The following is a 112982-nucleotide window of genomic DNA, read 5'->3' on the forward strand; positions in this document are numbered from 1 at the left end:
CGGTGCTGATCTCGGGCGTCGCGACGGCGGTGCCGGTACTCCTGCTGATGCTCGTGCTCGCCGGCGCGAACCCCGGGTCCTGGCTGGTGCTGATGATCAGCCTCTTCGCAGTGGTCGCGTACTCGGCACCCCGGCTGCGCTTCAAGGAGCGGCCGGTGCTGGACTCGGTCACCTCGAGCATCCACTTCGTGAGCCCGGCAGTGTACGGGCTCGCCGTGGCGGGCGCCCTGGTCACGCCAGACCTCGTCGCGGTGCTGGCGGCGTTCTTCTTCTGGGGCATCGCCAGCCACGCCTTCGGTGCCGTGCAGGATGTCGAACCCGACCGGCAGGGCGGTATCAGCTCGATCGCGACGGCGTTCGGTGCCGCGCAGACCGTGCGCCTGGCCATCGGTTTCTGGCTGCTGGCCGGGGTGCTGATGCTGGTCACCGACTGGCCGGGGCCGCTCGCCGCACTGCTGGTGATCCCCTACGTTCTCGCCGCCTGGCCGTACCGGTCGATCAGCGACGCCGAGTCCGAACGGGCCAACAACGGCTGGAAACGGTTCCTGCGGCTGAATTTCTTCACGGGGTTCCTGGTGACCATGCTGCTCATCCTCTGGGTCGTGCTGCGCTGACCCTGAGCCCTGGCCCGCGTAGAGTCTAGGCATGGAGTTGAGCAGTGCACGGGTGGACAGCTGGGCCTGGGCGGTGCGGATGTACAAGACCCGCTCGCAGGCCACTGCAGCCTGCCGGGCCGGGCACGTTCGGGTGAACGGGGAACGGGCCAAGTCAGCCCAATCCATCAAGCCCGGCGACGAGGTGCGGATCCGGGCCAACGGCTTCGACAGGGTTCTCGTGGTGTCGCGGATCATCGTCAAGCGGGTGGGTCCGAGCGTGGCCGCCGAGTGCTTCGTGGACAACACACCGCCACCGCCACCACGCGAGGAGCTGGCCTTGGTGCCGATGCGCGACCGCGGCGCCGGCCGGCCCACTAAGCGTGAGCGCCGCGAGATCGAGGAGCTGCGCGGGCACTGAGCGGCCGGGCCGCCCAGCCAGGCCGTGTCACGACGCGCTGCCGTCCTCGGTGTCGGCCGGCAGCCGCACGGGCGGCACCAGGGTGCCCACCTCACTACGCACCCACCAGACGTGCTCGGCCCGGCGTTCGGCCGGCGTGCTGAACCTGTACAGGAACACCCGGGCACGCACGTAGCGCGGCGGCGCCGCGGCGAACGGATTGTGCGCGAGCATCCGCAGGGTGGCGCGGTCGCCCTGCAACAGCCGGGCCAGGAATACCTCGAACCACCGGGACTCGCGTGACCCGAGGGCCAGGAACCACATCAGCCAGTCCAGCCGCAGGTGGTACGGCGCGAACTGCCCTGGCACCCGGGCCACGTCACCGGGCTTGCCGCGGAACTCATAGGCCCGCCAGGCCGTGGGGTCCCGCGGGTCGGCGGAGTCGCTGCCCTCGACGACCACCTCGAACCGCTCCTTCGTGACGGTGCCGAACGCACCGTAGGCGTTCACCAGGTGGAACGGGTTGAAGCTCGCGTTCATGAGCTGCCGGCGGCGCAGCAGGTTGCGGGCCGGCCAGTAGCTGAGCACCAGCAGGCCGAGAGTCACGGCGAGCACCACAACCACGAACCAAGCCGGCTGCTCCCCCGCCGCGGCCGCCGACTCCGGCGCGTGCAGGGCCGGAACGAACAGCCCGCCGACCCACCGGAAGGCAGCATCATCGACCGCCGCGGCGGCCAGCACGATGGTGATCCAGTTCAGCCAGGCGAAATTGCCGGTGAGCACCAACCACAGCTGGCTGAGCACGATGACGCCCGCCGCAACCGAGGCCACAGGCTGCGGAGCGAACAGCAGGAACGGGGCGATGAGCTGCACGGTGTGGTTGGCGAGCACCTCGCCGCGATGGAACCACCGGGGCAGGTGGTGCACGAACCAGCTCACCGGGTTGGGCATCGGCTGAGTCTCGTGGTGATAGAACAGCGCCGTGAGGTCACGCCATTCCCGCCCGCCACGCAGTTTGATCATGCCGGCACCGAACTCCAGCCTGAACACCAGCCAGCGCAGGAAGTACAGGACGGGCAGCGGCGTGGCGACGTCGGCAGAGCCCAGGAACGCCACGACGAAACCGGCCTCGACCAGGAGACTCTCCCAGCCGAACCCGTAGAAGGTCTGCCCCACGTTCACGATCGACAGGTAGCCGGCGAAGAGCAGCAGGAACACGATCATCACCAGCCAGGCCGGGCCGAGCTGCGGCAGACCCAGCACAACGGCAGCGGCCAGGACGATCCCCGACCAGGCGACCAGGCGACAGAGCCGGTCGGAGTAGCGCCAGTGGAACAGGCTCGGGCTACGGCCGAACGGCACCCGCGCGACAAAATCGCGCACCGGCAGCAGTCCGTTGTCACCCAGGAGGGCCGGGAACTGGGCCAAGGCCGAGGCGAACGCGACCAGGAAGATGGCGGCGATCCCCCGTTGCAGCACCTCACGTGCGATGTCGTAGTCCCCGGTTCCGAACCAGTCCATGGTGCAGTTCACCCTAGGCTCGGGCGGCCGCCGCCTCAATGTGAGAAGTGCTTGACTTCGCCGACTAAACCGGTATAGGTTGGCCCTAAACCGGTTCAGGCATCCGAGGATGCGGCCCGGTCGCCATCAACGAGGAGGCCCCGTGCAGTCCACCCAGGATTCGGTCAAGAGCTCCGCAAAGGTGACCATTGCCGATGTGGCCAGGGAGGCCGGGGTCAGCAAGGGCCTCGTCTCGTTCGCGCTCAATGACCGGCCCGGCGTCGCGGCCGACACGCGGGCCAGGATCCTCCAGGTGGCCGAAGCCCTCGGCTGGACACCGTCGCTGCGCGCCAGGTCGCTCTCGTCGAAGCGGTCTTTCGCGCTCGGCCTGGTTATCGCCCGTGACCCGGAGGTGCTCGGGTCTGACCCGTTCTTCACCTCCTTCATCGCCGGTGTCGAAACGGTTCTCGCCCCGGAGGGACTCGCGCTGGTGCTCAGCGTGGTGCCCGACGAGGAGACCGAGCTGCAGACCTACCGCACCCTGGTCTCGGACGGCCGTGTCGACGGGGTGTTCCTCAGCGACCTGCGCATCGACGATGCGCGCATCCAGTGCCTGGCCGACCTCGGGCTGCCCACGGTCACCCTCGGCCGGCCCGACCAGCCCAGCCCGTTCCCCGCCGTGTCGATCGACGACACCCACGGCATCGCGGAATCGGTGCGCCACCTGGCCGGTCTCGGCCACCGGCGCATCGCCCATGTCGCCGGCAGCCCCGCCATGCTGCACGGCAGCCGGCGGCAGGAGGCCTTCACCAGCGCCATGCGCGCGGCCGGTCTCGGGGACGGCCAGATCATGGAGACCGACTTCTCGATCGCCGCCGGCGCCGACGCCGCACGGCGGCTGCTCAGTCAGTCCGAACCGCCCACCGCCATCGTCTTCGCCAACGACCCGATGGCCATCGCCGGCATCGGGGTGGCCCAGGAACTCGGCATCAGGGTGCCGGAGGATGTGTCGATCACCGGGTTCGACGACATCGAATTCGCACGGTACGTGTACCCGGCACTCACCACCGTCGGCGCCACTCCCCTGGTCTGGGGCCGCGCGGCCGCCGCCACGCTCCTCGGGCTCATCCGCACCGGAAGCGCCGACGACGTCGACCTCCCCGCCGCCCGGCTGATCATCCGAAACTCGGCGTCCGTCCCTGCACCCCGCTAGTCGTCCCACCTGCACAGAGCCTTGTCAACTACACACCATGCCGCAGCAGAGCCGCTGCGGATTCATGAATGGAGAAGGAAATGCACAGCAGCACCACAAGACCGCACCGTAGTGCGCGAGCAACCCGGCGACTCTTGGCCGCCGCCGCCACCTCAGCGGCCATGATCGTCACCCTGGGCGCCTGTTCCAGCGGCGGCGACTCCGGTTCGGCCACGGAACGCGGCGACATCACCATCTGGTATTCGAACAACGAGAACGAAGTCAAATGGGGCAAGGCGATGGTCGACGCCTGGAACGCCGACAATCCCGACGAGCAGGTCAAGGCCCAGGAGATCCCGGCCGGCAAGAGCAGCGAGGAGGTCATCGGCGCCGCCATCACCGCCGGCAATGCCCCCTGCCTGATCTTCAACACCGCCCCGGTCGCGGTGCCGCAGTTCGTCAAGCAGGGCGGTCTGGTCGACCTCAGCAGCTTCGAGGACGGCGACTCCTACATCGAGGAACGCACCGGCGACCTGGCCGAGCAGTACGCGAGCGAGGACGGCAAGTTCTACCAGATGCCGTGGAAATCCAACCCGGTGATGTTGTTCTACAACAAGGACCTCTTCGCCGCGGCCGGGCTGGACCCGGAGAACCCCGAGCTGGCCACCTACGACGAGTTCCTGGCCACCGCGCGCACCCTGGTCTCCGCCGGCGTGTCGCAGTACGCCATCAACCCGTCGGCAACGAGCGAGTTCTTCCAGAGCTGGTTCGACTTCTACCCGGCCTACGGGAACGAGACCGGTGGCACCTTGTTCGTCGAAGACGGCGAAGCCACCTTCAACTCGGACGAGGGTGTCGCGGTCGGCGAATTCTGGAAGACCGTATACGCCGAGAACCTCGCCGGCAAGGAAAAGTACACAGGTGACTCGTTCGCGGACGGCGTGGCCGCCATGGCCAGCGCGGGACCGTGGGCGGTGTCCGTCTACAAGGATGTCGTGAACTGGGGCGCCGTTCCCTTCCCCACCAGCTCCGGCGTCGCCCCTGAGGACGCCTACACCTTCAGTGACGCGAAGAACGTCGGCATGTTCACGGCCTGCGAGAACCAGGCCACGGCCTGGGATGTGCTGAAATTCGCCACCAGCGAGGAGCAAGACGGCCAGCTGCTCGAGCTGACCGGCCAGATGCCGTTGCGCCAGGACCTCCCCGAGGTCTACCCGGACTACTTCGCGGCGAACCCGGCCTACGAGCAGTTCGGTGACCAGGCGTCACGCACGGTCGAGGTGCCGCAGGTGCCGAACTCCGTCGCCGCCTGGCAGGCCTTCCGGGATGCCTGGACGAAGACGGTCATCAGCGGTGAGGGCGACGTCACCGAGGCGTTCGACGCTGCGGCAGACAAGGTCAATGAACTGATCGCGGAGCCGTAAGTCTGATGTCCTCGACCGTCTCCTCCGGGAGCGTCACCCCGAACCCCGCCGTCAGGCCCGCACGGCCTGGCGGCGGGGGCCCCCGCCGGGGCCGTCGGCGCCAGCCGCTGGGAAGGAATCCCCTCGGGCTCCTGCTCAGCGCCCCCTACCTGCTCTTCGTGCTCCTGGTCTTCGCCTACCCGCTGGTCTTCGCCTTCTACATGTCGTTCCACGACTATTTCTTCGCCGCTCCCGGCGCCGTAGTGGACCGACCGTTCGTCGGGCTGGCGAATTTCCAGGAGGTGTTGACCGACCCGGCCATCATCCGCTCGTTCGGCAACGTCGCCATATTCCTGCTGATCAACGTGCCCCTCACCGTGGTGCTGTCACTGGTGCTCGCCACGGCGCTGAACAAGGTCGTGCATGCCCGTACGTTCTTGCGGGTGTCCTTCTACGTGCCGTACGTGACGGCCAGCGTCGCCGTCGTCGTCGTCTGGCTGTTCCTGTTCAACAGCAATGGCCTCGTCAACCAGATCCTCGGTCCGCTGGCGCCTGAACCGACCTGGCTGATCAACCCGCTCCTGGCGATGCCAACGATCGCCATCTTCGTCACCTGGAAGCAGATGGGTTTCTTCATCCTGCTCTACCTGGCCGCCCTGCAGAACGTCTCCGACGAGCTGTACGAGGCAGCGGCCACGGACGGTGCGGGCAAGATCCGCATGTTCTTCTCGATCACCGTGCCGGGCGTGCGGCCTGCGACCGTGCTGGTCCTGCTCCTGGCCACGGTCACCGGCGCGAACCTCTTCACGGAGCCGTACCTGCTCACCGGCGGCGGTGGCCCGAACGGGGCCTCGTCGTCGCCCGTACTGATCATGTACCAGCGTGGCATCGAACAGGGCGAGCCGGGAATTGCCGCCGCAATCGGGGTCATCCTCGTGATCGGCGTGCTCATCCTGGCATTCGCCCAACGCAAGCTGGCCGGAGGAGACGACTCATGAGCAACGCACAGAATCCGGCGGTCGCAGCGGACCTCGCCAAAGCAGACCACGCTAAGGCGAAAAACGTGCGTGCAGGAACCGGACGCCCCCGCGTCCGCAAGGTCGACGGCATGAGCCGGGGGCAGAACATCCTGCGGTACGTGGTCCTGTCCATCGGTGCCCTGCTGTTCCTGTTCCCGTTCTATTACATGGTGATCGGCTCCCTGCAGACAGCACCCGACCCGACCATCGCCGGGGCATTCCCCAACCCGGCGAACATCACCGGCCAGAACTACGTCGACATCAACAGCCGCATCAATCTGTTCCAGGGACTGGTCAACTCCGGGATCTTCGCCGGGGGCGTCATCCTGTGCACCGTCGTGTTCGGTGTGCTGGTCGGCTACGCCCTGGCGCAGCTGGAGTGGCGCGGACGCGGCGTCACCTTCGGGCTGATGCTGCTCGTGCAGGTGATTCCCTTCCAGCTGCTGATGATCCCGCTCTACGTGATGATCGCCAGGGACTACGGCCTGGCCGATACCTACGCGGGCATGATCCTTCCGTTCGCGATCAACTCGACGGCGGTACTCGTGTTCCGGCAGTATTTCTTGCAGGTGCCGAAGGCCCTCTTCGACGCCGCCCGGATCGACGGCGCCGGCGAGCTGAAGATCCTGTGGAGTATCGCGCTCCCGCTCGTGCGGCCGGCGCTGCTGACCGTGGTGCTGCTGACCTTCATCGGCCCGTGGAACGAATTCCTCTGGCCGTTCCTGATCACCAAGGAAGCCTCGCTGCAACCACTCGCGGTCTCGCTGGCGAACTACCTCACCAACATCGCGGGCACCGCGGCGAACCCGATCGGCGCCGTCCTCGCCGGCGCCTGCGTGCTGGCGGCCCCCATGGTCCTCCTCTTCATCATCTTCCAAAAGCACTTCGTCTCGAGCGACATCGGCTCGGGCGTGAAAGGTTAGTCATGAGCACACCAGCACCCTTCCCGTACACCCTTACCCGGATGGGCGTCATCATGACGCCGGAGGACGGCAACGAACTCGAGGCCGAAGGTGTTCTCAACCCCGGCAGCGGGCACACTCCGGACGGCACCCTGTACCTGCTCCCCCGGCTCGTGGCCGCCGGCAACGTCTCCAGGGTGGGCCTGGCCCGGGTCATCATCGAGAACGGCGTGCCCACCGGCGTCGAGCGGGAGGGCGTGGTCCTCGCCCCCGACCGGGGCTGGGAGCGCGGGGCGAACACCGCCGGCGTCGAGGACCCCAGGGTCACCTTCGTGCCACGGCTTGGCCTGCACGTGATGACCTACGTCGCCTACGGCCCACTGGGCCCGCGCACCGCGGTGGCCGTGTCGGAGGACCTGCGCGACTGGCGGAGGCTCGGCCCGGCCCTGTTCGCCTACGACGAGGCCCTGGACATGGACCTGAACCTGTTCCACAACAAGGACACCGTGTTCTTCCCCGAGCCCGTCACCGCGCCGGACGGCGTGGAGAGCTTCGCGGTGCTGCACCGGCCGATGTGGGACCTGGACGAGACCAAGCCCGGTGAGGGCATCCGGGTGCCGGCCGGCGTCACCGACCAGCGGCAGAGCATCTGGATCAGCTACGTGCCCGTCGCCGACGTGGTGACGGATGTCTCGGCTCTGACCTTCTGGCGCGGGCACCGGTTTCTGGCCGGACCCGAGTTCGCCTTCGAGGAGCTTAAGATCGGCGGCGGCCCCGCGCCACTGCGGGTGCCGGAGGGCTGGCTGCTGCTGCACCACGGTGTCACGGGCATCCTCGCGAAGGCGTTCGACCAGCAGCAGAAGGTGAACTACGCCGCCGGGGGCATGATCCTGGACGCCGATGACCCGACGACCGTGCTCAGCCGCACGAGCGAACCGTTGCTGAAGGCCGAGACCGCCGACGAGACCAGCGGCATCGTGCCGAACGTGGTGTTCCCCACCGCGATCGAGGAGATCGACGGGCAGCTATTCGTGTTCTACGGCATGGCCGATTCGAAAATCGGCGTGGCCAGGCTCGACCGCCGCGACGCCGAGTAGGCCCCGCGAGCAACAACTGTTGCCCGTTCGGACAATTGCGCCCGGTACGCCGGGCGCAATTGTCCGTTTGAGCAACAGTTGGCGGCGGTTCGGCTCGGGCCGGAGTGCTCGGGCTAGGGCTAGGGCTGGGCTGGCGGCGGCGGGGCGGCGGGGAGCAGGCCCAGGCTCGACTTGAGCTGGTCGGCCGCGACCTGGTCGTCCCGGTCCGCGGCGAGGTTGGCCTCGAGGTTGGCCTCGGTGACGGCCTTGAGAATCTCGGCGCGCTGGATCGAGATGCCCCGCGGGGCGTCTACGCCCAGGCGGATGCTGTCGCCGCGGACGTCGAGCACGGTGATGACGATGTCGTCACCGATGAGGATCTTTTCCCCCTGTTTGCGCGTGAGAACCAGCATCCGCTCAGCCTATCGCGAACGGGTCAGACGGCCCGGCGGACGCCGCGGGCGCAGGGGCGAGCCAGCCGATCGGCAGGCCCAGTTCCCGCACGGTTCCCGGGGTGGCGGTGGTCTCGATGCCGAGCACCGCGATGCCGTCGATGCTGACGTCGGCTCCGGCATCCCGCACCCAACGGGCGGTGTCCGAGGGCTTGCGGCCGGCGTGCACCACGGCCCAGACCTGGTCGGCCCCCAGCGCGGCCACGGGACCGGCGGGCAGGCCCTGGACCACGAGGATGCCGCGGCCTCGTTCCACTCCCCTGGCCCGCGCGGCGAGGGCCGACCGCCGGTCGGTCACGGCGTGGTCGGTGCCGTCGAAGATCGGTGCCGTGGGTCCGTTGGAGATCAGCCGGGCGGCCTCGAGGACATCGTCGTGCAGCCCGATGAGCAGTACCAGGTCGCCGGGGCCGGCCAGGATCCGCGGCGCCCCCGGGGTGAGTTTCACCGAATCCTGGGGTGCGGCGGCCGCCGCGGCGTCGGTCGGCGCCACGGCAGCCCAGGGCACCGGCGTCGGCACAGCCACAGGCTGGGCGGCCCGGGCGGGGGACGTCGCGAAGGTCAACTCGTCCATCAGCCGGGCGAAGTCCGGCGTATCCGTCGACACGACATCCGGTGACGCTGCGGCTTGGCGGGCGCGGCGCCGGGCCGGGCCGGCGCCGGTCGAAGCGGCGCCGGTCGAAGCGGGGCTGTTCGAAGCGGCACCACTGCCGGTGCCACCGATGGTCGGCCCGGGTGCCCGGTCGCTGTGCAACAACGACTCGGCATCATCCGCATCGTCGAGCAGTGCCGCGATGCCGAGGCGGGTGCTGAGCTCGTCGCGGTTGTGTGCTGCGCGCCGGCGCCCCGAGGGGACCGCCGCGAGGATGTCTGCGGGGTCGTCTGCGGGCACCTCAACGGTCACCTCGATGTGGCGTTTGGCGAAGAAGCCGCGGATGCCGCCCACGGTGACCTGCTCGGCCGCGATGATGCGGGCACCGTCGCCATGCTCGGCGACCACCCGGGCCTGCAGCTCGGGCAGGGTGGCGCCCTCAAGCCGCAATCGTCTCGGTTCCACGGACCACCCCCACGGTCTCGATCGCGACCCGCGCGGAGGTGACCTCCTCGTAGGACAACACCGGCAGGCCGCCGGCCTGGGCGGACACCAGGCGGCGAATGGCCGGTCGCAGTGCCGGCGCGCAGACCAGCACTGCCGTGAGGCCGCTCGCCTCGACGGTGGCCATGGCCGTTCGGAGCGAACCGAGGATCGCGTCGATCCGAACCGGGTCGAGCATGATCTGGCTGCCCTGGTCGCTGGGGCGCATGCCCTCGAGCATGGACTGCTCCAGCCCGGGTTCGATCATGATCACCCGGAGCACCGCGCCGTCCAGGTACAGCGCGGTGAGCGCGGGACCGAGCGCCTGCCTGGCCGCCTCGATGAGGCCCTCGAGATCGCCGGACACCTTGGCCCGCACCGACAGGGCCTCGTAGATGCGGGGCAGGTCGTTGATCGGGATCTGCTCGGCGAGCAGCCCCTGCAGCACCCGCTGTACCTCGGCCAGCGACAGCAGGCCGGGGATCAGGTCGTCGACGGCCGACGGGCTGACCTGGCGGACGCCATCCGTGAGCACCCGCACGTCTTCGCGGGTGAGCAGCCGGGCGGCGTTGCCGGTGATGATCGAGGACAGGTGCGTCACGAGCACCGAGACCCTGTCGATGACGGTGGCGCCGGCCATTTCGGCGCGGGGCCGCATCTCACCCGGCACCCACTTGCCGACCAGGCCGAACACCGGCTCGACGGTCGCGGTGCCCGGCAGGGACTCGAGGTTGTCGCCGAGAGCGAGCACCTTGCCGGCCGGGGCGACGCCGCGGCCGGCCTCGACCCCGGCGATGCGGATGGCGTAGGTGGACGGCGGCAGGTCGATGTTGTCCCTCGTGCGCACCGGCGGCACGACCACGCCGAGGTCGATCGCGACCTTGCGGCGGAGTGCCCGCACCCGGGCCAGCAGATCGTCGGAGGCCCCGGAGACCAGGTCGACGAGGTCGGGGGCGAGCTGGATCTCCAGCGCGTGCACGCGCATCTGCTCGATGAGGTCTTCGGCGGTGTCCGACCGGGGCGCGAGGCTCTCCATGGCCGCCGCCGACGCGGCGCCGGCCTTGGCCTTGGCCTCGTTGCCCTTGATCCGCTGGGAGATGATGATCAGGCCGGCGCCGACGATGATGAACGGGATGATCGGCATGCCGGGGATGAGCGCCATCAGGATCGCGGCGGCGCCGGCGATCATCAACGCGGTGCGCGACTGGGTGAGCTGGGCCGACGCCGTGGCACCGATGTCGGACTCGGCGTTGGACCTGGTGACGATCATGCCGGTGGACACGGCCATCAGCAGGGCGGGGATCTGGGTGACCAGGCCGTCGCCGATGGTGAGCAGGGCGTAGGTGTTCAGAGCGTCGCCGACCTCCATGCCGCGCTGCAGCATGCCGATCGCGATTCCGCCGATCAGGTTGATGATGATGATGATGAGGCCGGCGATGGCGTCACCCTTGACGAACTTGGAGGCGCCGTCCATGGCGCCGTAGAAGTCGGCCTCGGCGGAGACCTCGGCGCGCCGGTCCTTGGCCTGCACATCGGTGATCAGGCCGGCGTTGAGGTCGGCGTCGATGGCCATCTGCTTGCCGGGCATGGCGTCGAGGGTGAACCTGGCGCCCACCTCCGCGACACGTTCGGCGCCCTTGGTGACCACGACGAACTGGATGACCACCAGGATCAGGAAGATCACCGCGCCGATGATGATCGACCCGCCGACGGCGACGTGGCCGAACGAGGCAATCACCTGGCCGGCATAGCCCTCCCCCAGCACCAGCCGGGTGGAGGCGACGTTGAGGCCGAGCCTGAACAGGGTCGCCACGAGCAGCAGCGACGGGAACACCGAGAAGTCCAACGGCTTCTTGACGAACATGGTGGTGAGCAGCGTCACCAGGGCGAGCAGGATGTTCACGATGATGAGAACGTCGAGCAGCCCGGCGGGGACGGGCACCACCAGCAGCAGGATGATGCCGACCACCCCGATGGGAACGGCGAGTTTTGCGAGCGTGCTGTTCACTTAGGTGGCCTCCGAGGAACGAAAGGGTTGGGTCATGGTGTGCACGCCGGCCCGGGAGCCGCGTGTCTTGAGGGCCAGGACGAATGCGAGCACCCGGGCCACGGCGTTGTACAGCTCGACCGGGATCTCCTGGCCGAGTTCGCAGGCACCGTGCAGCGCCCGGGTGAGCGGGATGTCCCTGACGATGGGCACCGTGTCGGTCTCGGCCTGCTCGCGGATGCGGGCGGCGATCACCCCGGCGCCCTTGGCGACGACCCGGGGTGCGGACTTGCCGGGCTCGTACCGGAGCGCGACGGCGAAGTGGGTGGGGTTGATCAGCACGACGTCGGCGGTGGCTACGGCGGCGATCATGCGGTTGCGGCTCATCGCCAGCTGGCGGGCACGACGCTGCGAGCGGATCATCGGGTCACCCTCTGAGCTTTTGTGCTCGTCGGTGACCTCCTTCTTGGTCATCCGGGTGCGCTTGCGGTTCCGCCGCATCACGACCAACACGTCGGCGGCGGCCAGCACGAGCCCGGCGATCACCGCCGACTGCACCAGCGCGGCGGTGCCGTCCCCAGCCGCGCCGATCAGCACGTTCACCGGCAGGCCCCCCGCGGTCATCAGTACAGGGGTCAGGCCCTGGATCACCGACAGGAGCACCACGCCGACGACGATGGTCTTGAGCAGGGCCTTCACGCCCTGCCAGAGCGCCTGGGTGCCGAAGGTGCGGGCGAGCCCGGTGACCGGGTTGAACTGATCGTACTTTCCGGCGATCTTCTTCACGTGGATGCCGCCCTGCGCGACAGATCCCGCCAGCACCGCCACGCAGACCACGGCGAGCATGGGCGTGAGGATGCCGCCCATTGCGCCCAGCCCCTCGCCGAGCAGCTGCAGGGCCCGCTCGGGGTCGGGGTTCTCGGCCACGGCGCGGATGTCGAACAGCTGCGCCCGACCGGCCGCTGCGCCGGCCTCGATGGTCATCGGCATCATCACCGCGGCCGCGCCGATGCCGACCCAGGCGGTGAGGTCCTGCGAGCGGGCCAGCTGGCCCTTGGAGCGCACCTCCCGCATCCGCTTCTCGGTGGCCTGTTCGGTGCGTTCGCCGGAGTCGCTCATCTAGCCCACCCCCCACATGCCGGCGACGGCGTCGTCGGTGAGGGAGGCGACGATGCCGGGCAGGGCCATGAACCCGGCGGCGCCGAGGGTGAGGGTGATCAGAATCTTGAGCGGGAAGCCGAGCGCGAAGGCGTTGAGCGCCGGGGCCACCCGGGTGAGGAGGCCGAGGCCCGCGTCGGCGAGGAACAGCACCACGATGAGCGGGCCGGCGATCTGCACCGAAGCGAGCAGCATCTGGCCGACGGCGGCGGTGATCGCCTGCATCGGCACGGCGAGGTCGATGCCGCCGCCGACGGGCAGCGCGGCGAACGAGCGGGCCAGGCCGCCCAAGATCAGCTGATAGCCGCCGGAAGCGAACAGGAGCGCCAGCGCGGTCATCTGGTAGAGCCTGGTGAATTGGGCGCCGTTGACCATCGACTGCGGGTCGAAGCCCTGCGCCAGCTGGAAGCCGCCGAACTGGTCGATGAGGTTACCGGCCGACTGGATCGCGGAGAACACCACGAGCACCAGGAAGCCGAGCACCCCGCCGACGACGATCTCCAGCAGCAACGCGAGAATGAACCCTCCGGTGTCCGGCGAGACGTAGCCGGGCACCACCCTGGGGGCCACGGCCAGGGCCAGGCCGATCGAGAGCATGCCCTTGATGCGCAGCGGGAACGCGTTGAACGAGAACGGCGGCGCGATGACGAGGAACACGACCATGCGCACCCCGGCCAGCATCACCGCCTCCAGCCAGGCGAAGTCCAGGGTGATGTTCACCTAGCCTCCGCCGATCAGGCCTGGGATCTTGTCGAACAGGTTGGTGGTGAACGAGACGATCTCGGAGATCATCCAGTGCCCGCAGATGAGCATGGCGAAGCAGACCGCGATGGCCTTGGGCACGAATGAGAGCGTGACCTCCTGGATCTGGGTGATCGACTGCACGAGGGAGATGGCGAAGCCGACAACCAGAGCGGTGATCAGGATGGGCGCGGAGAGCTTGGCGGACACGACGATGGCCTGCAGGCCGATGTCCAGGACGGCGTTGGAGTCCATCAGCCACCCCGGTAACTGTTGACCAGGGTGGTGATGACCAGGCCCCAGCCGTCGACGAGGATGAAGAGCAGGATCTTGAACGGCAGCGAGATCATTACCGGAGGCAGCATCATCATGCCCATCGACATCAGCGCGGCCGACACCACCAGGTCGATGACCAGGAACGGGATGAAGATCACGAAGCCGATGATGAATGCCGCGCGGAGCTCGGAGATCATGAACGCGGGGATCAGGGTGAGAAGCGACACCGCGGCGGGGTTGGCCGGGTTGGGCTGGTCGGACGCGCGCACCATCAGTGCGAGGTCTTCCTGCCTGGTGTGCGCGAGCATGAAGGTGCGCAGCGGCTCCGACCCCGTCGTGACGGCGTCGTCGAAGGTCATGGACCCGTTCAGGTAGGGCTGCAGAGCGTCGGTGTTGATGTCGGTGAGGATGGGCGACATGATGAACAGCGACAGGAACAGGGCCAGCCCCGCGAGCACCTGGTTCGGCGGGATCGACGGCAGCGCGAGGGCGTTGCGGGTCATGGCGAGCACCACGAAGATCTTGGTGAACGACGTCATCATCAGCAGCAGCGCCGGCGCCACCGACAGCAGCGTGATGCCGATCAGGGTCACGATGGCCGAGGACGGCGCCCCGTTCGGACCGTTGATCTCCACGGTCAGGCCGGCGCCGGGGGTGGCGGCCGGTGTGGGGGTGGCCGGGTCGGTGGGCGCGATCGGCTCGGTGAGCTGCGCCGCGTGCCCGGTCGAGGCGACGAGGAGCTGCAGGGCACCGACGATGACGAGCACCAGCGCCACCATGACGAAGACGCGGGCCAGCCGCCGGCGCCGCTCCCGCACGGCGGCGGCGTGAGCCGCGATCTCTGACCGGCCGGGAGGGTGGTTCGTGGTGGTCACCGGCCGGGCCGGAGCAGGGCGGCGGTCTGTTGCCAGGTCGACGGCGAGAGGATGGAGCCGCCGAGCCGGGCGCCGGCGCTGCGGTCCTTGCGCGGACGGAAGGTGAGGGGCGGCTCGTCGGCCGGCATCTCGGTTTCCGGCGGCACGAGGGTCGGGCCACCGGATGCGGCGTGCAGCGACCTGGCGAACGCCACCGCCGACCGATCGTTGCCGGAGCCGGCCCGCACGGGGCGGCTCGCCCGGGCGGCGCCGTGGTCGGTCTCGGCGTCGTGCAGCACGTTGATCGACTGCTCGGTGACGCCGAGCACAAAGCGGCGGCCGTCGACATCCACCACCACCACGGATGCCTTCTGGCCGACGCCCTGCCGGCCCACGACGGTGACGACGTTGTTCGCGCGCGCTCCGGCGCCCCGGCTCAGGCGTCGTTGCAGTACCCAGAGCAGCCCGAGCACGACGGCCAGGGACAGGATCACTCGCAGGGCGACGACGACGGTGTCCACCTAGGTCAGGCTCTCGGCGACGTCGAGGATCTTGGTGATCCGAACCGCGTAGTCCTGGTCGACGACCACGATCTCGCCGTGGGCGATCAGCCGGCCGTTGAGGAGGATGTCGGCGGGCGATCCGACGGACCGGTCCAGTTCGACGACGGCGCCGGGTTCGAGGGCGAGCACGTCGCGTACCGTCATCCGGGTGCGGCCGATCTCAACGGTGAGCGCCATCTCGACGCTGTTGATGCGGCCGAGGTTGCCGACCACGGTGCGGTCGCCGGCCGCGACGGCCGTACCGTTCTGGCGCAGGCGGATCGCGAACCAGCCGAAGGTGACGCCGGCGCCGGTGAGATCGAAGACCACGGTCTCCGGGTCGAGGAACAGCGTCGTGGCATCGTCGATCCGCGCGTCGCCCAGTACGCCCAGGCCGAGGACGACCGCGGCGCGCTCGAGGGCCGGGCGGATGATGTCCTCCCGTGAGACGAGTCCGCCGTCGGCGCCGGCCGCCGCGTCGAGGGAGCCCGGATCGGCCAGCACCACGGCGAGGTCGGCGGAGGTGGCGCCCACGAACGAGGCGACGACGGCGCCGTGCACCGCTCCCCCGGCGCGGCCGAGGACGACGGTGCCGGAACCGGCCGCCGCGGTGAGGACGGTGGGCGTGGGCAGCACCGTCAGCAGGGCGTCGACAGCCGCACCCGCGACGCCGTCGGAGAGCCCGGAGCCGAGAACCCCGGTGCCGCGGGCGGCTGACGGTGACTGGGCGGAGGCGGGGCTATGAATCGTCATGGAGTCTTTTCCTCGGTGTCGATGATGATGCAGGCCAGGCGGGAGCCTGTGGCGCCGACGGCAGCCCGGGCGAGAGTGCGGCCATCCACCACCAGGTCGAGCGGCCGGTGGGTGGGATGCGGGATCGGCAGGACGTCGCCGACGGCGAGGGCCAGGATGGCGCTCGGCAGCACCCGCGCGTGGGCCAGGCGCAGCGAGACATCGACGGGCACCCAGCCGAGCTGGGCGCGCAGCAGGTCCACCGGCGGGGTGGCCGACACCGGCGGACCGGGCTCGCCGAGCTGGGGAAGCAGCGCCTCGGCCGGCAGGGCCAGGGTCGCCGCCGTGGTCTTGTCGCCGACCCTGATGATGAAGGATGCCACGATCATCAGATCGGAGGTGGCCGCGGCCTGGGCGAACTGGGAGTTGTACTGGATGCCGCCGACCGCGATGGGCAGGGTGAGCAGGCCGCCGAGCGAGTAACGCAGGTCCTCGAGGGCGTCGTCCATCAGCCGGCGAACGAGGGCCTGTTCGATTTGGGTGAAGGGGCGCTCCGGCGGTGCGGGCAGCCCGGTGCCGCCGAGCATGTGGGCGACCCAGAACAGCGCCGCCGCGGATGGGAACTGGAGGACGGCCTGCGCTTCGAGGCCCTCGACGGTGCAGAGCACCATGGTGGTCGTGGCCGGCAGTGAGGCCGCGTACTCGTCGTAGCCGCTCATCACGACCTGCTCGCAGGTGACCTGCGAGATCACCCGCACCTGGGCGGTCAGCTGGGTGCCCCACTGGCGGGCGAAGGTCTCGAAGGCCAGCTCCAGCACCCTGGCGTGGTCACGGGCCAGCGTCGTCGGCCGGCTGAAGTCGTAGACTTCCACCGCCCGCGCGGGTTTTCCGGGCACGCCGGTGCTGATGTGTTCCTGGACCGTCACGACTGGCACTATCGGCCGGTCGGAAACGGATGTTAGCGGCGTCGGCAAAATTGCCGATGCCAAAGCCGTTTCTTTCGTAGCTTCGTCGGGCTGCAACGGAAAGGACTGACGACCGTTGTGACGGAAGCGAAAACGAGCGCGACGCCTGCGCCCTGGATCCAGGTCAGGGTCTCGTTGGCGGCGGCAAGCCCGATGGTCAGTGCGACGATGGGGCTGAGCAGGCCGAGGAATGCCGGGATGTGGGTGGGCAGCAGTTTGATGCCGCGAAACCAGAGCAGGTAGGCAAGCGCAGTACCGACGAGCGAGAGATACGTGTAGCCGGCGATGTTGCTCAGCGAAGGGGCGAGCGCCGGGAGGGGCTCAAGGACGGTGGTCAACAGTGCAAGGAAGAGCCCGCCGGCGAGCAGTTGCCACGCGGTGGTGACCAAAGGCGACTGACCGTCAGACCACTTCTTGGTGAGCACCACTCCAATCGCCATCGAGACCGCGCCCCCGATCGCAGCGGCCACTCCGATGGGGTCGAGGCCAGCCTGAGAGCGCAACACGATAAGCGCGACCCCGGCGAACCCTCCTGCACCGGCGACAATCACTCTGCTCCCCACGCGCTCAGAGAGCACGCCGGATGCGAGCACCGCGATGAGCAGCGGCTGGATGCCGCCGACGACCGCAGCGACACCGCCGGGCAACCGTTCTGCCGCAACGAACAGCAGCGCAAAGAAGACACCGATATTGAGAATGCCCAGTGCGGCCGATTTCCACCACCACGCCCCGTGTGGCAGCTGGCGCGAGACGCCGAGCAGTACGACACCCGCGGGAAGCGCGCGCAGAGTGGCGGTGAGGAGGGGGTGTCCCCCAATGAGAAAAGTGGTCGATGTGTAATACGTCGTGCCCCACATCACGGGCGCGGCAGCGGTGACCAGGAGGAGAGACATTCGTTTGCTAAGCACTTAGCAATACTAGCTAAGTCCTTAGCTATAAGCTGAGTTCATGGATCATGTTGACCACATCATCGAGCAGTGGCGCATTGAACGACCCGATCTGGATCCGTCACCGATGGCCGTGATCGGACGTCTGAGTCGTGCAGCCGCGATAGTGGACGCGCGGCTTTCGGCGACCTTTGCAAGGCACGGCATCGATTCCGCCACTTTCGACGTCCTGGCGACTCTGGCGCGTCAGGGTGCACCGTATCGGATCAGCCCTGCAGCGCTGGCCGCAAGCAGCATGATCTCCAGCAGCGCCGTAGCGCAGCGTTTGAACCGCCTGGAGGCCGCGGGATTCATCACCCGGAAACCCAGCTCCGATGACGGTCGGGGAAAACTCGTGCAGCTCACGGAGCCCGGACATGAGCTGCTGAACAGGGTTCTCCCCGATCACCTCGCGGCCGAGGAGCGGATTCTTTCCCTGTTCACATCAACCGAGCGGGAGACCCTCGCTGATCTCTTGGCTCGACTCGCCCCCTCGGAGTGACTGTTCCGGCGGGAACCCCTCGGCCCGTTCCGGACCTGCTGACCCGGCATCAGCGTCCGCGCGCTGCCCTCGCTCGCGCTTTGATAGCCATGACGACCTCAGTCTTGGCGTCGGCGTAATCGTTCATGTCGTCCCACCGTTTGCTGAGCAGTTCCCTCTTGGTGTTCTCGTAGAGGGAGCGGTCTTCCGTATCGGTACGGAGATGATCACGCAGGAGGAGGTAGCCGTCCACGGCAGGATCGTCGTGTTCGAAGAGGTGCACATTCACGTCGCGTGCCGGCGTGCGCACGAGGCGATGTCTCGGTTCGCGGACCCGCAGTTCGTATCCGGCGTCCAACAGCGCATCCAGGTAGTCCTCTTCAGCGGTGATGTCGTCCACCGTGACCACGATGTCGATGATCGGCTTCGCTGCCAGTCCGGGGACGGAGGTGGAACCGATGTGCTGGATCCCGATCTCCCCTACCGTGGGAGCGTCGCTGATCCGCCGCCGGTGTTCCAGATAGGTGCCCGCCCAGCGCACGTCATAGGGGTGGAGCTGGAGTGTGAGCGCCTCGGCTCCCCCGACCAGCTCGACGGTCGTGACATCGGGACGCCGCGGCTTGCGCATTCTGCTCATAGAGACATTCTCGCCCTCGAAATTCAGGGGTCGTGACGCACTTCGGTCACGGGACACCTAACGGACGATCTTCTGCAGAAACGCGTTTCTCTGCTCGATCAGTTTCCGCATGTAGTTGGCGAGCACCAAGCGTTCGACTACCCGACCGAGGAGCCCCAGGGGCGCCGCAAACGACACCCGATCAATCATGAGAGTGCCTTCTCCGTGCGGGCGAAATACGTGCTCGTGGGTGAAGTAGCGAAACGGCCCGCGCGTCTGTTCGTCGGTGAAACTTCGCGGCGAGCTCATGGCGGTGATCCGACTTGTCATTCGCAGCGGTAGCCCAAAGTGCCACGCACGCCAGGTGACGTCCTCGTTGAGGCCGATCAACCCACTGTGGACACCACCGACCGCCGTCTCCCGGAAACCCGACATGGAATCCGTGTGAGCGGTGATGTCCCGTGCGAGATCGAAGAGGCGTTCAGGAGCAAGCACGGACTCTGTGGCGCATTCGAACGAGACCGACATGGCGCACAATCTATCAGCGCGGTGAAGACGTGCCTGGTGAATTCGATCTCGGTGCGGGAGGCTGGAGGAATGAAATTCGGTGACTTGGGTGAGGGATATGCGCTGGTATTGCGCACCGAGGACAGTGTCACGGAGATGCGTGATCTCACCCTCAAAAACCTCGATCGACTTCGCGAGTGGGAGCCATGGGCTCAGACCGAGCAGACGTTGGAGGGAACCGCGGCGTATACACAATTCCAGCTCGAGCAGTTCGCCACAGGGTCCGCAGTACCTGGGATGATCCTGCGCGGCGACACGGCCATCGGATCGGTATCTCTGAGAATCGATGCGTGTCTGCACACTGCCGAGCTTGGCTACTGGATCGACGAAGAAGCAGAGGGGCGCGGGGTAGTGACTCGCGCTTGTGCCCGGATGATCGAGCACGCGGAATCCGTTGCTGTTCGCCGCATTGAGATTCGAACGGCGGTGGGTAATAGACGTAGCGCTGCCGTTGCCGAACGGCTCGGGTTCGAACGAGAGGGAGTTCTTCGTCAGGCGTTGCCGATCGGCGCCGACAGGCTGGACGTCGTCATCTATGGACGCGTCTTGTGAGCACCTGTCTCACCGGTGCTCACTGAGAGAATATGCTGCGCGCGAGGGGTCTCGACCATCGTGCTGCTGCGGCTGCCAGCCTCACCGTCGGGGCACGGGCAGTGTGATTGCATCGACCGCTGTCTGAATCAGCAGCTCTCCGTCGATGGACTCAATCCCGGCGAGGTCCCATGTCCATCGAGCCACCCATTCCGTACCCGTACCCCCCTTGCCTTGGATCTCTCGTCCGATCGTCCGCATTGCTCTTGGCGGTGTCACTCGAATCTCCGCCAGCATCACCTGAGCACCGGATAAGGGAGGCGCTCCGGCGTAGCGAATCCCCGTGCGGGCCGCTGCGTCGAGATAGCGCTTGAGGGCCCGCCCGTAGACAGCATCAAATTGCCCTGTCGCGGCGGAAGGAATAGCCGTAGCTTCGAGCACAATCGCCGTGTTGGACGGGAAGAGCGTGGTTTCAGACCGGAATAGCGTGAGGAGCGCTTCAACTCCAGCGCTGGTCTTCAGAATGGTTTTGTCGTTGGCCATGAAAGACCTTCCTGACGGAGCCTGGAATTGAAGGTTATCCGGGCAAGCCTGTTCCTGGGCGGACGCTGCCCGGCCGGCGGCGGATTCCGGGACCTCAGTGGCCGGAGCTGACCACGGGTTTGTCACTGCCCGTCTTGTGGCCGCTCTTGGCCGGGACGCTCTTGGCCGGCGCCGTCTCGTCGGGCACGGCCGTGCCGTCGAGCACCGACGGGATCAGGGCACGCACGCTGTCTGGCTGATTGGAGAGCAGCACCACGTCGACCCTCCGGTTGCGGGCCATCGCGGCCAGGTCGTCACCGGTGTCCACCGGCCGGGCCGAACCGTATCCGATCGCGCCGATCCGGTCCTGGGCCACCCCGGTGCGCTCCACCAGGTGCCGCAGCACCTGGGTGGCCCTGGCGCTGGAGAGCTCCCAGTCGGTCGGGTAGTTGATGGTCACGCCGTGCCGGTCGGCGTGCCCCTCCACCGACACCCCGCGCTGACTGCCGGCCAGCACCGGGCCGATGGTGTCGAGCACCGAGACCGCCTGGCCGCTGAGGGTGGCGACGTTGGGTTCGAAGAAGGTCTCGGAGCCGATCAGGCCCACCGAGAGGCCGCGTTCGTCGATGGTGTACTCCACGAGGGCGTCGAGGCCGACCGCGCTGAGCGCCGCCTGCATGGCCGCTTGCACCGCGGTGAGGTCGTTGACCTCGGCTATCGCGAGATCGAGGTCGGTGAGACCGACATCCTGGTTCACCGCCGGGGTGTCGACAAGGTCGGCCGGCACCACGATGCCCTCCGCGGTGTCCACCTTGCCCACGTCCACCGCTCCGAAGCCCGTCGCCAACGAGTTCTTCAACTGCACGAACTTGGCCTGGTCCACCGTCGACATGGCGAAAAGCACGATGAACATGCACATCAGCACGGTGACCATGTCCATGTACGAGGCCATCCAGCGCTCGTCGACGTGCTCCTCGTGTTCCTCCTCGAGTCCGCGACCACGGCCCCGGCCGCGTCCGCTCACGCGGCCTTCTTGAGCGGCTTGGACGACGACTTTCCGGCCTTGGCGCCCTTGGCGGATGCCATCGGAACCATGGCCTGCAACCGCTCGCCGAGCAGGCGTGGCTGACTGCCGGCCTGCACGGCCAGCGCGCCCTCCATGAGGAGGATCATCCGCTCAGCCTCGATGTCGGAAAGCCTCTTCAGCCGGCTGCCGATCGGCAGCCAGAGGAAGTTCGCGGACAGGAGCCCCCAGAGCGTCGCAACGAACGCGGCGGCGATCATCGGGCCGAGGGTGGACGGGGTGTCGAGGTTCTCGAGAACGTGGGTGAGCGAGATCACGGTGCCGATGATGCCGACCGTGGGGGCATAGCCGCCGAGGGTGGTGAAGAATTTGGCCGCGTTACGGCTCTCCTTGGTGCGGGTGGCGATCTCGTCTTCGAGCAGGATGCGCAGCTCATCACCGTCGGTGCCGTCGGCGATGTTCTGCAGTGCGCCGCGCAGGAACGGGTCCGTGATCGTGTCGGCCTCCTGCTCGAGGGCGAGCAGGCCGGAGCTGCGGGCCTTCTCGGCCAGACCGACGACCTGGTCGATGAGCTTCTGGGGCGGGGTGGTCTTACCCAGGAAGGCACCGGGAAGCGCCTTGATGGCCTTGACGGTGTCGCGCAGGGTTCCGCCGGCGATGCCGACGGCGATGGTGGCGCCGAAGACCAGCACGATCGGGGCGGGCAGCAGGATCGCGGTGATGTGCGAGCCCTCGATGGTGATCATCGCGAAGAGCGCGCCGAAGGCGAGCACGATGCCGATCAGGGTTGCGGGATCCATCTATATTCTCCGGGGGCGCAGGGGGACAACGGCGTCCGGTCGGGTGTCGGGGTCGACGACGGAACCGTCACCGGCGCTGTAGGCCAGGCCGATCACGTGCGCCCGGTAGGCCGCGATCTTCTCGACGACCTCGGCCAGGCTCTCGGTGACGATGAACTTGGCGCCATCCACCATCACGAGGGTGGTGTCCGGATTGACGTGGATGCGTTCGATGAGGTCGGGATTGATCGCGAACTGACTGTCGTTCAGCCTGGTTACAACGATCATGGACCCGTCCCTGGTTCCCGGACGACTCCAGCAGCCGTCGACAACCACTGTCGGCTGCTCACTGCGTTGCGTTAGCGGCCGCGATGTGAGCCGGAGCCGTGCGGGCTAGAACGCAACCACGGTGGGCATCCCGTCGCCTTCGAGGACGGTCACCGAGAATGGCGCGCTGATCGTGGGTGCGCCGACAGCGGCCATCCCCGCCTGGCGGCTTGCGGCGTTGTCACCCATGATCGACACCACGATGACTCGGGGCTGAGTGGTGGGATCCGACCCGACCGTGAATCCTGCAGTCGATCTCAGTCCCGCCTCGTCGAGTGCATCGACGACCTGGCTTGTCACGGCGTCAGCGGCGGCCTGGTACTCGGTCGCAGAGAAGCCGAGGCCTTCGACGGTGGTGTAGGGCAGACCGGTAGCATCGAGCACCGCGATCGCCCCGGCCGGCGCATCGCCGGCGAAGCCCATCGTGAAGGTGTGCGACTCTCCGAAGTAGCAGTAGGCGTAGTCGTCGGCGAACTCGGTCTCGATGACACTCGCGGCGTCACCCAGAGGCTTCTGGTAGAGCGCCCACTCCTGCTCTTGAGGCGAGTAGTTCAGCTCGGCAAGGGTGTGGCCGGGGTAGATCTCCCGAGCCATGATGGCGTCATGGTCGGTGGCGAGCCCGGCCCCGGCGTGCTCGGTGACGCGCCACGGTGCCGCCGCTTCATTGGCCTCGCTGGTGCCCGGTGCCGGGGCCAGCGCAACGCCCAGGCAGAGCGCAGCCGCGGCGAGGATGGCTCCGGCCCGCGTGGCCCTGGCTGCTGCCGTTCTCATGTGTCCCCCATAGCCGATCGCTCGTGCGTCCATGAGGTCAAGCTAACGCACGGGGCCCAGGAATGGCCCAAAAAAGAGGTTATCCACAAGTTGACTTTTGCTCACACAAAGTTTCGGAATCGGGCTAGATTCGGGGCATGACAAACCAGTCGAGTATCGCAGACATCTTCGCCGCTTCCCGCGGCGATGGGCTGGTGGATGCGGCGGTCGACGTGGCCCGACTGGGCTCTTGCAGTGTCGATTACGACAAGCTCACGGATGCCGCTGTCCTGTCCGGTCAGCAGACCCTGGCCCGGGCCCAACGCGAGCTGGACACCCGCAAGGCGTGGCTGGCGAAGACCCTGGCCCAGCGGTCCCGATGGGAGCTGGGCCAGTCCGGTCTGGCTGCGCAGCAGGGCTTCCTCAATCCCGAGGGGTTGATTCAGAAGCTGACCGGCACCAGCAAGGTCGAGTCCCGCAAGCTCGTGGGGGTGGGCCGGATGCTCGCCGAGGTCGAAGACGCCCAAGCGCAGGCCGCCGCGATCGACGCCGAAGCGGCCCGCCGGCTACTCGAGGGGGCGCTGGACCCGGACATCCCTGATGCGCTCGACGGGGTCGACGGGGTCGACGGCCACGACGGGGTCGCTCCGGTCGTTCCGCTGCCGGCGCCGATGCCGTGGCACGCACCGATCTCGCACGCCGTGACCGGAGGCACCCTCTCGATCGATGCCGCCCACGCCCTGCGCACCGGCCTGGGCGACATCGACACCGTCGTCACCGGACCGGCCCTCGCCGACGCCCTGGCCGGACTACTCACCGACGCCGAATCGCAGAACGTGGACCAACTACTCAAACGAGCCCGGCAGGTACGCGACAGCCTCGACGAGGCCGGCATCCGGGTGCGCGAACAGAAAGCCTGGGACGACCGCTACCTGCGCATCTGGACCCTGAACACCGGCCAGGTCCGCGTCGACGGGCTCTTTCCGCCGGAACAGGGCGAGTTCATCAAGTCCACCTTCGACAGCCTCACCAGCCCCCGCCGCGGCGGCGTGCGCTTCGTCGACACCGCACGCGCCGCCTGGGCCAAACGCGTCAAGAACGACCCCCGCAACACCAGCCAAATCACCTGCGACGGTTTCCTCGACCTCCTCAAAGCCGGCACCACCATCAACCCCAACGAGATGCTCGGCGGCCGCCGCCCCGCCGTGCAGATCCTCACTACCACCGCCACGACGGCCAGACCCGCCGCACCCACAGGACCGGCCGCCGCCGACGACATCCTGATCTGCCTACCCGGCCAAACCGGGCACGGCTACATCGAGGGCAACAACGCCCCGGTCTCCCCCGAAACCATCGAACGCCTCATCTGCGACTCGGGAAGTGTTGAGATCACCGTCGACGAGGTCAACCGGCCCCTGGACCTCGGCCACGAACAACGTCTGTTCAACCGGGCCCAACGCCGGGCCCTCGCCGCCCGCGACGGCGGCTGCCGGTGGCCCGGCTGCGACCGCCCACCAGCGTTCACCGAAGCCCACCACATCGAACACTGGCTCAGAGACCACGGCAGAACCGACATCAACCAGGGCATCCTGCTCTGCCCCGCCCACCACCTGCTGCTCCACAACCAGCACTGGCAGATCTTCGAAAACACCGGCCGCTACTGGCTCCGCCCACCCACAACCATCGACCCCGGCCAAACACTCATCGAGATGCCCGGCCGCACCCGGGACGGGCCGCCAGAAACAACAGCACCGCCCAGGGCCTGATCAAGCCGGCACGTGCGCTGCGTTAGCGCTTGAGGTTGGTGAGTTCCTGCAGTACCTCGTCGGAGGTGGTGATGATGCGGGCGTTCGCCTGGAAGCCGCGCTGGGCAACGATCAGGTTGGTGAACTCCTGCGACAGGTCCACGTTGGACATTTCCAGGGCTCCACCGGTGAGCGAGCCCAAGCCGGCGGAACCGGGAGCGCCGAGTTCGGCGGTGCCGGAGTTGAAGGTGGCCCGGTATCCGTTCGAGCCGGTCTTCTCGAGCCCGCCCGGGTTGGTGAAAGTGGCGAGGGCGATCCGGCCCAGCGCCTTCTGCTCACCGTTGCTGAACAGACCGATTAGGGTGCCGTCCTTGCCGAACGTGTAGGACTCGAGCGAGCCGGGGGCGCTGCCGTCCTGCGACTTGACCCCCACAGTGCTGATACCGGCCAGGCCGTTCAGCGCGCTGAGGTCCACGGTGATTCCGCCGGCGGCGGGGTCACCGATGACGAGTGAGCCGCCGGACGTCACGACGTTGCCGGTGAAGCCCAGCGTGGTCGTTGCCGCAGTGCCGCCATCGGTACCCGAGACACCCCAACCGCTGCCCGTCGCAGCCTTGGTGAAGGTTAGGGAGACCGTTCGGGCAGCACCCGAGGCGTCGTAGACCTTGATGTCTCGCAGCAGCTGCGTGCCTCCGACAGCATCAGAGGGCAAGGTGCCGCTCATCGCGACCGAACTCGTCGCCTTGCCCGGAACGACCGCGTTCAGCGGCAGGGACAGGTCCCCGACAGCGCCGCCCTCGTTGACCACGCCATCCACCGCGCCCCAGCCCTGCACGATCGCACCCGACGGGGTGACGAGGCGACCGGCGGAGTCGAAGTCGAAGGAGCCGGCCCTGGTGTAGATGGTGTCGCCGCCCTGCTGGGTGAGGAAGAACCCGTCGCCGGAGATGAGCATGTCGGATGCCTTGCCGGTAGCCTGCGACGACCCCTGCGCGAAGTTGGTGGCGATGCCGGCGACCTGCACACCGAGGCCCACCTGTGCCGGGTTGGTGCCGCCGGTCGTGGCGCCCGGGCCGCCGGCGCCCTGGGTGAGCTGCGAGAGGGTGTCCTGGAACTGGGTGGCCGAGCCCTTGAACGCCGTGGTGTTGACGTTGGCGATGTTGTTGCCGGTGACGTCGAGCATGGTCTGGTGGGCGCGAAGGCCGGAGATGCCGGAGTACAGGGAGCGAAGCATGGGTGCTGCCTTTCAGAAGGTGATGACGGAGTAGGGATGCGGCGACCCCGCCCGGTTTGCGGGAGTGTGTCGCGTTGGTGCAGATCGAGCTGGCGAGTGGCGGGCTCGCTGGGTGCGGGCGCGGAGCCGGATCACCCGGTGGGGGCGGTCACCCCCGAGATCGCGTCGAGAGCCACGCTGGCCGTGCCGACGGTGACCTGGGGCACCGGGCCGGCGTAGGAGACCGCTGACGCGATGCCGGTGATGCTCGCGCCGGTGGCATCCGTGTAGGTGACGTTCTGTCCGACGAGAGCGGCTGCGGCCGTGCGCATCTGCAGCGAGAAGTTCTCGTCCGCGGTGGTGGACAGCGCGGTGAGTTTCTCCATCATGGCCAGCTGGGTGGTCTGGGAGATCATCTGGTTGGTGTCCATGGGCGAACTCGGATCCTGGTTGCGCAGCTGGGCCACCAGAAGCGACATGAAGGTCTCGGAATCGAGAGTCTGCTTGGGCGTGCGCACCGGTGTCGTCGAGTACATGCTGGCTCCAGCGCTGGAGTCGGCTGCGGCGGTGGACACGGAGCCGACGGCGTCGACGGTCATGGGTTCTCGTTTCTGGGAGGCTGCGTGCGGTGAGCGGTGCGTGGTGAGGTACAGGGCCAAGGGGTGCCGGGCGGCGGGTCAGGCGAGAACATCGATACGTCCCCTGGTCTGGTCGGGTTGGGTCGGGTCCGCTAGCGGGTCCGCGGCGTCGGCGCCGATCGGCGGGGACCGCAGCCACTGGTCGGGTGCACCGGATTCCCGGCGGCGGTCCTGGGCTCCGCGCGGATCTCCGCCGAGCGCCGCGTTGCCCTGGCCGGGCTGGTCGGCGGCGGGGCGGTCCTGCCGGCCCGACGAGCCGGCATCGCCGGGCTGGCTGCGCGTGGAGACGTCGAGGCTCGCCGACAGTGCGCCGCCGGCCAGGTCGCGGCGCAGGTCGGGCAGGATGAGCCGCAGGGCGTCCCGCGCGACGTCGGTGGGGGCGAAGAGCTCCAGACGGATGCCAGTGGCGCTGATCTGCGCCCGCACCAGGACCGGCCCGAGCTCATCGGGGGTGACGCTGATCGACATGGTGTGTTCGCCGGGTCCGGCAGCCGCCAGGGTGAACAGCGGACGGGCCACCTGGCTCGCCAGCGGCGCCGGAACGGCAGGACCGGTCGAGGGCGGCAGCGCCGGGGCACCGGCGGTTGAGCCGTTGACGGGTACCGCGGCCACCGGCCCGGAGGCGGCCGCCAGAGTGAGGCCGGCCGCTGGTGCCTCAGCGCCAGCGGGTTCGTCTGTAGCCGCACCGGGCGTCCGGGGCGACCCCACGGCACCGGCGGCGCCGGCGGCAGTCTCGGTCGCCGCAATCGCCGTCGTGCCAGCACCGGTGACTGCAGTCGCCGTCGCGGCAGGGCCGGTCGTTGCGGTGCCGGTCGCTGCAGTGCCGGTCGCGGCAGCCGCGGTGCCGGCAGAGGCGGTCGCGGCAGGGGCGGTCGCGGCAGGGGCGGTCGCGTCGGTGGTTGTCGCGTCGGTGACTGTCGCGTCAGTGGTGGTCGGAGCAGTGTCGGTCGCTGCGGCCGCGGTCAACGAGGTCCCGTTCGCGGCAGGGGTGGTCTCGGCAATGATGGTCGCGGCAGCGGCGGTCGCGGCACTAGGGGTCGCGGCAGTGGCGGCCGTTGCGGTCGCGATCAACGCGGCCCCGTCCGCGGCGGTGCCGTTCGCGGCAGTTCCGTTCGCGGCAGTTCCGTTCGCGGCAGTTTCGTCCGCGGCAGTGCCGTTCGCCGCGGTGCCGATCGGGGCGATGCTGGTGTCGGTGCTCCCGGTAGTAGCGGGTGCTGCGTGCCCGGTGGCGGCGGTTCCCGCCGGCTGGCCCAAGGCCGGTGCCATCGGCGCAGCGGGGCCGGCTCCGGATCCGACACCGGCATCCCCCGCTCCGACCGGGGCGACGATGCCGGGGCCGATCGGGGTGGCGCCGGGATCGGCAGGTGAAGCCGACGCTTGGCTCATCCCGCCCGGCAGGGCTCCGGCCACGGCCGAACCTGATCCCGGCTGAGGTGACGCGACGATTGCGGAAGATACCGACGGCGACCCTGTGGGAAGGGACGCGGCAGGCGCAGACGCGAAGGGTTCGTCGTTGAGTTCAGCGTCGTCGCCGGGTTCAGTGTCGCTGAGTTCGGTGCGGCTCGCGGATGCGGTTGTGGTGGGTGAGGGCCGGGTGGGCACGGGCCTGCTGAGCGCGGTGCCACCGCTGGAAGGAACACCGCTACGGACAGCTCCCCCGGGCCCAGCACCGCCGGGGCCTGCAGAAGCTACGCGACGTGCCCCAACCGATCCGGCGCCGGATTCCGGACCGGACGCGGCACCGCGCAACGCTCCCGCGAACGCGTCGGCGCCGACGGCGGGATCCGGCTGGGAACCGCGGGACCCGCGACCGGGGGCGACCCCGGGCGCTCCCGGGGAACGAGGGAACTGCGTGGGCGCGGTCACGAGAGCAATCCAGACAGGGACAGTGCCGAAGCGGACGAGGAGCCGGTGGACGCGCTGCCGTTGGACGCGGCGCCGTTGAACATCGACGCGAATGCCGCCGTGAGCAGGTCGGTGGAGCTCGATGCCACGCTGGCGGTGGCCGCCTGATCGGGGATCACCCGGCGGATGGTGGTGATCTCGGAATCGTCCATGTAGGCATCCACCTTGCTGACCGTGCGCCCCTCGTATGGCGCGTGGATCACCTGGTTGTTGCCGGCGTAGATCAGGATGTGGTCGCCGCCGCCGGTGACGATGAGGTCACCGGGCTTGGCCTCGGCCAGCGACGCCACCTCGGTGCCGATGGTCATCTGCCCGGACACCAGACGGGGCACCTCGATGCCGAGGTCGGCGTAGACGCGTTGCACGAGACCCGAGCAGTCCATTCCGGTGCTGTCCTCGCCGCCGAAGACGTATGGCACGCCCAGGTACTTCTCGGCCGCCGCGACGACGCCGGCACCGGTCGCTCCCGAGCCGGCTGCGCCGGTGGTCGGGGCTGTCGTGCCGGTGGCCGCGGCGAGGGCATCGGCGAAGCTGGTCGCGGAGACTGACGACCCGGCCCCACTGCCGGCCGTGACGCTCGTCGCTCCGGTACCGCCGGCGACAAGGTCGTTGAGCTGCACCAGCCTGGCCTGAATCTCGCCCATCCGGCCGAGCGCTTCCACCATCGTCATCGCTTCTCCCCCGTTGGTGCCCCGGTGCCCGACGAAGCGGTGCCGGCTCGTTCGTCGCCCAGCCGTCGGTGCCAGCCGGTCGACGCTATCTCGTCGATGATGGTCTGTTCGGCGTGCAGGTCTTCGGCCGCGGCCAGGTCGCCGTGGCGCCCCTCGAGCTTCTCCAGGCTCACGGCGGCGGACTTCCTCGACTCGAATTCGCGTTGCGCGTCGACGACGCCCTGCTGGGCGACCGCGTCGAGGGCCGCGAGTTCAGCCAGCATGCTGCGGGATGACGCCCGGGCGGCGGCGATCGCGTAAAGGGTGTCGGCGCCGGTGGCGCTGATCGGCAGGTGCTCCAGCGCGGCACGGGTCTCGTCGATGCGGGTCGCGGCGGCCCGTAGCCGTGCATTGGCGACGGCGAGGTCGCCCGCGGCCTGGTCCTGCTGCAGGTGGCGCAGGCGCAGCAGGCCGGCGAGAGAGAACTGGCGGGTCATCGGGCACCGCCCAGCAGCCGGGCCAGCGCGGCGAGTCTGTCCCAGGCCTCGGCGGCCGGGGTGTGCTCGTCCATCCGCTGCTGCAGGAACGCGGTGATGGCGGCGTCGTGCTCCACGGCGGCGTCGACCAACGGGTTGGTGCCGCGGCGATAGGCGCCAACGTCGAGCAGGTCCTGTGCGGCGCGCCGGGCGGCGAGCACCGCACGCAGGGTGCCGGCCACGGCGGCCTGCTCAGGCGTCGTCACCCGTGAGGCCACCCTGGAGATCGAGGCGAGGGCGTCGACAGAGGGAAAATGGCCGAGCACGGCAAGTTTGCGGTCGAGCACCACGTGGCCGTCGAGGATGGACCGGGCGGCGTCGGCGATGGGTTCGTTGTGGTCGTCGCCGTCGACGAGCACAGTGTAGATGCCGGTGATGGAGCCGGCCTGGTCGGTGCCGGCCCGTTCGAGCAGGCGGGCGAGCAGTGAGAACGTCGACGGCGGGTAGCCGCGAGTGGCGGGCGGCTCGCCCACCGACAGTCCGATCTCCCGCTGGGCCATCGCCACCCGGGTCAGCGAGTCCATCATCAGCATCACGTCGGCACCCCGGTCGCGGAACGACTCGGCGATGCGGGTGGCGACGAACGCGGCCCGCAGGCGCATCATGGCCGGCTCGTCCGAGGTCGACACGACGACGATCGACCTGGCCAGTCCCTCGGCGCCGAGGTCGTCCTCGAGAAACTCGCGCACCTCGCGCCCGCGCTCGCCCACCAGGGCGATCACCGACACTTCGGCATCGGTGCCGCGGGCGATCATCGACAGCAGCGACGACTTGCCCACGCCGGAACCGGCGAACAGGCCCATCCGCTGGCCCTTGCCCACGGTGGTGAGGGTGTCGAGCACCCGTACCCCCAGCTGCAAGGGCGACTGGATGCGCGACCTCGCCATGGCGGACGGGCTGGCGTGATCAAGGGGCACCCGCTGCTCCACGACGAGTGGTCCCTTGCCGTCGATGGGACGGCCGAGCCCGTCGATCACCCGGCCCAGCAGGCCGGAACCGGTCGGGACGAGGAAGCCGGTGCCGCCGCCACCGGCACGCACGGGGTCGCCGACCCGGATGCCGGTGAGCCTGGCCAACGGCATGCAGCGCATGCCATCGGGGGTGGTGGCCACGACTTCGGCGTCAACGCCCCCGGCACCGGTGCCTGCCTGCGATCCGGGTCCGCCGATCACGACGAGGTCGCCGATGGCGCCGTTCAGCCCGCGCACGTCCACGCTCAGGCCCACGATCGACGCGACCACGCCCACCCGCTCCGGGCGGGCCGCCGCCAGGGCTCTGGCCAGGCGGTCGGTGCTGTCCGGCCTAGTGAGGGTCATGACACGCCTCCGGCCAACGCCGCCCTTGCCCGCTGCAGGGCACTGCCGATGCGGGCGTCGAGGTAGCCGTCGGGAAACTCGCTGACGGCGTCGCCGCGGGACAGGCTCGCATCCGCCACCAGGGTGACGCCAGACCCGGCCAGCGCGGAGCCGTCGAGTGCGGAGCCGTCGAGGGCAGCGAGGTCGTGCGGGTTCAGCCGCACAGTGTGACCGAGAGACCCCGCTGCCCCGTCGGCCCGGGTGCGAGCCAGCGCCGAGCGCACCGCGGTCGCCTCGTCGGCGAGAGCGTGGCCGATGATCGCCTCGGCCAGGTCGATGGCGGCGCCGAGCAGGGTGTCTTCGACGTCGTGGAGCACCGGCACGGTACGGGTCTCGAGCGCGCGGACCACGGCGTTGAGCACCTCCAACGTGCGGTCGCGCTGCCGGCCGGCGGCCTGCATCAGCTCGGCATGCTCGGCCTCGAGCGTGGCCACCCGCGCGTCGACGGCCGCCGCCGCCGCCCGCAGTCCCTCGGCGTACCCGGCGGCGTGGCCTCTGGCCTGCCACTGGCGCTCGACCCTTGTGCGGTCGTCATCGCGTCCGATATTCCCCCCGGCGTCGGCGAGGGTGGGAAAGACCAGCGCCGAGAAGTCGGCATCCGGAACCCCAGCGCCGGTGCGTGCCGCGCTAAACAACGAAGTCATCCTCGTCGGCACGCTGCACGGTGATCGCGCCCTGGGCGGCCAGGTCGCGGATCGACCGCACGATGGTGGCGCGGGCCTCTTCCACCTGCGAGACCCGCACCGGTCCGAGGCCGGTGACCTCGTCGTTGAGGATCTCGCGGTTCCGCTCGGAGAGGTTGCGCTGGATGATGTCGACGACCAGCTCGGTGGACCCCTTCATGGCCACGGCCAGCACGGCGGCGTCGATGCCGCGCAGCACCAGCTGCACATCGCGGTTTTCCAGCTTGATGATGTCGGCGAAGGTGAGCATGCGGGAGCGCACCTCTTCGGCGAGCACCGGGTCGCGTTCATCCAGCGCCTCGAGCAGGGCCCGTTCGGTGTTGATGTCGGCGCGGTTGATGATCTCCACCAGCGGTTGCACACCGCCGACGACCTCGGCGGAGTCCCGCGACGCGGCGACGGCTCCGATGCGTTTCTTGAGGATGTCGGTGACCACCCGCACGGCCTCCGGCGTGGCCGGCCCTGTGGAGGCGATGCACTGGGCGACATCGGTGCGTACCGGGCCGTCCAGCCCGGAGAGGATCGCGGAGGCGTGTTCCGGACGCAGGTGGGCGAGCACCAGGGCGATGGTCTGCGGCAGTTCGCCGTCGAGAAGCGCGAGCACCTGCATCGAGTCGACGGTGTCGAGGAACTCGAATGCCTTGCCGGCCATGGAGGTCGCCACCCGGCTCATCACGCCGGCCGCCCGCTCGGCGCCGAAAGACTTCTCCAGCAGTCCGACCGCGACGGCGTGACCGCCGCGCGGGTTGCGGGCGCCGATGGTGGTGAGTTCGTGGAACTCGGCTACGGCGCTGTCCATGACCGACGCGTCGACCCGGCGCAGCTGCACGATTTCGGCGATGATCTCGGCCGCCTCGACCTCGGAGAACTGCTTCATCACCTCTGACGCGCGTTGCTGGTCCATGGTCATCAGGACCACGGCCACCTTCTGGGTGCCGGTCAGGCCGGTCTTGGCGTCCATCATGCGGGCTGCCGATCGTCCATCAGACCGCGCAGCATCTCGGCCGCCATCTGCGGGTCACGCAGGGCAAGGGCGTCGATGTCGGCCACCCGCTGGTCGCCGCCGCTGGGCAGGGCACCGCCGCCGGCGACCGGGTAGACCTCGGTGGGCGTGGAGTCGATGAACAGTGGCGCCATCTGCGGCGGCAACGACAACGGCACCGTCGGCGCATCCAGCGCAGACCGCGCCTGCACCAGGTCACTCAGCTCGATGGCCTTGCGGCTCTGCCGGCGTGAGCGCCTGGCATAGAGGATCAGCCCGAGCACAAAAGCGATCACGGTGCCAGCCACGATCAGCCCCACCTGCAGGATGCCGGCATTGCGGGCGGCCTCTTCGGCCGCGGCGGCCTCGGCCAGCGCCGCAGCCGCGGCGTCGGCGCCGGCGGCGTTGAAGCTCACGACCTCCACGGTCACGGCGTCTCCCCTGGCTACGTCGATGCCGGCGGCGGAGGACACCAGGCTGGTCAGGTCGGTCACGTTGAGGTCTTCGGCGACCGCGGCGTTCACCGCCACCGACACCGTCTGCCGGTTGATCTCCCCTGCGGGCACCGTGCGCGTTTCGGTGACCTTGTTGATGGCGTTGTTACGGGTGGTGTCCTCGCTGGTGAAGGTGCCGTCCGCCGTGGTCTCGGCCGGCACGGCGATGTTGTCGGGTCCGAGCACACCGGCCGCGGCATCCCCGGCACCGGAGTAGGACTCTGTCGTCACGGCCTCGTTGAGCGCCGGGGCGTTCTCGGGAACCGCGAAGGTCTCCTCCACGACCTGGGCGCTCTGGTTGCTCATATTTGCGGCGACCACGACGGTGGCGTTGCCGGGTCCCACGACCTTGTCGAGCATGGCCTGCACCGAACCGCGCACCCGTTCCTCGTAGTCGCCGGCCTGCTGGCCGGCCGACCCCGTGGCCCCGACGCCCACGGCGGAGAGCACGACGCCGGCCGCGTCGATGACCGCGACATCCGTGGGCTTCATGCCGTCGATGGAGGCGCTGGTGAGGTGCACGATGGCCTGCACCTGCTCGGCGTTCAGGGTGACGCCGTTCCGGGTGCCCACGAAGACGGATGCGGTGGGATCATTGGTCTCCTCGGTGAACACCGTGGCCTCGGGGATCGCCAGCCGCACCGAAGCGGTCTGCACACCCTTCATGGCCTCGATGGTCGCGGCGAGTTCGCCCTCGAGGGCCCGCTTGTAGGTGACCGACTGCTGGAACTCGGAGGCGGTGACCCCCATGGTGTCCAGCAGCGAGTAGCCTCCGGTGCTCGACGTCGGCAGGCCGGCGGCGGCGGATTTGAGCCGCTGGTCGTAGACGTCGGCCTCCGGCACCAGGATGGTCGCTCCCCCGTCGCTCAGCTCGTAGGCGACACCGTCGGTGCGCAGCTGCTCCACGATGGTGTTGGCGTCGGAGCCGCTCAGTCCCGAGTACAGCGGGGTGTACGCCGGTTGGGTGGCCCACATCGTGAGCGCGGCCGTGCCCAGGGCGAGCACGGCGACCCCGATGATGGCCATGGTGCGCTGGGCGACGGTGAATTCGCGGACGGCGTTGCCCAGGCGACGGAACACCGAGGTGATCTGAGCGGGCATCAGGCCTGCATTCTCATGATGTCGTTGAACGCTTCGACGCCCTTGTTGCGCACGGCAGCGACGAGCTCAAGGGTGACCGCGGCGCGTGAAGACGCGATGGTGGCGGTGTGGATGTCGTCGAGGTCACCCGTCACGGCCTGGATGGCGTAGCTGTTGGAGGTGGACTGCAGCTGCTGGAGGTTGTTCACCGCGCCGGTGAGGGCGCTGGCGAAGCCGGTGTCAGAGGATTCGGTGGCGCCCGTGGCCGTGCTGGCGGGCAGGTACGACGTGGCGCTGACGGCGGGCACGGAGCCGATGGCGGGGATGGTCATCAGTTGCGTCCGATCTGCAGGGCGGCTTCGTAAGAGGTCTTGGCGCGGTCGATGACGGCGGCGTTGGCCTGGTAGCCGCGCTGGGCCATGATCAGCTCGCCCATTTGCTCGGCCATGTCGATGTCGGGGCGGCGCACGTAGCCGTCGGCATCCGCGATGGGGTTGTCGGGTTCGTAGACGAGCAGGCCCTCGGCGTCGCCCAGCGCGGCGCCGGCCACGTAGGCACCCGAGACGCCCTCACCCTCCTGGGCGACGATGTACCGGGCCTGGAAGGCATCCCCGGAGGTGGCGGTCGCGGTGTTGGCGTTGGCGATGTTGTCGGCGACGGCGTCGAGCCACTTGCGGTGCAGGGTGAGACCGGTGCCGGCGATGCCGAGAGCGTCGAGGCCCATCAGCTGGTCCGGAGCGCTGCGCGCATGCTCGAGTCGGCGCCCGCCACGGCCTGGGCGGCGAACTGGTAGCGCAGCACGGTGTCGATGTTCGAGACCGTTTCGGTGTCGAGGTTCACGTTGTTGCCGTCGAGTCTGGTCGGCTCCAGCGAGCGTGCGGTGCTGGCCGCGGTGTGGCCGTCGCCGTCCCGCACCGACTGGGAGAGGGCGTCCTCGAACGAGACCCGCTGGGCCTGGTAGCCGGGGGTGTTCACGTTCGCGATGTTGTTCGCGATGGTGCGCTGGCGCAGGGCCAGTCCGTCCAGGGCGCTGGTCAGCGCCGCGGTGGTCACGGATTCAATCACGCAGGGGCCCGATTCGTCGTCAATGTTCCGGACGGCCGATCCGTGGCCTGTGATGAGCAATCCGTGCTCATCCGTAGCTATCGGCCGTCGACGAGCGTTCGTTAGGACGTTTCGGGATATTTGTCAGGGAATCTGTCAGAAATTCTGCCGGGTCAGCCCGCGATATCCAGATAGACCGGCTGGTCGGAGAGGTGGGTGGAGAGGATGGTGCGCACGGCGGCCAGGTGGGCGCCGGCGGAGCGGCGGGCATCCTCGATCTCGCGGATCAGTTCGAGCTGGCCGGTGAGCAGCACCCGCGCCCGTTCCTCGAGTTCGCGCGGGAGCTGGCCGATGTGTTCGGGGGCACGCCACTGCACCCCGGTCACGAGTTGGCCGCCCTGGGCGGAGAGCACGGCGTCCCGGGCACCGCTGCCCAGGCTGGTCTCCAGCTCGTCGAGCACCTGCAGCCATTCGGCGTTGCTGGTGCGCGGCTCCCCCGGCGCGGCGAGGCCCGAACGAGTGCTGTGGGGCCGGGCGCTGCTGGAGTGGACCTCAGGCGACTCCACGGTAGCCCTCTCCGCTCGCCGCGGTCGGCGTCGCCGGCAACGCAGCGGCCGCTTCGTGCCAGGCCTGACGCAGCGGCTCGAGCAGAACGATGCTCTCCCGGGTGCGGGCAACGTCACGGTGGATGTTCGCACCGATCAGCGCGTTCGAGACGTAGGTGTAGATGGCGAGCAGCCCGTCGGCTCCGTCCCACGCGGTGACGTTGAGCGAGGTGGTGAGTTCGTCGACGATGGCCTGCGCGTGCAGCAGGTTCTCGGAGGCGATCGGCCAGTTCTCGCCGTCCTGGGCGGCCTCGGCGCGGTCCAGGTCGAGCATCAGCCTGTCGTAGAGCATGGTGAGCAGGCGCACCGGCGTGGCCGACAGCACGGCCTCACGGTTGAGCTGGGCGCGTTTGCCCTGTGCGGCGGCCAGCTGGGCCGCCGAAGGCTGGGCTGACTGCTGTGGCATCGAAAGCTGGTGGGGTGGGAACAGTGCGGTGGTCATCAGCTGGAGCTCCCTGTGTAGGTATCGGGTAGTGAATTGATCTGCGAGGTGAGCCAGGAGGACTGCGTTTTCAGCTCACCCAGCCTGGATTCCATGGCCGTGTAGACCCGTTCGAGCGAGGTGCGTTTGGCCGTGAGCCTCAGGTCCCAGTCGCTGATCTCCAGGCCCATCGTGCGCACCTGGGACTGCTGGCTGGTGATGGTGGTGGTGAGGGTGCCGTCGTATTTGTTCGATGCCGTCGCCGCGGCCGACGCGACCCGGCCGGAGATCTCCTGCACGGTTTTCATCACGCCGGCCGGGTCCTTGGCCAGGGCAGCGGCGAACTTCTCGGCGTCGAATTCCAGGGTGCCGCTCTTGGTGATGCTGATGCCGATCTCCGACGGGGAGCGCCCGTCCACGGGCATCGACGCGGCGGTGAGCAGGTTCTGGTTGACCGTGCGGATGGTGCCGTCGCCGGCGAAGAGCCCGGCGGTGGTGACGCTCTTACCTGTGGAGTCTGTCGTGGTCGACACGGCCGACCGGTTGGTGATGACGGCGAAGATGTCGTTGAGGCCGCTGACCAGGCCGCCGGCGATCTTGGTGATGGCGGCGTCGTCCCGTGTCACGGTGAGCGTGACCGGTGTGGTGGAGACCGCTTGGACGGTCACATCCAGGCCGGGCAGCAGGTTGGTGAAGGTGTTGCTGCCCGAGGTGATCGTCTGTTCGGCCGTGGTGCCGGCCCACAGCGTGACCTGGGCATCCTGGGCGGCCTTGACCTGGGTGGTCGGGACCGTGCCGCCGGTGAGAGTGAAAGACGCGGCGGCGCCGGGGGCGGCACTGCTGAACTGCACGCGGAAGCCGTCGGCGCCCACGGCGACCTTGGTGGCGGTGATGCCGAGCCCGGCCGCGTTGACGGCGGTCACGACGTCGTCGAGCGATGTGGAGGCCGGGGTGAGCACGGTGGCTTTTCCGGCCGCGTCGGTGAGGGTGAGGGTGGCGTCGGGCCAGGCGGTGAGCGGCCCGGTGACGGTGACCTGGTTCTGCGCGAGCCGGCCGACGGTGATGTCGAGCACGCCGGCGGCGGCGCCGGTGCTCGTGGTCGCGGTGACCTGGCTGGAACTGCTGGTGGCGGTGTAGAGGTCGTAGCTGGCGGGTTTGGCGGCCTTGGTGGCGGCGTCGTTGAGAGCGGCGACCTGGGTGTTCAGGCCCTGCACGGCGGTGGTGTAGTTCTGGGCGGCGGAGACCTTGCCCTTGAGCAGGGTCTGCGGGATCGCCTCGACCGCGATGAGGTTGTTGATCAGGGTCGTGGTGTCCTGGCCGCTGATCAGGCCATCGATGGAGAGTCCCATGGCGCCGTGTCCGTTCCGTTGTCTGCGGGTGTGCGAGTGGCCGGCGGCCCGCTCGGTCTGAGGTCCAGGTCAGATCGTGCGTGCCACCGGCCGATTCCCGGTCAGTCGACTCTGCGGCTTTTGGGCCGGTCGGTCGGTCAGTCCGTGATTTAGCGCAGCAGCGAGAGAACGCCCTGGTTGGACTGGTTCGCCTGCGCGAGCATGGCGGTACCGGCCTGCGACAGGATGCTGGAGCGGGTGTACTTGACCATTTCCTCGGCCATGTCGGTGTCGCGGATACGCGAACCGGCTGCGGTGAGGTTCTCCTTGGAGACGGCGAGGTTGCGGATGACGCTCTCGAACCGGTTCTGGTCGGCACCGAGCGAGGCGCGCGAGGTGGACACAGCGGTGATGTGGCCGTCGATCGTGTTGATCGTCGCGAGTGCCGCTGCGGAGTCGGCGAAGCCGGCTGTCGCGAGTCCGGAGACGGCGGTTCCGATGGCGGAAACGTCGGTGAGCTTGACGTCGATCTGGTCGGCTGCGGCGGTGCCACCGGCGCCGATCTGGAACGTCAGGTCGGTGGTCGCAGCCGCCGTGTTGAGCAGCTTGGTGCCGTTGAAGTTGGTCGACTCGCTGATGCGGGTCAGCTCCAGGCCCAGCGCCGTGACCTCGGTGGCGATGGCGTCGCGGGACTTGGCGTTGTTCGAGCCGTTACCGGCCTGAACGGCGAGGTCACGAACGCGCTGCAGAATGGTCTGCACCTCGCTCAAAGAACCTTCAGCGGTCTGGATGACCGAGACGGCGTCCTGGGCGTTGCGGCTGGCGACCGTGAGGCCACCGACCTGCGACTTCAGTCCCTCGGAGATGGCCAGACCGGCCGCGTCATCGCCTGCGCGGTTGATGCGGAGGCCGCTGGAGAGGCGTTCGAGCGACTTGGCCATGTCGGTCTGGGTCGAAGCCAGGTTGCGGTAGGTGTTGTTCGCCGCGAGGTTGGTGTTGATCTGCATACCCATGATGTGTTCCTCCGTGATTGGGTGGTGTGCGCCGGCCCATCCATGGGCTGACACTGAGACCTATCGGCCCCACCCCGCGGCGCGTTAGCCGTTGCTGGAGAAAAGTTCGCGGCTGTCGAGCGTGACCGCCTCCGCGTTGGCGATATCGGTGACGCCGGCCAACCCGTCGACCGTGTAAGCCATGGGAGCGGCGGGGGCCGCGGAGAGGACGGGAACTGCGGCCGGCATCCTGTCGTGCGCCAGGCGGGCCATGCCGAGCATCGCCTGGTCGGCCATCCGCGATAGGTAGGCGCTGCGGCGAGCCGGCGCCACGGTGGACTCCGGTACGAAGTCGGCCTCCGCGTCGTCCGCGTAGTGGGTGCCCAGGCCGTCACGCAACAACCGGATGGCCTCCGAGCGTTGCTGGGACACGGCGGAGTGGGTGATGCCGAGGCTAGCTGCGATCTCCTTGACCGAGCGGTCCTCGAAGTAGACCTGCTCGATGATCAGCCGCATCCGCTCGGGCAGCGCAGACACGCCCGCTCGCAGGTAGGCGAGTCGCTCGGCAGACAGCAGGGACTCCTCGGGGAGCACGGTGTCGGCGACGAGGAACTCGGCGGTGCTGTCGTCGAGGGTGCTCAGCGTGCGCTCGGAGTCGGCCAGGCCGGCCAGAGCGGTCTCGCGGTCCACGCCGAGCGCGGAGGCGATCTCGTCGACGGTGGCGCTGCGGCCGAGCGCGGAGGCGAGGGTCTCCTGCACCTGGCGGGTGTCCTTGATGCGGCGGCGGGCCATCCGGGTGGCCCAGTCGTTGGAGCGCATCTCGTCGGCGAAGGCGCCGATGATGCGGCGGCGGGCGAAGGCGCCGAACGGCACGCCCAGGTCCGGGTCGAACGCGTCCGCGGAGGTGATCAGGGCCAGAGAGCCGGCCGAGGCCAGGTCGTCGCGGGAGAGGTGGCGAGCCTTGGCCCAGACTTCGGAGACGAGATAGCCGACGAGGGGCAGGTTGTCGACGACAAGCCGGTTACGTTCCGAACGGTTCAACGGTTGCCCTCCTGGTTGGTGCCGGCGTTGTTCTCGCTGACGGTGAGCGCAAGGCTGGTTCTGCGTTTCACTGCCGGGTAAGCACGCGTGGGGGGTGACGTCGTATCAAGAGCGCAAACAGCCCGCCGGAACAGGGGTTCGGGTCCCGTTTCGGTGTGTTTTCGCCTAGCTATTACGGTAACAACCGCGCTTGTTGATTCTGGCGTAGGCGTGCCCCCAGAACGGGGCTTACGGTGTCCTCTCTTTAGAGGACTCGGCCACCGGAAATCGGGTCTTGCGTGCGCGGTGTGACCAGAATGCCGCTAACCAACCGGGAGAACCGGCCGATAGTACCCCCGAACGAGCATGGGCTCGTACGATGGACCATCGGGTTTTCAACAGCGGGAGGGCAGTGACGACATGGGCGCCAATGAACTGTCCGCCCTGCTGTGGCGCGAACGTGAACTGCTCGAACTGCTCGTTTTCAAGCTCGACGAGGAACAGCTGTTGCTCAGCGCCGGCCGCACGCGCTGGATTCAGCACGCCACCCGCGAGGTGGAGCAGGTACTCGAGCTGGTGCGCGAGGCCGGCCTGGGCCGATCGGTCGAGGTGGCCGCGGTCGCCCAGGAGTGGGGCACCTCACCGGACGCCACGCTGAGCGAACTGGTCCAGCAGGCGCCCGCCGGCCCGTGGGGCGACATCCTCACCGCGCATTTGACGGCCATGACCGAGCTGATCGCGCAGATCCGCAGCCTGCGGGACGTGAACGAGCAGTTCCTGCGTTCGGCCGCGCGTTACACCCAGGAATCCCTGGCCGGCGTCGACGCGCAGGCCACCACCTACGATTCCCGCGGTGCCTCCGGGGCTCAGAGCGCCGGTGCCCGACTCTTCGACCAGAGCCTGTGAGACTTCCGCGATGACTCCACCACTGAGGACCCCATGAGCACATTCGGCGGGTTGAACACCGCATACTCCGGACTCGTCGCGGCACGCGCCGGGCTCGACGTGGTGGGGCAGAACATCGCCAACGTCAACACCGAGGGCTACACCCGCCAGCGGGTGACGACCTCCGCCACCAACGCCGCAGCGCGGGCCGGCCTCGTCGCCTGGGGCGCGACCCCCGGCACAGGAGTATCCGTCGACGGCATCGCGCGCCTGGGTAGTGCCACCCTGGATGCCAAGGTTCGGGCGACCGCCGCGACCGCCGGCTACACCGCCGTGCGCGCCAATGCCCTCGGCTCGGTCGAGAACTCGCTCAAGGAACCCGGCGTCAACGGGCTTTCCCACCAGCTGCAGGAATTCTGGGCGGCCTGGCAGGATCTGGCCAACGGGGCCGACCCCGCCGCATCCGCCGGGCTGCTGCTCGGCGAGGCCGGCCAGCTCACCAGCCAGATCACCGCCGGATACCGCGCCGTGACCGACGAATGGGCCGTTGTACGCGGCAGCGCCGATGCGCTGGTCACCGAGGTCAACGGGGCCGCGGCGCAGGTGGGCGAGCTCAACGGCATCATCCGCCAGACCCTCGCCTCCGGCGGGTCGGCCAACGAACTCATCGACAAGCGTGACGCGCTCACCGCCACGATCTCCGCCATCACCGGGGCCAGCGTGCGCCCCCAGGCCAACGGCACCGTAGACGTCCTGATCGGCGGAAACCCCCTGGTATCCGGTACCGACGTGCAGACCCTGGCGGTCGTCGGTCCCACGACCATGCCCACTGCATCCGATGCCACCAACGCGGTGCGCGTGGTCTGGACCCACCGCCCCGAAACCGTCGGGATCGATGGCGGCGAACTTGCTGGCGCACTCTCTCTGCTGGGACCCGCGGATTCGGCCGGTACCGGCGGCGCGCTTGCCCAGGCCGCGGCTTCGTACAACGGATTCGCAGTGCATCTGGCCGACACCGTCAACGGTATCCACCTGGACGGGGTCACCAGCACCGGAGAACCCGGCGGGAAGTTCTTCGAGTACGTCAACGGCAATGCCGCCGCATCGCTGAGAGTGGTACCCACGAATGCCGACGAGATCGCCGCTGGCGCCGTCGGTGCCGGGGCAGCCAACGGCGCCAACGCCGACAAGATCGCCCAGCTCGGTACCACGCACGCGGTGGACAAGGATGGGCTCCCGGTCTCCTCCCCCAACTCGGTCTGGTCCGAATTCGTCACCAGGCTCGGCGTCGCCACCGGCATCGAACTCGCCCAGGCATCGTCGGCGAACCTGTCGGCCACCGCCGCGGTCACCCTGCAGCTGTCCAACTCCTCGGTCGACATCGACGAGGAGAACGTCAACCTGCTGACCTTCCAACACGCCTACCAGGGCGCCGCCCGGGTGATGACGGCCGTGGACGAGATGCTCGACACCCTGATCAACCGCACCGGACTGGTGGGAAGGTAGCCGATGATCCCCCGCGTGACCAGCCAGACCCAGATGCGCGCTGCCCAGGCCAATCTGCAGGCCAGCGCCCAGCGCCTGGCCCAGCTGCAGGAGCAGTCCTCTTCGCTGAAGACCATCAGCCGGGCCTCCGACGACCCCGCCCGCGCCGCCAACGCCCTCGCGGTGCGTGCCGAGCAGCGTGCCACCGCCCAGTACACCCGCAACGCCGACAACGGCAACGGCTGGCTGACCGCGCTGGACACCGCGCTCGGCGCGAGCACCACCATCCTGAACCGGGTGCGCGACCTCACCGTTCAGGGCGCGAACGCCGGCACCATGTCGCCGGCTGCCAGGGAAGCCATCGCCCTGCAGATCGACGGCCTCAAACAGGACCTGCTCAGCCAGGCCAACGCGACGCACCTCGGCCGCACCGTCTTCGCCGGCAATTCCGACACCGGCGTAGCGTTCACCGACGCTGGCGTGCACAGCGGCGGATCCACCCCCGGGGTCGACCGGCGCGTAGGCGCCGATAGCACGGTGCGGGTGGATGCCGACGGCGCCGCCGTCTTCGGCAGTGGCCCCGACTCGATCTTCGCCCTGCTCGCGACGGTCTCGGATGCCTTGCGCAACTCGCCGGCGACGGTGTCGAGCCATCTGGGCGCCATCGACACCGCCCTGAACAGGGTTATCGCCGCCAACTCCGACGTCGGCGCCCGGCAGACCCGCATCGAAAGCGCCACCGCCGCACTGGCCACCCAGAAGGGCACCCTCGAGGCACAGCGGGTACAGCTCGAGGATGCCGACCTGGCGACGGTGATCCTCGACCTCAAGCTGCAGGAGGTCGCCTACCAGTCCGCCCTCGCCGTCACCGCCCGCGTGATTCAACCGACCCTGATGGACTTCCTTTCATGACCGCCACCCTGAGCTTCCTCTCCCCGCCGCCCGGACTGGCCCCGCTGACCGACTTCCAGCTGCGCGAGATCACCGGCGCCGCCGGACTGTTCGCCCTGCAGTCAGCCATCGACGAGCACACCCGGCTGTTCGTGCTCGACGCGTCGGTGTACCTGCCGGACTACGCGCCCGTGATCTCCGACGAGCACGCCAGGGCCCTCGACCTCGCCGCACCAGAGCAGGCGATGGTCCTGGTGGTGACCAACCCGGGCGAGACCGGCACGACCGTGAACCTGATGGCTCCCATCGTGGTGAACGCCGACACCGGCCGGTGCGCCCAGATCATCCTGGACGGCCAGGATTGGCCGCTCCGCGCCGAACTCACCCCACGCGCCGCGCCGCAGGACCTGCAGGACCCTGCCATCTAGAACGAGCGCCGTCGGGATAGGCTCGGCAACGTTTCAATAGCTGGGGGACGCGTGCACACTGGGATCGGGGCAACATCGCCCGACGCATCAGCGACCCCGCCGTCCCAACGAACGCCGTCCCGACAGACGCCGTCCCGCCCGGGCGCCTCCCGCCCCAATGCCACCCGCACCGTCACGATCCGTACGACAGCGCCGGCCGAGGCCCCGCAACCCCGCCCGAGGCCACCGGCCCGGCCGCCGGCCAGGCACCCGGCCGCGCCGCCGTCCACCCGCCGGCGGGACATCCAGGGGCTCCGCGCCCTCGCGGTCATCGCCGTCATCTTCGACCACGTGCTCCACTGGCCCGCCGGCGGTTTTGTCGGCGTCGACATCTTCTTCGTCATCTCGGGTTTTCTCATCACGGGCATCCTGCTGCGCGAACACGAGCGCACCGGGCGTATCTCGCTCCGGTCCTTCTACGGCAGTCGGCTCCGCCGCCTCCTCCCGTCCGCGGCCGTGGTGCTCGTCGCCACCGGCGCGATCGGCTCCGTCCTGTTCAACCAGACCCGGGCGATGTCCACCCTGTGGGACGCCGGCGCGTCGTTCCTCTTCGTCGCCAACTGGCGGTTCACCGCCCTCGGCACCGACTACTTCAGTGCCCTCGCACCGGCCTCGGCGGTGCAGCACTACTGGTCGCTCTCGGTGGAGGAACAGTTCTACCTCGTCTGGCCGTGGCTGATGGTTTTGATGCTGCTCGTATTTGCCCGGGGATCCCGCACGCCAGGTCGCGGCCGGCGCGCCGTCGGCATCCTCGCGGCCGTCGTCGTCGCGGCATCCTTCGCCTACGCCGTCTGGGACAGCGCAACGAATCCGACAGTCGCGTACTTCTCGACGTTCTCCAGGGCTTGGGAGCTCGGCATCGGCGCGATCCTGGCCGTCGCCGCACCGCTCGCCGCACGGATGCCCGTCGCCTGGCGAGTCGTACTCGGCTGGGCCGGCCTGGCCGGCATCGTCGCATCGTTCATCGTGGTCACGGGGGACATCGCCTTCCCCGGCCCGGGTGCCGCCCTCCCCGTGCTGGCGACGGCGCTCGTGCTCGCAGCCGGTATCGGCGGCCCGCAGCGCACCCTGCTCCCGCTCACCAACCCGGTCAGCGTGTACCTCGGCAACATCTCCTACTCGCTGTACCTCTGGCACTTCCCGATCTTCGTCTTTCTCAGCATGCTGCTTCCCGCCCAGAGTATGCAGACGACCCTGATCATCCTCGGCACGATCCTCGCCCTCTCGGTTACGTCGTACTACCTTGTTGAACAGCCGTTCCACCACTCCCCCTGGCTTCGCAGCCGCCGCCCGGCCGGTGAGCGCCGCGACGCCTGGCACAGCTGGCGAGAGGCCTTCGGCAGCCAGTTCATCCTGTCGTCGATGGGCGTCCTCGTCATCGTGATCGTCGTCGTTGTGTCATTCCAGCCCGCCGGCGGGCGGGCGACGACCGAGGCGCCCTCGGTCGCAGGCGCCGACTCCGCCGTGAACCCCGACGTGGCGTTGCAGGCCGAGCTGGCCGCCGCCGTGGCCGCGACCGCCTGGCCGGGCAACCTGTCCCCCTCCCTCGACGACGCCATGGCACGGACCTCGAACGACAACCCCGCACGCGACTGCTTCGACATCGGCGACACCCCCGACTTCGGCCGCTGCACCTGGGGTGCCGACAGCGCCCCCAACCACATGTACCTCGTCGGCGACTCCGAAGCACTCTCCTACGCCCCCGCGTTCAAGGCCATCGCCGAAGCCAGCGACGGACGGTGGAAGATCACCACCATCGGGCTCTACGGCTGCCGGTTCACCGAGGTGCTGGTCGCCAACGAGGGTGCCGGGGTGATGGACGCCTGCCCGCAACGCAAACTCGACATCAGCGAACGGATCGTCGCGGACGCCCCGCAGCTGGTGGTGGTGGCCAACGCCTTCGCCGAGGGGCAAGACGCCAACCGGTCACCGCTGTCGGTCGAGAGCCTGGTCGCATCGACCCTCGCCGAAACGGCCGGCTACAACGCCGCCGGGAAGATCGTCCACCTCGCGCCCCCACCGCTCGGGGCAGAGCTCGGCCGGTGCTACTCGGCGGTATCCAGTCCCCAGGACTGCAACGTCGGGGTCGGATCGGTCTGGCAGCAGTTCGCCGCAGCACTGTCGGCCCCGTCTGCGACCGGTGACCACTTTGTCAGTTCGCTGCCTTTCAGCTGCTCGGCGGGCATCTGCCCCGCTTTCGCCGGAACCCTCCCGACCAAGTACGACACCGTGCACCTGACCCCCGCGTACGCGGTACACGTGGCCCCGTCCATCCGCGACGCCCTCACCGCCCTGGGCGTCATCTGACCCGGCGTGCCGCAATCCGGTCGTGTGGCCGCGCTCTCAACGCCGGTATAGTCGGTCCTGGCACCAGCGTTGGTGCCGGCGACCTCACCCCGCGACAGCCGTGGGCTCCGACAGCTCCCGGCTGAGGACGCACCTCCAGCCCCTCGACCAGTGTCGAGGTTGCCGCCGCGCCATCAAGCGCCGCGGATGAGCTCCAAAAGGTCTTCCATGGGTGACAATTCCGCACTGCGATCGATCGAACGGTCCTTCGTCGCCTCCTCCCCGGTCCGCTCGCTGCTGCGCCTGTTGATCCCCCACCGCGGCCGACTCTCCCTGGCCACCGTGGCATTTCTCATCAAGGACAGCCCGGCCTGGCTGCTGCCGCCGATCACCGCGGCGGTCATCGACATCGTCGTGGACCGCGGTCCCCTGCCGCAGCTGTGGTTCTGGGCGGCCTGCGCCCTGGCACTGCTGAGCCTGAATTACCCGTTCCACATGATCTTCGTGCGGCTGTCCAGCCGGGCGATCCGGTCGATGGCCGTGGATGTGCGCAACGCCCTGGCCGAGCGCCTCCAACGGCTGTCGATCGGCTTCCACAACCGGCAGAGCGCCTCGATCGTGCACACCAAGGTGGTGCGGGATGTCGAGAGCATCGAGATGATGATGCAGCAGGCCCTGCCCACCTTCCTCTCCGCCCTGTTCACCCTTACCGGCGCGGTGGTGCTGACCGCCCTCACCGTGCCCGCCTTCGTCGGAGTCTTCGCCGTCACCGTGCCCCTGGCCGTGCTGCTCATCGGCTACATCCGATCGCGGGCCGCCGACCGCAACGAGAACTTCCGGCACGAGGTGGAACGATTCTCGGCCGGTGTGGGCGAGATGGCGGCGCTGATCCCCATCACCCGCGGGCACGGCCTCGAACGCGTCGCCACCCGTCGTGTCGCCGGCCAGGCCGAGAACGTGCGCGCGGCCGGGCAGGCACTGGACACCCTCAACGGCCGGTTCGGGGCGCTCTCCTGGTTGTCGTACCAGGCGCTCGGCGTGATCTGCCTGATCGGCGCATCCGCGGCATCGATCACCCGGGTCATCGCCATCAGCCCGGGCGAGGTTGTGCTGCTCAGCACCTACTTCACGGTGCTCACCGGCGGCATCGTGGCCCTGCTCAATGTGACGCCGATCTTCACCCGCGGCATCGACTCCATTCGGTCGATCGCCGAGGTGATGGAGGAGCCCGACGTGGAGGTGAACGAGGGCAAGCAGCTCGTGACCGCGGTTGCCGGCCGGATCGACCTTGAGGGCGTGGGCTTCAGCTACGAGGATGACCGGCCCGCCCTGCGGGACATCTCCCTGTCGATCCGGGCCGGCGAGACCATCGCGCTGGTCGGCCCGTCCGGGTCGGGCAAGTCGACCCTGCTCAACCTGGTCCTCGGCTTCGTGCGGCCCAGCACCGGGCGGCTGCTGCTGGACGGCGTCGACGCCGCCACCCTCGACCTGCGCAGCGCCCGGTTCTTCGTCTCCGTCGTGCCGCAGGAATCGGTGCTGTTCGAGGGCACCATCCGCGACAACGTCGCCTACGGACTGACCGGCGTCAGCGACGAAGCCGTGCTGGCCGCCCTGGCCGGCGCCAACGCGCTGGACATCCTCGCCGGCCAGGGCGCCGGCCTGGACTCCGTGGTCGGCGACCGGGGCGCCCGGCTCTCCGGCGGCCAGCGCCAGCGCCTCGCTATCGCCAGGGCCCTGGTACGTGACCCGCGCATCCTCGTGCTCGACGAACCCACCAGCGCCCTCGACTCCGTGTCCGAGGAGAAGGTCAAGGATGCCCTCAGCACCCTTTTCCGCGATCGCACGACGATCATCGCGGCGCACCGGCTGTCCACCATCCGTGAGGCCGACCGGATCGTCTACATCGAGGCCGGCCGCATCGTCGAACTCGGCAGCCACGACGAACTGATGGCGCTCGGCGGCCGGTACTCGGCCATCGTCCTGCACCAGAACTCCTGACAGAACCCAGCCACCCGCATTCGCCCCTCCAGAAAGGCAACCAGTGCCCCGCTTAGACATGCCCCTGCCCGAGCTCACGCAGTACCGCCCCGCGGTCTCCGAACCGGCCGACTTCGACGCGTTCTGGCAGCGCACCCTGGCCGAGTCCCGGCTGCATCCGGCCGAGCCCCGGCTCACCAGGGTCGACTCGCCGCTGAGCGAAGTGGAGGTCTACGACGTCACCTTCAACGGCTTCGCCGGTGACCCCGTCAAGGCGTGGTTCATGCTCCCCGTCGACAGGGCCGGGTTGCTGCCGGCCCGGTTGCCCGCGGTGGTCGAGTACAACGGTTACGGCGGCGGCCGGGGCTTCCCGCACGAGCACCTCGGCTGGGTGGCCAGCGGCTACGCCTACCTGTTCATGGACACCCGCGGGCAGGGCAGCGGCTGGGGCTCCGGTGGCGACACCGCCGACCCGCACGGCAGCGGACCGGCCGGGTCCGGCTTCATGACCCGCGGCATCCAGTCACCCGACGACTACTACTACCGGCGGGTGTTCACCGATGCCGTGCGCGCGATCGACGCCGTGCGCACGCTCGACAGGGTCGACCCGGACCGGGTGTCGGTGTGCGGCGGCAGCCAGGGCGGTGGCATCGCCATCGCGGCCGCGGCCCTCTCCACCGGCCTGGTTGCGGCTATGCCGGAGGTGCCCTTCCTCTGCCACTTCGAGCGCGCCGTCGGAATGACCGGCAACGACCCGTACCAGGAGGTCGTGCGCTACCTCGCGGTGCACCGGGACGAGGTCGAGCAGACCTTCGCGACGCTCTCGTACTTCGACGGGGTCAACTTCGCCAAGCGGGCCACCGCTCCCGCGCTGTTCTCGGTGGGGTTGCTCGACCCCGTCTGCCCGCCGTCCACGGTTTTCGCCGCGCACAACCACTGGGCAGCGGATGCCGACATCGAGGTGTACCCGTTCAACGAGCACGAGGGCGGCCAGGGCCACCACTTCGTGCGCCAGGCCGCCTGGCTGGCCCGCCAGCTGGCCGGGTAGCCGCCCGCCGGTGCCAACTGGCCCGCCGGCCGGCTCAGCGCGGCGGCGGGATCTCGCCGGAGCCGCGGTGGATCAGCCGGGTGGGGATCTCGACCTGCTTGGTGAACGAGTCGGGGTCCGCCAGGTGCTCGAGCGCCAGCCGGGCGGCGGTGCGGCCGAGTTCCATCGGGTCGTAGGCCACGACGGAGATGTCCAGGGCGTCCGCCAACTCGAAATCGTCGAAGCCGATGAACGCCACCGGCGGCTCGAGATTGCGCAGCACCCGCACGGCGCCCGCGCTGCCGCGGTTGTTGCCGGCCACGATCGCCGTCGGCGGGTCCGGCAGGTCGAGCAGGCTCTGCACGGCGAGCTCCGGCGAGATATCGGGGTCATCGTCGAGGCGTTCCCACTGCGCGGTCTCGGTGACGCCCACCTCGCGCAGCGCCTCGCGGTACCCGGCCAGGCGTTCCCGCTGGGTGTACATCGCGGACGGGTTGGAGATGAAACCGATCCTACGGTGGCCGATGGCCGTGAGTGAGCGCACCGCGTCCGCCATACCTTGGCGGTTCTGCAGCACCACGGAGTCGGCGACGAGGTTGCGGGCCGGTCGGTCGACGCTCACCACCGGGGTGCCCAGCTGGCGTTCGCCCTCGAGGTAGGACTGGTCGTCGGCGATGGGGATCAGCAGCAGCGCCCGCACCCGTTGCGAGATCAGGGCGTCCACGACGCGTTCCTCGCTGTCCGGTGAGTCATCCGTCGTGGCGAGCACCATGGTGAGACCGCGGAGCGCCAGTTCGCGTTCGATACCGGCCGCGACGTGGAAGTAGAACGGGTTCTTCAGGTCGCCGATCACGAACGCGACGGTGTTGGTGACTCCCCCGCGGCGCAGGTTGCGGGCCAGGTTGTTGGGCCGGAAGCGCAACCGCTTGGCGGCCTTGAGAACCCGCTCCCGCGTGTCCGACGAGACGTTGCCGGCACCGGCGAAGACCCGCGACACCGTCTTGGAGCTCACTCCCGCGAGCATCGCCACGTCGGCCAGTGTCGCGCGCGATTGTGTTGTCATGAGATCCCCTTCGATCCGCGAGCAGTCCAAAACCGGCCAGATCATCGCCATGTCAACGTAAGACATTTTGCAGACATTGGCAAGAGTTTTTTGATCGATGAACCCGTGAGTTCCCCGCTATTTCAACGATCAACGGCACCCAAGTGCGAATAGGACAACTTCGGACAGCGCTGACATTTTTGTTTGACGGCCCGCCAAAACCGGGCCTAGCATGAGGCCCAACAGCAACACCAGAGATCCACGGGCGGGAAGTCGCGGTCGTGTCTCAACGGGTCAATGGTGATACCGATTAGGAGAAAACCGATGGCAAAGAAGCTCATCATGGGGGTAGCCGCTCTGGCGGCCACCGCACTACTAGCAGGATGCTCCGGGTCGGCCCCGGCAGACGAGGGCGAGATCACCGGGGAGATCACCGTGATCACCCAGCGCACCGACATCGTCGACACCGTGTTCAAGGACTACGCCGCCCAGTTCGAAAAGGCCTACCCCGGCACCTCCGTCAAGTTCGAGGCCATCAAGGACTACGAAACCGACATCTCCACGCGGTTGTCCTCGGGCAGCTACGGTGACGTGCTCCTCATTCCCAGCACCGTCACCAAGGTACAGCTGGCACAGTTCTTCGAGCCGCTGGGTTCCCTGGAGGAGATGAGCGAGACCTACCGTTTCGTCGCCGAGAAGGCCTACGACGACCTCGCCTACGGCGTCGCCATCACCGGAAATGCTCAGGGCATCGTCTACAACAAGAATGTCTGGGCCGACGCCGGCGTCACCGAGATGCCGACCACCCCCGATGAATTCCTCGCCGACCTCCAGCTCATCAAGGACAACACCGACGCGGTGCCGTACTACACGAACTACGGCGACGGCTGGCCGCTGAGCCAGTGGGACGGCAACCGGGCCGCGACCGGCGACAAAGACGCGTCCATCACCCTCGTCGAGTCCGACGCCCCGTGGGCGACCGGCGAGTACCACGAGATCGCCGACGGGCTGCTCTACGACATCGTCGCGCAGGGCCTGAGTGAAGAAGACCCCACCACAACGGACTGGGAATCGTCCAAGGGCGGGCTCGGCAGCGGCGAGATCGGCTCCATGGTCCTGGGCTCCTGGGCCATCACCCAGATGCAGGATGCCGCGGTGACCGCCGGCGGATCGGCCGAGGACATCGGCTACATGGCCTTCCCCAGTGCCGTCGACGGACAGTCGTACTCCACGATCGGTGGCGACTACCAGAACGCCATCAGCATCAACTCGAAGAACAAGGCCACGGCCCGCGCCTGGATCGACTGGTTCGCCCAGGAGTCCGGCTACGCCACAGACCAGGGCGGGCTCTCCCCCGTCGTCGACGGCCCCGCCCCTGACGCCCTCGCCGACTTCACCGCCAGCGGGGTCGAATTCCTCGAGCTCACGCCGGTGCCGGCCGACCAGGCCACCCTGGAGAACGACATCACCAGCGAGTCCGAGATCGACCTGACCGGCCCGCTCTACCGCCAGAGGATCGTCGACACCGCCCGCGGTGCCGCCGACGGCGACAAGGCGTCGCTCTTCGCCGACCTGAACGCTGCCTGGGCCAAGGCCAAGGCATCCGTCGAGGGCTAGCCCCCGTCCCCACCCGCACCACCAGGGGAAGTCCGCAGTAACAGCCGGCCGGCCGGGCATTCAACGGCCGGCCGCGCTCTGCCCAGACCGACACTGCCCCAGGCAAAAGAAAGGACGCTCGGTGTCTCAACAACTGGCCCCAGCGAAAGCGCCGGACCTGTTCAGCCGGTTCTCGAACCGCTTCATCCGCACCACCATCAGCGCAACCGGCAAACGCAAAGACTCCATCGTCATGCCGTGGCTGTTCCTGGCCATCCCGCTGGCCCTGCTGATCACGTTCACCTATATCCCGGTGGGCAACATGATCTGGTACAGCTTCACCTCCTGGGACGGCCTGGACAAGACCAAAGACGTCGTCGGGCTGAACAACTTCGTCAAGATCTTCACCGATCCCAAGTACTGGCAGGTCTTCGTGGTCAGCCTGTACTACTTCGGGGCGTCGTTCCTGCAGATGGCCCTGGCGCTTTACTTCGCCACGATCCTCAGCTTCAAGACCCGGTTCCGCAACCTGTTCAAGGGCATCCTGTTCTTTCCCTACCTGATCAACGCCGTCGCCATCGCGTTCATCTTCCTGTTCTTCTTCCGCCCGGGCGGCACCCTCGACGCCGTGCTCGGCTTCGTCGGCCTCGGCGAGCTCTCCACCCAGTGGCTCGGCAACCCGGATGTGGTCAACTACTCCCTCGCCGGCGTCGCCATCTGGCGCTACATCGGCCTCAACTTCGTGCTCTTCCTCGGCGCGATCCAGTCGATCCCCGGCGAACTCTACGAGGCGGCCGACCTGGACGGCGCGAACAAGTGGCAGCAGTTCCGCTACATCATCGCCCCGGGCATCCAGCGCATCATCAGCCTGTCCTTCATCCTGGCTATCGCCGGCAGCCTCTCCGCGTTCGAACTGCCGTACATCATCACCGGCGGCACCAACGGCAGCATGACCTTCGTCATCCAGACCATCCAAACGGCCTTCGTGTACCGCAAGGTCGGACTCGCCTCGGCGATGGCGGTCATCCTGCTCATCATCGTGCTGCTCGTCACCTGGCTGCAGCGCAAGGTCGTCCCCGACGAGAAAGTGACGTTGGCCTCATGATCAGACATCTCGGCACCACCGGGAAGTACCTGTCCCTCGTTCTCGGTTCGCTCGTCGCGCTCGTGCCCATCATCGTGATCCTGTTCGCGTCGCTGAAGAGCAACACCGAGTACGCCACCACCGGTCCCCTGGTGCCGCCGTCGAACTGGTTCAACTTCGCCAACTTCGCCACGGCCTTCGTCGACGGACGGATGATGCTCGGGTTCCTGAACACCTCGATCATCGCGGTGATCTCGGTCACCGGCACCATCCTGATCGGCACCATGGCCGCGTACGTGCTCGACAGGTTCGAGTTCCGCTTCAAGAAGGTGGTCTTCGGGCTCTTCCTCGTGGCCACCCTGGTGCCGGCCGTCACCACCCAGGTGGCGACCTATCAGGTGGTGAACTTCTTCCACCTGGTGAACACCCACGGGGCGGCGATCATCCTGTTCATGGGTACCGACATCCTCTCGATCTACATCTTCATCCAGTTCATGCAGTCGATTCCCCGGTCGCTCGACGAAGCCGCCATGCTCGACGGCGCGAGCCGGTTCGGGGTGTACTGGCGCATCATCCTGCCGCTGCTCGGCCCCGCCATCGCCACGGTCGTCATCATCAAGGGCATCGCCATCTACAACGAGTTCTACATCCCCTACCTCTATATGCCCGCTCAGGACCTGGCCGTGATCAGCACCTCGCTCTTCAGGTTCCAGGGACCGTACGGCGCACAGTGGGAGATCATCGCGGCCGGCATCATGATCGTCATCGTGCCGACCCTGATCATCTTCCTGTTCCTGCAACGATTCATCTACAACGGCGTCACGTCCGGAGCCACCAAGTAATGTCTGGAAACCCGTAATGTCTGCACACACCATCCCCTCGTCCTCCCTTGCCCCCGTCACCCGGTTGCTCGACACCGACTGGAGTGTCACCGCTCTGGACGGACCGGTGCCGGCGAGCATCCGGCGCCTCACCGTGCCGGCCACCGTGCCCGGCTCCGTGCACACCGACCTGCTGGCCGCCGAGCTGATTCCCGACCCGTACCTCGACGGCAACGAGCAGCTGCTCTCCTGGATCGGGCTGACCGACTGGCGCTACAGCACCACCTTCGCCTGGAACCCGGCCGGCGCCGAGAAGACCGAGCTGGTCTTCGCCGGGCTCGACACCATCGCCGAGATCGAACTGAACGGGGTGTCGCTGGGCACTACCCGCAATATGCACCGCAGCTACCGCTTCGACGTGAGCGCCCGCCTCACAGCCGGCCTCAACGAGCTCGTGGTGGTGTTCCGCTCCCCCATCAAGGCCGCGGATGCCGCGAGCCTGGACCTCGGCTACCGTCCGCACGTGAACCACCACCCCTACAACGCCATCCGCAAGATGGCCTGCAGCTTCGGCTGGGACTGGGGCATCGACACGTCCACCTCCGGGCTGTGGAAGCCGGTGACCCTGGTCAGCTGGTCGACCGCCCGGCTGGCGAGTGTGCGCCCGATCGCCACGGTGTCTGACCCGACAGGGCCGACCAGCACCGGGCTGGTGGACGTGCACGTGGAGGTGGACCGCGCGACGGAGACCCCGGTCAGCGTCACGGCATCCGTCGCCGGCGTCAGCCGCACCGTGGAACTGCCGGCCGGAGCGTCCCGCGCCACCGTGAGCCTGAGCGTGCCCGATGTGGACCTGTGGTGGCCGCTCGGCTACGGTGAGCACCCGCTCTACGAGCTCGAGGTCACCCTGCGCGCGGCCGACACCGCGGTGGAACTGGACCGGTCGAGCACCCGGATCGGCTTCCGCACCGTCGAATTCGACACCACCCCCGACGAGAACGGCACCCCGTTCACCCTGGTCATCAACGGCCAGCCGGTGTTCGTGCGCGGCGCCAACTGGATCCCCGACGACGCCTTCCCGCACCGCGTCACCAAGGCACGCTACCTGGACCGGCTCACACAGGCCGAGTTCGCCAACATCAACCTGATCCGGGTGTGGGGCGGGGGCATCTTCGAGAGCGACGACTTCTACGACCTGTGCGACGAGCGCGGCCTCCTCACCTGGCAGGACTTCCTGCTCGCCTGCGCCGCCTACGCCGAAGAGGCCCCGCTCGGTCACGAGATCGAGGCCGAGGCCAGGGAGAACGTCGCCAGGCTCGCCGCGCATCCGTCGCTCGTGGTGCTGAACGGCAACAACGAGAACCTCTGGGGCTTCGAGGAATGGAACTGGAAACTGCGCCTGGACGGCAAGACCTGGGGCGGCGGCTTCTACTACGACGTGTTTCCCGCCCTGGTCGCCGAGCTGGCCCCGCACATCGGCTACACGCCCGGCAGCCCGTTCTCCCCGGTTGCCGGCACTGCCTCCAATGACCTGCACCCCAACGACCCCGAGCACGGCACCATGCACATCTGGGACCTCTGGAACCAGCGCGACTACCCCGCATACCGTGAGTACCAGCCGCGCTTCGTGGCCGAGTTCGGCTGGCAGGGCCCGCCCACCTGGTCGACCCTGACGGAGTCGATCCACGATGTGCCGCTGACCCCGGAATCGCCGGGCATGCTCGTGCACCAGAAGGCCATGGAGGGCAACGTCAAGCTCACCGACGGACTGCTGCCGCACCTGCCGCTCCCCGACGAGATCGGCGACTGGCATTGGGCGATGTCCCTGAACCAGGCCACCGCCATCAGCACCGCGATCGAGCACTTCCGCTCGCTGTCCCCGCACTGCATGGGCAGTATCGTCTGGCAGCTCAACGACTGCTGGCCGGTCACCTCCTGGGCCGCCGTGGACGGCTACGGCCGGCCGAAGCCCCTGCTGTACGCGATCAAGCACGCCTACGCCGACAGGCTGGTCACCATCCAGCCCCGCGAGAGCGGCCTGGCCGTCATCGCGGTCAACGACTCCGCCGACACCTGGAGCGGCGAGCTCCTGGTGCGGCGGTACACAGACACGGGAGCCGTCCTGGCCGAGCACGCCGAGCGGGTCACCCTGCCGGCGCGGTCGAGCGTGACCGTGCCGCTGCCCGCATCCGTGTCCGCGGCAACGTATGCGGCAGCGGAGCTCCTCCGCGCCGAGCTGACCGGGGCGCGTGGGCACTGGTTCTTCGCCGAAGCCCGAGACAGCACCCTGACACCGGGCACCCCCAAGGTGAGCGCCGTGCGCACCGCCGACGGCTACAGCGTGCGGGTCACCGTTCCGGTGCTGACCCGCGACCTGGTCTTGTTGGTCGACAAGGTCGACCCGGACGCCCTGGTCGACGACATGCTGGTCACCCTGCTGCCCGGCGAAAGCGTGGTCTTCACGGTCACCTCTCTGCTCGAGGTCGACCCGGCAGCTTTCACGGCGCCGGGTGTGCTGCGCAGCACCAACCAACTGGTGCGGCGGTGAGGAACAAGACCGGCCCCGATGCGGCATCCGTTCTCACCGAACCGGTCTGCGGCATGACCTGGGGCTGGACGGGCGTTCGGGGAACCTGGGCGACCCCGGCGGCCGCCGACTCGATGCGGCTCATGGCCGACCTCGGCGTGAACTGGACCGCCCTGGCCTACGCGGCGTTGCAGGAAACCGCCCAATCGGAGGAGATCCCGTTCGGCGACGCGCCGACGGTAACCGACGACGAGGTGCGCTGGGCCATCCGCGAGGCCAAAGCGCACGGGCTCAAGGTCTGCCTCAAGCCCGTGGTCAACTGCGCCGACGGCACTTGGCGCGCCTACATCGGCTTCTTCGACTGGGAGGTGCCCGGCGAACCCGGCTGGACCGCCTGGTTCCGGTCGTACACGGCGTTCATCCTGCATGCCGCCCGGCTCGCCGAGGAGGAGGGCGCAGAGATGCTCTGCATAGGCTGCGAGATGGTGCGCGCCGACGGCCAGGATGCGCGCTGGCGCACCCTGATCACCGCGGTGCGCGAGGTATACAGCGGCCTGGTGACTTACAACTGCGACAAGTTCCAGGAGGACCACGTCTCCTGGTGGGACGCCGTCGACGTGATCACGTCCAGCGGCTATTACCCGATCGATAGCTGGGACGAGCAGCTGGATCGCATCGAGCAGGTCGTGACGGCCACCGGCAAACCGTTCTTCTTCATGGAGGCCGGCTGCCCGAGCCGCACCGGGTCACCCGACAAGCCCAACGACTGGGCCCTGCCAGGGGTTCCCTCCGGCGCCGAGCAGCTGCGCTACTACGAGGACATGTTCGCGGCCACCGGTCGGCGAGAATGGATGCGCGGCTTCATGCTCTGGGACTGGCCGACGACCCTGTACGCGGCGGCCGATGCGGCGCAGAATGACGACTACTGCGTCTACGGCAAACCCGCCGCAGACTTCCTGGGCCGCCAGTACCGGGCCTGGCTGGCCGCACCGCCCAGTTCCGCACCGCCCAGTTCCACACTGCTCAGTTCAACACCACCCGCACCCGTACGACCCGCACCCGTACGACCCGCACCCGTACCACCCGCAAGAACGGACCACCCATGAGTGTCGACTCCAGCTCCCTCACCATCGACGCCGGCCAAACCGGGATCCGGGCGCGCCTGCACACCGGGAACGGCGAGTGGGTTCCGTTCGAATTCGGCGGGATCCGCACCGACAGTGCCCTGATCCCCCAGCTCGGCGAGGTCGTCGCCTCCGTCGCGTCAGCGACCCGGCAGCCGATCGTCACCGTCAGCGCCGGCATCTCCGGCTTCTCGAAGGCCGAAACCGACCCGCGCGAACTCCTCGCCGCCGGCGCGGCACTCGGGGTGCGCGAGGTCTTCCTCGCCCACGACTCCGTCACGAGCTACCTCGGCGCCCTCGGGGACGAGCTCGGCGTGGTCGTCGCCGCCGGCACCGGCGTGGTCACCCTCGCGGTGGGTGCGAACGATGTGGCCCGCATCGACGGGTGGGGCAACCTGATCGGCGACGCCGGCAGCGGCTACTGGCTCGGCCGCGCGGCCCTGGACGCCGTGATGCGCGCCTACGACGGCCGCGGCCCCGCAACGGCGCTGTCCGCCGTCATGCGCCGGGAGTTCCCCCACATCGAAATGGCCTACCTCGAGCTGCAGGCCGATCCGCTGCGAGTGAGCCGCATCGCCGCCTACTCCCGTCAGGTCACCGAACTGGCCGCAACGGATGCCGTCGCCGCCGCGATCTGCGCCGGAGCCGCCGCAGAGCTGGTGCTCTCGGCCGCCACAGGGCTCCGCCGGGTCGGCGAAGACACCGGCCCGTCCCCCGTGGTCTGCGGCATCGGCGGGGTGCTGCGCGCCCCCGAGATCGCCACCCGGTTCGAGCGGGGTCTGCGCGAGCTGTGGCCAGACGTCGACATCCGCCCCGCCATCGCCAACGCCCTCGACGGCGCCGAGTACCTGGCCCGGCTGGCCCCCACCAGCGCCCTGCGCGACCGCATCGCCAGCTCGATCGGCTAGCGCCGGCAGGCCGGATTGTCAGTCGGCTAGCCCAGCTGGAGCAGGGCGGCCTCGAAGGCCACCCAGGGCAGCATGGCGCACTTGACCCTGGCCGGGTACTTGGAGACGCCGGCGAACGCCGCGGCGTCGCCGAGCACCTCTTCGTCGGGTTCGATGGTGCCGCGGGAGCGCAGCATCTCCCGGAACAGATCGAGCATGACCAGCGACTCGGCGACGCTGGCGCCGCGCACGGTGTCGTTGAGCACTGAGGCCGACGCCATCGAGATGGAGCAGCCGACGCCCCGCCAGGCGAAGCCGTCGATCCGGGCATCCGCCCCGGCGCCGGACAGGGCCACCCGCACGGTGATCTCATCGCCGCAGGTGGTGTTCACCTGGTGCGACTGGGCCTGGCGCAGACCGGCGGCGGCGGCGGCCGCTGCCGCGTCCTCGTCGAGCTCCGACAGCTCGGCGACGGCGCCGTGCGCGGACTTCGCGTGGTCGAGGATGATCTGCTGGTACAGCTGCTGCATGGCGGACGAGGTCATCGGGCTACTCCGAAGAACGGGCCGACCTCGGCGAGCACGGCCAGGAACTGGTCGACCTCGTCGTCGGTCGTGTACAGGTAGGTGCTCGCGCGGGTGGACGCGGTGACGCCGAGTTTCTTGTGCAGCGGCTGGGCGCAGTGGTGCCCGACCCGCACGGCGATGCCGGCCTCGTCGAGGAACTGGCCGACGTCGTGCGCGTGCACGCCGGCGACATCCACCGCGGCCAGGCCGATGCGTTCGACCCCGAGTCCGGGGCCGAGCAGCCGCACGCCGGGGATGGCGGTGACGCCCTCGACGAGCCGGCGGCCGAGTTCGGCTTCGCGGGTGCGGATGCGGCCCATGCCGGTGTGGCTGAGGTAGTCGACCGCGGAGGCCAGCGCGATGGCCTGGGAGATGCGCTGGGTGCCGGCCTCGAACCGCTGCGGCGGGGTGAGGAACTCGGCGCCCTGCATGTCGACGGTGGTGATCATGGACCCACCGGTGAGGAACGGCGGCATCGCGGCGAGCAGCTCGGCCTTGCCGTAGAGCACGCCGATGCCGGTGGGGCCGAGCATCTTGTGCCCGGAGAACACCGCGAAGTCCACGTCGAGCGCGGTGAGGTCCAGGGCAAGGTGCGGCGCCGACTGGCAGGCGTCCAGGAAGACCAGGGCGTCGACGGCGTGGGCCATGGCCACGAGCTCGTCGATGGGGTTGATGGTGCCCACCACGTTGGAGGCGTGGGTGACGGCCAGCAGCCGGGTGCGCGGGTTCAGGATCTCGGCGGCGGCGGCCATGTCGAGGGTGCCGTCCGGCAGAACCGGGATGAAACGGAGGGTGGCTCCGGTGCGAAGCGCCAGCTGCTGCCAGGGGATGAGGTTGGAGTGGTGCTCCATCTCGGTGACGACGATCTCGTCGGCGGACCCCAGCTTGAAGCGGGCGGCGGCGGCGCCGCCGAGGCCGAGGGACGCGTTGGAGAACGAGTACGAGACGAGGTTCACACCCTCGGTGGCGTTGGAGGTCCAGACGATCTCGTCTTCCCGGGCGCCGACGAACGCGGCGACCGTGGCGCGGGCGGCCTCGAACACCTCGGTGGCGGCGAAGGCCAGGGTGTGCGCGCCGCGGTGCACGGCGGCGTTCCGCTGCTCGTAGTACTCCTGCTCGGCCTCCATCACGCTGATCGGGTTCTGCGAGGTGGCACCGGAGTCGAGGTAGGCCAGCGGATGCCCGTTGACGAGCTGGTGCAGCACCGGGAAGTCATTGCGAATCCGCAGCACCTCATCGGAACTCAGAGTCTGGTCGGCCAGGCTCCCGTCAGGCAGGCTCTCGTGATGCGGAGCCTGGTCACGCGCGGGGGCAGAGGGTGGTGCGACGAACGTCATACTTCAGGGTACCGCCACAGGCCGGGCCCCGGCAGAGGATGACGGCGGGATACGAAACGCCGGCGCCGGCCGTCCTGGCGCGGTTCAGGCCTAGGCTGGAAGCCAGCAGAAAGGGCCACCATGCCGCACGCTCCCCTGGTTTCGCCGGGACCGCCGCTCACCCCGGCCCAACGCCAACGCTACGCCCGACAGGTCTCGCTCGAGCAGGTCGGCGATCTCGGTCAGCGCCGCCTCGCGGCCGCCAGGGTGCTGATGATCGGTGCCGGCGGGCTGGGCTCCCCGGTGCTCACCGCCCTGGCCGCCGCGGGCGTCGGCACTCTCGGCATCGTGGATTCCGACAGCGTGGAGGTCTCCAACCTGCACCGCCAGACCATCTACACGATGGCCGACCTGGCCCGCCCCAAGGCCGAGGCCGCCGCGGCCGCCCTGCGCGCGCACAACCCGCTGATCGAGGTCGTGGCGCATCAGACCCGCCTGACGGCTGCCAACGTGCTCGCCCTGATCGCCGACTACGACATCGTCATCGACGGCACCGACAACTTCGCCACCCGCCACCTCGCCCACGACGCCGCGGCGCTGCTGCACAAGCCGTACATCTGGGGCTCCGTGCTGCGCTTCGACGGCCTGGTCACGACGTTCTGGGTCGACGGGCCGGCCGACGGCACCCGCCTGGAAGACCTGTTCCCGAGCACCCCGGGCGCCGACGAGGCCGAAACCTGCGCCATGGCCGGAGTGCTCGGCTCGGTGTGCGCCAGCGTCGGCGCCATGATGGCCACCGAAACGCTCAAACTCATCGTGGGCTTCGGCGAACCCTTGTTCGGCCGGCTGCTCGTGCACGACGGCCTCGACGCCTCCTGGCGGGAGGTGCCATACGGTGCGGCCGCCGCGACAGGTGTGACCGGCCCCCTCGAGCCGGCCGCGGCCGCCGACCCGCCCCGCGACACCAGCCACAGCCAGGTTCACACCCACCCGATCCCGGTGCAGGCGCGCCCCGGCGCACCGGTACCCGACGAGGTCACCTCGGCCGAGCTCGCCGGCCTGCTCGCCGACCGGCAGGCGGGGCTCGCCGACTTCGTGCTCGTGGACATCCGGGAGCCGTGGGAGCGCGACATCGTCGCCATCGACGGATCGGCGCTGGTGCCGATGGCGCAGCTGCTCACCGACGAGGCCCGCACGGTGATGGAACCCGACGACCGCGTCGTCCTCTACTGCCACCACGGCGCCCGGTCCGAGTACGCCCGAGAGGTGCTCCGCGACAACGGCTGGTCGGCGGTCACCCACCTCGCGGGCGGCGTCGACGACTGGGTGCGGCAGATCGAACCGGACAAAGCGCGGTACTGATCTCGCCGCACGTTGAGACAGCAGTAGGAGAGCCGGCTGGCGTCCCGGTCGAGGTGGGCAGCACCGAGGGTGATGCCCGCACTGGCGCCTGGCCCGTGGAAATCGCGGGGTGGTTGCCGGGTGGGCGCCCGGTTATGGTGTGCGCAACGGGCACGGTAGAACGTCCCGAGAGAGCACGGCAAGAGAGGTGGTCATCATGGGCGATGACAAACATCCAACCGGGAACACGGCGACGGGGTCGCGCGGCAGCGACGAGGGCGTCGACCGTGGTTTCCTCGGCACCCTCGACCCCCTGATCGTCCACGCCGCCGACGGCCGGGTGGTCTGGGAGATGGAGTCCCTCGCCTTCCTGGCCGGTGCGGGGTCGGAGAATGTGCACGACGGTCTCTGGCGGCAGAGCGCCCTGACCGCCAGGCACGGCCTCTACCTGGTGACCGAGGGCATCTATCAGGTACGCGGCTTCGACCTGTCCAACATGACTCTCGTCGAGGGCGACCATGGGGTCATCGTGATCGACCCGCTCATCTCGGCGGAGACCGCGGCGGCCGCACTGGCGCTGTACCGCAGCCATCGCGGCGACCGCCCGGTGTCGGCGGTCGTGTACACCCACGCTCACGCCGACCACTTCGGCGGCGTGCTCGGTGTGATCGAACCCGACACCGGCATCCCCATCGTCGCCCCCGAACACTTTCTCGACAACGCGGTGTCCGAGAACGTCTACGCCGGAACCGCGATGTTCCGCCGCGGCTACTACTACGACGGGCACCCACTGGCCCGGAACGCCGCCGGCCGAATCGGTATCGGCCTTGGCGCCGGCGCGTCGACAGGCAGCATCGGCCTGGTCGTGCCCACCCTCGACATCACGGCGACGGGCCAGGAAGAGGAGCTCGACGGCGTGCGGATCGTCTTCCAGCTCACCCCCGGCACCGAGTGCCCGTCGGAGATGAACCTGTACTTCCCGGCGCAGCGCGCCCTGTGCATGGCCGAGAACGCCACCCACACCATGCACAACCTGCTCACCCTGCGCGGGGCGCAGGTGCGCGACCCCCGCATGTGGTCCCGTTACCTGAGTGAGGCCACCGAACTGTTCGGCCACCGGTCCGACGTGGAATTCGCGTCGCACCACTGGCCGACCTGGGGAACCGACGCCATCGTCGCCTTCCTCACCGAGCAGCGCGACCTCTACGCCTACCTGCACGACCAGACCGTACGACTGATGAACCAGGGCCAGACCGGTAGCGAGATCGCCGAGGACTTCGAAATGCCGCCGTCGCTGGCCGGGAAATGGCACACCCACGGCTACTACGGGTCGGTGAGCCACAACGTCAAGGCGATCTACCAGCGCTACCTCGGCTGGTACGACGGCAACCCGGCGCACCTGTGGCAGCATCCGCCGACGGCCGCGGCCACCCGGTACGTCGATGTGATGGGCGGCGTCGCAGCCACCCTCGAGCACGCCAGGCGCTACCTGGATGCCGGTGATCTGCGGTTCGCCGTGGAGCTGGCCAGTCACGCCGTCTTCGCCGACCCCGGTGACGGCGCGGCCCGCGAACTGCTGGCCACGGGCCTGGAGCGGCTGGGCTTCGGCGCGGAGAACGCCACCTGGCGGAACGTCTTCCTCACCGGGGCGACCGAGCTGCGGTACGGCGTGGGCCGCAACGACCTCGAGGCCGGCGGTCTGCTCGACGTGCTCACCGTCACCCAGCTCTTCGACACCCTGGCGATCCGGCTGGTGGGGCCCCGGTCGTGGAACGAGGGCTTCGCCATCAACTGGGTGATCACGGACACGCGGGAGCTCTACAGGCTGGAGCTCAGCCACGGAGCGCTGATCCACTATCCGATCGACAGACCCCGCCCGGCGGACCTCAACGTGCGCATCACCCACGCCCGGCTGGCCCAGGCCGTGGCCGGCGGCTCCTTCAGCGGGGTGGACATGACCGGGGACGCCGGCGTGCTGCCGAGGTTGTTCGCGCTGCTGGACAGCCCGGATCCGACCTTCGCCGTTGTGACGCCGTAGCGCCCTGACCCTCCGGACAGGTCAGCCGCCGGCGAACGGCGGCAGGACGTCGAGCCTGTCGCCCTCGTTCAGCACGCGGGCGCGGTCGGTGGTGGCCGTTCCGTTCACGATGAAGGAGCAGCGGGCGAAGACGGCGGGCGAGCTACTGCCGAGATCCGTCAGGAAGGCGCCGATGGTGGCCCCGGCCGGCAGGTCGCGGGTTTCCTCAGCTACCCCCTTCGCCGCCTTGGCCGCGGCGTAATAGCGCACCTGCACCTGCATGGTGATGAACCCTTCGTCGGTGGGCGGGCCGTACCTACCGGCCCGTTCGTCCAGCCTACGACGGGTCACCACTCCGGAGCGGCGCGCAGGGCGTAGTGAAGCTCGACCAGGCCGTCATCGAAGCTCTGCGCACCGCGCAGGTCGAGAACGGCCGGGTCGGAGTCGGCCGGGAACACCCCGCGGCCGGCGCCGATCACGACGGGCATCACCACGAGGCGCACCTCATCCACCTCGCCGGCGGCGAAGAAGGCCCGGCTGAGGCTCAGGCTGCCCCACAGCACGACGATGCCGCTGGTCTCGGCCTTGATCCGGCGGATGGCCTCGACGGCGTCGCCGGACTCCAGGGTCGCCGCGGGCAGGTCGCCCCACGGGGCGTGGCTGAGCGTGCGGGAGAACACGTGGCGACGCAAAGCGTTGAGTGGGCCGGTGAGGACCTCGTCCGCCGCTTCCGGTGTGGGCCAGTAGCCCACGAACATGCGGTACGTGTTGGCGCCGAGCACCATTGTCTCGACGCCCTCGAGCCACGCCAGCTGGCTCCGGTCGAATTCGTCGGTGCGGCCGTCGAGAAGTTCGTAGGCCGTGAACTCGTTGTCGAGGTTGGCCGCGAAGCCGTCGAGGGTCACGAACTGCTGCACCACGAGGTGTCCCATGAGTTGCCCTTCCGTATGAGAGCCCGTCCTACGGCCCGTGTATTCGAGGCACGATACGCCCGGGCCGAGCCGCCTTCAAGCAACCGGGCTGCGCCGGCCGCCGCCGGAGCCGGTGCACACACGGCTTCGCGGCGGCGAACTGCGGCAAGATGGTGGCATGAGCGCGCGAACGATCGACCAGCACCGGGAGGCCGTGGCGGCGCTTCTCGCACCGCTCTTCCACAACCGCGCCGCTGAGGTGCTCCCCCTCTCGAGTGCTCGACTGACCGGTGACCCCGACAGCTACCGGGACAGGTCCCTCGCGATCGCCGTCGACTCCCCCGTGGCGCTGCCCCCCTTCGACAACTCACAGATGGACGGCTATGCCGTGCGCGCCGGGGACCTCGCGGCGGCCTCGGAGCTCACACCGACCACCCTGACCGTGGCCGACCGGATCGCCGCGGGTGACCCCGCCGGGCAGCTGGCGCCGGGCACCGCCGCCCCGATCATGACGGGCGCGCCGATCCCGGCGGGCGCGGATGCCGTGGTGCCGATCGAGCAGGCCGATCCGCCCCGCTTCCAGCCGCAGGACCCCGACGGCATGTCTCCCGAGGTTCAGAGCGTCTCGTTCCGCGCCGCCGTTCCGGTCGGCGGGTTCGTGCGCCCGACCGGCAGCGACGTGCACCCCGGTGACAAGCTCCTCGACGCGGGAACCCGGCTCGGCCCGGCCCAGTACGGGGTCCTCGCCGGGACCGGGCTGACCTCGGTTTCCGTGCTGCGGCGTGTCAGGGTCTTGCTCATCGCGACCGGCCACGAGATCCGCGAGCCCGGCGAGAACCTGGCCGCCGGCCAGATCTACGACTCCAACAGCGTCATCCTCGGCCAGGCCCTGCGGGATGCCGGCTGCACGGTGACCGCCCGGCCGTGCCGTTCCGACGATGCCGCCGACCTCCTCGCCCTCCTCGCCGAGGCCCCGGAGGTGGACCTCGTGGTCACCGTCGGCGGCGTCAGCGCCGGGGCCCGGGAGGTGGTGCGCGACGCGCTGGGCCCCCTCGGTGTGACCTTCCAGCACGTCGCGATGCAGCCCGGCGGCCCGCAGGGGCTCGGCGCGATCGCGGTGCCGATCAACACTGTGCCGATCAACGCTGTGCCGAGCACCACCGTGCCGATCACCACCGTGCCCGTGATCACCTTCCCCGGCAACCCGGTGAGCGCCCTCATCTCGTTCGAGGTGTTCCTGCGGCCGGTGCTGCGGCGCCTGGCCGGACTGGCGAGACCCGACCGGGAGTTGCGGAGCGCCCCCCTCGCCGCGCCGGTGGAGTCGCCGGCCGGCAAGCACCAGCTGCGGCGCGGCATCCTGCGCCCAGACGGCGCCCTCGAACTGGTGGGCGGTGCCAGTTCGCACCTCCTGCACGCCTATGCCACCGCGACGGTGCTCGTGCACCTGCCCGTCGGGGTCGGCAGTGTCGCCGCGGGCGAACCCGTGGACTATTGGAGTATCGATGACTGAAACACCGTCCGACAACACCCCGGCCCCGCCCGGCCGGCTCAGCCACGTGCGCGCCGACGGCGCCGCCCTCATGGTGGACGTGACCGACAAGCCCGTCACCAAACGACGAGCCACCGCCACGGCCACGCTGATCACCCGGCCCGACGTGATCGCCCTGCTGATCGCCGGCGAACTACCCAAGGGCGAGGCCCTCGCCGTGGCCAGGGTGGCCGGCATCATGGGCGCCAAGCAGACCTCGGCGTTGATCCCGCTCTGTCACCCCCTCCCGCTCAGCGGTGCCACCATCGACTTCGCTCCCGGTGACGATCGGGTGCTCATCAGCGCGACGGTGAAGACCACCGGGGTGACCGGTGTCGAGATGGAGGCGCTGACCGCGGTGTCCGTGGCGGCGCTCACCCTGTACGACATGATCAAGGCCGTGGACAAACACGCGGTGATCACCGACATCAGGGTGCTGGCGAAGTCCGGCGGCAAGAGCGGCGACTGGAGCACCGAGTGAGCGCGACCGTCGGGCCGAGCGGACGGCCCGGCGACGGGCGCACCGGGCAGGTGATCGTGGCGTCGACCCGCGCGGCCGCCGGCGTGTACACCGACCGCACCGGACCCGTCATCGATGCCTGGCTGCGCGAGCGCGGCTGGCTGGTCTTGGACCGGGCCGTCGTCGCCGACGGCGAACCCGTCGGCGACGCTCTGGCCGCGGCCATCGAAGCCGGCCTCGACCTGGTCATCACGACAGGCGGCACCGGCGTGAGCCCCACCGACCAGACCCCGGAGCAGACCCTGCCGCTGCTGGATCGCCAGCTGCCCGGAATCATGGAGGAGCTGCGGCGGCGGGGCACGGCCGCCACACCGCTCGCCGTGCTCTCTCGCGGTTACGCGGGCATCGCCAGGGGCCGCACCGTCGTGATCAACCTGCCCGGTTCCACCGGGGGCGTGCGCGACGGGCTGGCCGTGCTCGCCGAGCTGCTCGACCACCTCATCGACCAGGTGCGCGGAGTCGACCATGCCGGCACGCCGGCCGCCGCCGACCACCAGGCCGCTCCAGCCAAGGCCTCATCGTCGAAGGCCCCATCGCCCAAGGCCGTACCCCGTACTGGCACACCCCCTAAGGACCCCCGACATGGCCACTGAGCCCACCCCGCACGTGCTGTTCGCCCGCGTCGACGACACCCCCATCACCGTCGACGAGTGTACGGATGCCGTGGCCGACGCCACAGCAGGCGCCGTCGTGTCGTTCGCGGGTGTTGTGCGCAACCACGACGAGGACCGCGGCGTGACCTGGCTGCGCTACAGCGCCCATCCGAGCGCCCAGACCGTGCTCGAGGAGGTCGCGCACGAGGTGGCCCTGGCCCACCCGGGCTGCCGGATCGCCGCCGCGCACCGGGTGGGCGATCTGGGCATCGGCGACGTGGCGCTGGCCTGCGCCGTGGCGTCCGCGCACCGGGCCGAGGCCTTCGCGGCCTGCGCCGCCCTGGTAGACGAGATCAAGGCCCGCGTGCCCATCTGGAAGGAACAGGGCTTCACCGACGGCAGCACCGAGTGGGTCGCCGCGCTCGGCTGACCCGTCCCCCGACGCCCCGCCAACGGTTCCCCCAACGGACAAATAATCCCGGTACACGGGCGCAGAAGTCCGCACGGGCAACAGGTGCACCCAGATCACGCCACAAAACTGGGCATCGGCTGAGGGCGGCCGGGCCGGTTTACACGACCGACACAATGCTGCGCTTGACTAGGGATGTCGGCGCCCGCGAGGGCGCCCCTCGGCGGGCCCACAGGCCCGGCGACACCCGGATGCTGCGCATCCACGACCTTGGGAGGCACGGATGGACCTGACCACCGTTGCGACCATCACGCAGGCCCGCACCCGCGCCGACCTGGCCGCCCTCGGCGAGACCGTGGTGCCGCTGGCCGGCGGCTCCGAACTCTTCGCCGACCCGCGCATCCACCTCACCGGCCTCGTCGACCTGCAGACCATGGGCTGGCCGGCGCTGACCACCGGCGCAGACGGACTCGAGATCGCCGCCACCTGCACCCTCGCCGAACTGTCGCGGATGCCCGCCGAGCCCGGCTGGGTCGCCCACCCCATCTTCCACCTGGCCTGCACGGCCCTGTTCGGCTCCTTCAAGGTCTGGAACGTCGCCACCGTCGGCGGCAACCTGTGCACCTCGCTGCCCGCGGGCCCGATGATCTGCCTCACCGCCGCCCTCGACGCCGAGGTCCTGATCTGGCACGCCGACGGCACCGACAGCCGGATGCCGGCCCTCGACTTCGTCACCGGCAACACCACCAACGTGCTCGAACCCGGCGACGTGCTGCGCTCCATCCACGTGCCCGCCGCCACGCTCACTGCCCGCACCGCGTACCGCAAGATCGCCCTGTCCCCCCTCGGCCGCTCCGGCGCCGTGCTCATCGGCCGCCTCGACACCGACGGCCGTTTTGTGCTCACCGTGACCGGCGGCACCGTGCGCCCGGTGCAACTGCGCTACCCCTCTCTGCCCGATTCGGCCGCCTTGGCCGCCGACATCGCAGGTCTGGACGCCTGGTTCACGGATGCGCACGGCGCCGCGGACTGGCGCCGCGCCATGAGCGGACTGCTCGGCGAGGAAATCCGCCAAGAACTGGCCGCGCCGGCAGACCCGCCCAGACCCGGCACCGGCGACGGGAGCCGCGCATGAAGCTGACCGTGAACGGCAACCCGATCGACGCGCCGGCCGCGGCCGGCCAGGCCCTGCGCACCTACCTGCGCCAGCAGGAACACTTCGAGGTCAAGAAGGGCTGCGACACCGGCGACTGCGGCGCCTGCTCGGTGCTCGTGGACGGCACCCCGGTGCACTCCTGCATCTACCCGGCCTACCGCGCCGAGGGTCGCGAGGTCACCACCGCCACCGGCATCGGCGGGCCGGAGACCCTGGCCCCGATCCAGCAGCGCTTCATCGACGCGGCCGGTTTCCAGTGCGGCTTCTGCACGCCGGGCATGATCGTGACGGCGTCGACCATCCAGGAGCACCAGCTCGACGACCTGCCCCGCCTGCTCAAGGGCAACCTGTGCCGGTGCACGGGCTACCGGGCCATCGACGACGCCATCCGCGACCGGCACACCCCGGCCGACGGCGGCTGCGGGCACGACCACGACCACCAACAGACCGCCGCCGGTGCAGCGGATGCGGCAACCCCCGACTCCGCAGCCGGCTCCGCACCGGTCGCCGCCCCGATCTCCGGCCTCGGCCCGGTGCGCCCCACCAAGCCCCGAACCACCGCGCGCACCTCCGCCACCGACGGCCGCGTGGGCGGCTCGCTCCGCGCCCCCGCCGCCGCCAGGGTGGTCAGCGGACAGGAGCCGTACACCCTCGACGTGGCCGTGCCGGGCCTGCTGCACCTCGCCGTGCTGCGGAGCCCGCACGCCCACGCCAGGGTGATCTCCCTCGACGACACCGCCGCCCGCGCCCTGCCCGGGGTGCACGCCGTGCTCAGCGCCGCCGACTCCCCCGCCGCCCTGTACTCCTCGGCCCGGCACGAGAGCCGGCTCGACGACCCCGATGACAGCCTGGTTCTGGACTCCGTGATGCGGCACCGCGGCCAGCGGGTGGCCGCGGTGGTCGCCGATTCCGTGGCCATCGCGGAGCACGCCTGCCGGTTGCTCGAGGTGGACTACGAGTTACTGCCCGCGGTCTTCGACCCCGCCGAAGCGCTGCGCCCCGGCGCCCCGCTGGTGCACGGCGAGAAGGATGCGACGATCAGCCGCCTGGCCGACCCGTCCCGGAACCTCGTCGCCGAGCTGCACGGCGAGTACGGCGATGTGACGGCGGCACTGGCCACTGCGCACACCGTGGTGACCGGAACCTGGCAGACCCAGCGGGTCGCCCACACCCAGCTGGAGACCCACGCCACCATCGGCTGGCTGGAGGACGAACGGCTCGTGCTGCGTACCAGCTCCCAGGTACCGTTCCTGGTGCAGAAGGAGATCAGCCGCATCTTCGACCTCGATCTCGAGGCCGTGCGGGTGTTCACCGCCCGCGTCGGCGGCGGCTTCGGCGGCAAGCAGGAGATCCTCACCGAGGACATCGTGACCCTCGCGGTGCTGAAGACCGGGCGGCCCGTGCAGTACGAGTTCACCCGCACCGACGAACTCGCCGCCTCGCCCACTCGGCACCCGATGCGGGTAGGCGTCACCCTGGCTGCCACGGGCGACGGCCGGCTCACCGCCCTGACGGTCGACGTGCTCTCCGACACCGGCTCATACGGCAACCACGCCCCCGGCGTCATGTTCCACGGCACCAGCGAGTCCGTGGCGCTGTACAACGTGCCCAACAAACGGGTGGATGCTCAGGCCGTGTACACGAACAATCCGCCGTCGGGCGCGTTCCGCGGTTACGGGCTGGGCCAGGTCATCTACGGGATCGAGTGCGCCCTCGACGAACTCGCCGTCGAGCTGGGCCTGAACCCGTTCGACATCCGCCGGATCAACTCGGTGCGCCCCGGCGACCCTCTTGTGGTGACCCATCAGGAGGGCGACGACATCGGCTTCGCCAGCTATGGCCTGGACCAGTGCCTCGACCTGGCCCAGGCGGCCCTGACTCGCGGCACTGGGGTGACCGCCCCGACCGGCGCCACCTGGCGGGTGGGCGAGGGCATGGCGTCGGCGATGATCGCGACGACCCCGCCGCGCGGCCACTTCTCGCAGGCGACCATCACCCTGGACCAGAATGGACGCTACCTGGTGCGGGTGGGCACCGCCGAGTTCGGCAACGGCACCACGACGGTGCACACCCAGATCGCGGCGACGGTGCTGAACACCGGCCCGGATCGCATCGAGATCCGCCAGTCCGACACCGACGCCGCCGGCTACGACACCGGCGCCTTCGGGTCGGCCGGGGTAGTGGTGGCCGGCAAGGCCGTGCACGGCGCGGCGCTCGAGCTGGCCGGTCTGCTGCGCGAGAAAGCGGCCCGACTCACCGGCATTGCGGCCGGGGACTTCGTCCTGGCGGCCGACGGACTGCGGGCCGGCGACGTGTTCGTGCCGCTGGCCGCGCTTTCCGGCCCGGACGGCCTCACCGGAACCGGCCGGGAGGACGGCGCCCGCCGTTCGCTGGCATTCAACGTGCACGCGTTCCGGGTGGCCGTGAACACCGCCACCGGCGAGGTGCGCATGTTGCAGTCCATCCAGACCGCGGATGCCGGCTTCGTGATGAATCCCGAACAGTGCCGCGGCCAGATCGAGGGCGGGGTGGCGCAGGCCATCGGTACCGCGCTGTACGAGGAACTCATCCTCGACGGCGCCGGCACCGTTGAAACCAGGGTGCTGCGCAACTATCACATACCGCAGCTGGCGGACCTGCCGGTGACCGAGGTGTACTTCGCGGACACCGCCGACGACCTGGGGCCGTACGGCGCCAAGTCGATGAGCGAGTCGCCGTACAACCCGGTGGCGCCGGCGCTGGCCAACGCGGTGCGCGATGCTCTCGGCATCCGCTCGTACGAACTGCCGATGTCGCGCGACCGCCTGTGGCGCCTGATGAACAGGGGCGCCTGACAGGCGGTCGCACGTGGCTCACAGCGCCAGGGCTAGGAGCTGATCGGCTTCATTTCCTTGCCGTGCATGGTCACCGCGTAGATCACCAAAACGTCGATGGCGATCATGGTGAGCGACCAGAGCGGGTAGGCGCCGAGGAAGGCGATGTTCACCAGGGCGCTTCCGAACGCCAGGATGACGGCGACGACTCGTGCCCACATCTGCCCCGCGAGCAGGGCGACGCCGGCCAGGATCACCACAGCACCCAGGATCGTGTGCACCCAGCCCCAGGTCGTGTAGTCGACCTGCACCACCAGTTCTTCCTGGCCGACGAGGTAATAGGTGTCCTGGAACAGTGCGACCAGGCCCTGGATGACGTGGAACGCGCCCATCATCAACATCATGACGCCTGCGAAGACTATCCAGCCGGTCCAGCCCGACGTACCGCTGTCGGTTGTGTAGTTGTTGGTTTCCGCCCCGGTCGTGCTGCCCGGTGCCTGCCGTGTGCTGGTCATGGTGACTCCTCCATTCAAGGGATTCGGTGAGCACGCTAATGCGCGGGCGCGCCCGATTCGTCCCCCGAATGGGGTGAGGGCTGAAGGAAAATCCCGGTCAGCCCGGAGGGGAATCGGTCGCGTCAGACCGAGGGGTGAATCGGGCCCTGCCGGTCCCGCAGGGGGGCGCCGGATGCCCCGGAGCGGGTGGCGAGAACCTCGGCGAGGATCGACACCGCCGTCTCCGCCGGGCTGCTCGCGCCGAGGTCCAGGCCGATCGGCGAGTGCAGCCTGTCGAGGGCGGCGGCGGAGACGCCCGCCTCTCGTAGGCGCAGCATCCGTCTTTCGTGGGTGCGCCGGGACCCCATGGCGCCCACGTAGCCGACGTCCAGGCTCAGGGCCGTGCTGAGCAGCGGCAGGTCGAACTTCTCGTCGTGGGTGAGCACGCACACCACGGTGCGGGCGTCGGTGTGGGTGCGGGCGAGGTAGTCGCTCGGCCACTCGACCACCACCTCCGCAGCGGTCGGGAAACGTTCCGGGGTGGCGAACACGGCGCGGGCATCGCAGACGGTGACCCGATAGCCCAGCAGGGTCGCGGCGGCCGACAGAGCGCCGGCGAAGTCCACGGCGCCGAAGATCAGGCAGCGCGGCGGGGCCTGGGCCACGAGGTAGAGCACCCGGCTGATCGCCCCGTCGCAGTCCACCGAGCCCAGGGTGGTCTCACCGGCGTTGACAGCGGCGGCCAGCTGCGCCCGGATGCGGCGTACCGAGTCGGCGTCGAGGCCGGCGGACTCCCCGCGGCCGGTTGCGCGGTCGGTTGCGCCGTCCGGTGCCAGGATCAGGCCGGTCCCCGTTCCCGCGACGACCAGGGCGAGCCCGGCGGCCTGGCCGGCCGCGGCTCGCTCCAGCTGGGCGCGCACCTCCGCGGTCATGGCGTTGCGCCCGGCCGGGGCGATCTCGGCGAGGAACACTTCGACGGTGCCGCCGCAGGACAGCCCTACGGCGAACGCGTCGTCATCGCTCACCCCGAATTCGGTGAGGTGCCCGCGGCCGGTCTCGAGCACCTCCTGGGCACTGTCGTAGATCGCACCCTCGACGCAGCCGCCGGAGATGCTGCCGAGTACCGCACCGGAGTCGGTGACGGCCATGGCCGTACCGAGGGTGCGCGGCGCGCTGCCGAACACCCGGGTCACCGTCGCCACGGCCACCCGGCGACCCTCCGCGAGGGCGTCCAGGAGTGCGCCGGCGATTTCGAGCACGGTCAGTTGCTCGCGCTCTGGTCCATGCCCATCCGTCGCAGCACCAGGTTCTCGGCGAACTGCGCCACACCGTAGAGCACCATCGAGACGATGGTGATGACCACGACGGACGACCACACCTCGAAGTTCTTCACCTGCGAGACCGCGACGACGATGCCGTAGCCCAGGCCCTGGCCGGTGGCGAGCCACTCGGCCAGCAGTGCGCCGGTGATGGCGCCGGGGATGGAGATCTTGACGGCGGCGAAGAACGACGGCAGCGAGCTGGGCAGCGCCACCTTGCGGAGCGCGGTGAACGGGGTGCCGCCGTAGACGGCGATGACGTCGCTGACCTGAGGGGACGCCGACCGCAGGCCGAAGGCGATGTTCACCAGGGCCGGGAAGAGCACCACGATGGCACCGGTCACCACGGCGATGCTCGGTCCGCGGCCGGTGATGAGGATCAGCACCGGGACGAAGGCCACCAGCGGCACGCTGCGCAGCAGCAGGGCGATGGGCATCAGCGCGTGCTCGATGCCCTTCGACAAGGTGAACAGGGTGGCCAGCACCAGGGCGAGCAGCAGCCCGGCGACGAAACCGAGGAACGCGTCGGTGAGGGTGACACCGAGGTTGGTGAGGATCAGCGCCCGGTTCTCGGCGGCATCCGGCACCGTGAAGAGCCAGTTGAACACATCCAGCGGTCCCTTGGCGATGAACGGCGAGATCCCCAGCAGCAGGATCAGGCCCTGCCAGGCGACGAGGACGATCACGAGCGTCAGCAGGCCCGTCGCCAGGGCCCGGCCGATGTAGGCGCCGATGCCGCGCGCCTGCGTCCCGCTGCTCTTGGTGAGGACAGCGGCCTGAACGACGATGGCCTCGGCAACATGGGTTTGCGCGCTCATGAGCTGCTCCGTCCGGTGGTCCAGGGGGTGGCGAAACGGGAGATCAGCGCGAAGAGCAGGTAGCCGATGCCGGCCAGCAGTCCCGCGACGAGGGCGAGGCTCCAGACCCGTTCCACGTTCGCGGCGTTGCCGGCGGCGAGCATGGCCAGGCCGAGGCCCCGCTCGGCGCCGCCGAGGTATTCCCCGAGGATGGCGCCGAGCAGCGCGGCCGGAGCCGCGATCTGCAGGGCGTTCAGCACGCTGGGCAGCCCGGCGATCAGCCTGACCTTCCGCAGCTGGGTGAACTTGGTGCCGCCGTACACGGTGACGAGGTCGAGACTGGCCGTGTCGGCGGCCTTGAGCCCCACCAACGAGCCGACCACCGTGGTGAAGAACACCGACATGGCGGCCAGGAAGATCGCGGTGCCGGACGGGTCGCCGCGCGGCGGGCCGATCACGGTATATGCGATCGGGCCGATCGCCACGATCGGCACGCAGTAGGTGATCACGGCGATCTGCAGCGCGATCTTCTCGATGCGCGGCAGCACCAGGACCAGTCCGGCCAGCAGCAGCGCCAGGCCGTTGCCCCAGAGGAACCCGATCGCCGCTTCGCTGAGGGTCATGGTGATGTGCGGCAGGTAGAAGCCGATGCCGTCGCCGGCGAACTGGCGGAATACCTCGGCCGGGGTGGGGATGGCACCGCCGGGCACCGAGCCGGCGTTCTGGAAGATGGTGAGCGCGCTGATCCACCACAGGGCCACCACGACGATTACGCCGAGAAGCCCGGTGGCCCAACCGGGCAGGCCGCGGCTGACCGGCATCAGTGCGCCCCGGCGGCGGCCGGGGTGTCGGCGCCGAAGAGCAGTTCGGACGCCCGGTCGTGCAGGGCGTGGAATTCGGGGCTGCGCATCATCTCGGGCAGGCGCGGGCGGGGCAGGTCGATCTCGATGACTTCCTTGACGCGGCCGGGCCGCGGACTCATCACGGCCACTTGGTCGCTGAGGAAGATCGCCTCGGAGATCCCGTGGGTGACCATCAAGGTCGTCGCGGGCTTCTCGGTCCAGATGCGCAGCAGCTCGATGTTGAGGCGCTGCCGGGTCATGTCGTCGAGGGCACCGAACGGTTCGTCGAGCAGCAGCACCGACGGCTTGAGCACGAGGGAACGGGCGATCGAGACGCGCTGGCGCATCCCGCCGGACAGCTGGGCCGGCTTGGCCTTCTCGAATCCGGCAAGGCCGACGAGCTGGATGAGTTCGGTGACGTAGTCCTCGTCGACGGGCATCCTGGCGACCTCGAACGGAAGCTTGATGTTGCTGCGCACACTCCGCCAGGGCAGCAGGGCGGAGTCTTGAAAGGCGATGCCGAGTTCGTGGCCGCTGCGGAGTTCCGCGGGGCTCTTGCCGTCCACCCGGGTGGTGCCGCTGGTCGGGTTCTCCAGGCCGGCGAGGATCCGCAGGATCGTGGATTTGCCGCAGCCGGAGGGGCCGAGCAGCGAAAGGAAGCTGCCCTTGTCGGTGTGCAGGTTCGCGTTGTCGAGCGCGACAACCTCCCTGCGACCGACCGAGAAGGTCTTGTGCAGCGCTTCAATGTGTAGGCCGGTACCGTGCAGGCCGGTTCCCGAAGCGATGGGTGGAGCGGTGTCGATCGTGCTCACGTCGTACTTTCCTTACTGGGCGTCGTCGGATGCCGGTAGTTCAGTATCGCCGACGGCACCCGCCTCGGTGAGACGGGTGCCGCGACGAGAGTTGTGCTGCGGGTGGCTACTTGCTGTAGGCGATGAGGTCGGGGTTCTCCTCGTACACCTCGGCCAGCAGGCTCATGTCGAACAGGGTGGCGGTGTCGATGTCGATACCGGCGGCCTTGAGCGTGGCGACAGACTCCTTCTGCAGCGCGTCGCTGATGGTGAACAGCCCGTTGGCCGCGGTGTCGGGGCTGACGACGAGGTCGGTGGCCTGGATCTCCGCCTGGCGGGTCTCCTTCTCCATGGTCAGCCCGAGGTCCTTGCCGTAGGTGTCGACGGTGAGCTTCGCGGCGGCAGCGGGATCGTTGATCGCGTCGGCCCAGCCCTTGATCTCGGCGACCAGCAGTGCCTTGAGCATCTCGCGGTCGTTGGCGATCGCATCCTCGGAGGCGGTGAACGTCTCGGCGACGAAAGGCAGGCCGTTGTCGGCCAGCGGCAGGTTCACGGGGTCGAGACCGGCCAGCTCGGCGTCGATCGACTCGTTGGTGAGGTACGCGAACCATCCGTCGACCTCGCCGTTGAAGAGCGGGGTCGGGTCGTACTCGACCGGGACGACGGTGATCGTGGACGGGTCGATCTCATTGACCTTGAGGAAGGCGTCCCACAGGCTCTGGTTGCTGGCCTGGACGCCGATGGTCTTGCCCGCAAGGTCGTCGAGGGTGGCGATGTTGCCCACGCCGGCGAGCGAGAGGATGGTGAACGGGTTCTTCTGGTACGTCGCCCCGATGATCTTCAGCGGTGCGCCCTCCTCGGCGATGACGGTGCCCGTGGAGATGGCGTTGCCGACGCCGAGATCGACGTTGCCGGAGATGACGCCGGCCTCGGCCGACGCCGGGCCGGGGATCAGGTCGACGGAGTCGAAGCCCGCTTCGGCGAAGTAGCCGGCATCCTCGGCCACGAATTCGCCCATGAACTCGGCGTTCTTGATCCAGGACAGCTGGATGCTTGCCTCGCCGAACGAGGCTGCGTCGCCGGAGCCCGACTCGGCGGAGCCGGCGTCGCCGGCGCAGGAGGACAGCAGCAGGGTGAGTGCGGCGGCCACGGCGACGCCGGTGCCGACGCGCTTGGCCGAGCGACGGGTGAACGGGGAAACTGGGGCTTGCGTCATGACGCGGTCCTCTCGATGGTGCTCGGGGATTGCCGTGGAACTCAACGGCGTGCTGGGGCGGAATGCCTGAATGCTGAAATGGAATGTGCTGCGGTGCGGCTGTGATTGCGGTGCTGGGGTGCTGCTGGTGTGACTGCGTTGCTGGGGTGATCAAGGTGTTTCAACGCAGCGCATCCGCTGCAACAGATGTTCGGATCACTCGAACACTAATTGCTGCGTGTGACGCCGCGAAGACCGAATCATTTCCGGCTCATTACGTCCGAAAAGTCGTGCTGGAACACTGGATTCCTCCCCGAGCGGTCCCGGAACCCTGGCGTGATAGCGTCACGGAGTTCACCCAGAAAGGAACCCCAATGTCTTCCGCTATCGTACCGAGCATCGCGTTCGTCGCCGGCCTGCCCAAGGCCGAACTGCACCTGCACCTCGAGGGCACCCTCGAACCCGAGCTCAAACTCGAGCTGGCCCGACGTAACGGCGTGGACATCGGCCAGAGCACGGTGGAGCAGGTGCGCGCCACCTATGAGTTCGACTCGCTCGCGAGCTTCCTCGGCGTCTACTACCCCGCGATGGACGTGCTCGTCACCGAGGCCGACTTCTACGACCTCGCCGCCGCGTATTTCCGCCGCGCCGCCGCCGACGGGGTGCGGCGGGTGGAGGCGTTCTTCGACCCGCAGGCGCACACCTCGCGGGGCATCCCCATCGAAACAGTCATCCTCGGCTACCACAGGGCCGCCGTGGATGCCGCCGGTCTGGGCGTCTCCGCGGAGCTGATCCTCTGCTTCCTGCGCGATTTCATGGCCGAGAGCGCGCTGGAGACCCTGCAGTCCGCACTCCCCTATCTGGACAGGTTCATCGGTGTCGGCCTCGACTCCGACGAGCGTGGTAACCCGCCGGCGAAGTTCGCCGAGGTCTTCGCGCTGGCCAGGGCGAACGGCCTCAAGCTCACCATGCACTGCGACATCGACCAGGTCGGCAGCATCGAGAACATCCGCCAGGTACTCGAGGAGATCCAGGTGGACCGCATCGACCACGGCACCAATATCGTCGAGAACCCGGAACTGGTCACCCTGGTGCGGGAGCGCGGCCTGGGGCTCACTTGCTGTCCGGTGTCGAACAGCTTCGTCACGGCAGACATGAAGGCCGTCGAAATGGTGGCCCTGCTCCACTTCGGTGTCCTGGTCACCGTCAACTCCGACGATCCCGCCTACTTCGGCGCCTACGTGGCCGACAACTACCTGGCGCTGGCCGAGAAGGCCGGGCTCGACACCGACGAGCTGGTGCAGCTGGCCAAGAACTCCTTCCAGGCCTCCTGGCTGCCCGACGCCGAGAAGCAGGCCTACCTGGCGGAAATCGACGCGTACGTCGCAGGGTACCCGGCTGCCTGACCTGCTGGGCACCGTCGGTGTTTCATCACCGGGAATGTCGTGTGTCCGACAGGTTTCGGAACCCCGGAACGAGGCCAGAACGACTTCACTAGGGTGAGCGGTGAGCCACCGAACGGGGCCGCTGGAGTCGTTTCGGACCGGCACAGAAACCGAGAAGGAGAACCGATGTACGACCTGGTCATCCGCTCGGCTCGTGTGCTCACCGAGCAGGGTTTCATCCCGGCGGCCGTCGCGATCGCGGGCGGCGTCATCCGTGCGATCGCGCCGGTGGATGCGCCCTTGGCGGCCCGGCAGGACGTCACCCTCCCGGTCGGCCAGGTGCTGCAGCCGGGCATCGTGGACACCCACGTGCACGTCAACGAACCCGGCCGCACCGACTGGGAGGGCTTCGCGAGTGCCACCCGCGCGGCCGCGGCCGGCGGTGTGACCACGATCATCGACATGCCGCTGAACAGCATCCCGCCCACCACGACGGTGCCGGCTCTCGAGCTCAAGCGCGCCGCGGCCGCGCCCCAAGCCACGGTCGATGTGGGCTTCTGGGGCGGTGCGATTCCGGGCACCCTCGGTTCGCTTCGGCCGCTGCACGACGCGGGGGTCTTCGGCTTCAAGGCCTTCCTCTCCCCCTCCGGCGTCGACGAGTTCCCGCACCTCTCCTCGGAGCAACTCGAGGCCGCTGCGACCGAGATCGCCGGATTCGGCGGACTGCTCGTGGTACACGCCGAAGACCCGTCCGTGCTCGAAAGCGCCGAGAACGCCGGCGGCACCGGCTACCGGGACTTCGTCGCCAGCCGACCGGATGCGGCCGAGGACGCCGCGATCGCCCAGGTGATCGCCGTCGTGCGACGCACCGGCGTGCGCGCCCACATCCTGCACCTGTCTTCCGCACTGGTGTTGCCCAGACTGGCCGCGGCCCGCGCCGAGGGCCTGCCGATCACGGTGGAGACCTGCCCGCACTACCTCAGCTTCGCCGCCGAGAGCATCGCCGACGGCGCAACGGCGTTCAAGTGCTGCCCGCCGATCCGCGGCGAGGACAACCGTGACCTGCTCTGGCAGGGCCTGGCCGACGGTGTCATCGATCTCATAGCCTCCGATCACTCCCCCGCCACCCGGGAACTCAAGCTCGGCCACGGCGGTGACTTCGGCCTGGCCTGGGGTGGTATTTCCGGCCTGCAGCTGAGCCTGCCCGCCGTGTGGACGGCCGCCAGGGCTCGCGGGCTCACGCTCGAGCAGGTGCTGCACTGGATGAGCCGTGCCACGGCCGACTTCGTGGGCCTGCCGTCTGGGCGGATCCGTGTCGGTGCGGCCGCCGATCTGGTGGCTTTCGCGCCCGAGGAGGTCTTCACCGTGGACGTCGATACCCTGCGGCACAAAAACCGGGTGAGCGCCTTCGACGGCGCCACCCTGATCGGCCGGGTGCACACCACCTGGCTGGCCGGAAACGTGATCTACGCGGTCGACGACACCGCATTCGATGGATCCGACGCATCCGCCCGGCCACCAGCCGGCCGCATGCTGACCGCCCGCTGACCCGAACTTTTTCCCGAACACCGCATCATGTACGAACCAGAAGGAGCACCCATGTCGATAGTTCTCGGACCCAACCGCTACGGCAAGGCGGAGAACCGCATCGTGCGCATCTACCGCGACACGCCCCGCCACGAGATCCACGACATCAGCGTCTCCACTGCCCTGCACGGCGACTTCGCCGACGCACACCTCGCCGGTGATCAGCTGCAGGTGCTGCCCACCGACACCCAGAAGCAGACCGCGTACTCCTTCGCCAAGGAGAAGGGCTTGCTCTCGATCGAGAGCTACGGCCTCGATCTGGCCACCCATTTCGTCGATCACATCACGTCGGTGGCAGGCGCCAGGGTGGAGATCGAGGAGTTCGCCTGGGAACGCGTTGTCGTGGACGGCACCGAGCACGACCACACCTGGGTGCGGCGCGGCCAGGAGGTGCGCACCGCGTCGATCTCGGTGGAGGGCACCGGCACCGATCAGCGGGTCTGGGTGGTCGGCGGGCTGAAAGACCTGATCCTGCTCAAGTCCACCGGCTCGGAGTTCTCCGGCTTCATGCAGGACCCGTACACGCTGCTGCAGCCCACCACCGACAGGGTGATGGCCACCTCCCTCACAGCCGGCTGGCGCTTCACCGACCACACCGTGGTGGACTGGGAGGCGAGCTACGCCGGTATCTCCGCGCTGCTGAAGACCCAGTTCGCCGTGGTGCATTCCCTGGCCCTGCAGCAGACCCTCTACAAGATGGGCGAGGCCGTGCTCGCGGCCTACCCGAACATCGCCGAGATCCGGCTCTCCGCGCCCAACAAGCACCATTTCCTCTATGACCTGTCACCATTCGGTGTGGAGAACAACAACGAGGTCTATCACGCCGCCGACCGCCCGTACGGGCTGATCCAGGCCACCGTGATGCACGATGACGCCGCGGATGCCGGGCCCGCCTGGGATTCCTACACCGGGTTGGTCTGATGAGCCTGGCCGCAGGTTCGGTGGGGCCGTCGTTGGAGCAGGTCTACCTCGGCCACGTCTACCACGTGGCCGGCTCCCCCACCCTCGCCGAAGCGCCGGCGCACCTGGTGTCGTTGCCGCAGGGCGCACTGGTCACCGCCGTCGACGGCACCATCGCCTGGGTCGGCCGTGCCGTCGACCTGCCGTCGAGCTTCGCAGCGCTGCCGGTCACCGATACCCGCGGCGGCTTCATCCTGCCCGGCTTCGTCGATACCCACATCCACTTTCCGCAGACCTACTCCACGGATGCCTATGGCGGCGGCCAGCTACTCGAGTGGCTCGACAACTGCGTCTTCCCGGCCGAGACCCGGCTGCAGGACGACGACTTCGCGGCGGCGATCGCCCGCGACTTCACCCGCCGGCGCACCGCGGCAGGCACCACGAGCGCCCTGGTGTTCGGGTCGGCCTTTCCGCACGCCCAGGACGCACTGTTCGCCGAGTCCGAGCGGGCGGGGCTGCGGCTGGTCAGCGGACGCGGCATCCAGACCGTCGGCCCCGACTCGGCCAGCGCCCTGATCACCTCGGAACGCCAGGCGGTCGACCTGGTCAGCGACGAGATCTCCCGCTGGCACGCCCGCGACACCGGTGATTCCCGCACGGCGCTGCTGCAGGTGGCCGTCGTACCCAGGTTCAGCCTGTCGGTGACGCCGCAGACCCTCGCGGCGCTCGGCGAGCTCTACGACGGCGTGCGCGATCGGGGCGTCTACTTCCACAGCCACCTCAACGAGAACAACCGCCCGGAGACCGGCGAGATCGACGTGGTCAAGGCGATCTACCAGGTCGAGAACTACCTGGACACCTACGACGGCAGGTTCCTGCCGGGTTCGGCCGTCGGCGGGTCGAGTATGCTCGGCCGACGCAGCATCCTGGCACACGCCGTGCACTGCGAGGACGTCGAGCTGGCCCGCCTGGCCGAGACCGGTTCGTCAATCGCACACTGCCCCACCTCGCAGCAGTTCCTCGGCTCCGGCACCATGCCGTGGACCCGCACCACCGGCTTCGGCGTGAACGTGGCGCTGGGTTCCGACATCGGCGCGGGCGACGAGTGGCTGATGAGCCGGGTGCTGAACGACTGTTTCAAGGTGCACCTGTCCGAACCCGGCGATGCCGGCCTGTCGATCAGCCCCGCCGAGCTGCTCTTCACCGCCACCCTGGCCGGTGCCCGTGCCCTGGACATGGAGGAGCGCTACGGCAACCTCGACGTGGGCAAGGATGCCGACTTCCTGCTCATCGAGCCCGACAAGTGGGAGCCGCTCGCGGCGGTGCTGGCCAACGGCATCCGGGCCGACGACGAGGCGATGGCCACCGACCAGACCCTCTTCGCCCTGCTGATGGCGCTTCGCCAGCCGGCCATCACCGGCGTTTTCGTGCGAGGCCGCCGCGTCACGGCCGCCTAGCCCGGCCCGGCCCGCCCACGCCGCCGTCCGGTCCCGGCCCAACTGTTGCCCGTGCGGACAAGTGCGTCCGGCGCACCGGGACCATTTGTCCGATGCGGCAACAGTTACTCGCCGATGGTCCCATCGACGGCCTCGCGGATCAGGTCGGCATGGCCGCAATGCCGGGCCGTCTCCTCGATCAAGTGAAGCAGGATCCAGCGCAGGCTCCACAGTTCACCGTCCCGGCCCGGGGACGCGACGAGCTCGTCGAGGCCCCGGCCGGCCGTGGCCCGTCGGCTGCGTTCGCAGGCCGACCGGTACAGCCCGCGCAGCTCGTCCGGGTCATCGCCCGCGGCGCTCGTGAACTCCCAATCGCGGTCGTCGTGCCACGGCGCGCTACCCCAGGGCTCGAGCTCGTCGTCGGAGCGGCCGAGGAACCGGGACTGGATCCAGCGGTCCTCCACGAAGGCGAGGTGTTTGAGCAAGCCGCCCAGCGTGAGAGTGGATGGTGCCACGGCGAGGTTGAGGCCCGCGCGGTCCAGTCCCTCGGCTTTGATCAGCAGCGTCTCTCGCTGGAAGTCGAGGAACTCGTTGAGCGAACGGTGTTCGTCGCTGGCGGGGTGCGGATCGGTGCGTGTCATGACCTCAGCCTCCCACAGCACCTTCCGGCGCGGCCCAGCGCCATACTGGAACGCATGACAGCAGCCGATGCCGCACTACCCCCGACACCGGAACCGGTGTTCTTCCCGGATCTCGTGCCCGAACTCCTGGTTGGCGATCTTGCGGTCAGCCTGAGCTTCTGGGTCGAACTGTGTGGCTTCGAGGTGCTCTACGACCGGCCAGACGACGGATTCGCGTACCTGCGGGCCGGCACCGCGCACCTGATGCTCGAACAGGTCGGCATCGGACGCAACTGGATCCCCGCCGCCCTGGAGCGTCCGCTGGGGCGCGGCATCAATTTCCAGATCATGATGCCGAACATCGCTCCCCTGCTGGAGCGCCTCGCGGCGGCCGACTGGCCGCTCTTCATGGCCGCCGAGACCAGGTGGTACGACACCGGCGACACCCAGGCCGGCGTGGCGCAGTTCCTGGTGCAGGACCCGGACGGCTACCTCGTGCGGTTCTCGTCGCGGGTGAGCGCCGAGGGCTGACTCTGCAGCTGAACCTGACGTCGGCGCCCGCCGTGGTCTCCCCGATTCGCAGCATCCGCGTGACTCGGTCGCCCGCACGGGGTAATCTCGCCCTCATGTGCGGCAGATTTGCAATGAACGAGGACGTCGACGATCTGATCCGGGACTTCGTCGCGGCCGGCGGCCGTGCCGGGGACTGGCGGCCCAGCTACAGCATCGCGCCGACCGACTCGGCCCCCATCGTGCGCGAGTGGCAGCCGGAGGGCGCCGACGCCCCCACCCGGGAGGTCACCCTGGCCACCTGGGACTGGCCGCAACCGGCGGGGGCGCCGCGCCGCGGCCCGATCATCAACGCCCGGCTGGAGAAGCTTGACCAGCGGTTCTGGGTAGGCGCCTTCTCCAACGCCCGCTGCATAGTTCCCATGCTCGGCTATTACGAGTGGACCGGAGAGAAGGGCGCGAAACAGCCGCACTTCATCCACGGCGACGGTCTGCTCGCGGCGGCCGGGGTCAGCTGGGCATCCAAGGATGCCTACGGTGACTGGTCGCGCGTCTTCGCCGTGGTCACCAGGGAGGCCAGGGACGCCTCCGGTGAGGTCCACGACCGGATGCCGGCCTTCCTCGAACCCGACACCTGGGCGACCTGGTTGAACCCGCAGTCGATCACCGGGGCGAACCCCACCGAGTCGGCGGCGAACCGCTCGACCATGATCGACCTGCTGGATCGCACGTCCACCGCAGTGGCGGCCACCATACGCACCCGGTTGGTGGACCGCAGGGTCAACAGTGTGCGGGCCATCGACCCGCAGGACGCGACGCTGGTGGCGGCGCTCGAAACCTAACCGGCGGCGCCAGTGACGGCCTGCCGGGCGGCCTGCTGCAGCTCAGTCCGGTCGACCCCCAGCTGGCGCAGGGCCCGGCTCATCGTGCCGTGCTCGACCTCGGCGGCCGCCCACACCACGTGAGCCGACCGGAGTTCGTGACCACGGCCCGCGCCCTCCTTCGACAGGGCCACGGCCCGCTGGAAGACATCCTGCAGACTGCCGGCGCTGCGGTACGGGCCCGTGCGCGCGGGCGACGGCGCTGCGTGTGGCGACGGCTCCGGTGATTCTGCCTCCGCGTCGACTCCCACGGACTGGAGGGCCAGCGCGTGCGTCTGGACGATGGCGGTCCGCACATCCGCCGTCGTCACGTCGAAGGTGGCGAACGCGCGTCGGGCAGAGTCGTCCGGCAATGCCAGCACGGCCAGCAGCAGATGCTCAGCCCCCGGCACCTCGTCGCCCAGTGCGGCGGCTTCCTGTTCCGCCGTCGTGAACAGCTCATTCATCATGCGGATGTCTGCGATCGCCTGTCGAATTCCCATGTCAGAAGTCCTTCGTTGTCGGTGGTGCGCGTCGTCGTTGCGGTACTAGTCCAGGGGTGCGCGGCGCTGCGGCGAGAGCCGCTTGTGCGCCGCCTGGGCGGTCATGCCGAGAGCCTGGCCGATCTGGTTCCAGGTCCAGCCCTGTTCGAGGGCGTGATCCACCGCGGACCGCTCCAGCCGAGCCGACAGCCGACGCAAGGCGACTACGGCCGCGAAGGCTTCGTCCGGATGGTCCGGGGTGGGAATTCCGCTGGTCTCGAACATGCGTCAACTTTAGTTGATGCTCAGCGCAAGTGTCAACAAAAGTTGATGACCCAGCGGGTGTCGCCGTCGGATTAGACCACTAGGTTGGGCAGCGCCCCCAGTGATCTCGCTGCTGACCTGCCTCTGCATACACAGATTGGACACCATGCCCGCGAACCTGTCCGCACGCAGCATCCTCTGGATCGGCATCGGCCTGATCACGGCCAGCGTCCTCGTCCAGGTCGGCAGGGACCTCGCCTACCGCCTCGTCGCCACCGACTCGCTCCAGGCCGTGGCGAACAGCTGGTGGTTCGGCTCGTTCGACGTCGTGTTCCTGCTGGTGGCACCCCTGGGTACATTGATGATTGCGGCGTTTTTCGTCGCCCGGTTGATCGAGCGGGTCCCGACGGTGCCCGCGCAGCCGGCCCGCCGCATCACCGCCGCCGGGGTGTTCTGGGCCGGGATCGTCTTCACGCTGGTCGGCCTGCTCGTGGTCGCCTCGCTGGACGGCTGGATGGGCACACTGGCCGCACAGGGACGCCCCAGCATCGCCCTGGATGCGCTCTATTTCGTGGTCAGTCCACTGCGGAACATCGTGATTCCACTCGGCCTCGCCCTGCTCCCGGCCTCCGTATTGATGAAAAAGCTCGAGGTTCGCAGCCGGACGGCTCAGCGACCCCTCTAGTCAGCTACCCCGATAGGTCGAGTACGCGAACGGGCTGAGCAGCAGCGGCACGTGATAGTGCGCCGACTCGTCGTCCAATTCGAAGACGATGGTGACGTAGGGGTAAAACGTGCTCTGGCCCCGAGCCGAAAAGTAGCTGCCGGTCTCGAAAGTGATGCGGTACCGACCCGCGGACACAGCCTCTGGCCCGAGGTCGGCAACCCGGCCGTCGGCATCCGTCTGCGCCGTGGCGAGTTCGCGCCAACCCCCGTCGAGGTATTGCTCCAGGACCACGCCCACGGATGCCGCTGGGCTGCCGGACACCGCGTCGAGCACGTGGGTGGTGATGTGGCTGCGCGCGCTCATCACCGGGCATCCCGCGGGGCTGCTGAGTCGGTGGCTTCGGTTTTCTGCACCGAGTCATCCTGCCACTGACGGGCGAGAACCCCTAACCGGAGCAGGGCGATGTCGCGCAGCTCTGAGCCCACGATTGCCGCCTCGGTGTTGTCGTCCAGGGTGAGCCGGCGCCGTAGCTCGGCGAGGATTTCCCGGCGGCTGCGGCCGGCGGCGCGGATGAGGAACACCCTGTCGAAACGCTCCTCGTAGATCCGGTTGCCGTCGGCGATGGCCGCCGCGAGCTCGGCGTCGTCGGAGTCGACCGACGCCTGTTCTGCCCGGGAGAACCCCGCTGCCTGCGAGTCGCCCGCGGGCTTCTCGCCGATCCGCGGATGCTCCGCCATGGCCTCGTCGATCTCGCTCCAGGGCAGCGGTGTTGCGGCCGCCCTGGCCGCTTCGATGAGGTCTGCGGCCGAGGAGAACGGCGCCCGGACGGCCACCGCGTCGGCCCAGCGCGGAACGGCCAGGCAGGCCAGGAGGGCGGTGCGCAGCTCGTCGCCGACAGGAATCGTGGTCATGGGGTCCTCCGGGTGACGAAAATCGGGCTGACGAGGGGTGGAATGACGAGGGTCGGGGCGGTGAGCGGCGAGCGGGGCACAAGACGACGTGCAGCCCGGGCCGCTGCCCGTACGATGACAGGCATGCACTCCGCAGAGACTCCTCGGGTGGCCGGACTGGTCCTGGCCGCCGGCGCGGGCAGCCGGTATGGCAAACCCAAGTCGCTGGTCGTCGACGCCTCCGGCGAGCCTTGGCTGGTGCGAGCCGCCCTGGCCCTGGAGGCCGGCGGCTGCGACCCCGTTGTTGTGGTGCTCGGAGCGAGCGGGACCCAGGCCGAAGGCCTGCTGCGCTCGGCCGCGGCCCGATTCGAAAGGCCGCACAGGCTGACGGTGGTGCACGCAGAGGACTGGGCGGCGGGACTGTCGGCATCCCTAGATGCCGGCCTGGCGCGGCTGCAGCAGAGAGAGAACGACATCGTCATCGCGGTAGCCCTGGTTTTGGTGGACGTGCCCGACCTCACTGCCGCCACCGTGCGCCGGCTGATCGACGGAGCAATCCCGCAGACCCTCCGGCAGGCGCACTTCGGCGGCCGGCCAGGGCATCCGGTGGTGATCGGTCGCGAGCATTGGGCACCGCTGCGAGCGAGCCTGATCGGCGACACCGGTGCACGACAGTACCTGGTGGCACGAGACGCGACCGCGGTGGCCTGCGACGATCTGGGCACGGGCCTGGACGTCGACGAGCCGGGCACGCGGTAGTCCGCGCCGCACCCGCAACCCGGCGCGCTCACCAGGGTGCTTCGAGCTCGTCGAGGTCCTCGTACACGCTGGTGATGGCCGCGATCCGGGTGCGGCTCTCCCGCACCTGCGCGCCCATCGCGCCGGTGGCGAGCAGGTTCATCAGGCTCATGGCCGTGGCGTAGCTGTCGAAGGCCGACACCGAATCCACCGGGCATTCGAGCCAGTGGGTGGCCTGGTCGGAGTACTTGCGAGCAGAGGAGTCGGCGATGAGCACGAGCGGCACCTCGCGGCTCCGGATGGCCGCAACGATGTCCCCGAAGCCGGAGACCCGCCGGCGGAAGCCCATCAGCACCACCACGTCACGCGGGCCGAGGCCGGCCAGCTCCTCGCCGAGCGACTGGCCGGGCAGCGGCGCGAGGCGCACGTGGTCGCGGGCCTGCACCAGCTGCTGGCGCAGGTGCAGCGCCAGCGGATAGCTGTTGCGCAGCCCCACGATCACGACGTTCTGGGCCGACCGTACCAGCCGGGCCGCGGCATCCAGCCGGCCGTCCTCCAGGGTGACCAGCAGTCGGCGCAGGTTGTCCTGTTCGGCTTCGGCGTGCGCGGCGAGCCGCGAGGGGGTGCCGGCGGATGCGCCGGGGCCGCCGAGCGGTGAGCCCAGGTTACGCAGTGACCTGGCGTGCTCGCGCACCTCGGCCGAGTCCTGGAAGCCGAGCCGGCGGAACAGCCTGGACACCGTGGCCTTGGACACACCGCTGAGCCGGGCCAGCTCCGACGCGTTGTACACGGCGAGGTCGCTCATGTGGTCGAGAATGAAGTCGGCGGCGCGCTGCTCCTGCGGGGAGAGCTCGCCGTAGCGGCCGTCGATGCGTTGCCCGATATTCAGCGTCATGCCGGGTCCTGCAGGGTGTGACCGTCGGCCAGGGCGAGCACGGCGGCCTCGAAGGCATCCAGCGCCCTGGCGACGTCGGCCTCGGTGACCGACTCGTCGGGGTGGTGGCTCACTCCCCCGGCGCAGCGCACGAAGAGCATGCCGATCTCGGTGAGGTGTGCCACGGCCATCGCGTCGTGGCCGGCCATCGAGAGCAGCTCCAGTGGCGCCGGCCCGTCGTCAGAGCCGTCCGTGGCGCTGATGCCCGCGGCGATCACGCTGCGCAACCGGTCGCTGCAGTGCGCAGCCGGCGCTGCGTGCGTCTGGTGCACGGCCACGTGCAGGCCACGCGTGCTGCAGATCTCCTCGAGCAGGGCCTCGATCCGCTGCCAGGCCGCGTCGCGGTCCGCATCGAACCGGCCACGCAGGTCGAGGCTGAATTCGGCCCGGCCGGCGATCACGTTGACGGCGTCGGGGAACACCTCGAGGTGCCCGACAGTGGCGATCAGGTCGGCATCGCGGGCGAGCCGTTCGATGGCCACGATGGCCTCGCTGGCCCCGGCGAGGGCGTCGCGGCGGTGCATCCACGGAGTGCCGGAGTGTCCGGCCTTGCCGGTGATGGTGATCTGAAAGCGCCGCGCGCCGGCAATCGACGAGACGATGCCCAGCGGCAGGTCGTTCTCCTCGAGCACCGGGCCCTGTTCGATGTGGGTCTCGAGGTAGCCGACGAAGTCGTTGGAGGTGCGGGCGGCGGCGGTGACGGCGGCCGGGTCGAGGCCGAAGGCCACAAACGCGTCGTGCAGGGTGGTTCCCGCCTCGTCGGTGAGCTCCCACCAGGCATCCAGCCAGGTGCCGGCCAGCGCCCGGCTGCCGAGCAGCGCGGTGCCGAACCGGGTGCCCTCCTCGTCGCCGAAGGCCACGACCTCGAGGGCGAACGGCAGCCTGCGGCCGTCGGCGTTGATGCGTTCGACCACCGCGATGGCGGTCAGCACCCCGAGGATGCCGTCGAACCGGCCGGCTGAGGGCACGGTGTCCAGGTGTGAGCCGAGCAGGAGCGCGGGCAGGCCGGGGGTGGCTCCCTCGAGCCGACCGCACTGATTGCCCGCGGCGTCCTGCCAGGTGGCCATGCCGGCGTCCCGCATCCAGCCGGCGGCGAGAGCATTCACCGCGGCGTGCTCCGGCGACAGGTAGACCCGTTCGATCAGGCCGTCGGGCAGGCTGGAGTGGCTGGCGAGTTCGTCGCAGCGTTCCAGCACAGCGGCGGCGCCGGTGAGCGGTTTCGACGGATCAGGCGTCGTCATGCGCCCGCGGCATCCTGATAGACCTCGTAGGCGGCGCCGACGCCGCCCCCGCCGGTCACGCTCGCGCCGGCGCGACGCAGCACCTGCTCGAGGGCGGCCAGGGTGGTCAGCACGGTGTCTTTGCGGGCGTTGTAGCCCATGGTGCCGATGCGCCAGACCAAGCCGTGCAGCGGCCCGAACGAGGTGCCGATCTCGATGCCGAAGTCGTTCAGCAGCTCCCCGCGCACGGCGTCGCCGGTGACACCGTCGGGGATGTACACGGCCACGACGTTGTTCATCCGGTGTTCCAGGTCGCCGAAGACTCTCAGACCCAGGCCTTGCACGCCGGCCAGCATCGCCGCGCCGTGCAGCCGGTGCCGTTCCACGGCCGTGTCCATACCTTCGTCAACGAGCAGCCGGGCGCATTCGCGGGCCCCGTAGAGCATGGTGGTGGCCTCGGTGTGGTGGTTCAGGCGCTTGGGTCCCCAGTAGTCGAAGATCATCGACAGGTCGAAGTAGTTGGAGCGGATCGGGTGGGCGTTCACGGCGTCGCCGGCCTCGCGGATGCCCGCTTCGATGCTCTTGCGGGCATTGATCACCTCGACGGCACGCGGGGAGAAGGTGGCCGGTGCCGAGCCGGAGGGGCCGCCCAGGCACTTCTGCAGGCCGGCGGTCACGGCGTCCAGCCCCCAGGCATCCGCCTGGAAGGTGTTGCCGGCCAGCGACGCTGTCACGTCGGTGTAGAACAGCACGCCGTGCCTGGCGCAGATGTCACCGAGCTCGTCGAGCGGCTGGGCCACGGTGGTGGAGGTGTCGCCGTGCACGATCGCCAGCAGCGCCGGCTTGGTCTCGCGGATGGCCTGCTCGATCTGGGCGGGGGTGAACACGGTGCCCCACTCGATCTCCCGCACGTGCACCTCGGCGCCGGCGCGCTCGGCGATCTCGCGCAACAGGTGGCCGAACCGGCCGAAGATGGGCACCAGCACCCGGTCGCCAGGGCTGATCAGCGACACCAACGCCGCCTCTATCCCGGCGCGGGAGGTGCCGTCGATGAGCAGGGTCTGCTCATTCGTGGTCTTGAAGACGCCGCGGTAGAGCGCCATGGTCTCGTTCATGTACGCCGTCATGGACGGGTCGTACTGGCCGACGAGCTGGGCGGACATGGCGCGCAGCACCCGGGGGTCGGCATTCACCGGGCCGGGGCCCATCAGCAGGCGGGGCGGCGGATTGATCGGCAGACTGGAAATGACTGTTTCACCCTTCGGCAATTCTGAATCATCTGTTTCAGATGCCCAGTCTACGCAACAGGTGTTTCAGTCGTGTTTCGAGTGATTACCTCCCGGCGGCCAGCTTCGCCCCGATGTCGATGAGGGCGAGGTCGGTGTGCCGCGGTCCCACCAGGCAGAGCCCCACCGGTTTGCCTCGCGACTCGAACAGCGGCACGGACAGCGCCGGGTAGCCGCCGATCCCGGCCGGGCTGGTCAGGGTGAGCGTGGCTGTGCGGGTCGCATCGATCGCGGCCGGGTTCGCGTGCCGCGACGGGGCGGTCGACGACGCCGAGGGCAGCAGCAGGATGCGTCCGTCCAGCACAGCGTCCAACCGCTCGCGGGCGGCGGCCAGCGCGATGCGAGCCTCGGCCTCGGCGGCCGGGTCGGTGCGGGACGCGATCTCGAACCGGCCCGCGACGGCGGCACCGAGGGCGCCGGGGTGAGCGGTGACCCAGTCCCCGTTGGATTTCCACGCCTCGGCCATCTGAATCGCGCGGAAGATGCGCAGCGCCTCGGCGAGGTCGCCGACATCGACGAGGTCGGGTGCGGGCAGCAGCCCGGCCCGGGTGAGCCTGTCGAGTCCGGCCACGAATACGTCTTGCACGTCGTCGTCGCAGGCGAAGACCAGCGCGCTCGACACGGCGAAACGGGTGGGGGCATCCGCCTGGGCAGCGCTGGTCTGTTGCGAGGGGTCGAGCGAGGCGGCAGCGGCGGCCCGCAGCACACCCGGTGTGCGGGTGAGCCAGCCGACGGTGTCGAACGAGGGCGCCAGCGGCAGCAGACCGGCCCTGTCGACGGCGCCGTGCGTGCTGCGCAGTCCCCAGAGGCCCTGGTACGAGGCGGGCACCCGGATAGACCCCGCCGTGTCGGTGGCCAGGCCGATGCTGGCCTGACCCAGCGCCACGGCGGCGGCCGGTCCGCTCGACGAGCCACCGGGCAGCCCGCCGGGCACCCGCACGTTCGGCGGGGTGCCGTAGTGCTCGTTGTCGCCGGCGATGCTGTACGCGAACTCGTCGGTCTGGGCGATACCGCGCACGCTCGCGCCGGCGCCCAGCAGCGCGGCGACGGCAGCAGCCGTCTCGGTGGCGGGAGAGGCCTCGCGCAGGTAGGCGGGGTTTCCGGCGCCGACGGTGAAGCCAATGATGTCGTAGAGGTCCTTCACGGCGATGGTCTCGCCGGCCAGAGTACCCGAGGCGGCCGCGGCCATCAGCGGGTTGCCCACCAGACGCCACACCGTGGGATTGATCGCGGCCGGCGGCCCGGCCACCTGGGCCACCTCCACCTGCCAATCCCCCGCCGCCGAAAGCGACCAGAGCTGGGTGAGAAGGCCGGCGCCGCCGGCATCCGGGGCGTTCACCGACACGATCACGGCGTGCCGCGGGTCGATCACGCGTACGTGCAGCGACCGGATGCCCCTGGCCACCGTTCCGCTGCGGGCGCCGCGGAAGCCGCTGATCGCGTCGTGGCCCACCAGCAGACCTGCGGCGTCGCCGCGCAAGGTGTTCTCGCCGGGCGCGAACCAGGCGTCGAGCGCCGCGAGGTCGTTGGTGGCCAGCGCGTCCTCATAGCCGGCGAAGGCGGTCAGGAGCCCATCGGGCAGCGCGCCCGTGACCGACGTGGGTGTCGGGACAACCAGCGGCTCAGACATCGAAGTCCGCCACTCGGATGCGGGCGTGCACGCCGGCCACGAGGTCGACCACCTGGGAGATGTTGAAGTCGGTCGCGGCGCTCAGGTAGGCGTACGCGAGGGTGCGGTCCATGCCGTACCGGGCGGCGAGCAGGTCAATGGCGGCACGCACGCATCTGCGCACGGCCTCATCGAGGTCGGCGTCCATGCCGGTCGGTACCAGGAATTCGCCGGTCTCGGCGAGAGGTCCGACCAGTTCGCCGAAGGCCGCGATAGCGTCGGCCTGGCTCACCACGTCGAAGCGGATGGTCACCCGCAGGGACGCCTCCATGGCCGTGAGCGCCACCTCGCCGTCGCCCTGCGCGAAGTGCGGGTCGCCCACGTAGGCCAGCGCGCCGTCCACCTGCACCGGCAGGTAGAGGGCCGAGCCCACCGTGAGCAGGTTGATGTCGATGTTGCCGCCGTGCGCGCCGGGCGGCACCGAGTGCGGGCGGGTGTCACCGGCGACGGCGACGCCCATGATGCCCAGGAACGGCCGGAGCGGAAAGTGCACGCTCCGCGCCCCGCCCGGCACCAGCGGCAGGGTGCCGACCTGGCCGGTCTCGGTGTCTGCCAGCGCGGCGAACACGCTCACATTGCCCTCGCCGAGCGGGTACTCGCCGGGCAAGGCGCCGCGGCCGTGCCGGTTGGAGATCACGCCGTACGGCACCCGCGGGGTGGCCTCGAGCACGGTCATCTTGAGCAGGTCGCCCGGCCGGGCGCCGCGCACGTGGATCGGGCCGGTGACCAGGTGTGGTCCGTCCACGCCGGGGTCCCGGGTCGTGTTCGAGGCGGCCAGCAGCACGGCGTCGTCGAGCACCAAGGCGCGGTCGACACCGTGGCCGGCGAAAAAGGCCGCCGGGTCGCGGCCCTGGTCTTCGAGCACGCCCTCGTGGCTGATCGTGTCGATGGTGACCTCGGTGCCGGCATCGATCACGAGCACCGGCGCATCCGTGGCACAGGGCAGCCGGCCCCAGAGCACGGTGGCCGGGGTGGCGGCCAGGTACTGCGCGGCGCGGATGGGCCCGGTGCCGGGCTGCAGGATGTCGAATGGCGTGACGTCGAATGGCATGGATGCGCCTTTTCCGTTGTGGGTCGGGAGCCGGCTCGACGCCGGCCGGCGCATCCCCGTTGGTCGAGAGTAGCGCCAGTTTTGCGGCCGGGACGACCAGCCACTACCGTGACAATTCCGAGCCGATAGGACACCCGTGCCCTCCACCCCCGTCATCCACCGTCTGCGCAGCAAGCCCGACCACCTGCACCTCGGCCTGATGCTGGCCCTCACGTTCTCCACCGGGGTGGCGGATGCGGTGGGTTACCTCGGCCTGGACAAGGTGTTCACCGGCAACATGACCGGCAACGTCGTCATCCTGGGCATGGCCATCGCCGGCGCCGACGACCTGCCCGTGGTGGGCCCGCTGATCGCGCTGTTCACCTTCATGGTCGGTGCCGCGATCGGCGGCCGGGTGCTGCGCCACGTCAAGGTCGGCTGGACCACCGAGTCGACGGTGCTGTTCGGCGCGGTCGGCGTGGTGATGGCCGCGCTGTCGATCGTCCTGTTCGTGGTGGACGGCACTCCCCCGGCCCCGTTCGACCTGATCGTGACCGGGCTGCTGGCGGCCGCGATGGGTCTGCAGGCAGCGGTGGCCCGGCACATCGCCGTGAAGGATGTCACCACGGTCGTCGTCACCTCCACCATTACCGGCTTCGCCGCCGATTCCCGTTTCGGCGGCGCCAAGAACCAGCCCTGGTTCCGCCGCTTCGCCGCGATCGTGCTGATCCTGGCCGGAGCCGGCGTCGGCGCCCTGCTGCTCATGGTGCACATCGGCTGGGGCATCGCCCTCACAGCCGTGATCACCCTCGTGGTGACCGCCATCGGCCATGCCGCGGGCCGCCCGCACCACGCCCCCGTGCCCCAGGCCTGATCCCCTGGCCCGCGGTCAGCACTGGGCTGAACGGAATCGCGGCTGTCAGGCTCAGGCGTCGCAGGTGCTGAGGACGGCCGTCATCGCCGCGCGGTCCTCCGGGGTGAGCCCGAGGTCGTAGGCGACGAAGACCGGCACCAGTTTGTCGATGTACCAGCACTGCAGGCCGGTGTCCTCCGGCAGGTCGTCCCAGACCACGCGCTGGCCCAGGTCGTGCCGGTCGGACACGTCGGGGTAGAAACCGGGCAGCCATTCACTCGGCAGCGAATCGGACTTGGAGGAGTTCTCGGTGCCCTTCACCGCCAGCAGGTTGACCGGGTCGTTAGCCAGCGCCTCCCGCTTCTCGGCCGGCCAGGCCTCTCCGCCGGTGGCGTACACGGCCTTCAGCGGCAGCAGGTGGTCGATCTGCACGTCGGCCGAGGTGTCCTGCCCACGCACAAAATCGATGGTCTCGCCCGTGTACGGGTCGGTGAGAATGCCCGTGTACACCCGGCAGGTGGCCGGATCGATGTCGGTGCCGGTGAGGTCCCTGGTGAGGATGTCGTTGCGGGTGTCGCAGCCGTTCTGGTCGAAATCGAAGGCCCAGGCATCGCCGAACAGCTCTTCCCGGTTGCCGGCATAGCTGCCGTTGTCGGTGTAGACAGCGTCTGGCAGCGCGGCGACCAACACGAGCGCCTCTGCGCTGGTGAGCCCGGAGGGCGGTACCGGCATCGGCGCGGTCGACGAGGCGCCGGGTGGGACCGTCGCCTGGGTCGTGGGCCGGTCGGCCAGGTCGGTGGAGAAGTAGCTGACGCCCGCGACGATACCGCCGATCACGAGCAGGATCAGCAGGAGGCGTGGGCTCTGGCCCCGGGTGCCCCGTCGACGGGGGAAGAGGGACGGATTGGGTCGGCGGCGGCTCATGCGGGTGTCTCAGGGTGCTGGTGTCTCACGATCTCCCCATCTTGCCATGCGCCGCTTCTCCCCCGGTGGTGGCAGGATCGGCGCGGGCGTGTGAGGCTTAACGGGTGCCCCAGATCGATGAATCCACCCGAGTCCGAGAGGCGATCTCCCTCGACCGCCCCTGGGTGACCGTGGTGTGGGACGACCCGGTGAACCTGATGTCCTATGTGGCCTACGTGTTCCGCAGCTACTTCGGCGTGACCGCGGCAGAGGCCGAGCGCCTCATGCTGCAGGTGCACAACAACGGCCGCGCGATTGTGGCCACTGGCGACCGCGAGTCGATGGAACGGCACGTCGAGGCGATGCACGGCTACGGGCTCTGGGCCACCCTGGACCGTGCCGAAGAATGAGCGCCGAAGCGTGATGGAATTCCGCCGTGAAGACTCCGGCACGGTCTCGGCCATGTTCGAACCCATCGAGGTCGACCTGCTGCGCAACGTGACGTCCCAGCTGCTGCAGATGCTCGGCTCCGTCGACGCCGACGACGCGGCCATGCTCGCCCAACCGGCGATCCGGCGACTACTGCCCGACGCCTACCCGAACGACCCGGAGGCCGCCGAGGAGTTCCGCCGCTTCACGGCCGACGGACTGCTCGAGGGCAAGCTCGCCAACGCCACCACGGTACTCGCCGCCCTCGGCGACGACGAGCCGACGGATGCCTCAGCGGACGCCTCCCTGGACGCCCCGGCGCACGACCCGCTGCCGGTGCCGATCGTGCTCACCGAGCAGCAGGTGCAGTCCTGGCTCCGCACCCTCACGGACCTGCGCCTGGTCCTGGCGGACCGCCTGCAGATCGACCCGCACGGCACTCCGCAGCTCGACGACGAACAGGCGCACGTGGTCAACGACGTCTATAACTGGCTGGGCATGATGCAGGAGTCGCTGGTCTACGCGATCGACGCGTAGCCCCGCCGTGCCGCGGTTCAGGCCGCCGGTCGGGCGTCGCTGGACTCCCCCTGCAGTGCCGCGTAGGCCCGCTGCGGCCCCGCGCCGTCGGCGAGCGACGCGCTGAGCGCCCGCAGCCGTTGCCGCGGTTCATCGCTCAACCCGAGCAGCGTCGCGGCGGCCTGCTGCAGCGCATCCGCACCCGCCGTGTTGGGGTCAAGGGAGATGCCGAAGCCGGCTTCGTCGAGTGCTGCGGCGCCGGCGAACTGGTCCGTCGAGAACGGCAGCACCAGCAGAGGCACCCCGGCCGTCATGGCCTCGGTGACCGAGTTGTTGCCGCCATGGGTGACGGCCAGGGCCGCGTGGCCGAGTACCGTCACCTGGGGCAGGAACGATCGCACCAGCCAGGACTCCGGGATGGGCCCGAGCTCGGCGGCGTCGGTGGACCCGACCGCGATCGCCACCCGCACGTCGAGGCCGCGCAGGGCCTCGGCCACCCGGGCGAGTACATCGCCGCGCACCGACAGGAAGCTGCCGAAGCTCACGTAGACGAGGGGACGCTCGTCGGCGTCGGCCAGCCAGCGGGTCACCTGGGGGTCGTCGGCCTCGCTCCGCACCGCCGAACCGAGGAAGGCGTGCTCGGGCAGTAGCGCCGTGCGCGCCACCGGGTGCAGCTCGGCCGGATAGTTGAGCAGCAGCACGTCGCCGGTCTCGGTGAAGGCATCGCCGCTGGGCGGCGCGGTCGGATCCAGCTGCAGCAGCGCATCGTTCCACGCCAGGGTGAAGTCGTCCCGCACCCGCTCGCAGAGCAGTCGCAGCTGCACCAGTTCCTGGGGGTCAGGGGTGAACGCGGCGGGCCAGGCGCCCGGGTACCCGTAGACCTCGTCGCCAACGGGCAGTGCCGACGGATGCCCGAGAACCACGTCCGCGTGCCGCACCCCGGCGCTGATCAGGGCCAGACGGGCGCTGAAGGCGAGGTGGTCGACGATCACCTGGTCCGGCCGGATCTCGGCGACGATGCGCTGCACCTCGCGGGCCACGACCACGGGGTTCCAGAGCAGGTCGGTGCTGCGCGCCTCGGCCTGGAACCTCAGCGTTTCGACGAGGCCGACCCTGGTGGCGTCGAAAAAGCCGCGCAGGGCGTCGTCCTCGCCGGTGGGCTGGTCTTCGGCGCGGATGGTGCCGGGGTTGGACCCGCGGCCGAGCTGCAGGTTCACCCGTTCGAAGCCGAAGTCGGCGACGATGCCGGCCGTGGCCGGTCCGCTGGCCACGACGACCCGTTCGCCGGCGGCCTGCCAGGCGCTGCCGAGGGTCGCGAGCGGGAACAGGTGGGAGGCGTAGTCCGGGCTGATGATCAGGAGGGTCATGAGACGCTCAACGCCCAGTTGAGTGCTTCCTGGGCCTCGGCGACGGAGGTGTAGACGCCCCCGAGGGTTCCGGCCATGGCCTGGATGGCGAAGGTCGACGAGACCATGTCGGCGGCCCGCTGGGCGAACTCGTCGCCGAACGGGCTGGAGGCCAGGTCGAGAGCCGCAGTGATCCCGCCGGCGAGGCTGCGGGCATCCGCCGTGTTCACCAGGAACCCCGTGGTGCCGTCCTCGACGTAGGTCGCCGGCCCGCCGGCGTCGGGGGCCACCACCGTGAGCCCGGTCGCCATGGCCTCGAGCAGGGCGATGCCGAATTCTTCCTTCATGCTTGCGCAGACGTACACGCCGCGCGGAGCGGCCAGACCAGGCCGCCCATGCCGGGCGGCGGCCAGCCAGCGGGCGACCGCGTCGTTGGCACGGTGGCCGGCCAGCAGCAGGCCGTGTTCGGCGGCGGCGTCCAGCGGCACCGCGGTGCCGATCAGGTCGAGCTGACGGCGTTCGTCGACCGACGGGGTGAGCAGGTCTCCCCCGACGATCAGCAGGTTGCACCGTTCCCGCAGGGCGGCGTCATCGGCCCAGGCGTGCACGAGCGTGGCCATGCCCTTCACCCTGTGCAACCGGCCCACCGTGACCGCCAGCGGCAGGTGGCGTCGGGACGCCGGCAGGGTCTCCAGCAGGGCGTCGAGGTCGGTGAAGTCGGCGGGGTCGGCCTGCAGGGCGGCCTGCGCGGAGCGTTCGATCACGGTCAGGTCGATGCCCTCCGCGACGACCGAGTGCCGCTCGGGGTGCGCGGTGATGTCGATACCGACGAGGTCGCGCATGTCCCGCTCCAGCTCAGGGCGGGGGAAGAGCACGGTGTGCGCGGCATCGGCCGCGATCCGCTGAACGAGTCGGGCTCGGAACCAGAAGTGCTCGACCTCGTCGACGGTACCGAAGTTGGCCCGGGTGAGGGCGCCGGAGGCGTCCATGGCGTTGATGACGCTGTGCGGGTCTGGGGCGACGGTGAAGACGATGGGGATCTCGAGCTCGCGGGCGACGGTCGATGCCGCGAGGGTGCCGACGTCGGCCATCCGCAGGTGCATGACGTCGACGGTGCCTGCGGCTCGCAGAATCCGGCGGATGCCGCGCTGCACGGCCACCCGGCGGGGCCACGCGTCGGCGGAGGAGATCGGGGCGCCCAGGAACGGCACCGTGGCGAAGGCGTGCCCGGAGAGGGTGGAACTGACCTCCGGCAGGCAGGCCAGGGCGGCGGCGGGTCCGCCACGTGACAGGGTGAGCACCCTGTCGACGGCCGGTGAGCCGTCGTCACCGGCCACGAGGGCGTCGCCGAGCCGCACCAGGAGGGTGGCGATGCCGCCGTTGTCGCCGGACCCCACCTGGCTGAGCTCACGGTCGATGTCAGCGTGCAGGAACAGCTGGGCCACGGTCTGGCCCCGGCTCCACGGCGCACGCGGGTAGGCGGGCACGGTTAGGTCGAGCAGGGCGAGCCTGGCCACGTCGGCCAGGTCGTCGTCGCCGCGGGCGAGGACCGTCACCAAGCTGATGGCGGCGTCGGTGGCCGGTCTATCGCCGAGGGCGGCCACGGCCGCCGCCCGGGGGTCGAGGCCTTCGCCGGCGTCCCCGGCGATGCGTCGCAGCATCCGCTCCGGGATCCGCCCGGAGATCAGGCCCAGGGTTTCGACGAGGCGGGCGCGGGCGGCCGGGTCGGCGATGCCGAGCATGGCGCCTTCGGTGGCCAGTGCCACGTGTTCGGGGACGGATGCCGCCCACTGCTCGAGGGTACGTTGGGCGATCATGCCGGAGAAGCCGCCGGCGACGACCATCTGCAACAGGCCTCCGATGGCATCGAAGCGCGGGAGCCTGGTGCCGAACGCCCAGGCGGCGTGTTCGCGCAGGTAGGCCGAGTCGTGCTCGAGCAGCGACACCAGGACGTCGTCGGCGGACTCGTCGAATACCTGGGCGAGCGAGTGCACGGCCGCTATGGCGGTGAGCTGGTCGGTAGGGTCGAGCGCGGCCTGGGTGAGCAGGCGAACGGCACGGTTACCGCCGTCCCGGCTGGCGGCGATGGTCAGGTCGTCTGCAGAGCGGATGCCGGCCAGGATGCTGTCGGCCTGGCGCATCTCGTCCAGCGTCGTGTGAGTCCCCACGGTGTCTCCCTCGCGGCGGATGCGTCCGCCTCTCGTGGCGGAGCGGACTCCGCGCTGGTACTTCGGTGCCGATCCCGTAAGAGTTTGCCCCGGAGCGACATTCTCCCATGTGGATCATTCGCTCCGTGGGCCGCGGGTATTTGGTCAGGGCATTCGCAGGTTTGTCGGCCGCTCTCGCTTCAGAACACGAGCCCGGCGGATGCCGTCAGCCCGCCGTCGACGGCGAGGGTGGTGCCCGTCACATAGGACGCTGCCGGGGAGATCAGAAAAGCTATCACCGACGCGATCTCCGATGGCTGGGCGAGCCTGAAGAGTGGGATGCGGCGGGAGAAATCCCGGCCGAAGGTCTGAGTGGCCGGGGTGTCATTCGGTTCATCCGCCCGCATCAGGCCGGAGGCCACATTGTTCACCCGGATTCCCCTGGCCGCATAGGTCAGGGCTGTGGAGCGCACGAGGTCGATCATGGCGACCTTCGAGGCGTGGTAGGCCCAGTTGCCCGGGTCGGCCAATAGTCCCGCTACGGACGCCGTCGCCACGATGCTCCGGTGCCCGTCGATCGAGAGTCCCTCGACAGCCGCCTGAATGCCCAGGGCGATGCTGTTCAGATTGCGGGCAAGGAGGCGCTCCCCCTCGGCCTCCGTTCCGGGCATGTGCAGAGTGCTGGACGCGCCGATATCGGCCAGCAACACGGCGGCGTCGAGCCGGCCGAAGGTGTCGATGGCTTGCGAGACCGCCAGCCTGGAGCCGTGCTCGGTGCTCATGTCGCCGACGAGCACCAAGTGCTGTTCGCCGGCGAGGTCGGTGGGTTTGGCGTCGATGCCGGCGACCGCATAGCCGTTCTCCAGGAGTTTGCGGACGACCGCCCGTCCCATCGCCGAGCCGGCTCCGGTGACCAGCGCAACCGGGCTCGGGGCCTTCACGACCTCCGCGGCCTGGTCCTCCATCGTCTGGGGCCTCATGTCGTGAGACCGCGTCGCGGGAGGCTCCGTTTCCCGGGATTCCGATTTCCGAGTTTCCGTTCGGAGCGACTCCGTTTTCCGCGGCTCTGTCTTCAAAGACTCCGTTGTCAACGACTCTGCTTTTGGAGACTCCGCCGGCCGAACCTCCACCGATTCTTGAGACTCCACTTTGAGTGTCATGAGTACCTTCTAACGCGGGCGTCTATGTCGATGCGCCCCAAGCAAATGCTACGCTCGGCCGGCTCGGAATAGGGAGGATTGCCGGTCATTTCAATCGAGCACTCAGACCGGGCACTCAGACCGGGCACTCAGTTCGGGCGCTCAGTTCGGGCGCTCAGTGGGTGAAGCCCGGGTGGTGTTTCTCCGCCGGCATCGCACCCTCCAGCCTGTCGAGGTATGCGGTCTCCTCGGTGATCGCGGTCAACAGGTTCCACTTGTCGGTGTGCCCGGCCTTGAGACTCCAGGCGAACACCGGGATGTCGGATCCATCGCTGATGAGGGTGAAGGCGCCGTTTTCCGCGATGGCGCTGGACAGGAACAGCGCGACATTCTGCGAGGTCTGCTGCACGAGCCGATAGCCCTCGAAGCCGAGCCTGAGGAATAGGAAGTACTGCAGAAGCACCTGGGCGCCGGGCCTGGAGAAGTTCAGGGCCAGCGTCGGCATGTCTCCGCCGAGATAACTCACGTTGAAGACCAGCTCCTCTGGCATCAGCTCGCGGCTGCGCCAGACCACCCAGCCCAGCCCCGGGTAGACCAGGCCGTATTTGTGCGCCGAGGTGCTGATCGAATGCACCCGCTCCAATGTGAAGTCCCAGATCAGCTCGGGCTGCAGGAACGGCGCGACCATGCCGCCCGACGCCGCGTCGACGTGGATCGGAACATCCAACCCGGTCGCGGCCTGGATGGCGTCGAGTGCGGCGGCAATCTCCTGTACCGGCTCGTAGATCCCCGTGTAGGTGACGCCCATGATGGCAACGACACCGATGGTGTTCTCGTCGACGTGGGCGGCCAGGTCGTGCCCGTCCAGGCACGGATGTTCGTCGGTCACCGGCACCAGACGCGCCTCGACCTCCCAGTAGTTGCAGAACTTCTCCCGGCAGACCTGCACGGCGCTGCTCATCACCAGATTGGGCTTGTCGGTGGGCAGCCCGGCCGCGCGACGGGACTGCTGCCAGCGACGCTTGAAGGCCAGTCCGCCGAGCATGCAGGCTTCGGACGACCCGATGGTCGATGTGCCGATGGTCGCCCGCGGTTCCGGCGCGTGCCAGAGGTCGGCGATGATGTGCCAGCAGTAGTCCTCGATGGCCGCGGTCTGCGGGTACTCGTCCTTGTCGATCATGTTCTTGTCGAAGGACTCGGCGTAGAGCCTGCGGGCGTAGTCGTCCATCCAGGTGCCCACGAAGGTCGCCAGGTTGAGCCGGGAATTACCGTCGAGCATGATCTCGTCGTGAATGATCTGGTAGGCCGTTTCCGGCCCCATCGGGCCGGCCGCCAACGTGTGGCGGGGGGCGCGGGAATCTTCACCGGGCCGGGCGAAGAGCGGATTGATCTGCGTGAATTCCGGATTCGTCGACATGGAACACCAGAGTGCGCCCGCGCCGGTCCGTGGGCTACCCCCGCGAACCACCCACCGACCGCGCGCTCCATCCGCTGGCGTCTGTCGGAGGCGTGACGTACACTTTCGAATATCGAACATTTGTTCGAAGTAACGCGGAAGGTGGGCCCATGACCCAGATTGTCGACGCCCCTCAGTTCGAAGACACAGCCGTGATCATAGACAAAGCAGTGCAGGTCGAGCTTTCCGCCGACGGCGACCCCCGGGCCTTCGTGTGGGACCGATTCGAACACACTGTCATCGGGCAACCCCAGGCCGTCTTCACGCGCACCCGATGGTGGGAGCACAGCGGTACGCCCACCCGCATCGACACCGAACTGTGGCGGCTGGATGCCGCCAAGGGCGGCGAGGACCAGCACCGGTACGACCTGCGCCACGACGCCGACGGCACCTGGGTGCTCGCGCTCGACTGGGGGTGACGCCGCGATGAGTTTTCCGCACCTGCACGTCGCCAGCGCCTACTCGACCCACTATGGCGTGACCCTGCCGGAGGCCCTCGCCGGGCAGGCGGCCGCCGACGGGGCGACCTTCCTGGCTGTCACCGATCGGAACGGACTGTACGGGGCCGTCAAGCACGTGCGTGCCTGTGTGGCTGCCGGCATTCGCCCGGGGCTCGGCGCCGATCTCGAGGTGCACGACGACGACACCCTCGCACCTCTCGGCCGGGTGGTGGTGCTGGCGAACGGCGGCAGTGCTGGTGAGGGCGGTGCCGGCCGCGGCTACGCGGCGCTCTGCCGGGCCGTCTCCAGCGCCCACGAGACCACGGTGCGCGTGCCCGGCCACCCGCCGAGCATCCCACGCAGCCGCCTCGCCGAGCTGGCCGGCCTGAACTCGTTGACGGTGCTGCTCGGCCCGGCCTCCGATGTCGGCCACGCGATTGAGCGCCGGGACAACCCGCTGGCCCGCGCGACCCTCGCCGAGTGGCAACGGATCATGCCGCCCCAGTCGCTCGCTCTCGAGGTCGTCTGCCATCTCACCGAACCGGGTATGCCGGGCAGCGTCGCCCCGGCCACGCGCATGCTCGCCCTCGCCGAGTACGCCCGGCTGCCCGCCGTACTCAGCAACGCGGTGCGCTATGGCACCGCCGAGGAGGCGGTGACCGCCGACCTCGCCGATGCGGCCAGGCACCTCATGCCGCTCGCGCAGCTCGCCCAGCCAGCACAGGCCCAGCCGCCGAACATTCAAACCGAGGCCCGTCCCCTGCAGGTCAACGGCCAAGCTTGGTTGAAGCCGGCGGCCGCCATGCGGCAGGTGGCCCGCATGGTGGTCGACGCCGGGCAGCACAGCGACGGAGCGCTGGCCCGGCTGCTGCGCGACACCCACGACCTCGCGGAACGCTGTGCGCTCGACCCTGTCGGTGACATCGGGCTCGGCCGGCCGCGGATGCCGGAGGCGAGCGTGATCGGGGTCACCCGCGACCCGCTCGCCGAGCTGTGGGCCCGCGCCCGTCACGGCATCGACGAGCGCTACGCCGACGCCGGGCGCCGCGGGCTCACGGCGGCCCACGACAGGCTCGCCCACGAGATGTCGACGGTTGAATCGCTCGGCTTCGCCAGCTACTTCCTCACCGTGGCCACCGTCGCCGACCTCGTGCGTGACATGGGCATCCGCATCCAGGCCCGCGGCTCCGGGGTCGGTTCGGTGCTCAACTACGCCCTGCACACCTCGTCGGTGGAACCGATCGGCAACGGCCTGCTCTGGGAACGCTTCCTCTCCCCCGAACGGCAGACGCTGCCGGACATCGACCTCGATGTGGAGTCGGCCAGGCGACACGACATCTATCGGAAGGTCTTCGAGACGTTCGGCGCCAGCCGGGTCTCGCTGATGTCGATGACCAACGCCTACCGGGGTCGGGGCGCCGTGCGGGACGCGGGCCTCGCCCTGGGCATGCCGGACGCCCAGGTCGCCACGATCGCCAAGCAGATGTGGCGGTTCAACGCCCGCGACTTTCGTGCGGCCCTGGCCGAGAAGCCGGAGCTGGAGGAGCTGGCCGCCGAGGTGCGGGAGTCCTCGCAGCTCGACCTGCTCGTGGACCTCACCGCCAGGCTCGACAGGTTGCCCAGGCACATCTCGGTGCACCCCTGCGGCGTCATCCTCTCCGATGCCTCGTTGCTGGATCGCACCCCGGTGCAGGCCTCGGGGATGGGCCTGCCGATGTCCCAATTCGACAAGCACGACATGGACCCGATGGGCCTGATCAAGCTCGATATCCTCGGTGTGCGCATGCAGTCGGCCATGGCGCACGCCGTGGAGGAACACCACCGGCTCACCGGCGAACACATCGACCTGGACCGGGTGCCGTTGGATGACCCGGCCACCTTCGAGCTCATCCGCTCCACCCGCACCTTAGGCATCTTCCAGATCGAGTCCCCCGGCCAGATGGAGCTGGTGGGCAAGCTGCAGCCGGAGGTGTTCAACGACCTCACCGTGGAGATCTCGCTGTTCCGCCCCGGGCCGATGAAGAACAACATGCCGCTGCGCTACCTCGAGGCTCGGCACGGTGAGGTCGCGCCCGACTACATCCATCCTCGATTCGAACCGATCCTGCGCGAGACCAATGGCGTCGTCATCTTCCACGAACAGGTGATGCGCCTCTTCGACGAGCTCACCGGCTGCGGGCTCGGTCACGCCGACGTGCTGCGCCGGCACTTGGGCCGGCCGGAGCAGCTGAGCGTGATCGAGGCGTACGTGCGCGAGAACGCCCTCGGCCGTGGCTTCGATGCCGGCACCATCGACAGGGTCTGGACCGTGCTGGCCGGGTTCGGCAGCTTCGGCTTCGCCAAGGCGCACGGGGCGGCGTTCGCCCTGCCCACCTACCAGTCCGCCTGGTTGAAGACCCACCACCCGGCGGCGTTCCTGGCCGGACTACTCACGCACGATCCGGGCATGTGGCCCAAAGACCTGCTCGTGGCCGAAGCCCGGGTGCTCGGCGTGCCGGTTCTGGGCCTCGACGTGCAGCACAGCGCCCTCGACTACAGGGTGGAGTCCGTCGGTGAGGGCCAGGGCATCCGGATGCCGCTGCCGGAGCTCTCCGGATCGAGCGACGCCGAGCGCGCCCGCATCGTGCGGCACCAGCCGTTCACGTCGCTGCAGGACTTTCGGGACCGGGTGCACCCGCGTCGGCGTACCTTCGAGGCCCTCGCCCGCGTCGGCGCGCTGGACAGCTTCATCGATCACGATCGCACCCGCCGGCACGAGCTGCTCGCGCACATCCAGTCGCTGCGGGGCACGGCCATCACCATCGCCGATGACCAGCTCGCCTTCGAGGTTCCGTTGCCGGTGCTCGACTACGAGGGTGCGCGCTTCGACACCGTCACCTCGCTGCAGCTGCGCGGGCGCACCCAGTCCGACCTCGAGCTGCTCGACACCGGTCTGGCCGTCGCCGGCCACCGGATGCGCAAGTACTACCCGCTGTTCGCCGAACTCGGCGTCACCCCGGCCGCCCAGCTGGCCACCCTGCCCGGCGGCACCGATGTGCTCCTGGCCGGCGTGCGCCGGGCCACGAACACCCCGCCGATGCGTGACGGGCGCCGGGTGGTGTTCGTCAGCCTCGACGACGGCACCGGTCCGGTGGCCAACGTGGTGTTCTTCCACGACGCCCAGGAACGCATCGGCGGCGGCGTCTTCCAGACCGAACTGATGCTGGTGCGTGGCCGCACCCGGCGCTCGGGTGCCCGCGGGGTCTCGGTGACGGGTGAGGGCATGTGGGACCTCGTCACGGTGGCCAGGGACCGGGCCAGGGCACAGGCCAAGGCTCTCAAGGCGGCCAGGGCGGCGGCGCTGGACGCCGAACCGTCCGTCGCCGAGGCAACGGCGGCCGCGGTGGCCCGGCAGCCGATGCGGCGGGCGGCCGGCTCCGGTACGACTGAATTCGACCTGTGGTCGACGCAGAGCGCGTGATCTCTAGTCGGTCCCCTCTGGAACGTCAGGTGCCGGATCGTTCTGCTCGGTGTCGTCGCCCCCGAGATCCTGGTCTGCATCGACGTCTTCGTCGACGTCCACACCCACGTCTTCCTCCTCCGCGACCGCCGGTGGAGTGACGAACACCCCGGGGAACGGATCTCCACCGTACTTCGCGTTCGCCACCGACATCACGGCCGGCCACATCCGGTGCCGCGCGGTGGCGGCGGGCCCGCTCTCGAAGTTGATTGCGCGCTGATTGGCGTTCCCCGTGACGGTCACGACGCCGACGACGGTCGCCACCTTGCTGCTCGCTCCGCTCATCCAGGTGTCCTTGGCGTTGTCGGTGGTTCCGGTTTTGCCGAACATCGGCACCCACGGCACCGTGCCGGTGTTCGACTGCACGGCGGTTCCCCTCGACATCACCTGACTGAGAGCGGCCACCATCTGACGTTGGGTTTCCGGCAGCACTGAGTCCTCGCACCGCGAGACGGGGATGGGCACCTCGGTGCCGTCGGCGCCGATCATCCGGTCGATCACGATCGAGCTGCAGGTTGTCCCGTTGTTGGCGATGCCGGCGAAGGCGACGGCCATGCTCAACGGGGCGATCTCGTTCGTGCCGATCACGGATGCCGCGCTCTGGCTCAGCGGTTCGCCGTCGGCGCGGTGCACTCCGAAGGCCTCGGCCATCTTCCGGATCCCGCAGAGGTCGAGCCGCTTGGCCATGGCGATGAACCCCGTGTTGATCGACCCGATGGTGGCCTCCAGCGCGCTGTAGTTGCGACCGGATTCGTTGGCGTCGTTCTTGGGGCTCCAGCCCTCCGAATCGTAGTTCTGTGGGCCGAAACAACTGTCGTTGAAGGTTCCCCATTGTGATCTGGGCGCGGAGTCGACGCGCTCGTCCAGGGAATGGCCGGTGTTCAGCCAGTCCGCGAGGGTGAAGACCTTGTAGGTGGAGCCGGGCTGGAACCCGCGGGATCCCCCGGCGACGAAGTCGGTGTTGTAGTTCACGCTGCTCCAGTTGCTCCCGGTGGCCTGCACCTCGGGGTCCTGGCTGTAGTCCTTGTTCTGCGTCATGGCGAGCACTCGGCCGGTGCCGACCTCGACGCTCGAGATGACACCGCCCACGTCCCAGCCCGCGCGGGTCTTCGGCACGTTCTCGTTCATCGTCGCGACTGCGGCGTTCTGAAGGTCGAGGTCGAGGGTGGTGTACACGTCGAAGCCGCCCCGGCGGATGTTCTTGATCCGCGCATCCTCGTCGTCGCCGAAGACCGGGTCGTTCGCCAGGACATGGATCACGTAGTCGCAGAAGTACGCGTTTGCCCCGGCGGTCTGGCATCCGGTGCTGGGCTCATGGATGGTCGGTTCGATGGGGGCCGCCATGGCCTCATCGAACTCGACCTGGGTGATCTTGCCGTATCTGAGCATCTCCCCGAGGATGTAGTCGCGGCGCTGCCGGTTGTCCAGGTAGCCATTGGCCACGCCATTGGTCTCGCTCGCCGGCCGGTCGAGCCTGAACTTGCCGGGATTGTTGACGATGGCCACGAGGCTGGCCGCCTGCGCCACCGTGAGATCGGCCGCCGTGCTCCCGTAGTAATAGGCGGCCGCGGCCTCGATGCCGTACACGCGGCCGCCGAAGCCGGCGATATTGAGGTACTGGCGCAGGATGTCGTTTTTTGCGTATTTCTTTTCCACGCCGATCGCCAGTCGCATCTCCTTGAGCTTGCGCGATGCCGTCGTCACCGTGGCCGCCGCGTAGCAGTCCGAGATCTCCTCCTCGGTGGGGAGCATCTCGCACTTCTGCACGAGCACGTTCTTGACGTACTGCTGGGTGATCGACGATCCGCCCTGCACGCTTCCCCGGAACGCCGTCGTCAACGCGCCGCGCATGGTTCCCTGCAGGTCGACGCCGCCGTGGTCGTAGAAGCGCGGGTCTTCCCCGGCGATCGCGGCGTCCTTCACGTTCTGGCCGATGTCGTCCCAGCCGACCTCGACCCGGTTTTGGTCGTACAGGGTCGCGAGCAGGATCGACGTTCCGTCCGGGCCGGTGGCATAGACGTTGCTGCGTTGGGCGAGCGGCTCGATCTCGAGGTAGTTCGGCAGGGTCTCGAAGACGTTGATCGTGCTGGTCGCCGCCACGCCGGTGAGCGCAACGACCGGTGTCAGGCTCACAGTGACCAACAGCCCGGCAATGGCGCTCGTCGCGGCCAGACCGATCAGGCCGCCGACCACACCGCCGAAGGATCGCGGTGGGGTGACTCCGGTTCCGTTCATCCCGTTTGTGCCGTTGCTCACCATTCTGTGCTCACCATGGTTCCGCCGTCCGCCCCTCCACACACCAGGCACGCCCAATCGCGCCAGTAGTCATCCACTCAATGCCGCTCGGGAACGCTTCGCTAGGGGCTTGCCGAACCCCTCGAACAGGGGCAGTGCGCCGCTGGACGGACGGCGCGGGTTTCGGGCGGCGTTAGAGTTGCGTGTCACGTTCTCTGGAGGAAAGATGGCCGGACCGGCAATGCCCAATGTGCCCAGCAGGCGCAACGTCAAGGTGCTCACGGATGCGATCATCGCCCTCGAATCCGGAACCGGCGTGTCCGCCATGTTCCTGACCAAGCGCTACGGCGCCTTCACGATCGACGGCACCGCATTCATCTCCGCGTCGGTCAAGACACTCACCGTCGGCGGCCGCTCCATCGAGCAGAATCTCAAGCCGCACAAGTCCCTGCAGGCACTGCGCACCCTTGAGCCGAGCGACGGTGAGACGGCGGATGAGGCGCCGGGCATCGAACAGGACCTCACAGCACCCGCCGTGGCACACGGCGACCTGATCTCGGTGCTCTTCGTCGACCCGGCCTACGGGCCGTTCACCGTCACCGGGGTGGCTGTCGCGTCGACGGTGAGCGATGTGGTGCTCGTCGGCGGTTGGTTTGTGAGCCGGGCCGGCACCACGGCTCCCCGCGTGGTGAGTGTTGAGGTGTTGGCCGCCAGCGGCACCCACGAGTACCCGTTGCCGCCGCGCATCGTGAGTTGGGGCGAAGACACCGAGGGCGCGACCGAGTACTGAGCTCCAGAGCGAGCCAACCCCCTTAAACCCGAAACGACCCGGCAGCGAAAGCTGCCGGGTCGTTCGTGAAGCGGGTACGACTACGCGCGAACGCCCGTGGCCGTGGTCTTCTTGGGCCAGGCCGGAGCGAGGGTAAGGATGGCCCAACCGAACAGGCCGGACAGGACGCCCATGCCGATGGCGAAGGCCGAGACACCGAACGACACCACGGAGGTGAAGAGCGAGGTGCGCAGGAACGACGCGTTCATGACCGTCGCACGCAGCGGGTCTTCCTTGTCGAGTTCGGCGTAGGTCTTGCCCTCGGCCATGTCCAGCGCGTGGTGGTTGATGATGTCGGCCTGGGCGAATGCGGAGAACGGTCCGACGACCGGGGCGCCGGCGAGGAACGCGGCGTCTTCGGAGACGGTGATCTTCTCGGCGGAGAGCTGCGAGCTGACAACGCCCCAGACCACACCTCCACCGATGATCATGACGACGGCGCCAAGAATTCCGGCCCAGCCGATGAGCTTGAGGACCTTGACCTTGGTGGCTCCCAGGGTGGTGGCCGGAACGGTTGCTGTTGACACGATGTTGCCTTTCGTTGCGATTCTGAAGATGCTCACAGTCTGGCAGCATCCGGTTTTCCCAGTCAGGGTACAAAGTCCCTGGCTTCAAATTCGTAACACTTAAGGTGCTGATCAGAACGAAAAAAGGCCTCACACGTTTATATGCGTAAGGCCGATATTCGTCGGTGTGTCAGATTTCTCGACTCCTAGAAGACCGTCAGTCCCCGTGCCTCGAACTGGCCGCGCACCCGGGTGAGCACGTCGTTCTCCGGCGGGTGCACGCCGTGCAGCGGGTACGGGATGCTCAGGCGGTCCCACTTGTCCTCGCCCATCTGGTGGAAGGGCAGGACCTCGACGCGCTGAACGTTGGGCCAGCTCGCGACGATGTCGACGACGGCTTCGACGTTGTCGACGGCGTCGGTGAGCCCGGGCACCAGCACGAAGCGCACCCAGACCGGGATGTTGCGCTCGGCGAGCCTGTCGCCGAAGGCGATCGTCGGTGCAAGTTCGCGGCCGGTGACCTTCTTGTAGGTGTCCGGCAGGCCCGACTTGACGTCGAGCAGAACCAGGTCGACATTGTCGAGAAGTTCGTCGGAGGCGCTCTTGCCGAGGTAGCCGGAGGTGTCCAGGGTGGTGTGCACGCCCAGGGCGTGCGCCTCCTTGAACATCCGCTTGACGAAAGCGGGCTGCATCAGCGGTTCGCCGCCGGAGATGGTGAGGCCACCGTTGGTGGCCTTGAAGACGCCCAGGTAGCGGGTCATGCGGGCGACCAGGTCGTCGATGGGCGTGACCAGGCCGTCGCGCATCTTCCAGGTGTCCGGGTTGTGGCAGTACTGGCAGCGCAGCAGGCAGCCGGAGAGGAACAGGGTCATGCGGGTGCCGGGGCCGTCAACGGCCGTCACGAGCTCCCAGGAGTGCACGCTGGCGACGGTGCCCTCGCGGATTGCCTTCATTTCGAGGGTGTGCAGTTCGGCCTTGCGGTCGACGTCGTTCAGGGCACTGATCTCGTCGGCCACGTCGACCGAAAGGTCGACGTGCTCGACGACTACAGGACAGGCAACGCTAGGGAAACCGAGGTTGATTGCGGTCATGGTCTCGTCCTACCTAGCGTTGCCGGTCATCTGTAAGGGTGTTCTCTTAGTGCGAGTGGAACGTGCGGCTGATGACATCCATCTGCTGCTCGCGGGTGAGCCGGACGAAGTTCACCGCGTAGCCGGAGACGCGAATCGTCAGCTGCGGGTAGTTTTCCGGGTGCTCCATGGCGTCTTCGAGAGTCTCTTTGTTGAGCACGTTGACGTTGAGGTGGTATCCGCTGGCCGAGGTGAACGCGTCGAGCAGTCCGACCAGGCTGGTGACCTGCTCGTCCTTGGTGTGACCGAGGCCACTGGGAACGACGGTGTTGGTCAGCGAGATGCCGTCCTGCGCTTCACTGTACGGGAGCTTGGCGACGCTGAGTGCCGACGCGAGCATGCCGTGGGTGTCGCGGCCGTTCATCGGGTTTGCACCCGGTGCGAACGGCTCACCCTTGCGACGGCCGTCCGGCGTGTTGCCGGTGGCCTTGCCGTAGACCACGTTGGACGTGATTGTCAGGATCGACTGGGTGTGGATGGCGTCGCGGTAGGTCGGGTGCTTGCGGATCATCGTCATGAAGCGTTCCATGACGTCGATCGCGATGGCGTCGACCCTGTCGTCGTCGTTACCGAAGGCGGGGAACTCGCCCTCGACGGTGTAATCGACAACCAGACCGGTCTCGTCGCGCACCGGACGGACCGTGGCGTACTTGATAGCGGACAGCGAGTCAGCAACCACGCTCAGGCCGGCGATGCCGCAGGCCAGGGTGCGGATGATCTTCTGGTCGTGCAGGGCCATCTCGAGGCGCTCGTACGCGTACTTGTCGTGCATGTAGTGGATGCAGTTCAGCGCGGTGACGTAGGTCTCGGCGAGCCATTCGAGGGTCTCGAGGTAGGCCGGGAAGACGGTGTCGTAGTCGAGGACCTCGTCGGTGTTCGCTGCGGTGGCCGGTGCGATCTGCTTGCCGGACACCTCGTCGCGGCCGCCGTTGATCGAGTACAGCAGCGCCTTGACAGCGTTGACGCGGGCTCCGAAGAACTGCATCTGCTTGCCGACGCGCATCGGCGAGACGCAGCATGCGATCGCGGCGTCGTCACCCATCTCGTTGCGGATGAGGTCGTCGGACTCGTACTGGATGGCCGACGTGTCGATCGAGACCTGGGCGCAGAAGCGCTTGAAGCCCTCGGGCAGCTTGTCGCTCCACAGCACGGTCAGGTTCGGCTCGGGTGCGGGGCCCACGTTGTACAGGGTCTGCAGGAAGCGGAACGCGGTCTTGGTGACGAGCGGGCGACCGTCTTCACCGATGCCGGCGAGCGACTCGGTGACCCAGGTGGGGTCGCCGGCGAAGATGTCGTCGTACTCGGGGGTGCGGAGGAACCGGACGATGCGCAGCTTGATGACGAGGTCGTCGATGAGCTCCTGGGCGCCGGATTCGGTCAGGGTGCCGGCCTTGAGGTCGCGCTCGATGTAGGCGTCGAGGAAGGCCGCGTTGCGGCCGAACGACATTGCCGCACCGTTCTGCTCCTTGACCGCACCGAGGTACGCGAAGTACAGCCACTGAACGGCTTCCTTGGCGGTGGTGGCGGGCTTGGAGATGTCGGAGCCGTAGCTGGCTGCCATCTGCACGAGTTCCTTGAGGGCCCGGATCTGCTCCGAGTTCTCCTCGCGGGCACGGATGATGTCCTCGGTCGAGGGCTCCATGTCCAGCTCGGCGCGGTCGTTCTTCTTGCCGGCGATCAGCGCGTCGACACCGTAGAGGGCGACACGGCGGTAGTCACCGATGATGCGGCCGCGGCCGTAGGCATCCGGGAGTCCCGTGATCAGGTGGCTGCTGCGCGCACGACGCACACCGGGAGGGTAGACGTCGAAGACCGCGGTGTTGTGCGTCTTGCGGTAGTCGGTGAAGATCGTCTCGAGCTCGGGCGACACGGGGTAGCCATAGGTCTCGAGGGAGGTGGCGACCATGCGCCAGCCGCCGAACGGCATGATCGCACGCTTGAGCGGCGCATCCGTCTGGAGTCCGACGATGACCTCGTTGGCCTCGTCGATGTAGCCGGGCTTGTGCGCGGTGATGGACGACGGGGTCGTCGCGTCGATGTCGTAGACACCCTTTTCGCGCTCGACCGGGAACATCGCGGACAGTTTTGCCCAGATGCCGGTGGTGCGCTCGGTGGCGCCGGCGAGGAAGCTCGCGTCGCCGAGGTACGGCGTGTAGTTGCGCTGGATGAAGTCGCGCAGGTTGATCGAGTCCTGCCACGGGCCGCTGACGAATTCGGCGGCGCCGGTTTCTGCAAGACCCTGCTGGTCGCTTCGGATGCCATCTGTGACGGTCATATGGTGTGCTCTCCTT

General features: G+C 69.0%; 111 protein-coding genes (1 of these 111 only partly in view). 45 read left to right on the forward strand and 66 right to left on the reverse strand.

Annotated features, from left to right (window positions below; all coding sequences use genetic code 11):
* Together E3O60_RS09150 and E3O60_RS09155 are read left to right on the forward strand one after the other, a co-directional pair.
* Nucleotides 1-614: the 3' portion of a prenyltransferase gene (locus E3O60_RS09150; RefSeq protein WP_088456026.1), read on the forward strand. 301 nt of this gene lie to the left of the window's left edge; the window shows 614 of its 915 coding nt (coding positions 302-915); the start codon falls outside the window, past its left edge; its stop codon occupies nucleotides 612-614.
* Between the two features lie 31 nt (nucleotides 615-645).
* Nucleotides 646-1014 carry an RNA-binding S4 domain-containing protein gene (locus tag E3O60_RS09155; RefSeq protein ID WP_088456025.1) on the forward strand — a complete coding sequence of 123 codons (369 nt, stop codon included), beginning with the start codon at nucleotides 646-648 and terminating at the stop codon, nucleotides 1012-1014.
* Nucleotides 1015-1041: 27 nt separating this feature from the next.
* On the opposite strand, the gene E3O60_RS09160 is transcribed toward E3O60_RS09155, so the two are convergent.
* Nucleotides 1042-2514, reverse strand: a complete 1473-nt coding sequence (locus E3O60_RS09160) for a lipase maturation factor family protein (RefSeq protein WP_134409055.1) — start codon at nucleotides 2512-2514, stop codon at nucleotides 1042-1044.
* Nucleotides 2515-2656: 142 nt separating this feature from the next.
* Between E3O60_RS09160 and E3O60_RS09165 the strand changes: the two genes are divergently transcribed.
* The 5 genes from E3O60_RS09165 to E3O60_RS09185 all read left to right on the forward strand — a co-directional run bounded on the left by E3O60_RS09165 (nucleotide 2657) and on the right by E3O60_RS09185 (nucleotide 8106).
* The gene (locus tag E3O60_RS09165; RefSeq protein ID WP_240632442.1) at nucleotides 2657-3706 is read left to right on the forward strand and encodes a LacI family DNA-binding transcriptional regulator; all 1050 of its coding nucleotides are present in this window, start codon (nucleotides 2657-2659) and stop codon (nucleotides 3704-3706) included.
* 80 nt (nucleotides 3707-3786) lie between these two features.
* Nucleotides 3787-5109: an extracellular solute-binding protein gene (locus tag E3O60_RS09170; RefSeq protein ID WP_134409057.1), complete on the forward strand. Its 1323-nt coding sequence runs from the start codon at nucleotides 3787-3789 to the stop codon at nucleotides 5107-5109.
* 5 nt (nucleotides 5110-5114) lie between these two features.
* The gene (locus tag E3O60_RS09175; RefSeq protein WP_134497850.1) at nucleotides 5115-6086 is read left to right on the forward strand and encodes a carbohydrate ABC transporter permease; all 972 of its coding nucleotides are present in this window, start codon (nucleotides 5115-5117) and stop codon (nucleotides 6084-6086) included.
* 110 nt (nucleotides 6087-6196) lie between these two features.
* Nucleotides 6197-7030 carry a carbohydrate ABC transporter permease gene (locus E3O60_RS09180; protein ID WP_198415035.1) on the forward strand — a complete coding sequence of 278 codons (834 nt, stop codon included), beginning with the start codon at nucleotides 6197-6199 and terminating at the stop codon, nucleotides 7028-7030.
* A 2-nt stretch (nucleotides 7031-7032) separates the two neighbouring features.
* Nucleotides 7033-8106, forward strand: a complete 1074-nt coding sequence (locus tag E3O60_RS09185) for a glycosidase (protein ID WP_134497852.1) — start codon at nucleotides 7033-7035, stop codon at nucleotides 8104-8106.
* Nucleotides 8107-8225: 119 nt separating this feature from the next.
* Here the strand turns inward: E3O60_RS09185 and csrA are convergent, their stop codons facing one another.
* The 11 genes from csrA to E3O60_RS09240 all read right to left on the reverse strand — a co-directional run bounded on the left by csrA (nucleotide 8226) and on the right by E3O60_RS09240 (nucleotide 17772).
* Nucleotides 8226-8498 (reverse strand): carbon storage regulator CsrA, encoded by a 273-nt coding sequence (csrA, locus tag E3O60_RS09190; protein ID WP_088456020.1) that lies wholly within the window; start codon nucleotides 8496-8498, stop codon nucleotides 8226-8228.
* A gap of 4 nt (nucleotides 8499-8502) precedes the next feature.
* Nucleotides 8503-9591 (reverse strand): hypothetical protein, encoded by a 1089-nt coding sequence (locus E3O60_RS09195; protein ID WP_134497854.1) that lies wholly within the window; start codon nucleotides 9589-9591, stop codon nucleotides 8503-8505.
* Nucleotides 9566-11617, reverse strand: coding sequence for a flagellar biosynthesis protein FlhA (locus E3O60_RS09200; protein ID WP_134497856.1), 2052 nt, complete (start codon nucleotides 11615-11617; stop codon nucleotides 9566-9568). Before E3O60_RS09200 ends, E3O60_RS09195 begins: the two co-directional genes overlap by 26 nt.
* Entirely contained in the window at nucleotides 11618-12715 is a 1098-nt protein-coding gene (locus tag E3O60_RS09205) for a flagellar biosynthesis protein FlhB (RefSeq protein ID WP_134497858.1), read from the reverse strand.
* Nucleotides 12716-13474, reverse strand: coding sequence for a flagellar biosynthetic protein FliR (locus E3O60_RS09210; protein WP_088456016.1), 759 nt, complete (start codon nucleotides 13472-13474; stop codon nucleotides 12716-12718). It lies immediately after the preceding gene.
* On the reverse strand, nucleotides 13475-13750 hold the full coding sequence (gene fliQ / locus E3O60_RS09215) for a flagellar biosynthesis protein FliQ (protein ID WP_088456015.1): 276 nt from the start codon (nucleotides 13748-13750) through the stop codon (nucleotides 13475-13477). It abuts the gene before it with no gap.
* Nucleotides 13750-14550 carry a flagellar type III secretion system pore protein FliP gene (gene fliP / locus E3O60_RS09220; RefSeq protein WP_088457969.1) on the reverse strand — a complete coding sequence of 267 codons (801 nt, stop codon included), beginning with the start codon at nucleotides 14548-14550 and terminating at the stop codon, nucleotides 13750-13752. Before fliP ends, fliQ begins: the two co-directional genes overlap by 1 nt.
* A 92-nt stretch (nucleotides 14551-14642) precedes the next feature.
* On the reverse strand, nucleotides 14643-15146 hold the full coding sequence (gene fliO, locus E3O60_RS09225; protein ID WP_088456014.1) for a flagellar biosynthetic protein FliO: 504 nt from the start codon (nucleotides 15144-15146) through the stop codon (nucleotides 14643-14645).
* Nucleotides 15147-15920: a flagellar motor switch protein FliN gene (fliN, locus tag E3O60_RS09230; protein ID WP_103460648.1), complete on the reverse strand. Its 774-nt coding sequence runs from the start codon at nucleotides 15918-15920 to the stop codon at nucleotides 15147-15149.
* Nucleotides 15917-16825, reverse strand: a complete 909-nt coding sequence (locus tag E3O60_RS09235; RefSeq protein WP_241983646.1) for a flagellar motor switch protein FliM — start codon at nucleotides 16823-16825, stop codon at nucleotides 15917-15919. The genes fliN and E3O60_RS09235 overlap by 4 nt, the downstream gene beginning before the upstream one ends.
* 32 nt (nucleotides 16826-16857) lie before the next feature.
* Nucleotides 16858-17772, reverse strand: a complete 915-nt coding sequence (locus E3O60_RS09240; protein ID WP_241993233.1) for an EamA family transporter — start codon at nucleotides 17770-17772, stop codon at nucleotides 16858-16860.
* Nucleotides 17773-17812: 40 nt separating this feature from the next.
* Between E3O60_RS09240 and E3O60_RS09245 the strand changes: the two genes are divergently transcribed.
* Nucleotides 17813-18292, forward strand: coding sequence for a MarR family winged helix-turn-helix transcriptional regulator (locus E3O60_RS09245; RefSeq protein ID WP_088456011.1), 480 nt, complete (start codon nucleotides 17813-17815; stop codon nucleotides 18290-18292).
* Nucleotides 18293-18341: 49 nt separating this feature from the next.
* Here E3O60_RS09245 and E3O60_RS09250 read toward each other — a convergent pair whose 3' ends face one another.
* A complete protein-coding gene (locus E3O60_RS09250) occupies nucleotides 18342-18908 on the reverse strand; it encodes a GrpB family protein (RefSeq protein ID WP_166788876.1) in 567 nt (188 codons plus the stop codon).
* A gap of 57 nt (nucleotides 18909-18965) precedes the next feature.
* On the reverse strand, nucleotides 18966-19415 hold the full coding sequence (locus E3O60_RS09255; protein WP_088456009.1) for an SRPBCC family protein: 450 nt from the start codon (nucleotides 19413-19415) through the stop codon (nucleotides 18966-18968).
* A gap of 69 nt (nucleotides 19416-19484) precedes the next feature.
* On the opposite strand from E3O60_RS09255, the gene E3O60_RS09260 reads away from it, so the two are divergent.
* The gene (locus E3O60_RS09260; protein WP_088456008.1) at nucleotides 19485-20006 is read left to right on the forward strand and encodes a GNAT family N-acetyltransferase; all 522 of its coding nucleotides are present in this window, start codon (nucleotides 19485-19487) and stop codon (nucleotides 20004-20006) included.
* Nucleotides 20007-20087: 81 nt separating this feature from the next.
* Here the strand turns inward: E3O60_RS09260 and E3O60_RS09265 are convergent, their stop codons facing one another.
* The 5 genes from E3O60_RS09265 to E3O60_RS09285 all read right to left on the reverse strand — a co-directional run bounded on the left by E3O60_RS09265 (nucleotide 20088) and on the right by E3O60_RS09285 (nucleotide 23408).
* Entirely contained in the window at nucleotides 20088-20528 is a 441-nt protein-coding gene (locus E3O60_RS09265) for a hypothetical protein (protein ID WP_088456007.1), read from the reverse strand.
* Nucleotides 20529-20622: 94 nt separating this feature from the next.
* Entirely contained in the window at nucleotides 20623-21531 is a 909-nt protein-coding gene (locus E3O60_RS09270; RefSeq protein WP_103479132.1) for a flagellar motor protein MotB, read from the reverse strand.
* On the reverse strand, nucleotides 21528-22331 hold the full coding sequence (locus E3O60_RS09275) for a motility protein A (RefSeq protein ID WP_103460656.1): 804 nt from the start codon (nucleotides 22329-22331) through the stop codon (nucleotides 21528-21530). Before E3O60_RS09275 ends, E3O60_RS09270 begins: the two co-directional genes overlap by 4 nt.
* Nucleotides 22332-22598 (reverse strand): flagellar FlbD family protein, encoded by a 267-nt coding sequence (locus tag E3O60_RS09280; RefSeq protein WP_134497860.1) that lies wholly within the window; start codon nucleotides 22596-22598, stop codon nucleotides 22332-22334. It abuts the gene before it with no gap.
* 105 nt (nucleotides 22599-22703) lie between these two features.
* Entirely contained in the window at nucleotides 22704-23408 is a 705-nt protein-coding gene (locus E3O60_RS09285; protein ID WP_088456003.1) for a hypothetical protein, read from the reverse strand.
* A gap of 137 nt (nucleotides 23409-23545) precedes the next feature.
* On the opposite strand from E3O60_RS09285, the gene E3O60_RS09290 reads away from it, so the two are divergent.
* Nucleotides 23546-25153 carry an HNH endonuclease signature motif containing protein gene (locus tag E3O60_RS09290; RefSeq protein ID WP_134497862.1) on the forward strand — a complete coding sequence of 536 codons (1608 nt, stop codon included), beginning with the start codon at nucleotides 23546-23548 and terminating at the stop codon, nucleotides 25151-25153.
* Between the two features lie 22 nt (nucleotides 25154-25175).
* Here the strand turns inward: E3O60_RS09290 and E3O60_RS09295 are convergent, their stop codons facing one another.
* From E3O60_RS09295 to E3O60_RS09375, 17 genes are all read right to left on the reverse strand, one after another.
* Nucleotides 25176-26366, reverse strand: coding sequence for a flagellar hook protein FlgE (locus E3O60_RS09295; RefSeq protein ID WP_134497864.1), 1191 nt, complete (start codon nucleotides 26364-26366; stop codon nucleotides 25176-25178).
* Nucleotides 26367-26497: 131 nt separating this feature from the next.
* Nucleotides 26498-26944 (reverse strand): flagellar hook assembly protein FlgD, encoded by a 447-nt coding sequence (locus E3O60_RS09300; RefSeq protein ID WP_134497866.1) that lies wholly within the window; start codon nucleotides 26942-26944, stop codon nucleotides 26498-26500.
* Nucleotides 26945-27022: 78 nt separating this feature from the next.
* Nucleotides 27023-28585 (reverse strand): flagellar hook-length control protein FliK, encoded by a 1563-nt coding sequence (locus E3O60_RS18650; RefSeq protein WP_134497868.1) that lies wholly within the window; start codon nucleotides 28583-28585, stop codon nucleotides 27023-27025.
* 260 nt (nucleotides 28586-28845) lie between these two features.
* A complete protein-coding gene (locus E3O60_RS09310) occupies nucleotides 28846-29559 on the reverse strand; it encodes a C40 family peptidase (RefSeq protein WP_088455998.1) in 714 nt (237 codons plus the stop codon).
* Nucleotides 29556-30035, reverse strand: a complete 480-nt coding sequence (locus tag E3O60_RS09315) for a hypothetical protein (protein ID WP_088455997.1) — start codon at nucleotides 30033-30035, stop codon at nucleotides 29556-29558. The genes E3O60_RS09310 and E3O60_RS09315 overlap by 4 nt, the downstream gene beginning before the upstream one ends.
* Nucleotides 30032-31390, reverse strand: coding sequence for a FliI/YscN family ATPase (locus E3O60_RS09320; protein WP_088455996.1), 1359 nt, complete (start codon nucleotides 31388-31390; stop codon nucleotides 30032-30034). The genes E3O60_RS09315 and E3O60_RS09320 overlap by 4 nt, the downstream gene beginning before the upstream one ends.
* Entirely contained in the window at nucleotides 31387-32073 is a 687-nt protein-coding gene (locus tag E3O60_RS09325) for a FliH/SctL family protein (RefSeq protein WP_133160361.1), read from the reverse strand. Before E3O60_RS09325 ends, E3O60_RS09320 begins: the two co-directional genes overlap by 4 nt.
* Nucleotides 32057-33076 carry a flagellar motor switch protein FliG gene (fliG, locus tag E3O60_RS09330; RefSeq protein WP_370289794.1) on the reverse strand — a complete coding sequence of 340 codons (1020 nt, stop codon included), beginning with the start codon at nucleotides 33074-33076 and terminating at the stop codon, nucleotides 32057-32059. Before fliG ends, E3O60_RS09325 begins: the two co-directional genes overlap by 17 nt.
* On the reverse strand, nucleotides 33073-34689 hold the full coding sequence (gene fliF, locus E3O60_RS09335; RefSeq protein ID WP_103461892.1) for a flagellar basal-body MS-ring/collar protein FliF: 1617 nt from the start codon (nucleotides 34687-34689) through the stop codon (nucleotides 33073-33075). The genes fliG and fliF overlap by 4 nt, the downstream gene beginning before the upstream one ends.
* On the reverse strand, nucleotides 34689-35000 hold the full coding sequence (gene fliE, locus E3O60_RS09340) for a flagellar hook-basal body complex protein FliE (RefSeq protein WP_103461893.1): 312 nt from the start codon (nucleotides 34998-35000) through the stop codon (nucleotides 34689-34691). Before fliE ends, fliF begins: the two co-directional genes overlap by 1 nt.
* The gene (locus E3O60_RS09345; protein WP_088455991.1) at nucleotides 35000-35392 is read right to left on the reverse strand and encodes a flagellar basal body rod protein FlgC; all 393 of its coding nucleotides are present in this window, start codon (nucleotides 35390-35392) and stop codon (nucleotides 35000-35002) included. The genes fliE and E3O60_RS09345 overlap by 1 nt, the downstream gene beginning before the upstream one ends.
* Nucleotides 35392-35733, reverse strand: a complete 342-nt coding sequence (locus tag E3O60_RS09350) for a flagellar basal body protein (protein WP_134497870.1) — start codon at nucleotides 35731-35733, stop codon at nucleotides 35392-35394. The genes E3O60_RS09345 and E3O60_RS09350 overlap by 1 nt, the downstream gene beginning before the upstream one ends.
* Before the next feature lie 152 nt (nucleotides 35734-35885).
* Nucleotides 35886-36278, reverse strand: coding sequence for a hypothetical protein (locus E3O60_RS18490; protein ID WP_088455990.1), 393 nt, complete (start codon nucleotides 36276-36278; stop codon nucleotides 35886-35888).
* Nucleotides 36265-36723, reverse strand: a complete 459-nt coding sequence (gene fliS, locus E3O60_RS09360; RefSeq protein WP_103461940.1) for a flagellar export chaperone FliS — start codon at nucleotides 36721-36723, stop codon at nucleotides 36265-36267. The genes E3O60_RS18490 and fliS overlap by 14 nt, the downstream gene beginning before the upstream one ends.
* Nucleotides 36724-36758: 35 nt before the next feature.
* The gene (gene fliD / locus E3O60_RS09365) at nucleotides 36759-38087 is read right to left on the reverse strand and encodes a flagellar filament capping protein FliD (protein ID WP_134497872.1); all 1329 of its coding nucleotides are present in this window, start codon (nucleotides 38085-38087) and stop codon (nucleotides 36759-36761) included.
* A gap of 149 nt (nucleotides 38088-38236) precedes the next feature.
* Nucleotides 38237-39079 carry a flagellin gene (locus E3O60_RS09370; RefSeq protein WP_088455988.1) on the reverse strand — a complete coding sequence of 281 codons (843 nt, stop codon included), beginning with the start codon at nucleotides 39077-39079 and terminating at the stop codon, nucleotides 38237-38239.
* Between the two features lie 84 nt (nucleotides 39080-39163).
* Nucleotides 39164-40099, reverse strand: coding sequence for a sigma-70 family RNA polymerase sigma factor (locus E3O60_RS09375; protein ID WP_134497874.1), 936 nt, complete (start codon nucleotides 40097-40099; stop codon nucleotides 39164-39166).
* Between the two features lie 399 nt (nucleotides 40100-40498).
* Between E3O60_RS09375 and E3O60_RS09380 the strand changes: the two genes are divergently transcribed.
* The 7 genes from E3O60_RS09380 to E3O60_RS09410 all read left to right on the forward strand — a co-directional run bounded on the left by E3O60_RS09380 (nucleotide 40499) and on the right by E3O60_RS09410 (nucleotide 49117).
* Entirely contained in the window at nucleotides 40499-40984 is a 486-nt protein-coding gene (locus E3O60_RS09380; RefSeq protein ID WP_088457965.1) for a flagellar protein FlgN, read from the forward strand.
* A 33-nt stretch (nucleotides 40985-41017) separates the two neighbouring features.
* Nucleotides 41018-42469 (forward strand): flagellar hook-associated protein FlgK, encoded by a 1452-nt coding sequence (gene flgK, locus E3O60_RS09385; RefSeq protein WP_088455986.1) that lies wholly within the window; start codon nucleotides 41018-41020, stop codon nucleotides 42467-42469.
* Between the two features lie 15 nt (nucleotides 42470-42484).
* On the forward strand, nucleotides 42485-43360 hold the full coding sequence (locus E3O60_RS09390) for a flagellin (protein ID WP_240632440.1): 876 nt from the start codon (nucleotides 42485-42487) through the stop codon (nucleotides 43358-43360).
* Nucleotides 43357-43767 carry a flagellar assembly protein FliW gene (locus E3O60_RS09395; RefSeq protein ID WP_134497876.1) on the forward strand — a complete coding sequence of 137 codons (411 nt, stop codon included), beginning with the start codon at nucleotides 43357-43359 and terminating at the stop codon, nucleotides 43765-43767. The genes E3O60_RS09390 and E3O60_RS09395 overlap by 4 nt, the downstream gene beginning before the upstream one ends.
* Nucleotides 43768-43818: 51 nt before the next feature.
* Nucleotides 43819-46113 carry an acyltransferase family protein gene (locus tag E3O60_RS18980; RefSeq protein ID WP_255455312.1) on the forward strand — a complete coding sequence of 765 codons (2295 nt, stop codon included), beginning with the start codon at nucleotides 43819-43821 and terminating at the stop codon, nucleotides 46111-46113.
* Nucleotides 46114-46320: 207 nt separating this feature from the next.
* Nucleotides 46321-48090 carry an ABC transporter ATP-binding protein gene (locus E3O60_RS09405; RefSeq protein WP_088455983.1) on the forward strand — a complete coding sequence of 590 codons (1770 nt, stop codon included), beginning with the start codon at nucleotides 46321-46323 and terminating at the stop codon, nucleotides 48088-48090.
* 43 nt (nucleotides 48091-48133) lie between these two features.
* On the forward strand, nucleotides 48134-49117 hold the full coding sequence (locus tag E3O60_RS09410) for an acetylxylan esterase (RefSeq protein ID WP_088455982.1): 984 nt from the start codon (nucleotides 48134-48136) through the stop codon (nucleotides 49115-49117).
* Between the two features lie 34 nt (nucleotides 49118-49151).
* On the opposite strand, the gene E3O60_RS09415 is transcribed toward E3O60_RS09410, so the two are convergent.
* Nucleotides 49152-50159, reverse strand: a complete 1008-nt coding sequence (locus E3O60_RS09415) for a LacI family DNA-binding transcriptional regulator (RefSeq protein ID WP_088455981.1) — start codon at nucleotides 50157-50159, stop codon at nucleotides 49152-49154.
* 303 nt (nucleotides 50160-50462) lie between these two features.
* Here E3O60_RS09415 and E3O60_RS09420 point away from each other — a divergent pair, with 303 nt between their 5' ends.
* From E3O60_RS09420 to E3O60_RS09445, 6 genes are all read left to right on the forward strand, one after another.
* Complete coding sequence (locus tag E3O60_RS09420; protein WP_088455980.1) at nucleotides 50463-51755, forward strand: ABC transporter substrate-binding protein; 1293 nt, start codon at nucleotides 50463-50465, stop codon at nucleotides 51753-51755.
* Between the two features lie 184 nt (nucleotides 51756-51939).
* Entirely contained in the window at nucleotides 51940-52839 is a 900-nt protein-coding gene (locus E3O60_RS09425) for a carbohydrate ABC transporter permease (RefSeq protein WP_240632488.1), read from the forward strand.
* Complete coding sequence (locus tag E3O60_RS09430; RefSeq protein ID WP_088455979.1) at nucleotides 52836-53660, forward strand: carbohydrate ABC transporter permease; 825 nt, start codon at nucleotides 52836-52838, stop codon at nucleotides 53658-53660. The genes E3O60_RS09425 and E3O60_RS09430 overlap by 4 nt, the downstream gene beginning before the upstream one ends.
* Nucleotides 53661-53676: 16 nt before the next feature.
* Nucleotides 53677-56187 (forward strand): glycoside hydrolase family 2 protein, encoded by a 2511-nt coding sequence (locus E3O60_RS09435; protein WP_134497878.1) that lies wholly within the window; start codon nucleotides 53677-53679, stop codon nucleotides 56185-56187.
* Nucleotides 56188-56240: 53 nt separating this feature from the next.
* Nucleotides 56241-57272, forward strand: coding sequence for a 1,4-beta-xylanase (locus E3O60_RS09440; protein ID WP_241993241.1), 1032 nt, complete (start codon nucleotides 56241-56243; stop codon nucleotides 57270-57272).
* The gene (locus E3O60_RS09445) at nucleotides 57269-58198 is read left to right on the forward strand and encodes a BadF/BadG/BcrA/BcrD ATPase family protein (RefSeq protein ID WP_134409067.1); all 930 of its coding nucleotides are present in this window, start codon (nucleotides 57269-57271) and stop codon (nucleotides 58196-58198) included. Before E3O60_RS09440 ends, E3O60_RS09445 begins: the two co-directional genes overlap by 4 nt.
* Nucleotides 58199-58224: 26 nt before the next feature.
* Here E3O60_RS09445 and sufU read toward each other — a convergent pair whose 3' ends face one another.
* Together sufU and E3O60_RS09455 are read right to left on the reverse strand one after the other, a co-directional pair.
* On the reverse strand, nucleotides 58225-58722 hold the full coding sequence (sufU, locus tag E3O60_RS09450) for a Fe-S cluster assembly sulfur transfer protein SufU (RefSeq protein ID WP_134409068.1): 498 nt from the start codon (nucleotides 58720-58722) through the stop codon (nucleotides 58225-58227).
* Nucleotides 58719-60080, reverse strand: coding sequence for an aminotransferase class V-fold PLP-dependent enzyme (locus E3O60_RS09455; RefSeq protein ID WP_134409069.1), 1362 nt, complete (start codon nucleotides 60078-60080; stop codon nucleotides 58719-58721). Before E3O60_RS09455 ends, sufU begins: the two co-directional genes overlap by 4 nt.
* Nucleotides 60081-60200: 120 nt before the next feature.
* Between E3O60_RS09455 and E3O60_RS09460 the strand changes: the two genes are divergently transcribed.
* Entirely contained in the window at nucleotides 60201-61421 is a 1221-nt protein-coding gene (locus E3O60_RS09460; RefSeq protein WP_134409070.1) for a ThiF family adenylyltransferase, read from the forward strand.
* A 196-nt stretch (nucleotides 61422-61617) separates the two neighbouring features.
* Nucleotides 61618-63438 carry an alkyl/aryl-sulfatase gene (locus E3O60_RS09465; protein WP_134409071.1) on the forward strand — a complete coding sequence of 607 codons (1821 nt, stop codon included), beginning with the start codon at nucleotides 61618-61620 and terminating at the stop codon, nucleotides 63436-63438.
* Between the two features lie 21 nt (nucleotides 63439-63459).
* On the opposite strand, the gene E3O60_RS09470 is transcribed toward E3O60_RS09465, so the two are convergent.
* Both E3O60_RS09470 and E3O60_RS09475 read right to left on the reverse strand, forming a co-directional pair.
* Nucleotides 63460-63768, reverse strand: coding sequence for a MoaD/ThiS family protein (locus E3O60_RS09470; protein WP_241993234.1), 309 nt, complete (start codon nucleotides 63766-63768; stop codon nucleotides 63460-63462).
* A complete protein-coding gene (locus E3O60_RS09475) occupies nucleotides 63765-64349 on the reverse strand; it encodes a dihydrofolate reductase family protein (protein ID WP_134497880.1) in 585 nt (194 codons plus the stop codon). Before E3O60_RS09475 ends, E3O60_RS09470 begins: the two co-directional genes overlap by 4 nt.
* Before the next feature lie 157 nt (nucleotides 64350-64506).
* On the opposite strand from E3O60_RS09475, the gene glp reads away from it, so the two are divergent.
* The 6 genes from glp (at nucleotide 64507) to E3O60_RS09505 (ending at nucleotide 71368) form a co-directional block, all read left to right on the forward strand.
* Nucleotides 64507-65838 carry a gephyrin-like molybdotransferase Glp gene (gene glp, locus E3O60_RS09480; RefSeq protein WP_134497882.1) on the forward strand — a complete coding sequence of 444 codons (1332 nt, stop codon included), beginning with the start codon at nucleotides 64507-64509 and terminating at the stop codon, nucleotides 65836-65838.
* Nucleotides 65831-66337: a cyclic pyranopterin monophosphate synthase MoaC gene (gene moaC / locus E3O60_RS09485; protein WP_134409073.1), complete on the forward strand. Its 507-nt coding sequence runs from the start codon at nucleotides 65831-65833 to the stop codon at nucleotides 66335-66337. Before glp ends, moaC begins: the two co-directional genes overlap by 8 nt.
* Nucleotides 66334-66969: a molybdenum cofactor biosynthesis protein B gene (locus E3O60_RS09490; protein ID WP_134409074.1), complete on the forward strand. Its 636-nt coding sequence runs from the start codon at nucleotides 66334-66336 to the stop codon at nucleotides 66967-66969. Before moaC ends, E3O60_RS09490 begins: the two co-directional genes overlap by 4 nt.
* Complete coding sequence (locus E3O60_RS09495) at nucleotides 66959-67399, forward strand: molybdenum cofactor biosynthesis protein MoaE (protein WP_174776720.1); 441 nt, start codon at nucleotides 66959-66961, stop codon at nucleotides 67397-67399. Before E3O60_RS09490 ends, E3O60_RS09495 begins: the two co-directional genes overlap by 11 nt.
* Nucleotides 67400-67661: 262 nt before the next feature.
* Complete coding sequence (locus E3O60_RS09500) at nucleotides 67662-68513, forward strand: FAD binding domain-containing protein (protein ID WP_088455969.1); 852 nt, start codon at nucleotides 67662-67664, stop codon at nucleotides 68511-68513.
* Nucleotides 68510-71368 (forward strand): molybdopterin-dependent oxidoreductase, encoded by a 2859-nt coding sequence (locus tag E3O60_RS09505; RefSeq protein WP_134497884.1) that lies wholly within the window; start codon nucleotides 68510-68512, stop codon nucleotides 71366-71368. Before E3O60_RS09500 ends, E3O60_RS09505 begins: the two co-directional genes overlap by 4 nt.
* 32 nt (nucleotides 71369-71400) lie before the next feature.
* On the opposite strand, the gene E3O60_RS09510 is transcribed toward E3O60_RS09505, so the two are convergent.
* The 6 genes from E3O60_RS09510 to E3O60_RS09535 all read right to left on the reverse strand — a co-directional run bounded on the left by E3O60_RS09510 (nucleotide 71401) and on the right by E3O60_RS09535 (nucleotide 76806).
* Nucleotides 71401-71862, reverse strand: coding sequence for a hypothetical protein (locus tag E3O60_RS09510; RefSeq protein ID WP_134497886.1), 462 nt, complete (start codon nucleotides 71860-71862; stop codon nucleotides 71401-71403).
* A gap of 122 nt (nucleotides 71863-71984) precedes the next feature.
* Entirely contained in the window at nucleotides 71985-73100 is a 1116-nt protein-coding gene (locus tag E3O60_RS09515) for an XdhC family protein (RefSeq protein ID WP_134497888.1), read from the reverse strand.
* Nucleotides 73101-73102: 2 nt separating this feature from the next.
* On the reverse strand, nucleotides 73103-73978 hold the full coding sequence (locus E3O60_RS09520) for an ABC transporter permease (protein WP_103461914.1): 876 nt from the start codon (nucleotides 73976-73978) through the stop codon (nucleotides 73103-73105).
* Nucleotides 73975-74778 carry an ABC transporter permease gene (locus E3O60_RS09525; RefSeq protein WP_088455964.1) on the reverse strand — a complete coding sequence of 268 codons (804 nt, stop codon included), beginning with the start codon at nucleotides 74776-74778 and terminating at the stop codon, nucleotides 73975-73977. The genes E3O60_RS09520 and E3O60_RS09525 overlap by 4 nt, the downstream gene beginning before the upstream one ends.
* Nucleotides 74778-75611, reverse strand: coding sequence for an ABC transporter ATP-binding protein (locus E3O60_RS09530; RefSeq protein WP_240632439.1), 834 nt, complete (start codon nucleotides 75609-75611; stop codon nucleotides 74778-74780). Before E3O60_RS09530 ends, E3O60_RS09525 begins: the two co-directional genes overlap by 1 nt.
* 106 nt (nucleotides 75612-75717) lie before the next feature.
* Entirely contained in the window at nucleotides 75718-76806 is a 1089-nt protein-coding gene (locus tag E3O60_RS09535) for an ABC transporter substrate-binding protein (protein WP_088455963.1), read from the reverse strand.
* 353 nt (nucleotides 76807-77159) lie between these two features.
* On the opposite strand from E3O60_RS09535, the gene add reads away from it, so the two are divergent.
* The 4 genes from add to E3O60_RS09555 all read left to right on the forward strand — a co-directional run bounded on the left by add (nucleotide 77160) and on the right by E3O60_RS09555 (nucleotide 82114).
* A complete protein-coding gene (gene add, locus E3O60_RS09540; RefSeq protein WP_134497890.1) occupies nucleotides 77160-78191 on the forward strand; it encodes an adenosine deaminase in 1032 nt (343 codons plus the stop codon).
* Nucleotides 78192-78356: 165 nt separating this feature from the next.
* The gene (gene allB, locus E3O60_RS09545) at nucleotides 78357-79718 is read left to right on the forward strand and encodes an allantoinase AllB (RefSeq protein WP_134497892.1); all 1362 of its coding nucleotides are present in this window, start codon (nucleotides 78357-78359) and stop codon (nucleotides 79716-79718) included.
* A gap of 51 nt (nucleotides 79719-79769) precedes the next feature.
* Nucleotides 79770-80678 carry a factor-independent urate hydroxylase gene (gene pucL, locus E3O60_RS09550; RefSeq protein WP_088455960.1) on the forward strand — a complete coding sequence of 303 codons (909 nt, stop codon included), beginning with the start codon at nucleotides 79770-79772 and terminating at the stop codon, nucleotides 80676-80678.
* On the forward strand, nucleotides 80678-82114 hold the full coding sequence (locus tag E3O60_RS09555; RefSeq protein ID WP_134497894.1) for an amidohydrolase family protein: 1437 nt from the start codon (nucleotides 80678-80680) through the stop codon (nucleotides 82112-82114). The genes pucL and E3O60_RS09555 overlap by 1 nt, the downstream gene beginning before the upstream one ends.
* Nucleotides 82115-82218: 104 nt before the next feature.
* Here the strand turns inward: E3O60_RS09555 and E3O60_RS09560 are convergent, their stop codons facing one another.
* Entirely contained in the window at nucleotides 82219-82734 is a 516-nt protein-coding gene (locus E3O60_RS09560) for a DinB family protein (protein WP_134497895.1), read from the reverse strand.
* Between the two features lie 54 nt (nucleotides 82735-82788).
* Between E3O60_RS09560 and E3O60_RS09565 the strand changes: the two genes are divergently transcribed.
* Both E3O60_RS09565 and E3O60_RS09570 read left to right on the forward strand, forming a co-directional pair.
* Nucleotides 82789-83244: a VOC family protein gene (locus E3O60_RS09565; protein WP_166788978.1), complete on the forward strand. Its 456-nt coding sequence runs from the start codon at nucleotides 82789-82791 to the stop codon at nucleotides 83242-83244.
* A 95-nt stretch (nucleotides 83245-83339) separates the two neighbouring features.
* On the forward strand, nucleotides 83340-84065 hold the full coding sequence (locus tag E3O60_RS09570) for an SOS response-associated peptidase (protein WP_134497897.1): 726 nt from the start codon (nucleotides 83340-83342) through the stop codon (nucleotides 84063-84065).
* On the opposite strand, the gene E3O60_RS09575 is transcribed toward E3O60_RS09570, so the two are convergent.
* Nucleotides 84062-84586, reverse strand: coding sequence for a Clp protease N-terminal domain-containing protein (locus E3O60_RS09575; protein WP_088455956.1), 525 nt, complete (start codon nucleotides 84584-84586; stop codon nucleotides 84062-84064). The two genes, E3O60_RS09570 and E3O60_RS09575, sit on opposite strands and share 4 nt — an antisense overlap.
* Nucleotides 84587-84631: 45 nt before the next feature.
* Complete coding sequence (locus tag E3O60_RS09580; protein ID WP_088455955.1) at nucleotides 84632-84850, reverse strand: sigma-70 family RNA polymerase sigma factor; 219 nt, start codon at nucleotides 84848-84850, stop codon at nucleotides 84632-84634.
* A 145-nt stretch (nucleotides 84851-84995) separates the two neighbouring features.
* Between E3O60_RS09580 and E3O60_RS09585 the strand changes: the two genes are divergently transcribed.
* Nucleotides 84996-85514, forward strand: a complete 519-nt coding sequence (locus E3O60_RS09585; protein ID WP_121678480.1) for a hypothetical protein — start codon at nucleotides 84996-84998, stop codon at nucleotides 85512-85514.
* Here E3O60_RS09585 and uraH read toward each other — a convergent pair whose 3' ends face one another.
* Together uraH and uraD are read right to left on the reverse strand one after the other, a co-directional pair.
* Nucleotides 85515-85859 carry a hydroxyisourate hydrolase gene (gene uraH, locus E3O60_RS09590; protein ID WP_088457957.1) on the reverse strand — a complete coding sequence of 115 codons (345 nt, stop codon included), beginning with the start codon at nucleotides 85857-85859 and terminating at the stop codon, nucleotides 85515-85517.
* Nucleotides 85859-86407: a 2-oxo-4-hydroxy-4-carboxy-5-ureidoimidazoline decarboxylase gene (gene uraD / locus E3O60_RS09595; RefSeq protein ID WP_088455953.1), complete on the reverse strand. Its 549-nt coding sequence runs from the start codon at nucleotides 86405-86407 to the stop codon at nucleotides 85859-85861. The genes uraH and uraD overlap by 1 nt, the downstream gene beginning before the upstream one ends.
* A 123-nt stretch (nucleotides 86408-86530) precedes the next feature.
* Between uraD and E3O60_RS09600 the strand changes: the two genes are divergently transcribed.
* Nucleotides 86531-87145: an NTP transferase domain-containing protein gene (locus E3O60_RS09600; RefSeq protein WP_134480845.1), complete on the forward strand. Its 615-nt coding sequence runs from the start codon at nucleotides 86531-86533 to the stop codon at nucleotides 87143-87145.
* Nucleotides 87146-87173: 28 nt separating this feature from the next.
* Here the strand turns inward: E3O60_RS09600 and E3O60_RS09605 are convergent, their stop codons facing one another.
* The 5 genes from E3O60_RS09605 to E3O60_RS09625 form a co-directional block, all read right to left on the reverse strand.
* Complete coding sequence (locus E3O60_RS09605) at nucleotides 87174-88019, reverse strand: MurR/RpiR family transcriptional regulator (RefSeq protein WP_103431617.1); 846 nt, start codon at nucleotides 88017-88019, stop codon at nucleotides 87174-87176.
* A complete protein-coding gene (locus tag E3O60_RS09610) occupies nucleotides 88016-89299 on the reverse strand; it encodes an allantoate amidohydrolase (protein WP_134497899.1) in 1284 nt (427 codons plus the stop codon). Before E3O60_RS09610 ends, E3O60_RS09605 begins: the two co-directional genes overlap by 4 nt.
* Nucleotides 89296-90486, reverse strand: coding sequence for an alanine--glyoxylate aminotransferase family protein (locus E3O60_RS09615; RefSeq protein ID WP_134498003.1), 1191 nt, complete (start codon nucleotides 90484-90486; stop codon nucleotides 89296-89298). The genes E3O60_RS09610 and E3O60_RS09615 overlap by 4 nt, the downstream gene beginning before the upstream one ends.
* A gap of 124 nt (nucleotides 90487-90610) precedes the next feature.
* Nucleotides 90611-92194, reverse strand: a complete 1584-nt coding sequence (locus tag E3O60_RS09620) for an AtzH-like domain-containing protein (RefSeq protein ID WP_134497901.1) — start codon at nucleotides 92192-92194, stop codon at nucleotides 90611-90613.
* Nucleotides 92187-93284, reverse strand: a complete 1098-nt coding sequence (locus E3O60_RS09625) for an acetamidase/formamidase family protein (protein ID WP_134497903.1) — start codon at nucleotides 93282-93284, stop codon at nucleotides 92187-92189. The genes E3O60_RS09620 and E3O60_RS09625 overlap by 8 nt, the downstream gene beginning before the upstream one ends.
* Before the next feature lie 136 nt (nucleotides 93285-93420).
* On the opposite strand from E3O60_RS09625, the gene E3O60_RS09630 reads away from it, so the two are divergent.
* A complete protein-coding gene (locus E3O60_RS09630; protein WP_370448642.1) occupies nucleotides 93421-94137 on the forward strand; it encodes a YoaK family protein in 717 nt (238 codons plus the stop codon).
* 51 nt (nucleotides 94138-94188) lie between these two features.
* Here E3O60_RS09630 and E3O60_RS09635 read toward each other — a convergent pair whose 3' ends face one another.
* The gene (locus E3O60_RS09635; protein ID WP_134497905.1) at nucleotides 94189-95040 is read right to left on the reverse strand and encodes an HNH endonuclease family protein; all 852 of its coding nucleotides are present in this window, start codon (nucleotides 95038-95040) and stop codon (nucleotides 94189-94191) included.
* A gap of 104 nt (nucleotides 95041-95144) precedes the next feature.
* On the opposite strand from E3O60_RS09635, the gene clpS reads away from it, so the two are divergent.
* Both clpS and E3O60_RS09645 read left to right on the forward strand, forming a co-directional pair.
* A complete protein-coding gene (gene clpS, locus E3O60_RS09640; protein WP_088455946.1) occupies nucleotides 95145-95429 on the forward strand; it encodes an ATP-dependent Clp protease adapter ClpS in 285 nt (94 codons plus the stop codon).
* A gap of 13 nt (nucleotides 95430-95442) precedes the next feature.
* The gene (locus tag E3O60_RS09645) at nucleotides 95443-95985 is read left to right on the forward strand and encodes a DUF2017 domain-containing protein (RefSeq protein WP_088455945.1); all 543 of its coding nucleotides are present in this window, start codon (nucleotides 95443-95445) and stop codon (nucleotides 95983-95985) included.
* Between the two features lie 17 nt (nucleotides 95986-96002).
* On the opposite strand, the gene E3O60_RS09650 is transcribed toward E3O60_RS09645, so the two are convergent.
* The 4 genes from E3O60_RS09650 to E3O60_RS09665 form a co-directional block, all read right to left on the reverse strand.
* Nucleotides 96003-97331 carry a glycosyltransferase gene (locus E3O60_RS09650; protein ID WP_134497907.1) on the reverse strand — a complete coding sequence of 443 codons (1329 nt, stop codon included), beginning with the start codon at nucleotides 97329-97331 and terminating at the stop codon, nucleotides 96003-96005.
* Nucleotides 97328-99478 carry a glycosyltransferase gene (locus E3O60_RS09655; RefSeq protein WP_134497909.1) on the reverse strand — a complete coding sequence of 717 codons (2151 nt, stop codon included), beginning with the start codon at nucleotides 99476-99478 and terminating at the stop codon, nucleotides 97328-97330. Before E3O60_RS09655 ends, E3O60_RS09650 begins: the two co-directional genes overlap by 4 nt.
* Before the next feature lie 179 nt (nucleotides 99479-99657).
* Nucleotides 99658-100437 carry an SDR family NAD(P)-dependent oxidoreductase gene (locus E3O60_RS09660; RefSeq protein ID WP_166788980.1) on the reverse strand — a complete coding sequence of 260 codons (780 nt, stop codon included), beginning with the start codon at nucleotides 100435-100437 and terminating at the stop codon, nucleotides 99658-99660.
* Between the two features lie 334 nt (nucleotides 100438-100771).
* On the reverse strand, nucleotides 100772-102013 hold the full coding sequence (locus tag E3O60_RS09665) for a glutamate decarboxylase (RefSeq protein WP_134497913.1): 1242 nt from the start codon (nucleotides 102011-102013) through the stop codon (nucleotides 100772-100774).
* Nucleotides 102014-102162: 149 nt separating this feature from the next.
* On the opposite strand from E3O60_RS09665, the gene E3O60_RS09670 reads away from it, so the two are divergent.
* Nucleotides 102163-102471 (forward strand): hypothetical protein, encoded by a 309-nt coding sequence (locus E3O60_RS09670; protein WP_088455940.1) that lies wholly within the window; start codon nucleotides 102163-102165, stop codon nucleotides 102469-102471.
* A 7-nt stretch (nucleotides 102472-102478) separates the two neighbouring features.
* Complete coding sequence (locus tag E3O60_RS09675; RefSeq protein ID WP_166788981.1) at nucleotides 102479-105952, forward strand: DNA polymerase III subunit alpha; 3474 nt, start codon at nucleotides 102479-102481, stop codon at nucleotides 105950-105952.
* A 3-nt stretch (nucleotides 105953-105955) separates the two neighbouring features.
* On the opposite strand, the gene E3O60_RS09680 is transcribed toward E3O60_RS09675, so the two are convergent.
* A complete protein-coding gene (locus E3O60_RS09680) occupies nucleotides 105956-108226 on the reverse strand; it encodes a transglycosylase domain-containing protein (protein ID WP_166788881.1) in 2271 nt (756 codons plus the stop codon).
* 226 nt (nucleotides 108227-108452) lie between these two features.
* Here E3O60_RS09680 and E3O60_RS09685 point away from each other — a divergent pair, with 226 nt between their 5' ends.
* Nucleotides 108453-109016 (forward strand): hypothetical protein, encoded by a 564-nt coding sequence (locus E3O60_RS09685; protein ID WP_088455937.1) that lies wholly within the window; start codon nucleotides 108453-108455, stop codon nucleotides 109014-109016.
* An 80-nt stretch (nucleotides 109017-109096) separates the two neighbouring features.
* Here the strand turns inward: E3O60_RS09685 and E3O60_RS09690 are convergent, their stop codons facing one another.
* The 3 genes from E3O60_RS09690 to pflB all read right to left on the reverse strand — a co-directional run bounded on the left by E3O60_RS09690 (nucleotide 109097) and on the right by pflB (nucleotide 112966).
* Nucleotides 109097-109582: an aromatic ring-opening dioxygenase LigA gene (locus tag E3O60_RS09690; RefSeq protein WP_088457954.1), complete on the reverse strand. Its 486-nt coding sequence runs from the start codon at nucleotides 109580-109582 to the stop codon at nucleotides 109097-109099.
* A gap of 185 nt (nucleotides 109583-109767) precedes the next feature.
* Entirely contained in the window at nucleotides 109768-110652 is an 885-nt protein-coding gene (pflA, locus tag E3O60_RS09695; RefSeq protein ID WP_088455936.1) for a pyruvate formate-lyase-activating protein, read from the reverse strand.
* Between the two features lie 46 nt (nucleotides 110653-110698).
* Nucleotides 110699-112966, reverse strand: coding sequence for a formate C-acetyltransferase (gene pflB, locus E3O60_RS09700; protein WP_088455935.1), 2268 nt, complete (start codon nucleotides 112964-112966; stop codon nucleotides 110699-110701).
* Nucleotides 112967-112982: the final 16 nt, after the last annotated feature.

Source organism: Cryobacterium sp. TMB1-7 (assembly GCF_004402435.1).
GTDB classification, from domain to species: domain Bacteria; phylum Actinomycetota; class Actinomycetes; order Actinomycetales; family Microbacteriaceae; genus Cryobacterium; species Cryobacterium zongtaii.

Coding starts and splice junctions, on each gene's coding strand:
- E3O60_RS09445 (WP_134409067.1), top strand. CDS start 57,269: ATGAGTGTCGACTCCAGCTCCCTCACCATCGACGCCGGCCAAACCGGG.
- E3O60_RS09620 (WP_134497901.1), bottom strand. CDS start 92,194: ATGTCTGAGCCGCTGGTTGTCCCGACACCCACGTCGGTCACGGGCGCG.
- E3O60_RS09435 (WP_134497878.1), top strand. CDS start 53,677: ATGTCTGCACACACCATCCCCTCGTCCTCCCTTGCCCCCGTCACCCGG.
- E3O60_RS09160 (WP_134409055.1), bottom strand. CDS start 2,514: ATGGACTGGTTCGGAACCGGGGACTACGACATCGCACGTGAGGTGCTG.
- E3O60_RS09275 (WP_103460656.1), bottom strand. CDS start 22,331: ATGGATCCCGCAACCCTGATCGGCATCGTGCTCGCCTTCGGCGCGCTC.
- fliN (WP_103460648.1), bottom strand. CDS start 15,920: ATGACGATTCATAGCCCCGCCTCCGCCCAGTCACCGTCAGCCGCCCGC.
- E3O60_RS09310 (WP_088455998.1), bottom strand. CDS start 29,559: ATGACGATGGTGGAAGCGCTCGGCCGGATGGGCGAGATTCAGGCCAGG.
- E3O60_RS09185 (WP_134497852.1), top strand. CDS start 7,033: ATGAGCACACCAGCACCCTTCCCGTACACCCTTACCCGGATGGGCGTC.
- E3O60_RS09250 (WP_166788876.1), bottom strand. CDS start 18,908: ATGAGCAGAATGCGCAAGCCGCGGCGTCCCGATGTCACGACCGTCGAG.
- fliF (WP_103461892.1), bottom strand. CDS start 34,689: ATGCCCGCTCAGATCACCTCGGTGTTCCGTCGCCTGGGCAACGCCGTC.
- E3O60_RS09645 (WP_088455945.1), top strand. CDS start 95,443: ATGGAATTCCGCCGTGAAGACTCCGGCACGGTCTCGGCCATGTTCGAA.
- E3O60_RS09495 (WP_174776720.1), top strand. CDS start 66,959: ATGGCCACTGAGCCCACCCCGCACGTGCTGTTCGCCCGCGTCGACGAC.
- E3O60_RS09285 (WP_088456003.1), bottom strand. CDS start 23,408: ATGAGAACGGCAGCAGCCAGGGCCACGCGGGCCGGAGCCATCCTCGCC.
- fliG (WP_370289794.1), bottom strand. CDS start 33,076: ATGATGGACGCCAAGACCGGCCTGACCGGCACCCAGAAGGTGGCCGTG.
- E3O60_RS09320 (WP_088455996.1), bottom strand. CDS start 31,390: ATGACCCTCACTAGGCCGGACAGCACCGACCGCCTGGCCAGAGCCCTG.
- glp (WP_134497882.1), top strand. CDS start 64,507: ATGAGCGCGCGAACGATCGACCAGCACCGGGAGGCCGTGGCGGCGCTT.
- E3O60_RS09180 (WP_198415035.1), top strand. CDS start 6,197: ATGAGCCGGGGGCAGAACATCCTGCGGTACGTGGTCCTGTCCATCGGT.
- E3O60_RS09625 (WP_134497903.1), bottom strand. CDS start 93,284: ATGCCATTCGACGTCACGCCATTCGACATCCTGCAGCCCGGCACCGGG.
- fliD (WP_134497872.1), bottom strand. CDS start 38,087: ATGGGACTCTCCATCGATGGCCTGATCAGCGGCCAGGACACCACGACC.
- E3O60_RS09580 (WP_088455955.1), bottom strand. CDS start 84,850: ATGTTCGAGACCAGCGGAATTCCCACCCCGGACCATCCGGACGAAGCC.
- pflA (WP_088455936.1), bottom strand. CDS start 110,652: ATGACCGCAATCAACCTCGGTTTCCCTAGCGTTGCCTGTCCTGTAGTC.
- E3O60_RS09585 (WP_121678480.1), top strand. CDS start 84,996: ATGCCCGCGAACCTGTCCGCACGCAGCATCCTCTGGATCGGCATCGGC.
- E3O60_RS09370 (WP_088455988.1), bottom strand. CDS start 39,079: ATGGGTATGCAGATCAACACCAACCTCGCGGCGAACAACACCTACCGC.
- E3O60_RS09675 (WP_166788981.1), top strand. CDS start 102,479: ATGAGTTTTCCGCACCTGCACGTCGCCAGCGCCTACTCGACCCACTAT.
- add (WP_134497890.1), top strand. CDS start 77,160: ATGTCTTCCGCTATCGTACCGAGCATCGCGTTCGTCGCCGGCCTGCCC.
- E3O60_RS09650 (WP_134497907.1), bottom strand. CDS start 97,331: ATGACCCTCCTGATCATCAGCCCGGACTACGCCTCCCACCTGTTCCCG.
- E3O60_RS09670 (WP_088455940.1), top strand. CDS start 102,163: ATGACCCAGATTGTCGACGCCCCTCAGTTCGAAGACACAGCCGTGATC.
- E3O60_RS09170 (WP_134409057.1), top strand. CDS start 3,787: ATGCACAGCAGCACCACAAGACCGCACCGTAGTGCGCGAGCAACCCGG.
- E3O60_RS09345 (WP_088455991.1), bottom strand. CDS start 35,392: ATGGGCCTCGACGCTCTCGGCATCGCCGGCACCGGTCTCACCCTGCAC.
- E3O60_RS09440 (WP_241993241.1), top strand. CDS start 56,241: ATGACCTGGGGCTGGACGGGCGTTCGGGGAACCTGGGCGACCCCGGCG.
- E3O60_RS09465 (WP_134409071.1), top strand. CDS start 61,618: ATGGGCGATGACAAACATCCAACCGGGAACACGGCGACGGGGTCGCGC.
- fliP (WP_088457969.1), bottom strand. CDS start 14,550: ATGGTGGCGCTGGTGCTCGTCATCGTCGGTGCCCTGCAGCTCCTCGTC.
- E3O60_RS09325 (WP_133160361.1), bottom strand. CDS start 32,073: ATGACTTCGTTGTTTAGCGCGGCACGCACCGGCGCTGGGGTTCCGGAT.
- moaC (WP_134409073.1), top strand. CDS start 65,831: ATGACTGAAACACCGTCCGACAACACCCCGGCCCCGCCCGGCCGGCTC.
- E3O60_RS09685 (WP_088455937.1), top strand. CDS start 108,453: ATGGCCGGACCGGCAATGCCCAATGTGCCCAGCAGGCGCAACGTCAAG.
- E3O60_RS09460 (WP_134409070.1), top strand. CDS start 60,201: ATGCCGCACGCTCCCCTGGTTTCGCCGGGACCGCCGCTCACCCCGGCC.
- E3O60_RS09600 (WP_134480845.1), top strand. CDS start 86,531: ATGCACTCCGCAGAGACTCCTCGGGTGGCCGGACTGGTCCTGGCCGCC.
- fliS (WP_103461940.1), bottom strand. CDS start 36,723: ATGCCACAGCAGTCAGCCCAGCCTTCGGCGGCCCAGCTGGCCGCCGCA.
- E3O60_RS09525 (WP_088455964.1), bottom strand. CDS start 74,778: ATGCCGGTCAGCCGCGGCCTGCCCGGTTGGGCCACCGGGCTTCTCGGC.
- E3O60_RS09665 (WP_134497913.1), bottom strand. CDS start 102,013: ATGTCGACGAATCCGGAATTCACGCAGATCAATCCGCTCTTCGCCCGG.
- E3O60_RS09380 (WP_088457965.1), top strand. CDS start 40,499: ATGGGCGCCAATGAACTGTCCGCCCTGCTGTGGCGCGAACGTGAACTG.
- sufU (WP_134409068.1), bottom strand. CDS start 58,722: ATGACCTCGTCCGCCATGCAGCAGCTGTACCAGCAGATCATCCTCGAC.
- E3O60_RS09570 (WP_134497897.1), top strand. CDS start 83,340: ATGTGCGGCAGATTTGCAATGAACGAGGACGTCGACGATCTGATCCGG.
- E3O60_RS09555 (WP_134497894.1), top strand. CDS start 80,678: ATGAGCCTGGCCGCAGGTTCGGTGGGGCCGTCGTTGGAGCAGGTCTAC.
- E3O60_RS09415 (WP_088455981.1), bottom strand. CDS start 50,159: ATGACAACACAATCGCGCGCGACACTGGCCGACGTGGCGATGCTCGCG.
- E3O60_RS09155 (WP_088456025.1), top strand. CDS start 646: ATGGAGTTGAGCAGTGCACGGGTGGACAGCTGGGCCTGGGCGGTGCGG.
- E3O60_RS09315 (WP_088455997.1), bottom strand. CDS start 30,035: ATGACCCGCCAGTTCTCTCTCGCCGGCCTGCTGCGCCTGCGCCACCTG.
- E3O60_RS09635 (WP_134497905.1), bottom strand. CDS start 95,040: ATGAGCCGCCGCCGACCCAATCCGTCCCTCTTCCCCCGTCGACGGGGC.
- E3O60_RS09255 (WP_088456009.1), bottom strand. CDS start 19,415: ATGTCGGTCTCGTTCGAATGCGCCACAGAGTCCGTGCTTGCTCCTGAA.
- E3O60_RS09420 (WP_088455980.1), top strand. CDS start 50,463: ATGGCAAAGAAGCTCATCATGGGGGTAGCCGCTCTGGCGGCCACCGCA.
- allB (WP_134497892.1), top strand. CDS start 78,357: ATGTACGACCTGGTCATCCGCTCGGCTCGTGTGCTCACCGAGCAGGGT.
- E3O60_RS09205 (WP_134497858.1), bottom strand. CDS start 12,715: ATGAGCGACTCCGGCGAACGCACCGAACAGGCCACCGAGAAGCGGATG.
- E3O60_RS09245 (WP_088456011.1), top strand. CDS start 17,813: ATGGATCATGTTGACCACATCATCGAGCAGTGGCGCATTGAACGACCC.
- flgK (WP_088455986.1), top strand. CDS start 41,018: ATGAGCACATTCGGCGGGTTGAACACCGCATACTCCGGACTCGTCGCG.
- E3O60_RS09295 (WP_134497864.1), bottom strand. CDS start 26,366: ATGCTTCGCTCCCTGTACTCCGGCATCTCCGGCCTTCGCGCCCACCAG.
- E3O60_RS09260 (WP_088456008.1), top strand. CDS start 19,485: ATGAAATTCGGTGACTTGGGTGAGGGATATGCGCTGGTATTGCGCACC.
- E3O60_RS09535 (WP_088455963.1), bottom strand. CDS start 76,806: ATGACGCAAGCCCCAGTTTCCCCGTTCACCCGTCGCTCGGCCAAGCGC.
- E3O60_RS09265 (WP_088456007.1), bottom strand. CDS start 20,528: ATGGCCAACGACAAAACCATTCTGAAGACCAGCGCTGGAGTTGAAGCG.
- E3O60_RS09510 (WP_134497886.1), bottom strand. CDS start 71,862: ATGACCAGCACACGGCAGGCACCGGGCAGCACGACCGGGGCGGAAACC.
- E3O60_RS09455 (WP_134409069.1), bottom strand. CDS start 60,080: ATGACGTTCGTCGCACCACCCTCTGCCCCCGCGCGTGACCAGGCTCCG.
- E3O60_RS09505 (WP_134497884.1), top strand. CDS start 68,510: ATGAAGCTGACCGTGAACGGCAACCCGATCGACGCGCCGGCCGCGGCC.
- E3O60_RS09610 (WP_134497899.1), bottom strand. CDS start 89,299: ATGACGACGCCTGATCCGTCGAAACCGCTCACCGGCGCCGCCGCTGTG.
- uraD (WP_088455953.1), bottom strand. CDS start 86,407: ATGACCACGATTCCTGTCGGCGACGAGCTGCGCACCGCCCTCCTGGCC.
- pflB (WP_088455935.1), bottom strand. CDS start 112,966: ATGACCGTCACAGATGGCATCCGAAGCGACCAGCAGGGTCTTGCAGAA.
- E3O60_RS09405 (WP_088455983.1), top strand. CDS start 46,321: ATGGGTGACAATTCCGCACTGCGATCGATCGAACGGTCCTTCGTCGCC.
- E3O60_RS09605 (WP_103431617.1), bottom strand. CDS start 88,019: ATGACGCTGAATATCGGGCAACGCATCGACGGCCGCTACGGCGAGCTC.
- E3O60_RS09500 (WP_088455969.1), top strand. CDS start 67,662: ATGGACCTGACCACCGTTGCGACCATCACGCAGGCCCGCACCCGCGCC.
- E3O60_RS09615 (WP_134498003.1), bottom strand. CDS start 90,486: ATGGGCCCCGGCCCGGTGAATGCCGACCCCCGGGTGCTGCGCGCCATG.
- E3O60_RS09575 (WP_088455956.1), bottom strand. CDS start 84,586: ATGGGAATTCGACAGGCGATCGCAGACATCCGCATGATGAATGAGCTG.
- csrA (WP_088456020.1), bottom strand. CDS start 8,498: ATGCTGGTTCTCACGCGCAAACAGGGGGAAAAGATCCTCATCGGTGAC.
- E3O60_RS09565 (WP_166788978.1), top strand. CDS start 82,789: ATGACAGCAGCCGATGCCGCACTACCCCCGACACCGGAACCGGTGTTC.
- E3O60_RS09430 (WP_088455979.1), top strand. CDS start 52,836: ATGATCAGACATCTCGGCACCACCGGGAAGTACCTGTCCCTCGTTCTC.
- E3O60_RS09560 (WP_134497895.1), bottom strand. CDS start 82,734: ATGACACGCACCGATCCGCACCCCGCCAGCGACGAACACCGTTCGCTC.
- E3O60_RS09475 (WP_134497880.1), bottom strand. CDS start 64,349: ATGGGACACCTCGTGGTGCAGCAGTTCGTGACCCTCGACGGCTTCGCG.
- E3O60_RS09175 (WP_134497850.1), top strand. CDS start 5,115: ATGTCCTCGACCGTCTCCTCCGGGAGCGTCACCCCGAACCCCGCCGTC.
- E3O60_RS09680 (WP_166788881.1), bottom strand. CDS start 108,226: ATGAACGGAACCGGAGTCACCCCACCGCGATCCTTCGGCGGTGTGGTC.
- E3O60_RS09290 (WP_134497862.1), top strand. CDS start 23,546: ATGACAAACCAGTCGAGTATCGCAGACATCTTCGCCGCTTCCCGCGGC.
- E3O60_RS09300 (WP_134497866.1), bottom strand. CDS start 26,944: ATGACCGTCGACGCCGTCGGCTCCGTGTCCACCGCCGCAGCCGACTCC.
- E3O60_RS09395 (WP_134497876.1), top strand. CDS start 43,357: ATGACCGCCACCCTGAGCTTCCTCTCCCCGCCGCCCGGACTGGCCCCG.
- uraH (WP_088457957.1), bottom strand. CDS start 85,859: ATGAGCGCGCGCAGCCACATCACCACCCACGTGCTCGACGCGGTGTCC.
- E3O60_RS09280 (WP_134497860.1), bottom strand. CDS start 22,598: ATGATCGTTGTAACCAGGCTGAACGACAGTCAGTTCGCGATCAATCCC.
- E3O60_RS09660 (WP_166788980.1), bottom strand. CDS start 100,437: ATGAGGCCCCAGACGATGGAGGACCAGGCCGCGGAGGTCGTGAAGGCC.
- fliQ (WP_088456015.1), bottom strand. CDS start 13,750: ATGGACTCCAACGCCGTCCTGGACATCGGCCTGCAGGCCATCGTCGTG.
- E3O60_RS09520 (WP_103461914.1), bottom strand. CDS start 73,978: ATGAGCGCGCAAACCCATGTTGCCGAGGCCATCGTCGTTCAGGCCGCT.
- fliE (WP_103461893.1), bottom strand. CDS start 35,000: ATGACCATCCCCGCCATCGGCTCCGTGCCCGCCGTCAGCGCCACGTCG.
- pucL (WP_088455960.1), top strand. CDS start 79,770: ATGTCGATAGTTCTCGGACCCAACCGCTACGGCAAGGCGGAGAACCGC.